A 115,343-nucleotide genomic window follows, 5' to 3' on the forward strand; every position below is an offset into this window, starting at 1 on the left:
CAATCCCTAAAATAATAGCAATTCCGCCAATTCCACTACTTAAAATTTTGTGGGGGATAAGGAAAAGATTAAAGGCAATCGCAATAATAATAGAACCAATAATAACACCAAGAAATCTGACCATCTCTTTCCCGTCCTTCACTAAAAAATTCATATTATTTCAAGATTATATATGATATTGAAAGTTTTGGGTAAAAACAGTTTATTTCGGTAAGTTTGATTAATCAAAAGAATTTGAGTATTTTATCATTTGAAAGGGGATACAGTTATGAAGATAAAAACATATCAACAGAAAAGCCCGTTGAAGCAAGAATGTGAGGATTCTTATTTTTGTAATGAAGAAAAAAAGATTTATGGTGTATGTGACGGTGCAACACCACTTGTCCCGTTTCGTGATGAAAAGGGACATAATGGAGCATACATCGCTTCACATTTATTTGCAAGTTATTTTAATTCATTCCGCGAAAATCATAGTTTACAAGTTGCTGTTGCAAAAGCAAATGAAGCATTGCAAAGAAAAATGTTAGCATATGGAGTAGATACGAGAAAGAAAGAGCATTTGTGGTGCACATGTATCGCGGCAGTCCAAATAGTTGGTGAGAAAATTGAATATGCACAATTAGGGGACTGTATGATTGTTGCAATACTTCAAAATGGAACGATGCAAGTATTAACGAAAGACACGGTCGAAGGAATTAGTAAACGAGCAAAAAAGAAAAGAGAAGAAGATCGTAAAAAAGGGGTATCTGTACCAGAAGAACATGTTTTTCAAGATGTGCGGGAACAGTTAAAATATAATCGTTATCTTGCAAATATGCAGGGGGGGTATTCCGTTGCAAATGGAATGAAAGAAGCGATTCATTATTTACAGCATGGGGAATTACATATAGATGAAGTAAGCGGGGTTTTTATTTGTTCAGACGGATTATTCCACCCAGATTGGTCGCTCGAACAAACTGTTGCATATATAAGAAAGAATAGTATAAGTGAATATGTAGCAATTATTGAAGAGTTAGAAGGGGAAAAGAGAATAAGGCCAGATGATAAAACAATTATGATTATTGAATTGTAAGGGAGGATGTTCAAATGGAAATTAAATGTGTTAATTTAACATTTCAAGATGAATTAGTTCCTTTAGAAAAAGTAAATAAACTGATTATTCACCATACATCCGAAGATGGATGGGATGTGTATAAAACACATGAATTTCATCAAAAAGTAAGAGGGTGGAGCGGTATTGGTTACAATTATTTTATTGAAGAAGATGGAACTGTAGTCGAAGGACGAGGTTTACATATTGGAGCACATGCGAAAGATCATAATAGAGATACAATTGGAATATGTATGACGGGTAATTTTGATAAATATGATCCAACTACCGTACAAATGAATGCATTATATTCTTTATGTAAAATGTTTATGAATCGGTTTGCTATAAAGAAAGAAAATATACTCGGTCATAGGGAGCTAGAAGGCGTTACAAAAAGTTGTCCTGGAAAGCGTTTTTCTATGGTAGAGTTAAGAAACATACTATCTTACATATAGAGGAGTAATAAATGATGATGAATATAAAAATACCAAATGATAAAAAAGAAGAGCTTGTAGCACAAATTCAGCAATTTTTCGTTGAAGAAGATTTAGATGAAATTGGACGTTTTCAAGCAGAACGTTTAATAGAAGAAATGATTAAATTAGTAGGACCTTTTGCATACAATCAAGCAATTGGAGATGCTAGAAAGCTTGTAACAGAGAAACTATCTAATATTGAAGAAGATTTGTATGTGTTAGAAAAAAGTGAAGGGAAGTAAACTTCCGTCAATTATAAAATAAGTGTTATGTCACGGCCTTTTCCGATGTTTTATTTGGAAAAGGCCGTGACATTTTTTATTGTCATCAGGAAAATAATGAAACTTATTCCTCTATCTCGTACTCCATTCTTTTGCTATTTCATCATGATATGCTTCTGTCCAATGATATGGTTGCAACTCTTTTAAAGGTTTAAAAATAATATCTTGTTTAGCATTTGTAATCGCACACTGTACTTCTGGTCCCCAATAAAATAAACGTTCTTGGCATACACCACAAGGCGAGAGTACCTTTAATTCAGAATGCTCATTTTCTCTCGCAAGACAAATAGAATGTGTAACTTTCTTTTGAAATTTATGAGCTTCTAAAATTGCACCTGTTTCCATACAAAGTTCTGTTGAAGCATTTATTACGCCTGGAGCAACGCTTGTATAAATTGTTCCATCTTCTACACGAATCGCTGCGGCTCCACCCCAATCGTTTGGATATCTTTGTTTAATTAACTGTTTCACCACATCATATAATTGTTGCTCAATATTCAATTTCTTTTCCTCATTTCTGCCCAAATTCAGGTTTTTTATTTCGAAATATTCTTTCTTTTATCATGATAACATAAACAAAAAAATAGAATGAACTTTTAATTTCAAGCCATCTTTTTTGCCAAAAGGAACGTTTTTTATAAAAAAATTGAGATTAAAAATATATTATCTTAATTTTATCTTTTTTTAATAATTTGTTTATGGGCAATTTATAGGTGCTATTTATAATTCCTATATATAGCAGCTATTGATACTATAAATAAGAAATTTGAATGTGTAACACTTTGTATTCCATTAGCTGTAATCAAAATTTATAACATAAATTGCGCACATAGAATCTTCTTTTGAAAGAAAAGTGGTGTAATTCTTTGTTAAATGAAGGAAGGGTTTGGGAAGCTATGAATAAAACAATTTTAAAAACATGTATCATATCAGCAGTTTTAGGTGGAAGTCTATTAAGTGAAACGACTGGAGTGGTGAAAGCAGAAGAGATTACACCAAAAACGAATCATACTGGTGTATTTAAAGATGTTCCAAAGGGGCACTGGGCATATGAGGCGATTCAGCAATTAACAGACGAGAAAATCATTTTCGGCTATGATGATGGAAGATTTGGTTTTGGAGATAACGTGACACGCGAACAAGTTGCAGCTTTACTATATCGTTATTTTAATTTGGCAGAAGACAAAAATTATCAGAACCCATATGGAGACGTAAGTGAAGATTCGACAAGTTATATAAAGGAGATTTTGTCTTTAACAGAAATGGGCGTTTTTAAGGGTGACGAGCATGGGAACTTTAGACCGAAGGCTTCCTTAACGCGTGCAGAAATGGCACAAGTTCTTACAAATGCTTTTCATTTAAAGGCAAAGAGTGATCACACTTTTAATGACGTTTCAACGAACTCATGGGCAAGCAATGCAATTAGTGCTGTTCAAACAAATAATATTGCAAAAGGAGTAGGCGGAGGAAATTTTGCTCCAAATATGGATGTGACGCGTGAACAGTATGCACAATTTTTATACAATGTAATACAAGAAACTAAGCAAACTCAAAAGACGAAGGGGCAACAACTAGCTAGTATACTTGGTGAAACAAACTGGCAAGGGACAAAAGTCTATGACAAAGATCATAATGATGTAACGAAAGAAAATCAAAATTTCATCGGGCTTGCAAAGTATGATGCTAAAACGGCAAGGTATGAATTTTTTAATGCAAGTACAGGAGAGAGTCGTAATGATAGCGGTACCTTTTTTATAACGAATGATGGAAAGAAAAGAGTACTAATTTCTGAGACGCAAAATTATCAAGCAGTTGTTGAATTAACGCAATTAGATAAGGAGAAATTTACATATAAAAGAATGGGGAAAGATACAAAAGGGAACGATGTAGAGGTGTTTGTTGAACATATTCCGTACCATGAAAAAGAACTTTCTTTCACGCGGCCTGATAAAAATTTAGAAAGTTCGACAGGTAAAATAGTTAAAGATGTTGATGGAGATGAAATTTTATCCAGTACACTATGGAACGGAACGGTGGTATTAGACGACCAAGGTAATGATGTAACAAAATATAACTCAAACTTAATCAGTCTAGCAAAATACGATAAAAATACAAATAAATACGAGTTTTTCAATGTGAATACTGGAGAAAGTCGTGGAGACTACGGTTTCTTTGATGTTGTACATGGTAATAAAATAAGAGCTCACGTTTCGTTAGGAAATAATAAATACGGTGCAGTTCTTGAACTTACAGAATTAAATAAAGAGAAATTTACGTATACAAGAATGGGGAAAGATGCGAATGGAAAAGATATAAAAATCTTTGTTGAGCATGAACCGTATACAGGTGATCTAAAACCAAATTTCACAAAGTAAGCCTTTACTGTAGCAAGGGCATTATGTTAGAAAATGTTAGTAAGGAAAAGCTTAAGGGTTGGGTAATTAAAATAGTTATTTATAGACAAATAGATGCCTTGAGGCATCTATTTGTCGTTTTAAAATGATTTTTTATGGGTGCAATTTCTCTTTTCTCAAATCTAGTAACTTACTACTTGCACAACCATACATTTTCGTTTTTTTATTTATTTTCTTTATATTCATTAACTTTCTTTTTTACATTACCGACAGTATCTTTAGCAGTGCCTTTTACCTTATCCCATTTTCCTTCAGCTTGTAATTTCTTATTGTCAGTTACTTTCCCGACAACTTCTTTTACTTCGCCTTTTACTTTATCAATAGCACCTTCTACTTTTTCTTTTAAACCATGATCATGTTTAGTCATACATTTCTCCTCCTTGTAGTTTGATTAGAATTCTCTTTTCATATTGCAAGTTGAATGATGTATCTAGCAATAGCGTAACAGATTTAGTTTGAATATTCAAATGATTAATAGAGTTGAAAAGGAATTGTCATAAAGTGTATAAAGTTGTAATGAGAAGAGAAAGAATGTTAATTATATGTTTTTGGCGGTCCAGATTGATTTTGTATAAGCGATCTTCATATGGGCACGTTCCATATTATTTTGACTGCTGCTACCGAATCTTGCTTGTCCGACTATTAAATGACAATTGGATTCAATAGCTGTCTCAATTCGCTTTTGAATTAAGGCAGTATGACAGCCTTTACGCTGAAATTCTGGCAAAGTAGCAGAAGCAGCTAATGAAGCGACACCTTTATTTATATAAAGAACTCCTATACTCACAGGAGTGTTTTGAATTTCAGCTATGAAAAAATGCCATCCTGGTTTATCGTAGAGAATTTCGTTATTTTGGCGCACACCATCTTTTGTAAAGGATGGCATGTTAAATCCACGTACATATATGTCTGCAAAAACATCAAACTCATTTTCTTTTAATTTGCGTACTGAAATGTTAGAAGGAAGAAGGGACGGATCTTCTCGCGGTGTACTATATAAAGCGGTATGGAAGCTAGATTGATAAAAACCTTTTTCAGATAAGTATTGAAATAGTTCAGCTGTACCTTGCGCTGGCGTAATTTCAAAACGACAAGGGATTTGTAGTGATTGATAATAAGAGATGATTTCATCTATCTGAGTTGTATTTGTAATACCTTTTATCGTATTAAAAGCAGGACCAGCAATTACTTTTGATGAAAAGGCGGTGGCACTTCCGAATTGTTCTATTTGTACTTGCATTGGATTTTCTTTTATCGCTTGTAGTGCCTCTAATCTAGAAGAAAGCATATTTATTTCTGCGTTTTCTATTTCTTGTGCTGTATTGGGCGTCATAATTGTACTCATATAATTCCTCCGTCAGTAAATATATTTCATAGTACATATACGATGTTTGTTCTGATATTCCTGTTGAAATGTAAGAGAATATGAAGTTTTTTGGAAGGGAAATGGAAGTGGCCTGTCGAAGGGAGTGGAAACAGATTAAAGGTGGTGCTCTCATGAAACAGAAAGACGTGCAGACATGCTCTAATTGTGGTTCTCATAACATAGGAGAAGGTGAGTTTGTCGGTTATGCACAAATACGGAAAAAGGAGACGATGTTTACATCTTCACCAGTAGATGCTTATATTTGTACAGATTGCGGAAATGTCCTTTTATTAAAAGTACGACATTACGAAAAGTTTAAGCAGAAGCCGTTATGATTATTGAGAAGTGGTCATATCCAACATTGTATACGAAACGTCTTATATTAAGGAAAATTAATATGAGTGATAGTTTACATATATATGAGTATGCTGCAGATAAAGAGATGACAACTTATACTGTATGGGATGCTCATCGATCGTTATGTGACACATATAACTATATAGAAGAAATTGTGAGTCAATATAATGAAGGACAAGTAGCGCCTCTTGGAATCGTGTTAAAAGAGAAGCAAAAACTTATAGGAACGTGTGGATTTATAAAATATGATTTGACCGCACATACAACAGAAATTGCATACGCCTTATCTCGGAAATATTGGGGAAGAGGATTAGCTACCGAGGCTGTGTTAGCTTTTTTCTACTATGGTTTTCATGAGTTGCATCTTAATAGTATTGAAGCGGGATGTGATTCAGAAAATGAAGCATCTGAAAAAATAATGAAACGTTTGAATATGGAGTACGAGTGCACGATTCAAAAGGATATGTTCATTAAAGGTAAGTATCGTGACACGAAAAGATATTGTATATCTCGAGAAAGATATATGAATAAATGAAATATTTTATATTAAAAACTCCTTTAAATGAATAAGGGAGTTTTTATTTTTTGTAGAAATAATTACCTTTAATTTCTATAATTGCTTATTAAGAAGTAGTGGTTTATTAACATCATAATTTTAGAAGAAAAATAGCTAAATCGTATACAAAACCGCTATATAACATAATCGCAACCGTAAGTTGACAAAGTGCAACCGCAGGAAGATAGAGATAAGGGCTATGTTTACATACAATTTAGTTAAGAAAACGAAGGGGGACACACATATGGGATTTGGTGAAAAGCTGTTTAAATTAAGAAAGGAAAAAGGCCTTTCTCAAGAAGCGTTAGCTGAGAAATTAAACACGACAAGGCAAGCAGTTAGTAAATGGGAAAATGGTCAAGGGTTTCCTGAAACTGAAAAATTAATAATGATTGGAAATGTATTCGAAGTATCTCTTGATTACTTATTAAAAGAAAATGCTGAACAAAGTAACGAAAAGGAAAATGGTTATTACGTAAGCAAGGAAATGGCAGAAGGGTATATAGTGTATGGACAAAAAAATTCTAAATATATTGCGTTAGGATTTAGTTTGCTCATTTTATCTACAATACCATATTTATTATTTAAAGAAGATGTAACAATGTCTACGTTTCTTGTCATTATCATTGCTGTTTTTGGAATTGGAGCAATGATGGTACCTGTAACGATAGAAGAGAGTCGATACAATGTATTAAAAAAAGAAGAATTATTATTTGATCAAAACTTTCTAAAAGAATTCACAAAAAGATATGCGATTATTAAGAAAAAGTATGCTGCAGTAATGATCGTTGGATTTTGTTTTATAGCTGCAGGCGCAATCCCGTTTTTGTTTGAGAAAAAGCATATCACTTCAGGGGAATTAGTGCAGTATTACCCTTACTGTGTTGTACTTATTGCTATCGGAGTTTATCTTTTTGTTCGTGTGTTAGGAGTATTAGAGGCGTATCGAATTTTAGTAGAAAATAAAGAATATAGTAATCGTCTTATTTTTAAACTGAAAAAGAAAGTGAGAGAAAAGGTGGATAATTTTTAATAGGAGAAAACATATTTTTATTAAAAGTTAAGATAGGAGTGTAATGATGTCAAATCTTCTAGAAATTGAAAATCTAAGTAAATCATTTGGAAATAAAGTTGTTTTAAGAGATGTTTCTTTCAATGTGCCGTCTGGATCAATTGTTGGATTCATTGGTAACAATGGAGCTGGAAAATCAACAACCTTTAAAACAGTATTACAATTAATTTCTAAAGATAATGGTACAGTAAAAATATTTGGTAAAGAAAATATAAATAAAGATGCCAAGATTAAGGAAAAGATAGGAGTCGTATTTGATGCTATGAATCTCCCGGCTCATCTTACAATAAAACAACTAAATAAAGTTTTTGAAAAGATGTTTGAATCTTGGGATAGAGAAAATTTTTACCGATTAGTTCATTCTTTCTCTTTACCTACTAATGAGAAAGTAGGTAAATTCTCGCGTGGAATGTCAATGAAACTAACTATAGCTGTTGCGCTGTCACATAATGCAAAATTATTAATCCTAGATGAAGCGACGGGAGGTCTCGATCCTTCATCTAGGGAGGAGGTGTTAGAGGAATTAAAAAGTTTTGTGAGTAAAAGTAATGGTGGTATACTACTTTCTTCTCATATTATGAGTGATGTAGAAAAAATAGCTAGCCATCTTATCATTATAAAAGATGGAGAAATTTTATTGAATGAAGAAAAGAATAAGGTTTTGAACAATTATGCCATTGTAGATGTTGATGAGGAAAAACTAACTTTAATTAACAAAGATATAGTTGTAGTAAAAAGGAATAATGGCTCTTATTTCAATGTACTTGTATCAGATGTGCATAAACTACCAAATGGGATTGCTCATAGAACCATTTCAATAGAAGAAATGAGTGTCTTATTAACGAGGAGTGAAAAATAAATGAGAGGTTTATTATTGACAAACTATTATCTAGTGTATCGAACTTTCTTTACGTTCATGGGAATAGCGATATTAGGATCGGGATTTGTTTTTTATTTTGGTAATGCTTCAATGTACCGTTTAATTGCTACATTCATTATCTTATTTGCTGCAATTCCTGCACTTGAAGTTATTAAATATGAGAGTAAGTCAGGTTATGAAAAATATGTACTTACTTTACCGATTACTAGAAATAACATTGTACAAAGTCATTACCTTTTCTATTTTTTAGTTGTAATTATTGGTACTTTATTGTCGTATGGCATATTTTATATATATAGTTTCGTTTCAGATACACCAATTGATGATGGGATATTTAAGAGTGTTTCTTTAGGGACGTTCATCATCCTTAATGCCGGAGCAATAGCCTACCCACTTCTCTATGTTTTTGGAGCAGAAAAATCTGATGCTATTACAATTGGAGGCGCATGCGGGGGACTTGTTACTTATTTTGGATTACAAAGTGTAATTGGCTATCTAATAGAACAATTTCCAATATTAAATTTAAATTCATCTTTATACGTTTCCATTTTATATACGATATTTGGCGTTATCATATATATCTTTTCTTTTGTTATTTCGGTATTTATATATCGTAAGAAGGAATTTTAGTATATCTTCTCTTAGTATTTTCTGAATTATTTCCAAAGGAATAATTCAGAAAATACAGAAAAATATCGTAATTATTTGTAGAAGTCTGTTATAATAAACGAAAAATGAAAGCGTTTTAAAGGGGGATATAATCAATATGATGATGAATGTACCGCTAACAATTAGTTCTATGATGGAAAGAGCAGAAAAACTGTTTTCGAAAAAAGAAATTGTTTCACGGACACATGACACGGTTACGACATTAACGTATAAGCAGTTAGGTGAAAGAACGAGAAGGCTTTCCAGTGCGTTAAAAAAATTAGGAATTAAAGAAGGCGAGCGTATAGGAACGTTAGCGTGGAATCATCATCGACATGTGGAAGCGTATTTTGCTATTCCTGGTATTGCTTCCGTTTTGCACACAATTAATATTCGTTTATCTCCTCAACATATTTCATACATTATTCAGCATGCAGAAGATCGAATTCTACTTATTGATGAAGATCTTGTACCACTCATTGAAAATATTCAATCACAATTAGCAACTCTACAAGCCTACATTATTATGACTGATAAAGATGAAATTCCAAATACTACGCTAGAACCTGTATATCATTATGAAAAACTATTAGAAGAAGGCGATCCAAATTTCCAATTTGTAAAAGATATTGATGAAAATACACCTGTTGGTATGTGTTATACGTCAGCGACTACAGGAAATCCAAAAGGTGTTGTATATACGCATCGTAGTACTGTACTGCATTGTATGGCACTCGGTTTAGCAGATACAGCTGCTTTATCGGAAAGTGATGCGGCAATGGCTATTGTACCGATGTTCCATGTGAATGCTTGGGGACTACCTTTCGCGGCTACTTGGTTTGGATCAAAACAAGTGCTTCCAGGACCGATGTTTACGCCGAAAATTTTATTAGAAATGATTCAAGCTGAAAAAGTGACGTTAGCTGCTGGTGTGCCGACAATTTGGCTTGGTGTATTACAAGAGTTAGAAAATAATAGTTACGATTTATCTAGTATGACGAGAATACTATGCGGTGGTGCAGCTGCACCGAAAAGTGTTATTAAAGCATTTGAACAGAAACATAATGTTCCGTTCATCCATGCATATGGTATGACCGAAACAAGCCCACTCGTAACACTTGCACGTTTAAAAAGTTATGAAACAGAATTATCGTATGAAGAGCAATTAGAAATTAGATCAAAGCAAGGGTATCTTGTCCCTGGTGTAGAAATGAAAGTAGTCGGTACAAATGGTGAAGTGAAGTGGGATAGTACGGAGATGGGAGAGCTATGTTTACGAGCACCATGGATCGCTGCAAGCTATTATAACGATGAGCGTACGGTCGAAGGTTTTCGTGATGGTTGGTTATATACAGGAGATGTTGTCACAGTCGATGAGGAAGGTTGCGTAAAAATTGTCGACCGCACGAAAGATGTGATTAAAAGCGGAGGCGAGTGGATTTCCTCTGTTGACCTTGAAAATGCGTTAATGGCACATGATGCTATATTTGAAGCGGCTGTCGTTGCCGTTCCTCATCCGCAGTGGCAAGAGCGACCAGTTGCGTGTGTCGTTCAAAAGAAAAATAGTACAGTAACAAAAGAAGAAATATATGAGTTTTTAAAACCACAGTTTGCGAAGTGGTGGTTACCAGACGATATTGTATTTATGGAAGAAATACCGAAAACATCTGTTGGGAAGTTTTTAAAACAGGCGCTTCGGAAAGAACTTGAGCATTTGCATAGAGAGAAATAATAGAATTTATATTTGTAAACCTAAGTGTAAAATCAGTTGACAAATACTAGATAGAAAGATAATATAACTCCTATAATATGTTACCTAAAAAATATTTTAAGTTTACAAATAGGAGAAGCAAACATGAATACAAAAAACTTAGTTTTCGTCGCTTTATTTAGTTCTATTATGGGAGTGTTAGGGTTAATACCTCCAATTGCTCTTTCTATTACACCAGTTCCAATTACATTACAATCACTCGGTGTTATGCTTGCTGGTGGATTGTTAGGATCACGTCTTGGTGCATTAAGCCAGCTTATTTTCTTACTTATTGTAGGAGTTGGAGCGCCATTACTTGCTGGTGGACGTGGTGGCTTTGGCGTATTTGTTGGGCCAAGTGCAGGATATTTACTTGGTTATATCGTTGGAGCATTTGTCATTGGTTACTTAATTGAGCGTTTACGTGAAGTTTCTATTATAAAAGTATTATGCATTAATATAATTGGTGGTATTTTCGTAGTTTATGCATTTGGTATTACTGTACAAGCTTTCTTAATGGGTGTTTCTGTGTGGGAGACGATGAAAGTGAGTGCTGTGTTTTTACCAGGGGATTGCATAAAAGCGATTATTGCAGCGATTCTTGTAACGAAATTACATCGTTCATTGAAACATATTATTACGCCTGCTCTAAAGAATGGGAAATATACAAATGCGGGATAAGAAAGAGAAGAAACACGTTTATTGCGTGTTTCTTTTTAGTATTTTGTAAAGAAAGGACATCTCATATGGGAATAACAAAAGAATATAAAAAACATGCCTCTTTACAACCGAATAAAATAGCAATAAAGGAAAATGATCGAGTTTTAACATATAAAGATTGGTTTGAGTCAGTGTATAAAGTAGCAAATTGGTTGAATGAAAAAGAATCGAAGAATAAAACGATAGCGATTGTATTAGAAAATCGTATAGAGTTTTTACAACTATTCGCGGGTGCTGCTATGGCCGGATGGGTTTGTGTGCCACTAGATATAAAGTGGAAACAAGATGAGCTCAAAGAAAGAAGTGCAATTAGTAATCCGGATATGATTGTGACAGAGAGATATAAGTTAAATGATTTACCGGATGAAGAAGGAAGAGTAATTGAAATTGATGAGTGGAAAAGGATGATTGAGAAATATCTTCCTACATATTTCCCTATAGAGAATGTACAAAATGCTCCTTTTTATATGGGATTCACATCAGGATCGACTGGGAAAGCAAAAGCGTTTTTACGTGCGCAACAATCGTGGCTTCATAGTTTTGATTGTAATGTACATGACTTTCATATGAAAAGAGAGGATTCGATTTTAATAGCTGGGACGCTCGTTCATTCTCTTTTTTTATACGGTGCAATAAGTGCATTATATGTAGGAGAAACGGTACACATTATGAGAAAGTTTATTCCAGATCAAGTACTGGATAAGTTAGAAACGGAACGTATTTCGGTCATGTATACAGTTCCTACAATGCTTGAATCTTTATATAAAGAAAACAGAGTAATAGAAAATGAAATGAAAATTATTTCGTCAGGAGCCAAATGGGAAGCTGAAGCGAAAGAAAAAATAAAGAGTATATTCCCTAATGCGAAAAAATACGAATTTTACGGTGCATCGGAGTTAAGCTTTGTAACAGCGCTAGTTGATGAAGAGAGTAATAGAAGGCCAAATTCAGTAGGGAAATCTTGCCACAATGTGCAAGTGCGAATATGTAATGAAGCAGGAGAAGAAGTACAGAAAGGTGAGATAGGAACTGTTTATGTGAAAAGTGATCAGTTTTTTATGGGATACATATTAGATGGGATTTTAATTCCAGAGTTGACTGCAGATGGCTGGATGACAGTGCGAGATGTAGGTTATGAAGATGAAGAAGGATTTATTTATATTGTCGGTAGAGAGAGGAATATGATTTTATTTGGAGGAATTAATATTTTCCCAGAAGAAATAGAAAGCGTATTACATGAACATCCAGCTGTTGATGAAATAGTTGTAATTGGTGTGGAAGATAGTTACTGGGGTGAAAAACCTGTCGCGATTGTAAAAGGAAGTGCTACGAGGCAACAATTAAAGAGTTTTTGCTTACAACGATTATCCTCGTTTAAAATACCGAAAGAATGGCATTTTGTAGATAAAATACCGTATACAGACAGCGGGAAAATCGCTCGTATTGCAGCAAAAAATATGATTGGAAACCGGGAGAAGATATATGAATAGAGCGGTTATTGTAGAAGCAAAAAGGACACCTATTGGTAAGAAGAATGGGATGTTAAAAAACTATGAAGTTCAGCAACTATCAGCGCCGCTTCTCACATTTTTAAGTAAAGGAATGGAGAGAGAAATAGACGATGTAATATTAGGGAATGTTGTTGGACCAGGAGGGAATGTTGCGAGATTATCTGCGTTAGAGGTAGGACTTGGTTATCATATTCCGGGAGTAACGATTGACCGGCAATGTGGTGCCGGATTGGAAGCGATTCGCACCGCATGTCATTTTATTCAAGGTGGAGCAGGTAATTGTTATATTGCAGGAGGAGTAGAGAGTACAAGTACGTCACCTTTTCAAAATAGAGCACGATTTTCACCAGAAACAATTGGCGATCCTAATATGGGAGTAGCGGCTGAATATGTTGCAGAACGTTATAACATCACGAGAGAAATGCAAGACGAGTATGCTTGCCTCAGCTACAAACGAACACTGCAAGCATTAGAAAAAGGATATATACATGATGAAATATTGTCTTTTAATGGATTGTTAGATGAGTCTATAAAGCCAGAAATGAATTATGAACGAATGATTAAAAGAACTAAACCCGCATTTCTACAAAATGGTACAGTAACGGCAGGGAATTCATGTGGTGTAAACGACGGGGCGTGTGCAGTTCTTGTAATGGAAGAGCGGCAAGCTCGAAAATTAGGATACAAGCCTATTCTTCGTTTTGTTCGCAGTGCTGTAGTTGGAGTGGATCCCAACCTTCCGGGGACTGGTCCAATATTTGCGGTGAACAAATTACTAAACGAAATGAATATGAAAGTAGAGGACATCGATTACTTTGAAATAAATGAAGCATTCGCCTCAAAAGTTGTAGCTTGTGCAAAGGAGTTACAAATTCCGTATGAAAAATTAAATGTAAATGGTGGTGCAATTGCGCTCGGTCATCCGTACGGTGCATCTGGGGCTATGCTTGTAACGCGCTTGTTTTATCAGGCGAAACGAGAGCGTATGAAATACGGAATCGCGACGTTAGGAATAGGGGGCGGGATAGGTCTTGCACTATTATTTGAGAAAGTAGAAGACTAGAAAGGAACTAGTTTTCTACTTTTTGAGGAACATAAGCATTGCTACCACGTTTTGCTTTTATTTCATTCCAAGCAGCGATAGCATCAGCTTTTGATTTTCCTTTATTATTTGGATCTTCGAAAAAGTCACGAGTAAAACGATTGTATTCAAACTGCGCACTGATCGTTGTTTTATATGTAGGGTCTTTTTTACGTTCGTTTTCTTCATACCAAAATGTTATCGCGTCTTCATATGTTTTTCCAACATTCTCTTTAAAAAACTTTTGAAGAGCTACTGTAAAGCGGAAGTTTGCTCCAATTTTTTCTTTGAAAAAGGCCCGAACCTCTTCGCTACAGCGGTGATTTTCAGTAATAACAGTTTGAAGAGAAAGGTCTTTATGAGAGAGAGAAGTTTTACTAGCTTTTGGACCAGAGCTGTTTTTTAATATTTTACCAGTATGTAAATAATGTGAGATACGCTCGGTTATTTCAATCTTAGAGCCACTAGCTGGTAAACCATTCTCACGACAAAATGTTTGAAGTTCTGCTTTTAACCAATAATAGTTTTGGAAATCTTCAAGTGATATAGACTTTGTTAAAGATGGACGCATGAATGTAACAACTTCTTTCTTCCATAATTTTCTTTAATTATAAAACGTACGTTCTTTTTATGGAAGGATTAATTTGTAAATATAATGGGAAGAGGAGATTACATATGGAAAATGTAATGCAAGTTCGTGTTACTGGAATTTTAATTGAAGATGAAAAGGTATTGCTAGTAAAGCAAAAAGTTGCTAATCGGAATTGGTCTTTACCTGGAGGAAGAGCAGAGAATGGCGAAACGTTAGAGGAAGCAATGATTCGAGAAATGAGAGAAGAGACAGGGTTAGAAGTTAACATTCAGAAGCTACTCTATGTTTGTGATAAACCAGATGCACGCCCGTCTTTATTACATATAACGTTTTTGCTTGAAAGGATTGAAGGTGAAATTACGCTACCTTCTAACGAGTTTGATCATAATCCAATTCATGATGTGCAAATGATACCGATTAAAGATTTAAGTCAGTATGATTTTTCGGAAACTTTTATCTCTCTTATAAGTGAAGGTTTTGTAAATGCAGGGAGTTATCAAGGGTTAAAAAGAAATATAGGCCTATAAATATAGTGGAAGGATAGCCGTTAGCTATCCTTCATAAGCAGGTTTTAGACTGCTGACTGTAAAGAAGAAATAAGTTGATTTAAAAACTCATCCCCGCTCATAATCGCTTTCCCACCGCCGCGAGCACTCTTTTTATTTCCGCCACCTTTTCCTTCAATTGCAGGAAGTGCCTCTTTTAAAAGAGCGTTCATATCGAGTGTGACTGTTTTTCCACAAGCGAGGATGCATTGTAATTTGTCCTCGTTTTCAATAACGAAATATGTAATGGCATGCTCTTGTTGTTCTGTAATAATAGCGGATAGCTTTGCGATTTCTTGCATAGAACGATTTGTAAACACTTTAGAAATAAGTATGCTAGCATGTATTTTGGCAGGCTGTTGAAGTAGTTCGTTTGCCTCTGTATATAATAATTTTTCAGTCATTGTTTGCATTGCTTTTTCATTTTCTTTTTGAGAAGTAAGAAGTTGTGCTACTTTTGCTGGAATATCAGCTTCGCTACTGTTTAATTGTTTAGAAACATCTTTCATAATTTGTTGCTGTTGCCCCATTAATTTAAGTGTACGCCAACCAGCGATAAAGGTTAAGCGTATACCACCTTTATTGCGCTCCCATCCTAGTACTTGAATAGGACCAACTTCACCTGTACGTTTCGGATGGGTTCCACCACAGCCGTTGTAGTCGTAATTTTCGATAATAACAACACGTATATTCTCTGTCATAGTTGGTTCTTTACGAAGAGGTAATGTTTTTGCTTCTTCTAAGTCCATCCACTGGATGCGGATTGGATGGTTTTCAAAAACAATTTTGTTTGCAATTTTTACTGCTTTTTCAACTGTTTCTGCATGCAGATTTTCTGTTTCTAAATCAATTGTTACCGTCTCTTTACCAAGATGGAATCCAATCGTAGGTACGTTAAAATGATCCCAAAAAGCAGCAGATAAAATGTGTTGAGCTGCATGTTGCTGCATATGATCAAAACGACGCTCCCAATTAATTGTCCCTTCAACTTCTTCTGTATGTAATTGTTCTACAATGAAGTGGCGAATTTCTCCATCTATCTCTTCTACATTGATTACATCGATGTCATTTAATGTGCCAGTATCATACGGTTGTCCGCCACCTGTCGGATAAAATGCCGTTTCGTTTAAAACAACGTATAAGTGCCCGTATTTATCATAATCTTGCTTTATAATTTTAGTAGTAAAGTCCTTTTTATAAGCGTCAGTGTAATATAATTTTTGTACCAATTTTCTTTCCCCTTTCATGTTCACTAGTTTCATTGTAAAACAATTGAAATTAGTTTCCTAATATTTCAGAAGAAAGAAACTTTTTTGGAATTTTCTTGCTATAATAAGAAAAAGAAAATGCGGGGGTGGAATGAATATGTTGTATGAAAACGGCGTAGATAAACTGCTTAGTTTAAGCAAAAATATTTCTGAATTGTATCGAGAATTAAACGAAATGACCCGGATTTTAACGGATTGTAATCGAGAAAGTGTGAAGTTTGATCGGTTATATGTAAAAGAGGTGCTGTGGAAGAAAGAAGATGTAATGGAAAAATATGACCAGCTACTTGTGCAACTTTGTATAAATGAATGCTTTGATTTAAAAAGTGTCATTACAGGCGAATATAAGTATACATATGAAGAAGTAGAAAACATCGTTTTACAATTTAATGAGAAGTATAATGTTGCAATTTTAATTAAAGATGTTTGTAAAGAATTACAGTTTACATATGGCATAGATATGGATATAACGAGAACAGCTCGAGTATCAACAGCTCAAGTATAAAAAGGGAAAAGAAAGCAGATCCTTTGCTTTCTTTTTTTATGTGATAACAGGGAGAGTAGGTTTTTAAGATGAAGGGGAAGTTACAAAATATTCATCCGTTAGGAATGACAATTATAATAGGGACTTTATTTGCGAGGTTCGCCACGTCAATGAGTATTCCTTTTTTAGCAATTTATTTAACGACTGTTCAAGGCGTATCAGCTGGAATGACGGGTGCTATTATTGGAACGAGTGCACTTGTTGGAGTGTTTGCTAGTTTTATCGGAGGGAATTTATCTGATCGATTCGGTCGAAATATGATTCTAATATGGTCCATGATCGTTTGGGTGTTTGTATTCATAGGTTTTTCACTTGCAGATCATGTTTTCAGTTTCTTTTTATTAAATGCTTTAAATGGATTATGTAGGTCCTTTTTTGAACCGACGTCAAGAGCATTATTATCAGATTTAACGAAACCAGAGTATCGTTTACTCGTATATAATTTGCGTTACGGTGCAATCAATGTTGGAGTAGCGATTGGGCCACTTGTCGGATTACAAATCGGAAGCGCAAAATCTACAATTCCTTTTTTAGTAGCAGCGGGAGTATATATTCTATATACAGCTATATTAGCATTCCAATTTAAGAAGTATCCAATTGAAAAAAAGAAAGTAAATATAGAAAAGCCTGTCACAATGTTAAATGCAATTCGCATTTTGCGAAAGGATGTTGTATTTTTAGTCGCGTTAGTTGGTATTATTTTGAGTAATTGTGGTTTTTCTCACTTAACGACGACAGTATCACAATATTTTGCAAATGCACATATATTCCAGGATGGAGTGAAGCTATTCTCATATATGCTCGCTTTAAATGCAGTTGTTGTAGTGATTATTCAATATCCTGTTATTCAAATGTGTAAAAAGTATACACCATTAGGATCCATTATGGTTGGAACTTTATTTGTGAGCGGGGGATTATTTGGATTTGGAATAGTAGAATCTATGCTAGGTGCTGCTATTTGCACAATTATTTTTACAATTGGAGAAGTCTTAATGTTTTCAATGACGGATGTATTTATAGATGATATAGCTGTTTCACAGTTAAAAGGAACATATTTTGGAGCAATGGGATTTTCAGGAATTGGAGCAGTAATAGGTCCATGGTTTGGGGGAGTACTTCTCGATTATTACGGGTACCAAAATGGATTTGTAGTATTTTCAGCGTTAGCTATATTTTCAACTGTAGCATTTCCTGTACTTTTAATTACGAAAGGTTTATTGAAAAAAAGGCATGGTGCAAATTGTAATTTAGAATTACATGCGAAATAAAATAAGCCCCAGTCATCTGCTGGGGCTTATTTTTGTATTTATCCCGTTATTAACGGGTAGTAAAACTCCTGTTGATTAAAGTTTTACTTTATTTTAATTCTCAATTTGAAAAAGAACTTTTTCTTCATGTTTATGAGCAACTTCGTTTTTGGAAATATGAATGGCTAAATATCCATTCTCTAAGCAGGCTAGCATCTTCTTATAAATAATATTATCGGGTAAAGGAATGATTCTCTGCAAAGAAATATTTTTATGAAGTATGCAAATGTTTAGGCCTGTCTTCATCTTTTTAATGACTACATTTTGTTCTTTTACATTTGGTACATCTGTTTCCAAAATGTATTCTTGTTCCGTTTCACAAAGGTCAATATGAATTTGATTTGGGAAACTAAAGTTGCTACAAGAATCAGAACAAAACTGATCCATCCATTCTTCGAAACCATCAACATGAAAAAGACAATCCTTCTTTTTCTTGCCCATGTAAGACACCCTCCGTAAAATCTCAATTCATACTATGTTATGCATGAATGAAGTAGGGGTGAAGAATAAATGGAAAAATATAAACATTGTATGTGGAAAAGGTAGCTAGTGTGCATTTTTGTTTTACATATCATGATGTGCATGATGTTTTTGACGTGAATGGTTACGGTTTTTTACTTTATGAGATCCGCTTAATGGTTCGGGTTGTCCTTTTTTTTCTTTCGCTTCACGATTGTTTTTGCTCATTTTCTGTGACACCTCCTCTTTCTTTTTAGAATGAGAGAAGTTTGCAAATTTATACGAGAATGTTTTTAGAAAAAAAGGTAAAGATAAGTGGGACTAACTATTATGGAAAGGGGATTGTATAATGCCATATCATAAAGATAAGCAACAAGCTTTTCAAGCAGCGCAGCAAGGTGTTACACAAGCAGAAAATGCATTTAACAACATTGTAAAAAATGATCCAAACTACGGTCATGATTTAAAAGAATTACGCCAAGAGGTTCAGGAAGCCTATGAACAGATTCAAAATGCACTAGAAGTAGCTTCGGAAACACAACGCCCACAACTTGAGCAATACGAAAATAATCTTCAAAATATTATGCAGCATGTAGATCAATTAGAAAAGTAAATGAGGTTGTTGTGTATTCGACAACCTCTTACTTTAACGAATATTATGCGAAAACAGAAAATTTTTCTACTCATTTTTTCTTTATTATGCGCAGTACATATATTTCAAGTTGAAAAAGTGGAAGCGAAAATGTTGCTCAGAAAAGAGCTAGAACCAACTGGCTATGTAACATGGGAAGTACCTAATAATGAAAAGATTATTGCTATTACATTTGATGATGGACCGGATCCAACTTATACACCACAAATTTTAAATTTATTGCGCCAATATAAAGCAGAAGCGACATTTTTTATGATTGGATTTCGAGTTCAGCGTAATCCATATTTAGTGAAACAAGTGTTAAAAGAGGGGCATGAAATTGGAAATCATACGATGAACCATTTGTATGCGAGTAATTCATCGGATGAAAAATTAGAAAATGATATTTTAGATGGAAAGAAATTTTTCGAAAAATGGGTGAAAGAGCCTTTGCTATTCCGTCCTCCTGGCGGTTATATTAACGATGCTGTATTTAAAACAGCGAAAGAAGCTGGTTATCAAACTGTTCTATGGTCGTGGCATCAAGATCCGCGTGATTGGGCAAATCCAGGGGTTGAATCTATCGTAAATCATGTAGTGAAACATGCTAAAAGTGGTGATATTGTATTGTTACATGATGGGGGAAATAATCGTAGTCAAACAGTAGCGGCGCTAGCAAAAATATTACCTGAACTGAAAAAGCAGGGTTATCGATTTGTAACGGTTTCGGAATTGTTACGTTATAAACATTAGAAAAAATCCCAAAAGGTGAATGCTCCTTTTGGGATTTTTCGTTACTGGTTCTTTTTGCGTTTCTTATTATTTTGTCGTTCTGCAGGAGTTAAGTTTTCATTTGCAAACTCTTCGTTATAACCAGCACCTTGTCCTTGTGCAGATGCTGCATTCATTCCTGAAATAGTATGATTTGCTTTTCTTTTACCCATTTTATTTCACCTCTATAACTTTTTTTGTAAGTTGCATGATGAGCAGTTCATAGTATGTATGAACTGTAAAGAAAGCGCTAATAGAGCACTTTACTTTATGGTAATAGTATTCATAAGGAACATGAACACTATTCAAATTTAGAAACATAAAGAAAACTTATGATAATCTATAAGTTTCTTATTATTTACTTATTTAGAAAGTTGTAATAAGATATTATCGTAAGGTATTGAAAAGTTTGTCTACATTTTATATTCAGACAACTTAGTCACGTTTAACAGGGGGGAAACATAATGGTCAAACATAATCCATTTCAATCACGTGCAACTTTTGAAGTAGATGGAAAAACGTATCATTATTATGATTTGAAAGCGCTTGAAAATGCAGGGGTTGGCAACGTATCTCAATTACCATATTCCGTGAAAGTTTTACTTGAATCAGTACTTCGTCAAGTAGACGGACGTGTAATCACAGAAGAGCATGTTACAAATTTAGCGAAATGGGGAACGAAAGATGTGCAAGATATCGATGTTCCATTTAAACCATCTCGTGTAATTTTACAAGATTTCACTGGTGTTCCAGCTGTTGTTGATTTGGCTTCGCTTCGTAAAGCAATGGCAGACATGGGTGGGGATCCTGATAAAATTAATCCGGAAATTACTGTAGACCTTGTAATTGATCACTCTGTACAGGTTGATAGAGCGGGTACAGCAGACGCGCTTGCATTCAACATGGACTTAGAGTTTAAACGTAATGAAGAACGTTATAAATTTTTAAGCTGGGCACAAAAATCATTTGATAACTATCGTGCAGTTCCGCCAGCTACAGGTATTGTACACCAAGTAAACCTTGAATATTTAGCACCAGTTGTTCATGCGGTAAAAAATGCTGAAGGTGACTTAGTTGCATACCCAGATTCATTAGTTGGAACAGACTCACATACAACAATGATTAACGGTATCGGCGTTCTTGGATGGGGCGTTGGTGGTATTGAAGCAGAAGCAGGAATGCTTGGACAGCCTTCATACTTCCCAGTACCTGAAGTAATCGGTGTGAAATTAACTGGTACACTTCCAAGTGGTACTACAGCAACTGACGTTGCATTAAAAGTAACACAAGTATTACGTCAAAAAGGTGTAGTTGGTAAGTTCGTTGAGTTCTTCGGTAATGGCTTAAAGAGCATGCCTTTAGCTGACCGTGCGACAATTTCAAATATGGCACCAGAATACGGTGCAACTTGTGGATTCTTCCCAATCGACGAAATTTCATTAGAATACTTGCGTTTAACAGGTAGAGATGAAGAGCAAATTCGCGTTGTTGAAGAATACTGTAAAGCGAACGGCCTATTCTATACAGCAGACAGCAAAGATCCAATTTACACTGATCTTGTTGAAATTGATTTAAATACAATCGAATCTAACCTTTCTGGACCGAAACGCCCACAAGATTTAATTCCACTTTCAGATATGAAAGATGCGTTCCACAAAGCTGTTGTAGCACCAGTTGGAACACAAGGACTTGGATTTAATGAGCAAGAGTTCGATAAAGAAGTGAAGGTTACATTAGAAGATAAAGAAGTAACGATGAAAACAGGTGCAATTGCAATCGCTGCAATTACAAGCTGTACAAATACATCAAACCCATACGTATTAATTGGGGCAGGTTTAGTTGCGAAGAAAGCAATTGAAAAAGGACTTAAAGTACCTGAGTACGTAAAAACATCATTAGCACCAGGATCTAAAGTTGTTACTGAATACTTAGATAAATCAGGTTTAACAACGTTTTTAGACCAATTAGGTTTCCAAACAGTTGGTTACGGCTGTACGACTTGTATCGGTAACTCTGGTCCATTAGCACCGGAATTAGAAGAAGCAATCGCGGCAAACGATTTATTAGTAACATCTGTTTTATCTGGTAACCGTAACTTCGAAGGTCGTATTCACCCGCTTGTAAAAGCGAACTACTTAGCATCACCACCACTTGTTGTGGCTTATGCACTTGCAGGTACTGTCGATATTGACCTGAAAAATGATGAAATCGGTAAAGATGCAAATGGCAATGCTGTTTACTTCAATGACATTTGGCCATCAGCTAAAGAAATTGAAGATGTAGTCCAAAGTGTTGTTACATCTGAACTGTTCAAGAAAGAATATGCACAAGTATTTAACAGCAATGAGCGTTGGAATGAAATCCAAACTTCAAACGAAGCTTTATATACTTGGGATAATGATTCAACGTACATTCAAAACCCACCATTCTTTGAAGGTTTATCTAAAGAGCCAGGTGAAGTTGAAACGTTATCAGGCTTACGCGTAGTTGGTAAATTTGGTGACTCTGTAACGACAGACCACATTTCACCAGCAGGTTCAATCGGTAAGCACACACCAGCTGGACGCTATTTATTAGAAAACGGCGTACAACCAGTTGACTTTAACTCTTACGGTTCTCGTCGTGGTAACCATGAAGTTATGATGCGTGGTACATTCGCGAACATCCGTATTAAAAACCAAATCGCACCAGGAACAGAAGGCGGATATACAACATACTGGCCAACTGGTGAAGTAACATCTATCTATGATGCTGCTATGAAGTATAAAGAAGATGGCACAGGCCTTCTAGTTATTGCAGGTAAAGATTACGGTATGGGAAGTTCTCGTGACTGGGCTGCAAAAGGTACAAACTTATTAGGTATTAAAGCAGTAATCGCAGAAAGCTTCGAGCGTATTCACCGCAGTAACTTAGTGTTAATGGGCGTATTACCGCTTCAATTTAAAGATGGCGAAAGCGCTGAAACGTTAGGTCTTGTTGGTAACGAGTCATTTGAAATTCAAATCGACAAAACAGTTAGACCGCGTGATCTTGTAAAAGTAGTTGCAACTGATGCAGATGGCAATGAAAAACAATTTGAAGTAGTAGCTCGTTTCGATAGTGAAGTTGAAATTGACTACTACCGTCACGGTGGTATCCTGCAAATGGTTCTTCGTGAGAAAATTGAAGAGTCTAAAGTGTCGAACTAAACAATTGAAATGAATGATAAGGAAGCTAACAACTGTTAGCTTCCTTATTTTATGGAAAGGGATGAAACCAAATGGTTTCATCCCTTTCTTTTTACTATAAAAATGGAGGGAATACTATGAAAGAATATAAAAGAATTTTGTTACCGTTACAGAAAGAAAAAATATTAGTAATAGCAGCTGTATGTAGTGGGATTTTTGCAGCTATTTTAAATCTATCCCGTCCACTATTCATGGGACTAATTGTAGATAACCTAATTCAACGAGAGCTGAAGGGAGCGTATTTTTACATTACTTTGTTTACAGTTACCCGCTTATTGATGTGGGTGAACAATCTTTCATTTGATTATGTAAGCTCAAAAGCGAGCCAGCGAATATTACGAGAGAAGCGTATAGATGTATTGCGCCATTTTTTCCTATTACCGTTTGAAGAGAGTGAGAAAATCAAACAAGGAGAGCTAGAAACGTTAGTCGTATCTGATATTCCGAACTGGGTCAGGTTATATGGTTCTATATTAATAGAATATATACACGCCATTGCGCAATTTATCGGTGCGATCATAGCACTACAACATATAGATATACAGTTTATATTGTGGGTAACTCCATTTTTATTTTTAAGTGCAATGGTTCCGATGCTTTTTGGGAAAAAGGTAAAAAATATTGCCAGTATTGCTCAAAAAAATCAATCAACTGTTGTAGAGATGATGTCACAATTTGTAAAAGGAGCACAAGATTTACGTAGTTTACAAAAAGAAAAATGGGCCATTCGCTTATTTAAAGGAGTAACGGCACAATCTTATAAATCGGAAGTAAAGAAGACGATGATGCAACATTGCATTGGAGTAGTTGGAACAGTGATTGAAACAGGAGCATATATCGTTGTTCTCATTGTAGGCGCACAAAAAATAATGAAAGGGGGAATGGAAGTTGGTTCACTTGTTGCAGTGTTAGCTACAATAGAGATGCTCTTTTTCCCTGTCCGTTATGTGGGAGATTTATTAATAATGACACAAGTTGCAGCTGCTTCGGCAAGTAGAGTGTTTTCCTTTTTAGATAAACGAGTTGCAAATAGTCATGTAGAAAGAGCGATGGGGATGACAATGACAAATGTTTCATTTCAGGAGAATGGTGAAGAGAAATGCAGAATTCATAATATTGATTTGCAAATTAATCCTGGTGAACTCGTTATGATTGTCGGAGAAAGTGGTGCAGGAAAAACAACGCTTTTAAAATTAATGACAGGTTTGTATAAACCATCTAACGGTAGCATTGCTTATTATGGTAATAAGGCTCGTATGACGACAGTGTGGCAAGAACCTCGATTCTTTCGGACGACAGTAAAAGAGAATATGTATTTCGGGGAAGTGGGCTTAGAAAACGAGTTAGAAAAAAGTGCTGAACTTGTAAATGTAACGCCGATTATTAGGGGGTTACCTGAAGGAATTCAAACTGTACTACATAAAAGCGGTGAAGAGTTTTCGGGAGGAGAAAGAAAACGGCTTGCATTATTGCGAGCAATTGGTTCAAATCCGAATTTTATTATTTTAGATGAACCGACTGCGGGATTAGATCCAAGCAATCAAGAATTTGTTTGGAATATGATAGAAGGACTAGGAAGCGATGTAACGAGAATTGTGGCAACGCATGATGTAGAGAGGGCGAGGATAGCGGATTGGGTTGTTGTCATGGATAATGGAATTGTTGTGGAATATGGGAATCCTAGAGAATTATTAACATATAAGTCATTTTTCAAAAAGATGTTAATAAAAAGATAAGAGCAACATAGTGCTCTTATCTTTTTTCACTCGTATTAAGTTAATACGTATAAGACTCAGTATCGTTAGCATCAAACTCTTTCACCAGAGTAAGTTGGTTTGTATTGGGATTATATTTAAAAATTTTGACCGTATGTTCGCTGCTTAGAGATGGGGTATATTCTTGAATGGCGAATGTGTTTTCAGCAATCTGTGTCATATTACCGGTCGCAACATTTTCTGTAGAATCATGATTTGTAGAAATTTCAACGATTTTTTACCATTGAAAAATAAAAGAACAAATTACTAAAACAACTAAACATATTCGTATTTAACGAAGTTTTTTACTTTTAGGATGTTCTCCCAAAATAATCATCCTTTCTATAACTACTGTATAGTAGTGGTAGTAGTCATCATGAAGAAACTAAGAAAACCGAGGCCGGCTAATAGGATAAATGAGATTAAAGCGATATAGAGACAAATACGACCAACTTGTTTTTTCTCAGGGTCTTTACTGAATAGTGAGATGATCCATGTGATAATACCGATTGGGGAAAATATAAAACTAAGAATATATAGAAGTACTTTTTCAAATAAATTCATAGGAGCTCCTTTCATTATGAAACATTACATATATTTCTAATTATATGATAAAAAGGTAAATATTTCATCTTGGTTATAAAAATTCTGATTATTTAGACTGTGAATATTTCCAAGCTTGTCCGTATAAGCTAAAATAAGGTATATAGCATTTTGGTGAATATGTTACAAGACAAACACGTTAGGATGATATAAAATGTGGCGGAAGCTTACGATTATTGTAGTATTACTTTGTTTAGCGGGATATGCAGCTTATGAACAGTTTGGTAAAAGCGATCAGGCGGCCCAAGGAGAGCAAGAAAAAAGTAAAGCTGCTATGAAAGAGATGATTGCAAGTAACGGTATTGAAATAGGAAAGAGTGCGCCAGACTTTGAATTAACGAAGTTAGATGGAACGAATATAAAGTTATCGGATTTGAAAGGAAAAAAGGTGATTTTAAACTTTTGGGCAACGTGGTGTGGACCTTGCCAGCAAGAAATGCCGGATATGGAGGCTTTCTATAAAGAACATAAAGAAAACGTAGAAATTTTAGCTATAAATTATACACCTTCAGAAAAAGGTGGGGGGGTAGAAAAGGTAAGTAATTTTGCGAAGGAAAAAGGAATTACATTTCCTATCTTATTGGACAAGAACATTGATGTAACAACAGCCTATAAAGTCATTACGATCCCAACTTCGTATTTTATAGATACGAAAGGTGTCATTCAAGATAAGTTTATTGGGCCGATGACGCAAAAAGAGATGGAGAAACGGATTGCTAAATTAAAATAACAGTGAAAAGGTAGAGATGGAATATAATCATTTCTGCCTTTTCTTTTTCACGTAGTGAAAGCTTCATGATATGATAAAAGAAATATAAACGTTGAGAGATAAAGGAGTGTATTTGGAGTGGGGAATATATCCTTACCGTTAGATTATGTTGTAATTGACTTTGAAACAACAGGATTTAACCCTTATAATGATAAAATCATTCAAGTGGCAGCAGTGAAATATCGTAATCATGAACTAGTAGATCAATTTGTTTCCTATGTGAATCCGGAGCGTCCAATCCCGGACCGAATAACGAGTTTAACAGGTATTACAAATTATCGTGTTTCAGATGCACCGACGATTGAAGAAGTGTTACCTTTATTTTTAGCATTTTTACATATAAATGTAATTGTCGCTCATAATGCTTCTTTTGATATGCGCTTTTTGAAAAGCAACGTCAATATGCTTGGGTTACCGGAACCTCAAAATAAAGTGATTGATACTGTATTTTTGGCGAAGAAATATATGAAGCACGCTCCTAATCATAAACTTGAAACGTTAAAGCGAATGCTTGGAATTCGTTTAAGTTCTCATAATGCATTTGATGATTGTATTACTTGTGCAGCAGTTTATCAAAAATGTGCCTCTATTGAAGAAGAGGCGAAAAGGAAATCGAATACAGAAGTACTTGATGAGACAGCAGTATATGAAGCGGTAAAAGAGATACTTGTACGAAATAAACGTGATATCGAATGGATTCGTTGCATGAATGTAGGGAGCTATTTAGATATAAAAGCTTTTTATCCAGTTATGAGATTAAAGGTAAAAGGGCGAAAGAAATACGTATTAACAGACATATTAGAAGATGATGTGAAAGAAATATGTACGAGTTTAGCATGTGAACCGGCATTAAAAAGTGAAGTTGGTAATACGAGAATTATGCTGAATAGCTTAGAGGATGTCTTGAAATTAGAAAGTTATATTTTAGAACAGTATGATTTCGTACTGCAAGCGCTGCGTGATTATAAACAAAGTGAAATGAATGCAGATGAAAAGTTAAAAGAGTATTTAAATATTATGGTATAAAAAACTCCGTGTACGTTTTATTGTACACGGAGTTTTTTTAGGAGTATTAAAACATAAAATTTTCTTGCAAATCTGATTAAAGAGTTTTTCCTTTGCTCATACTATGTATAGTAAGAATGAGAAGGAGAGAGGGTGAACAGCATGAGAAGAAGTCGTCGCAAATCATTTGACGAGCTTGTGAAAGAAAATAAACAACAATTATTAAGCGATCGCGATGCAATCGATCGCATTGAAGAGCGTATTGAAAAACGTTATGAAATGAAACTTTTTAAGCAAGCTGAATAATTCTTAACACTAGTACGATACTACTGTTAAGGAGGCGATAGTAATGGGTAATCCGAAAAAGAATTCAAAAGACTTTGCACCGAATCATATTGGAACACAATCAAAAAAAGCTGGTGGCAATAAAGGGAAGCAAATGCAAGACCAAACGGGCAAACAACCGATTGTTGATAACGGTTAAAGAAAAGGAGAATATTGTATTCTCCTTTTTTATGTATAAATTTGAGGGAAGATAGGTAATTTAAGATGGTGTGTATATACAATATTAGGAGGAAAGTACATGCCAAATCCAGATAATCGAAGTGATAACGCTGAAAAGTTACAAGAAATGGTGCAAAATACAATTGATAACTTTAATGAAGCGAAAGAAACAGCGGAACTTTCTAATGAAAAAGATCGTTCTGCTATTGAAGCAAAAAATCAAAGACGTTTAGAAAGTATTGACTCATTAAAAAGTGAAATCAAAGATGAATCTTAACAGAATGTACAAAAAGGGCTGACTTTTGTCAGCCCTTTTTCGTAATCGTAAAGTTTTCAACGAGTAAACGCCAATTTTGTGGAAATGGCAAGCCGATCTTCCAGTAGCTAATACCGCCTATACCTTGTTCTTTCATTAAATTGAATTTACTTTGAACAGAACGTGAATCTTCAAACCAAACTTCGTGTTGTACACCATTTTCATCGAAATAATTAAAATGAGGGGCTTGGGCTGTGAAGTCATAGCGGATAGGGACATTGTATTTACGAGCTAGTGCAACAGCTGCGACAGAGCTAATTGCTTTTGCAGGCGGATTTCCTTGTTTAAACGGTAGTTTCCAATCGAATCCGTACAAATTTTGCCCCATCATAATTTTTTGTGGAGGCATTTGAGATTTTGCGTATTGAAGTACTTCTTTTACAGGACCGATAGGAGAAATAGCCATCGGTGGTCCGCCTTGCCAACCCCAGTCATATGTCATAATGACGACGAAATCAACGATTTGTCCTTGTGCTTTATAATCGTGAGCTTCAAAAAATTTTCCCTTTTGATTTGAACTTGTTTTCGGTACAAGTGTTGTACTTAATGTGTACCCGTTAGGCAAGCGTGTTTTTACATTTCGTAAAAAGCGATTATACGCTTCGCGATCTTCAGGTGCCACGCTCTCAAAGTCAAAATGAATGTCTCGCATACCGTACTTCTCAGCAGTTTGCAAAATGTTTGTAATAAATTTATTTTGAATCGTTGCATCACGTAAAATAACGGATGTTAGATCGGCACTAAAGTTTCCATTTTCAATATTTGTAATAACGAGCATAGGAATGGTGTTTCCTTGCGTTGCAATATTAGCAATTTTAGCTGTTTCAGTTGGTTCTTTTAACGTACCATCTCTTTTTGCCTCGAAACTGAAGTAGGCTAAGTATGTTAAAAATGGATTAATAGCACGTGTAGAATTAACTAAACTTTCTTTAATGGGGATAGTTGAAGGTTGTAAATAAGCGATGGATTCTACTGCTCGTTTCGTCCCTTTTGGAATATATAATTGCTGGCCAACATGGAGAATGGATTTTAAAGATAAATTATTCACTTTAGCTAAACTAGCGAGAGGAACGTTATATGTTTGAGAGATTCGATATAAGCTATCGCCAGGCTGTACATAATAATTATTTCCTTTCGTATTCACAATTAGTGCCTGACCAACAACGAGTGTTTCAGCTGGATTTAATCCATTGTCTTTTACTATCTCGTCAGGTGTTGATCCATATTTTGATGCCAAGCTATATACGCTATCACCGCTACGAACCGTTACAATTTGAATCATATGCTTGCTCCTTTCGGTAAAAGATTCACTATTTTTATTTTATTTTTGATTCCGCTGTATTATGATTAAATGTATGCAAGGTAGCAGAAGTGAAAGAAGGCGAATATACATATGTTTGTAGCAGAACATGAAGTTGAAATCCGTTATGCGGAAACAGATCAAATGGGTGTTGTTTACCATTCAAACTATTTAGTGTGGCTTGAACTAGGTCGCACGAAACTTATACAAGATTTAGGGTTTTCATATGTTGAAATGGAGAAGGAAGGAATTATTTCTCCTGTTTTAGATTTGCAAATTTCTTATCGTAAAGCGATGCGCTACGGGGAAAAAGCAATTGTAAAAACGTGGGTTGATACAGTGAGCCCGCTTCGCGTTGTATATGGATATGAAATTTATAATGGTGATGGCGAACTTTGTATTACTGCAAGTACAACGAATATTTGTGCAAAAAAAGAAGGGTTCCGCCCTGTATCATTTAAAAAGTTCTATCCAGAGTGGTATGCGAAATATGAGGAAATTAAGAAAAAATAAAAAAGCGTGGCGGAAGCCACGTTTTTTTATTTTTCATAATTAAATTGCGGGAAATCATCACCGTCGTTAAATGTAACAACTAAATTATGTCCATCGAAGAACCACTCATCATCGCTTTCAATAAAGAAGTTAATATCTTCTTCTTGAATTTGCACAGCAGGATGTGCAGGGTCATCTTTTCGAATACCTAAAGAAAGTCCTTTTTGCACAGTACTGCAACCACCGTATTGTACGAAAAAGCGTAGTGTTTCACCTGATTGTAAGTTTAATTCGTTTTTATACCATTGTGCTGCTTCTTTTGTTACGGAAAGATTCATGTATAGTTCCTCCAAATTATGTTGCTTTTTCTTTAGTATAAAAAATAACGCAAAAAGACGCTATTAATATGCTTCACGTTTTCTTTTTGCGTTATGTGGGTTACGATCTTATTTTTGCTTTTTTGAAAAGTTTGCTTTCGGTTCAGTTTTATTTATAATTCGTCCAATATTTGCACGGTGTTTATAAATAACCATACCTGCTAATAAACACATCGCAATAATGAAGATTTTATCCCCGCTAACAATGGATGCGATAACGGCAACGACAGCTGTTACCATAGAAGAAAGTGATACGTATCTTGTTGTAAATAAAAGGCTGAAAAAGACAACAGCTAAAATTGCAAAAACAACTGGTGAGTAGCATAATAGCACGCCAGCAGAAGTTGCAACTGCTTTACCACCACGGAATTTCGCGAAAATTGGATACACATGTCCAAGAACAGCTGCTAATCCGAACCATAGTGGATGAACATCTAACGCGAAAATAATCGGTAGACTCGTTGCTAATGTACCTTTTAAAATGTCAGCAATTGTAACGATAAAACCTGCTTTTTTCCCTAATGTGCGGAATGTATTTGTTCCGCCTAAATTACCGCTTCCATGCTCACGAATGTCAATTCCATAACCAATCTTTCCAACGACTAGTGCAAATGGAATCGAGCCAAGTAAGTAGGCAACGATAAATAAAAGATATGTAGTAACCATAAGTTCAGTCTCCTTTATTCAAATGTGTTGATAAAGGGTAAAAAGAGTTTTTCCCGTATATTGTACCATACATTTGTAAAGAGCACATTTCTTTTTTGTAAATGAAAAATTCATTATTTCGTGCAAAAAATTTCACAGGAATGTTACATTTCTCACAGAAACAATAAGACTATATGTAGTAACATTTTAATCAAAAGACAACAACATATTGGTGGAGGGTTATAAATGTTACAAAAAAATACACGTGGAGAAGAATTAATGAGAGTGTTTGAGACGATTGTCCACGGCAATGAACAAGATTTAATGCAAGAAAATGCAAATGTAGACGGCCGCTCTCCAATGGGAGTAATGGGAACGTTCGCATCTGAGAGTGCGAAATATTATGCTGTTGAAAATTTATTGTCAGATCAAGTGAAAAAAGCGATAAATGAAAATATATTATATCCGCATGACTTAGATTTTTATGCGACTGGAACGACGACGTGTTCGCAAATTCCGTTAGCGCAAATGCTTGCGAACGGTTTTCATACCGGACATGGACATATGAGACAACCGCAAGACATTAAAAGTGCATTGGCTCTTTCGTCTATTATTTTTCAAGCGAATCAAAATATGCAGCACGGTGGTCAATCGTTTGCACTCTTTGATGTTGATTTAGCTCTATATGTGAGAAAAACAGTAGAGAGACATAAGAAACGATTACAGTCATATCTGCTTACGAAAGAACAAATAGAAGAATTTGCGTGGAAAGAAACAGAAAATGATACGTATCAGGCTTGTGAAGCTTTCATTCATAATTCAAATAGTATGCATAGTAGGGGCGGCGGGCAAGTACCGTTTATTTCTATTAATTATGGAACAGACACATCAAAAGAAGGAAGACTTTTAATTAAACAACTTTTAAAAGCGACACAAGCTGGTCTTGGTAAAGGAGAAACACCAATTTTTCCTATTCAAATTTTTAAAATGAAAAAAGGTGTGAACTTTGAAGAAAGTGATCCGAACTATGATTTATTTGAATTAGCGTTAGAGACAACGGCTGAACGATTATTCCCTAACTTTTCATTTTTAGATGCGCCATTTAATGCTGTGCATTATGATGGACGACCGGAAAGTGAAGTATGTTACATGGGATGTCGTACTCGTGTTATGTCGAACATACATGGAGAAGAAACGGCGATTGGAAGAGGGAATTTATCATTTACATCTATTAACTTAGTGAAATTAGCATTAATTAGTGGTTCAAAAGAAGCGTTTTTTGAAGCGTTAAATTATTATTTAGATTTAGGAATTAAGCAATTATTAGAGCGATTTGAGTATCAATGTACGAAGCGAGCAAGAGATTTCCGATTTTTATATTCACAAGGTGTATGGCGCGGTGGAGAAAAGTTACAGCCTGAAGATTCTGTAGCATCCATTTTAAAGCAAGGGACGTTAAGTCTTGGTTTTATCGGTCTTGCGGAGTGTTTAGTAGCTTTAACAGGAAAGCATCATGGAGAAGATGAAGAATCATGGAAACTCGGGTATGAAATCATTTCCTTTATAAGAGATAGAGTGGATAAAGCGACAGAAGAACATGAACTGAATTTCTCAGTCATTGCAACTCCTGCAGAAGGATTATCAGGGAAGTTTGTGAAAAAAGATAGAGAAGAATTTGGCGTGATTAGCGGTATAACAAATCATAATTACTATACGAATTCATTCCATATTCCAGTTTATTATAACATGCAAGCGATAAATAAAATTCGTTTAGAAGGCCCGTTCCACGCTCTATGTAACGGGGGACATATTACGTATATTGAACTAGATGGAGCAGCAATGCATAACAAAAAGGCATTAAAACAAATTGTACAAGCGATGGCAGAACATGGCGTTGGATACGGTTCAATTAATCATCCTGTTGACCGTTGTAAGTGCTGTAGTTATCACGGAGTTATTGGAAATGAATGTCCGAGCTGCGGAAATGAAGATGAGGCTAAAATAGAAAGAATTCGCCGTATAACAGGTTATCTTGTAGGAGATATGTCGAAGTGGAATAGTGCGAAACGTAGTGAAGAGATGGATCGGGTGAAACATAAATGAAAGTGATGAACATTATTCATGATAGTGTAGTAGATGGAGAAGGGTTGCGGACAGTCGTGTTTTTTGCGGGCTGTCCGCATCGTTGTTTCGGTTGCCATAATCCGAAATCGTGGAATATTTGTAATGGAACTGAAATGACAGTAGAAGAAATTGTGAAAGAGATTGCAAGTAATCCATTAACTGATGTAACATTTTCAGGTGGAGATCCATTTTTCCAAGCTGCTGAAGTGAAAAAAGTAGCAAAAATCGTGAAAGATTTGAAAAAAAATCTATGGATGTATACAGGTTATACGTTAGAAGAGATACAGAGTTCTCAAAATAATGATATGATAGAGTTGTTACATTATGGGGATGTTTTAGTCGATGGAAGATTTGAAATCGAGAAAAAAGATTTAACACTTCCATTTCGCGGAAGCTCCAATCAACGTATTATTCGATTGAAAGAGTAAAAAGGCGGGATAGATTATTATGAATAAAACAGTATTACTTGTTGAAGATGAAAGAAGATTACGTGAAATTGTTAGCGATTATTTTCGCAATGAAGGCTTTGAAGTAATCGAAGCAGAAGACGGAAAAAAAGCGTTAGAATTATTTGCAGAGCATGAAATTGATTTAATTATGTTAGATATTATGTTACCAGAAATAGATGGATGGTCTGTTTGTAGACGAATTAGAAAAGAATCAGCAGTACCAATTATTATGCTAACAGCACGTTCGGATGAGGATGATACATTACTAGGGTTCGAATTAGGTGCAGATGAATATGTAACGAAACCTTTCAGCCCGAAAGTGTTAGTAGCTCGCGCGAAGACGTTACTGAAACGTGCGGATGGCGTGGTAGGGGTAGCAGAAGAAAATGCTATGTCTTTAGCTGGAATAGAAGTGAATCGTCTATCTAGAACTGTTTTAGTCGATGGAGAAGAAATTATATTAACACATAAAGAATTTGAACTTCTCGTTTATTTAATGGAGAACAAAGGAATTGTGTTGTCACGTCAACATTTATTAGATCAGTTATGGGGATATGACTATTACGGTGATGACCGAACTGTTGATACTCATATTAAAAAACTACGAAATAAGCTAGGAGATAAAGCGAAGCATATCGGTACTGTTATTCGTGTTGGTTATAAATTTGAAGAATAACTTGGAACGTATTGTGTGCTTCAGTCTAGGAAAATAACAATTTTATATCCTCTTTTGCAGGTGGAATGTACAAAAAATGCTTTTTTTGTCTACAATGTTAAATAAGTGTATTTTTTTAATTGGATTTCACGGTGAGTTCACAAGAAGGACACAAAACGTGACTATACTAAAAATACGAATTCACCAGAGAGGGGAAGTAAACATGGGATATTACGACGGACCAAATTTAAATGAAGAGCATAGTGAAACGAGAGAAGTGAGAAAATCGGGCAGTAAAAAAGGCTATTTTTTCACAGGTTTAGTCGGAGCTGTAGTTGGGGCTGTTTCAATTAGTTTTGCGGCACCATATATGCCATGGGCTCAAAATAATGGAGCGACTGTATCATCTTTTAGTTCAGATTCAAAAGTTGAAGGTACTGTAGTTCCTGTTGTCAATAAAGCAAAAAATGAAACGGACTTACCTGGTATGATTGAAGGCGCGAAAGATGTTGTTGTAGGTGTTATTAATATGCAACAAAGTATTGATCCATTTGCAATGCAACCGACGGGTCAAGAACAACAAGCTGGTTCAGGATCAGGTGTTATTTATAAAAAGGCAGGAAATAAAGCATATATTGTAACGAACAATCATGTAGTAGATGGTGCAAATAAACTTGCTGTAAAACTGAGTGATGGCAAGAAGGTAGATGCGAAGCTTGTAGGGAAAGACCCTTGGTTAGATTTAGCTGTTGTTGAAATTGATGGTGCTAATGTAAATAAAGTTGCCACTTTAGGTGATTCTAGTAAAATCCGTGCGGGTGAAAAAGCAATTGCAATCGGTAACCCACTAGGATTTGATGGAAGTGTAACGGAAGGTATTATTAGTAGTAAAGAACGTGAAATTCCAGTAGATATCGATGGTGATAAGCGTGCAGATTGGAATGCTCAAGTTATTCAAACAGATGCAGCAATTAACCCTGGTAATAGTGGTGGTGCGTTATTTAACCAAAACGGAGAAATAATTGGGATTAATTCAAGTAAAATTGCACAACAAGAAGTTGAAGGAATTGGATTTGCTATTCCAATTAATATCGCAAAACCAGTTATTGAATCTCTTGAAAAAGATGGAGTAGTAAAACGTCCAGCGCTTGGAGTAGGTGTCGTTTCATTAGAAGATGTGCAAGCTGCTTATGCAGTCAATCAATTGAAAGTACCGAAAGAAGTAACGAATGGTGTTGTATTAGGTAAAATTTACCCAATATCACCGGCTGAAAAAGCAGGTTTAGAGCAATATGATATTGTAGTAGCATTAGATAATCAAAAAGTAGAAAATTCACTTCAATTCCGTAAATATTTATATGAAAAGAAAAAAGTAGGAGAGAAAGTAGAAGTTACATTCTATCGTAACGGTCAAAAAATGACGAAAACAGCTACTTTAGCAGATAACTCAGCTACAAAGAATCAATAATCGGAATAAAAGAAAGTCTCTTTCATATTGAAAGAGACTTTCTTTATCGGCTATACTAAAGGAATAGGAGGGATAATTTATGACAATTGAAAACCCAACTCGTACGGAAATTGGTGAAGTATTAAAGAAAAGCAAAACGATTGCAGTTGTTGGTTTATCGGATAAGCCAGAACGTACATCGTATATGGTTTCAAAAGCAATGCAAGATGCTGGATACCGCATTATTCCAGTTAACCCAACAGTAGATGAGGTGCTTGGAGAAAAGGCAGTTGCTTCACTAAAGGATATTAAGGAACACGTTGACATTGTAAATGTATTTCGTCGCTCAGAGTTTTTAATGGATGTTGCAAAAGAATTTGTAGAGATTGATGCAGATGTTTTTTGGGCACAATTAGGAGTACAAGATGAAGATACATACAAACTTTTAAAAGAAAAAGACTATACTGTAATAATGGATCGTTGTATAAAAGTAGAACATGCGATGACAAAATAGTATAGATTGTAAAGGTAGGAAGATTGCTTCAGCCCTCATGATAATAAGTAGGGCCGATGAACGAGGTGTTCATCATGAGATTTTTTAAAGGCTGTTTTTGGGGATTGTTACTTGTAATCCCGTTTTGGATCTTGATCATTTGGATCATAATAAAGGTTTGGAATGTGTAATCTTGGAATACATATCCATTTCTCGTTGACAAACGATTATTTTTCTGAAATAGTAGCCTAGAGGAATCCTTGTGAAAAAACAAGGATTTTTCTATTGAAAATGGTATATAAAAGAGATAAGATAACTTGCCAAAACTATAGTCGAGGCGTTATTCTATAATAGAAACATATGTTCTGATTTTGGATTAGGAAAGGGGCAAGGAGTTTGGCGAAGCATCAGTTCCAATATAATGAAGATGCGATTCAAGTGTTAGAAGGACTTGAAGCCGTTCGAAAACGCCCGGGTATGTATATCGGGAGCACGGACAGCCGTGGATTGCATCATTTAGTATACGAAATAGTAGATAACTCCGTTGATGAAGCGTTAGCGGGATTTGGCGACGAAATTTCTGTCGTAATACATAAAGATAATAGTATTAGCGTTATAGATAAAGGGCGAGGAATGCCTACGGGAATGCATAAGCTTGGAAAACCTACACCAGAAGTTATTTTAACTGTACTTCATGCCGGTGGTAAGTTTGGTCAAGGTGGTTACAAAACGAGTGGTGGTTTACACGGTGTTGGGGCATCAGTTGTAAACGCCTTATCTGAATGGTTAGTCGTAACGATTAAGCGTGACGGAAATATTTATGAACAACGCTTTGAAAATGGCGGTGTTCCTGTAACGACGCTTGAGAAAATCGGAAAGACGAAAGAATCTGGTACGACAATGCATTTCAAACCAGATACAACGATTTTCAGCACAACAAATTACAATTATGAAACATTATGTGAGAGATTACGTGAATCTGCATTCTTATTAAAAGGGATGAAAATCTCAATAAAAGATGAAAGAAATGATTTAGAAGATGTCTTTCATTATGAAACAGGAATTGAAGCTTTCGTTTCCTATTTAAACGAAGAAAAAGATTCAATTCACCCAGTTGTATACTTCACTGGTGAACAAAATGGGATTGAAGCAGAACTAGCATTTCAATTTAACGATGGCTACTCAGAAAATATTCTTTCGTTTGTAAATAATGTACGTACAAAAGATGGTGGAACACATGAAGCTGGATTTAAGACAGCGATGACGCGTGTGTTCAATGAGTATGCTCGCAAAGTTTCACTATTAAAAGAAAAAGATAAAAACTTAGAAGGTACAGATATTCGTGAAGGTGTAGCGGCTATCGTTTCTGTACGTGTACCAGAAGAAGTACTTCAGTTTGAAGGACAAACAAAAGGGAAACTAGGTACAAGTGAAGCTCGTTCTTCAATTGATGCCATTGTATCAGAGCATTTAGCTTACTTTTTAGAAGAAAACCCGGACGTAGCCACACTTCTTGTGAGAAAAGCAATTAAAGCAGCGCAAGCACGTGAAGCTGCTCGTAAAGCGAGAGAGGAAGCGCGTACTGGTAAAAAGAAAAAGAAATCAGAAGGTACATTAAGTGGTAAGTTAACACCTGCACAATCACGTAACCCGCAGAAAAATGAACTATACCTAGTAGAGGGTGACTCTGCCGGTGGTTCTGCAAAACAAGGGCGAGATCGACGCTTCCAAGCGGTATTACCGTTGCGTGGTAAAGTAATTAATACAGAAAAAGCAAAGCTTGCTGATATCTTTAAAAATGAAGAGATTAATACAATTATTTATGCGATTGGCGGCGGTGTAGGCAATGAATTCGATGTGGAAGACATTAACTACGATAAAGTTGTCATTATGACCGATGCCGATACAGACGGGGCGCATATTCAAGTATTGTTATTAACATTCTTCTACAGATATATGAAACCACTTATCGAAGCTGGTAAAGTGTTTATCGCACTTCCTCCTTTATACAAAGTAAGTAAAGGAAAAGGAAAAAGTGAAGTAATTGAATACGCATGGTCAGATGATGAATTAGATGAAGTAACGAAAAAAGTTGGAAAAGGTTACATGTTACAGCGTTACAAAGGACTTGGCGAAATGAATGCGGATCAATTATGGGAAACAACGATGAATCCTGAAACACGTACATTAATTCGCGTGAAAATTGATGATGCAGCAAGAGCAGAGCGCCGCGTAACAACATTAATGGGCGATAAAGTAGAACCGCGCCGTAAATGGATTGAGCGTAATGTACAGTTTGGTATGCAAGAAGAAGGAAATATTTTAGAAAATGAAATGATTATGGAGACGGAGGTGGAATAACATGCAAGCAGAGAAGTTTCATGACCTCCCGCTTGAAGACGTGTTAGGTGATCGCTTTGCACGTTATAGTAAATATATTATTCAAGATCGCGCGCTTCCAGATGCGCGTGACGGCTTAAAACCAGTACAAAGACGTATTTTATATTCTATGTATGTAGAAGGAAACGTACACGATAAAGCGTTCCGTAAGTCAGCTAAAACAGTCGGTAACGTTATTGGTAATTATCATCCGCATGGTGATTCCTCTGTATATGAGGCGATGGTACGTTTAAGCCAAACTTGGAAAGTACGTAATGTTTTAGTTGAGATGCATGGTAATAACGGTAGTGTTGACGGGGATCCAGCAGCAGCAATGCGTTATACGGAAGCCCGATTATCACCAATTGCATCTGAGTTATTACGTGATCTTGATAAAGAAACAGTAGAATTCGTATCCAACTTTGATGATACGAGTGAAGAACCGGTTGTTTTACCAGCAGCATTCCCGAACTTATTAGTGAACGGATCTACAGGAATTTCCGCAGGTTATGCAACAGAAATTCCTCCGCATCATCTTGGAGAAGTTATTGACGCTACAATGATGCGTATTGATAAACCGAATAGTACTGTTGATGATTTATTAACAGTTATGAAAGGACCAGATTTCCCAACAGGTGGTATTATTCAAGGGATTGATGGTATTAAAAAGGCGTATGAAACAGGTAAAGGTAAAATTATTATTCGCGGGAAAGCAGAGGTTGAAACGGTTCGTGGCGGGAAACAGCAAATCGTAATTACTGAAATTCCATACGAAGTAAATAAAGCAAACCTTGTTAAGAAAATGGATGAGTTACGTCTAGATAAAAAATTAGATGGCATTGCTGAAGTACGTGATGAGACAGATCGTACAGGTCTTCGCATTGTCGTAGAATTAAAAAAAGAAGCAAATTCTGAAGGTATTTTAAATTATTTATATAAAAATACAGATTTACAAATTCCATATAACTTTAATATGGTAGCGATTAATAATCGTCGTCCAACGCTTATGACATTACCGAAAATTTTAGATGCATATATTGGCCATCAAAAAGAAGTTGTTACGAGACGTTCACAATATGAATTACGAAAGGCAGAAAATCGTCAACATATTGTAGAAGGTTTAAAGAAAGCATTATCGATTTTAGACCAAGTTATTGAAACGATTCGTGCTTCAAAAGATAAGCGTAATGCAAAAGATAATTTAAGTGCGAAATTTGGTTTTACAGAAGCGCAAGCGGAAGCAATTGTATCCTTGCAATTATATCGTTTAACGAATACAGATATTACAGCGCTACAACAAGAGGCAGATGAGCTTAATAAGAAAATTATTGAGCTACAGGCAATTTTACAAAGTGAAAAAAGATTACTTCAAGTTATTAAAACAGATTTAAAGAGAGTTAAGAAAACATATAGTGATGATCGACGCGCGATTATTGAAGATCAAATCGAGGAAATTAAAATCGATGTAGAAGTGATGATCCCACAAGAAGATGTCATCGTTACTGTAACGAAAGAAGGATATGTGAAACGTACTGGATGGCGCTCACATAATGCCTCAAATGGCAAAGACTTCGGTATGAAAGAGGGTGACATCTTACTTGAACGATTCGATACGAATACGACAGAGACAGTCCTCTTATTTACGAATAAAGGAAACTATATATATCTGCCAGTATACGAAATGCCAGATATTCGTTGGAAAGATTTGGGACAGCACGTTGCTAATATCGTTTCACTCGACCGGGATGAAACGATTATTTGGGCAACTGTCGTACCGAACTTTGAGGAAGAAAAGCGATTTATCGTATTTGTAACGAAGAACGGTATGATTAAGAAAACAGAATTAAACCAATATAAAGTACAGCGTTACTCAAGAGCATTCGTTGCTGTAAACTTGAAAAAAGATGATGAAGTTGTTGATATATTTGCGACAGATGGAACGAGTGATATCGTTCTTGCTACACACGGTGCATATGCACTTATTTTCCATGAAGATGAAGTAAGTCCAGTCGGTGTAAGAGCCGCTGGTGTGAAAGCAATTAATTTAAAAGAAGATGACTATGTCGCTTCTGGTAAACCATTAAATGCTGATAAAGATCAACTTATTCTCGTAACGCAGCGCGGTGCTATAAAACGCCTAAAAGCATCAGAAATTGAGAAATCAACGAGGGCGAAGCGAGGTCTTGTTATTTTCAAAGAGTTAAAACGTAATCCATACCGCATTGTCGGTATTGAAATCGTTAGAGACGATGAATTAGTTTACATGAAGACAGAGAAACATATTGTAGAAGAAATTGATCCGAAAGCGTATCGAAATAAAGACCGGTATAGTAACGGTAGTTTAGTGCTAGATGTTAATGATACTGGTGAAGTTATTGAAACGTGGACGAAAAAAAGACCGGAATAAAAAAAGCATCTTGCCATGAATAATGGCAAGATGCTTTTTTCTAGGCAATTTAGTATGAATCTTGTTATAATAACTGAATGAAATCGTTCTCATATAGTGAAAGTTTAATCAGTGGGGGTCTTGTTGCCCACAAATAGCGGGACAAATGGAGGTAATAACAGTAAATAAGAATCTATAAAAAACTATAAAAATTTACAATTACAGGTTTTATATTTTACAGAATTCAACCTATAATATTTTCAGGTGATGAAAAGGGGGAAAAGGATGAAAACAACACGTACTTGTAAAATCAATTCTATTACAAAAGAACAAACGGAAGATTTAATTACTTTGATTCGTACGTTCGAAAGTGCAAAACGATATAGTTTTAATCGTTTGATTGAGGGCGAAAACGAGAAAGAATTGATAAAAAAATTACAACCTAAATATTTGTTAAATAAACGTTTTTGTGAAGATGCGATTTTACAAGCGCAAACGATCCTCTTCTCTCAAAAAGAACTTCTTCCTGTTTACCTAGAAAACAATCAAAAAAAGTTAGAAAAGACGTTACAAAAAATAGGTGATTATGAAAGCGGTAGGAAAAAACCAAAAAAAGTTTCATTAGAAATTTGTCTAATTGGATTAAGAAAAAGACAACAAAAATTAGAGCAAAGAATTGAAACGTATGCAACACATATTAAAAATAAAACATTACCTCCTATTATTTTGGGTGGGCGGAAAAATTTCTATGAAAGAATGAAAAACAAGATATCCAATCAAGAATGGAAAGATTTGCGGACACGACAATTATATTCTCGTGGAGATAAAAGTAAAAAAGGGAATTTGAACATGCGCATTACAGTTGATGACTGTGGGCAAGGATGGTTAGAAATTGCAAATCCATTAGGACGAACAAATGGAAAAACAAAAAGCCCACGAATCAAAGTTCCGATTATCATTCCATATCATTTTTATCATCAAATCACAAATGTCGTTATGGGAAAGCAAATCGGTGTAAATCCAAAAGGAAAACCGATTATAGAGCATCAAAAATATAGTGTAGAAATCATTCGTAAACAAAATGAATTTTATGTAAATATTACGTTTAATGAAACAGAAATAGGTCGTGTACTAGATTTCAAGGAAACACCACAATCAGATGTAATTGCAGGAATTGATGTAAATCCGGACCGCATTGCAGTTAGTTTATGTACAAAACAAGGTAATTTTAAAGGTTCAAAAACTTTTTATCTACACAATCTGAATACATTTTCAACAAACAAACGCGCAACGATAATTGGACAAATCGTACAACAAATTAAAACATGGTTATTGGAAAACAATGTAGGTGGAATTGTTTTAGAAGATTTAAAGTTTCAACAATCTCATGATACTGATAAATACAGTAATCGTAATTTCCATCAATTTACGTATAAAAAGATGTTGAACAGTTTAATTCGTATGGCTCTTCGTAACGGATTTTCTATTAAAACAGTAAACCCCGCTTATACAAGTGTGATCGGAAAATTAAAATACAGTAAAAATTTCGGTATTAGCGTTCATGAAGCAGCCGCATTCACGATCGCAAGACGTGGATTAGAATTGCAAGAACAATTACCAAAAGAGATTATATTATTATTAAAAAACCAAATTACAACAAAACTGCGTATTCTTGTTGCTTCCATGGAAGAAAGTAAAAAGAATACGAAAAAAGTATATAAAAAATGGTTACAAACAATTCAAACGTGGAAAGAATATCACAATTGGAAATTGTGGAGCATTCTTCACAAAACTGTTTATATGAGCAATCAACAATTCGTATTTAAAATTTAAATGAGAAGGGGGGTACTGGTTTATTTCTTATAACCTCTTGCATGCTACTGACTTGGATGAATGGTAGTATGCAAGGACAGATCGTTCCTAACAGGAACCTGCCGTCATTCTTTCACAATAGGTGGATGAAAAGGTCACACCCCTTACGGACAGGAAAAAGGTGAGATTCCTTTTCGGTAGTTGGCATTTGACTTGGTTCGCCAACGATTTATAGATTTTTATAAGAATTTTAAACCAGGGGCAAGATGAAAAAAATAGGTGTAGGGATTGTAGGGTTTGGATTTTCTAGTACAACATTTCACATCCCATTATTACAAACGATAGAAGAATACGATATTCGTGCCGTATTATCTTCAAAAGAAGAGGTAGTAAAAGAAACATTACCGAATGCTAACGTCGTGAGTACAATTGATGAATTGGTGAAGCGAGCTGATATTGACTTAGTTGTTATTACTTCACCAAATACAACTCATTTTCCATATGTAAAAGAAGCAATATTAAACGGTAAGCATGTTGTTGTAGAGAAACCATTTGTTGTTTCAATTGAAGAAGGAGAAGAGCTTATTTCATTAGCAGAGCAGCATAATGTCGTATTAAGTGTATATCATAACCGCCGTTTTGATAATGATTTCTTAACGATAAAGAAATTATTAGAAGAGGATAGAATAGGGAATGTATACGCATATGAGGCGCATTTCGATCGCTTCCGTCCACATGTACGTGATCGATGGAGAGAAAAGAACTTACCAGGATCAGGTATATTATATGACTTAGGCTCGCATTTAATTGACCAAGCATTATCATTATTTGGGAAACCAAATGCAATCAGTGCAGATGTAATCAAACAACGACCAGGTGCAGAAATTGATGATTATTTCCACATAGTACTTCATTACGGAGTTAAACGTGTCATTTTACGTAGTAGCAGTTATGTGAAAAAAGCCGGTCCACACTTTACACTGCATGGAGATAAAGGTTCTATCGTGAAATACGGTATGGATTCACAGGAAGAACAATTAAAAAATGGAATGAAGCCAGGCGATAACGGTTATGGGGTAGACATTGAACAGAATTTTGCTACTCTAGAAACAGAAGAAGAGTCAGTACGTATTCCAACAGAAGTCGGCTGTTATGACATGTACTATAAAGATGTAAGAGATAGTATTATAAGTGGTGAGAAATTACCTGTAACAGCACAAGAAGGTTTAGAAGTTATTAAGCTGATTCAATTAGCGGTTGAAAGTAGTGAAACAGGTAGAGTTATCACTGTAAAATAAAAAAGACACGAATTTCTTAAAGACATATGAATAATAAGAGTAAAGATAGTAAGGATTGATTATCCCTACTATCTTTTTTTATCTAAACGGATAAATTTAAAATACATAGTAATAATAGATACTTTATGTTATTATCTGAATATTATATATATTATTTTTATGGAGGAAGACGTAGCCTCTGTGCGAGGACCTTGAATTTAAGTAAAGGAGTTAGTAGCTAAATGACAATATCTCGTAAGGAAAAAACAATAAAGGATAAATGGCATGAGATTGTATCTGTTAGAGAAGCACAAACAGGTAATGGGACAATGTACTATCTTATGGATGAAAACTTAGATTTTATACTATTAGTAAAAGAATATCTCGATATGATACAAGCAAGAGCAATACGAGAAGTATCTCCTAATACGATAAAAACATATTGCTACAACTTATGGTATTTCATTGTGTATTTGAAAATAAAGGGTTTGGGTATTTTGGACCTAGATGGAAAACCTGATATTCTTACTAACTTCAAATTATGGCTCAAGAACCCGTATAGATTTTATGAAAATGTAGAGATGCTAGATTATGAATACGTTGAAGACGACCTTAAAGTTTCTACTGTCAATGCCATCGTAGATAGGGTAAGTTCTTTATTCCTTTGGCTTAAAGCTAGTGGGAGGATTAAAGACAATCCTGTTGTGTATCGTAATGTCATGGTTACAAATGAGATGAGAGATAAAGATATGTTATCCCACACTCGGAAAAGCAGGACTGTTCAGAAGAACACTTTAAAATCAAAAGTTCCTCATATTATTCCTAAGACCATTGATCAAAAGGATTTTCAGACGTACCTGAAGGCAGTCAATCTCTTACGAGATAAAATCATTCTCTTAACTCTTAAAGAAGGAGGGGTAAGGTCTGGTGAGCTTCTTGGAGTAAAGCTTGAGGACATTGATTATGGCGAGCAAGGCATACATATTCGTTTCAGACCAGACAACGAAAATGGATCAAGGGCTAAGGCTGGGTATGGCAGGGACAGGTTTGTTCATCTCCCACCTGACCTTATGATTTTGATAGATAGATATATTAGTAGCTATTGGGTGAACAGTGACCCTGTTACTGATTTCCTGTTTGTTGTGGTTAATAGTAATAATCCTATGGATAATGGAAAGCCGATGAAGAAATCGACACTTACCGCCACCCTTAATCATTACAACAGGAAAACAGGGATTAAACTGAACACCCATAAACTAAGACACACGCACGTTACTGAATTAGCAAGAGAGTACATCAGTAAAGGTGAGCCTATCAACTGGAAGTATATCCAAGAAAGGGTTGGTCACAAAGATGTTGCAACCACGATGCAAATATATGCCCATTTAAATGCAGAAGACCATAAAAAAGAATACCAACGAATGAGTGAGTATAGAGAAGAGAAACGGAAGGAGCGAGAAAATGGCAAAAAATGAAGCAGCAAATTCATCAAAAGCAAATAACTCGAAGAGTTTGGGAACAAAGGCAACCGTTTCTCCTTTTCCTATTACAGCTATCGATACCTCTTGGATGACGAAGACACAGAAGAAGTTCTTCGAAGTCTTACAGCAATCTGAAAACCAAGATAAAAAGTATGACGTATTATCTAAATTAGCAGGATTTAAAAGCTCTGGTCCTTGGTATACAGCCATCAAAGATGAAAAGTTCGCTGAACTTTTAGAAAACATGGGTGTTCAGGTAAGACACTACGAAGATGACTACCCTCCCCATCACGAAGTTGAGTACATTAAAAACCCAAAAGAGCGAGAAGAATATCTCAAAGAAGATGTGTGGGATGTAAGAAGGTTATTTAAGAATTATCCAAAACATCTTTCTCCTGTTCAATTTATCGTTAAATTGACTAAATTGGAAAATATTCATTTACGCCCAACGGTAAAAAGGTATTTTGTAAATATGCTTGGAACTTGGGAAGCTAAAACGTTTAAAGAAAACATCCTATGCTTGAGTGATTTTTTTAGTATACTGCATGATAAATTTCCGAATATCAAATCTTTTAAGGAGCTAAATAGGCAGGAACATATCGAAAAAATTCTTCCTGACATATATTCACTTTCTAACTGCAAATCTATCAGAGCGATAATAACTACCCGTTCTATGTTCCGATACATGTACGAAAATAAATGGTCCGATGGACCAAAAACAGACGCTTTATTGATTAGTTATGATACGCCTAAAACGGTAGAAACCCTACCAAGACCCATTCCACCACATATTAAAATAAAATTGGATGATTACTTGGAAAATATAGTAATCCCCCTATTGGAAGATAGTGAGGAAACTCCCATTGTATCCCCGACTTATTGGGATTTAATTATCATTTTAAGATATACAGGAAGACGTTTTGAGGACATAGCTCACTTAATTGCAGATGGAAGTGATATTGATTGTTTGAAATATGATTTGGATGGAGATCCACAACTTTTCCTTGACCATCGTATTGCAAAAATCAAAAAAGATTTGGTCGTTCCATTAGCACATTTAAAAGACTCCAAAGGAAGAAATATAGTGGAACGGGCAATTTTACGCCAAAAGGAACGGGTAAAAGATTTACCTCCTACTTCTGATAAGCAAAAGTATTTATTTAGGGAAGTTATTACTTTCGTTCAAGAAAAAACTCTGATAACGGAGTCTGTTAGTTATGCCACTATTTATCATCATGTACTGTCTAAAATATGTAATCAAATCCCATTATCAGATATTGGTGCAGAGTCTGGAGATATTTATAAAATAGCTTCACACCAGTTTAGGCATACAGTAGCCACCGAAATGATTGATGCAGGAGTCGATATATACGCTGTTAAAAACTTTTTAGGGCATTCATCAGTTAACATGACAGAAAAGTATATTAAGGTCTACCAACAACGTTTAAAAAAGGAGTTTAAAGATAAGCTTCTTAAATCTGATGCCACAGCAATTAAAGACAATCTCCCAGAGCAAGAAGAAACTTTCGGTGATAACAAATGGGTCAAAAACAAAATTATCGCTATTTTTGACCAAGGTGACGGATGTTGTGAGCATCCTTATAAGATGCCCTCCTGTCCTCATCAGGTGGCTTGTAAAACGTGCATTAAGAAAAAGATATTGCCGAGACATAAAAACGCAGTTATAGATACAATAGATGCCTTTACAACGCATTTAAACCAAGCGAAACAAATTGGACTAAATGAAAAAATTGAGGAATTTGACAAGGTAGTTCAGTTCTATCAAACCGCATTGGAAATCATTGAAAAGGGTGAAACATTCGATGCCTCAAAACATTTCTATACAGGAGGTGTCCATTAATGGCTAATATGAGTCCAAATACCTCTAAAATGGTTGAATCAAAGAAAATGGAAAGCAGGTTAAAGAAGCAAACTGTTTTAGCTGTTCTAAAGGAGCTAACGCTCCTTGATGATCCAATAAGTAACCCTATATCAAAAGCTGAAATTTGCCGTAAAGCAGGAGTAAGTAAAACGTTTTTGTACTCGTATCCAGAAGAACTTATAAAGCCAATTGATGAAGCAATAATAAAACAAAATCAGAAATTAAAGGTTATCACAAAAAAACAGACATTTAGTGAAAGTTCCAAGGACAAACTTATTGATTCCCTAAAAAGAAGAATAGGTAATTTAGAAGAAGAAAACAAAAAACTAAAAAGAGACAATTCTATTCTACTTGGAAAAATAGCGAATAAGTAAAAAAAGCCTGTATCGAAAATTACCAGGTAATCGTCGATACAAGCTTTATATTTTAATGTTTAATAATGGTTATATATATTTAATATAAAAGTGTCTTTTTATTTTTGTGGAACAGAAAGACCATAGAAAAACATAGTGACAATATCTTGAATATGTTTTTCGCGATCTCCTTCAAGAAGCTGTGCCCCAAAATCATCACCTAATTTTGTAAACATTTGAATGTAAAGTAACATCATTTCTTTAGTAAGGTGAGGGTTAATTTCATTTTTTTGCTGTGCTTGTTCTAATATTTCTAAATACCAAGGCAAGATTTTTTCGTTTTGATAACTATAAATAAACTTTCGGAGCTCTTCATCTCTTTGCATCATTTGTAGTAACATATCCGGCTGAAATAACCCACCAGTATTCATTTTTCTTACAATCATTTTTTGCATCATATCATGAAAAGGTAATTTTTCCGCTGCAAGATCTTTATAATATTGAAATTCAGATATAATAAATTCTTGTATAAGCTCTCGAAATAACGCATCTTTACTTCCGAAATGATTATAAATGGTAACTTGAGAAACGTTTGCTTCTTTTGCAATATGTTCTATTTTCACTTCATTAAATCCGCGTTCTGAAAATAATAAGAAGGCTGCCTCTTTAATAGCACGTTTTTTCTTTTCTTTCACTTTTTCAAAGCCGTTCAATGCAATCACCTCAATTAAAATATACAAGAAAAAATAATGAAAAACAACAATTTTGAAATATAGACATATAAATATTTCAAAAAGTTGTTGCGAATATGAAAGATGAGGAGTACAATAATTTTGAAATATCATATATTAAATATTTCAAAAAATGAGGTGGATTTATGATTTCAGTTCAAAATGTTACAAAACAATTTTCGAACGGAAAAGGCTTGTTTCATATTACATTTGATGTAAAAGAAGGAGAAGTGTTCGGTTACTTAGGACCGAATGGTGCAGGTAAATCAACGACGATTCGTAATTTAATGGGATTTATAAAATCGACATCTGGAAAATCTTCCATTTTCGGATTGGATTGTTGGAATGAGTGCGACACGTTAGATAGTGAAAAGCTATCTTATCCCTACGTGTTATGAAATTAAACAAATAAGGGATAAAGTCTTATTTCGAGGAGTGGAATGATGAAGTAACGTTCTGAAACGCTCCCTTTAATACTCCGACATGCGATTTCCTATGTGTATATGGAAATGGTGTGAAGCTCGGTGAAGTCGAGTGAAATATACCGTAGTGTTCAGTAAACAACCGAAAAGGCAATAGCGGTATTGTCCGTATATGATAGCTCGGAAGTCGTTAAAAACTTAGTATGGTGAGAATGTGGTAAAACACTGACGAACTGGCGAATGTACGCTCCTACGGACTGGCTTAGAGAAATCTGAGTTTATCATTCTGTGGTTGAGTAAGAATTCATTCTATGAAAAACCATGCAACGTTACAGGCGTTGGATAGAATGGTGGGGTATAGTCAGCACCTAACCTAATGTAATTTTGATAGAAATAAGGCAACGTGGAAAGCTGGGAACGTAGAGAGGACACACTCAATGAAGCGTTATAAGGAAATGCGTAAATAGCGAATAACCTTATTTTATCCTAGTGAGAGTAGTGGCGTGACCGTTGAAGTTCTTGTAATGAGAACAGAGGAATAGCCACAAGTCAATTTTAGAAACAAATCGGAAACCCTAATCATTTTCATAGGTTCGTGTAAGACAACTAGCAACACGTCCGATAGGAAGTGATTAACTATGAATGATGTAGTTCAAAAGGAACTAAAAGATAGCAAGTTGCGACATGCTGAATACTACGGTATGACACCAACGTTTGATTTGCTGTTCAAAGAAAGTTCCGAGAATGCGATATTCAAAAACCTAATGCAATATATCGTATCTGATGATAACTTGCTACTAGCGTACAGAAATATCAAACGTAATAAAGGAAGTTACACAGCAGGTATTGATAAATTGACAATCAAGGATATTGAAAAACTTAGTGCAAATGAATACCTATCCATAATGAAGAAAAGATTTTCTTGGTATCAACCGAGGCGTGTCAAAAGGGTAGATATTCCTAAACCAAATGGAAAGACAAGACCATTAGGAATTGCATCTATTTGGGATAGGCTGACACAGCAAAGCATTCTTCAAGTGATAGAACCTATCTGCGAAGCAAAATTCAATACTCACAGCTACGGATTTAGACCTAATAGGTCAGTGGAACAAGCAATCGTTGATTGCGGTCATAGAATTAACTTTAATCAATGTCGTTATGTGGTTGATGTGGATATCAAAGGCTTCTTCGATGAAGTATGCCACAGCAAACTCATGAAACAACTTTGGACTATTGGCATCAGAGACAAACAACTATTAGCAATCATTGGGAAAATGCTGAAATCACCTATTGTCATGCCTAACGGCATAGTGATAATTCCAACAAAAGGAACACCGCAAGGTGCAGTTCTTTCTCCTCTGCTAGCAAATATTAATCTAAACGAGTTTGACTGGTGGATATCAAAGCAATGGCAAGGACGTCGCTGTAAAGAAATTATAAACCAGTATGCCAAAGGTAAAGGTGAAGTTAAATCAAATCATTATCGCAAATTAAGGTCAAGTACAACACTTAAGGAGTTCTACTATGTCCGGTATGCTGATGACTTTAAAATATTTTGCAAGGACAAGAAGACTGCTGAACGCATCTACCATGCAAGTAAACAGTGGCTTGAAGATAGGTTACGTCTACCAATTTCAGAAGAAAAATCCCAAATAACTGATTTGTGGAATGAAAGAAGTACATTTTTGGGATTTGAGTTGAAAGCCGAAAGGAAAGCTGATAGATATGTTATGCACACTCATGTATCGCAAAAAGCAATAAAAAGCATAAGGTATCAGCTTAAAACTCAAATACGAGCCATTCAGAAAAGCTCAAACTCAAAAGAAACAGTGGCTGAAATTAGTAGATATAACGCTTTGGTATTAGGTATTCATAATTACTATAATATAGCTTCGCATGTAGCGTCTGATGTTAATGGCATCCATTACTCTGTGATGATAAGCCTTAAAAATCGGCTACGTGGATTGAGTAAAACAAGCAATTATAAGACAAAAGACAAAGGTATTATGAAATACATGAAGTCGAAAAATATGAGGTATTTGCTTGATATGCCGATTATCCCTATTGGCTATGTTAAACAACGAAAACCATTAGGCAAGAAAAGTTCGACTAATAAGTACACCCCGCAGGGGCGTGTAGAAATTCATAAAAACCAGAGTCTAGTGTCTGAATATATGCTTCAATGGTTAAGAGAGAATCCTATTATAAATGAACGTGCTACAGTTGAGTACAATGACAATCGTATATCAAAGTTTGTCGCTCAACATGGAAAATGTGCTATCACAGGCAGGGAACTGGCTTTCAATGAAATCCACTGTCATCACATTATTCCTCATCATGAATCAAAAGATGATAGATATGTAAATTTAGTGGTCATACATCATGATATACACCTACTTATTCATACAAATGACCCTAAAAATATAAACAAGCTCTTAACCTTATTTGATCTCAACGAGATCCAACTTGAAAAACTTAACAAACTAAGAAAGAAAGTTGGAAACAAAGCTATATAACAATATTGAATAATATAATCGTATTAAAAAGAACTAATATTATCAGATTAGGGAAAACAAAGATATGTTTAAATTGATGGAACGCCGTATGCGGTGAAAATCGCACGTACGGTGTGGAGCGGGGGAAAAGTTGGAGATAGCATCAAAAACTTACCTATCGCTATAGCAGCGAAAATTCAAAGGGAAGTTGGTTATTTGCCGGGTGAAATTTCTTTTATTGAAGGAATGAACGGATTAGAATTTCTGAAGTTAATGCAAGGTATGCGTGGGCTAAAGGATACGAAAAGACGAGATGAATTAATAGAACGTCTACAATTCGATGTGAAAACACCGATTCGAAAAATGTCTAAAGGAATGAAACAAAAAGTAGGAATTGTCGCTGCTTTTATGCATGAGCCAGAAGTGTTAATTTTAGATGAACCGACTTCAGGGCTCGATCCACTTATGCAGCAAGTGTTTATAGATTTAATAGTAGAGGAAAAGCAAAGGGGAAAAACAATTCTTATGTCGTCGCATATTTTCACTGAAATTGAGCGTACATGTGACCGAGTAGCGATTATTAAAGATGGTCGCCTTGTAACGGTTGAAAATATTCATGATTTACAAAGTATGAGACGACAAGTGATAGATGTAACCGTATCATCAGAGGAAGAGATTAAATCTCTTACGCAATGTAATTTGCAATTTGAAGCGGTAAAAGGTAGAGAGGCATCGATTATCGTACAAGGAAACTATCAAACTGTTTTACAAATACTTTCAAACTATAATGTAACGGCACTTCAAACGAGAGCAATGGATTTAGAACATTTATTTATGCATTATTACGATAAGAAAGAAGGGGTAAAGCATGAATAAGCAATTGTTTTTAGCTAGTTTGAAAGAGACGCAAAAAAGTATTTTGAGTTACGCAACTGGTGCAGCCCTATATTTATGGTTGTTAATTTGGATATTCCCTTCAATGGTATCAGCGAAAGGTTTAAATGAATTAATAAGCGCTATGCCTGATAGTGTGAAAAAAATTGTTGGCATGGAAAGTCCGATTCAAAACGTAATGGATTTTTTAGCTGGTGAGTACTATAGTCTATTGTTTATTATCATATTAACAATTTTTTGCGTTACAGTTGCAACACATTTAATTGCCCGGCATGTAGATAAAGGGGCGATGGCATATTTATTAGCGACACCTGTATCTAGAGTGAAAATTGCAATCACGCAAGCCTCTGTTCTCATATTAGGACTACTAATTATTGTAGTTGTTACGTATGTAGCGGGCATAGTAGGTGCGGAATGGTTTTTACAAGATAATAATTTAAATAAAGAATTATTCCTGAAGATAAATATAGTCGGAGGGCTCATATTTTTAGTCGTTAGTGCTTATTCATTTTTCTTTTCTTGTATATGTAATGATGAAAGAAAAGCACTTAGCTACTCAGCAAGTTTAACTATTTTATTTTTTGTACTAAATATGGTAGGTAAATTAAGTGATAAGTTAGAGTGGATGAAAAGTCTATCGTTATTTACACTGTTTCGTCCAAAAGAAATTGCGGAAGGAACGTATAATATATGGCCGGTAAGTATAGGTTTAGCTGCGGGAGCGCTTTGTATTTTTATAGTAGCGATTGTATTGTTTAAGAAGAGGGATTTACCGTTGTAGAGTAGAAAGTCCACTATATGAGTGGACTTTTTTTGATGAGGAGGAAACGAATGAGTTGCAGCTATATGTAAATGATGTAGAAAAGTCATTATTGTTTTATAAAAAAATAATTGCTTTAAAGTTGTCGATCCAAATGGATATCTCCTCAGAGTTACGTATAAAAAAGGGTAAACATGAAAAATGTTTACCTTTTTTTATGGAAATATTCAAAAAAATGAACCTTTTTCTAGGCTCATACGTCTAATACATGTAAAGTTAAATTTGAAGCGAGGATGAAACAGGAGGAGCAATTGTGAAAGTAATCCCTTTATATAAAATGATTGTAAAAGAAGAAACTGATGTTTCTTTAGCGAAAAAAGGTGATCATAAAGCGTTTATAGCGCTTATACATACGGAAAAAGTGAAGATGTATCGCATTGCAAAGGCTATGTTACGTGATGAGACAAATATAGAGGATGCGATACAAACAACAATTTTAAAAGCCTATGAAAATATAAAAAAATTAAAGAAGGAAGAGTTTTTTCAAACTTGGTTAATTCGAATTTTAATGAATGAATGTAATAACATTATTAGAACGTATAAAAAGATAATTGTGACAGAAGAGAATGATTACAATATGAGTGCGTGCGATCAGTATGAAGATATAGATTTGTGTAATGCGATTCAATCGTTACATGAAGAGTTAAGAGCTGTTACGGTACTTTATTATTATGAAGATATGAATCAAGAGAGTATAGCGAAGCTTTTAGAAGTACCAAAAGGAACAGTGAAATCGAGATTGGCACGTGCGAGGGAACAACTACAGAAACGATTAAAGATGGAATAGGGGGTGCAAAGGATGGATAATGAAAAAATATTTGATGAGAAATTAAAAAAGAGAATAAACGAAGAGAATGTTATAGTACCGCCAGAGTTAAATGAAAAGATTAATCGTACACTACATAGTCTTCCGGTAAAAAAGAAAGGTTACAGGGTTTATATGATGGTTATAAGTGCTGCTGTTCTAGCACTTTCCATTGTGTCTATGTCGGAGTTTTCTGATCAAATTTTTGCTCAAAACGGCGGAGTGTTTGAATATGTAAAGAAAAAGGCATTTTCTGATTACGAAAATGAAGAGGAAATAAAAGCGAATGCAAATTATCCAGATAAAGAAAAGATTCATGAAAAGATGCTAGATTCCATTGATCATTTTAATAATATTTCAGGACAATTTGAGGAATATTCTAGTTCGTCAAGAATTGCTACAACATACAAATATGCGATTGATACGGAGCAACAAAGAGGAATCTCTTCAAAAGAAGACAAGCTAACGAAAAAACGAACCTTTATATATAACGAGGGCAAGAAAAAAGAATTTGATGATGAGAAGTATACGTACAAAGAAACAAAATGGAGCCCGAAAGAAAGAAACTATGAACTATTAAAATTAAATCCTACGGGAAGGTTATTGAGAAAATCAGGTGAGAAAAAAAGATATGATGATGAATATGTGGGATTCGCGAAGTATAGTATTCAATCCGAATTTGCTGATCTATTAATTCGATATAAAGATTGGAATTATAAAGAAACGAAGTATCTTGGACTGGATTGCTACAAAATAGAAGGGACAATAAATATAGAAATGCCTGTAAGTACATCTGAAGATTTAAGAGGGAAGTTTGAAATGGTTGTAGAGAAAAATACAGGGATTATGCTAAAATTCCTTAGTTTCCACGAAGGTATGATTCAATATTCGATTACAACAGAATGGATACAAATAAACAAAGGATTGAAAGAGAATACATTTCAAAAGGATAGCGCTAAGTATGAAAAATTGAAAAATATATTAGAGGAATAGAAAACGGAGGGAACGATATGGAGAATACCTCTTCTTCAAGAGAGAAGAAAAATAAACGAAAATATAAGAAGACAATGATAATCAGTGTACTGTTAGTAGTATTACTATTTGGCGGAGTTGGATATGGTACTTATATATATATGAAAACTTCTAATCTCGTACAAAAATCTAGTTTGAATTTAGCACGTGGTGAAAAATCGAATTTACGTGAGGAAACTGTAAAACCGATTACGAATAATGTTTCACTTTTAATTATGGGAATTGATGAAAATCAAGAACGACAAAAGGAGTATAATGGTGCATTTCATACAGATGCACTACTGTTAGCTACTTTTAATAAAGATGATAAGACTGTGAAATTAACGAGTATACCACGTGATACATACACATATGTTCCGGTTGAAAAGAAAAAAGATAAAATAACGCATGCATATGGAAGTGGTTTCGTTAAAAATGGTAAAGATGGAGGGCCGCAAGCTTCAGTGGAAGCGGTAGAAAAGTTATTACAAGTGCCTGTTGATTATTTTGTAAAGTTTAATTTTAATTCATTTACTAAAATTGTTGATGGATTAGATGGGATTGAAGTAGATGTCCCAGTTGAATTTACGGAGCAAAATAGTAAAGATGAACCTGACGCGATCCATTTGAAAAAAGGACTACAAAAATTAACAGGAGAAGAAGCACTTGCATTAGCAAGAACGCGTCATATTGATAGTGATGCAATGAGAGGGCAGCGGCAACAACTTGTTATGGAAGCGATTTTAAGTAAATTAAAAAGTGTAGGATCGATTACGAAGCTAGAAAAAATAGTTGAGGCGGTTGACGGTGATTTTAAAACAAATTTAGTAATGGATGATATTTTATCTTTTTATAAATACGGTTTAAATTGTTCGATTGAAAAAATTCAATTAGCTGGTGATGATTTATATTTACCTAATGGTCCAAATGGGCAACGTGTATATTATTATAATCCTAATAAAAAAGATCTACAGAGTTTGAGCAATACTCTTAGAACACATCTAGGATTAAGTGAAAAGCAGATTGAGGAAAATTAAAGCAGATGTAATGTCTGCTTTTTTATTATGTTAAATAGCATGTCGTTTATGTACAAATGTTATATACTATTTTCAGATTTAAGATAATAGTGTAACATAAAGTTGTAGTTTAAGTGAAATAACAGGGGGGCTATTACATAGAATATATCATTAGCAATTATTGAAATAGTATGGGAGAAATGAAAGAAACAGGGGAGTATCAAAAATGAGAATCGTAAAGAATTTAACATTTCAAGTTATTGTGGCCATTATTTGTGGTATTGCAGTAGGAGCAATTTGGCCGAGTGTTGGACAAGAGATGAAGCCAATTGGTGAAACGTTCATCAATATGATTAAAATGGTTATTGCACCGATTATCTTTTTAACAATTGTGCTTGGTATTGCAAGTATGGGAAGCATGAAAAAGGTAGGTCGTGTTGGTGGGAAGGCACTATTATATTTTGAAATTGTTACAACAGCGGCTTTAATTATTGGTATCATCGTAGCGAATGTTGTACGTCCAGGAGATGGATTAGATCCCTCGAAACTAAAAGGCGGAGATGTTTCACAATATGTACAAAGCGGGCAAGAAATGAAATGGATGGATTTCTTTTTACATATTGTGCCGTCTAACATGTTTGAAGCATTTGCAAAAGGTGATATTTTACAAGTTTTGTTCTTCTCCATTTTATTCGGTGCAGGGTTAACGATGTTAGGGAAGAATGGACAACCGGTAATCGACTTTTTTGAAAGATTATCGAAAGTATTTTTTAACATTTTATCCATCGTAATGAAATTAGCACCGGTTGGAGCATTCGGCGGGATGGCGTTTACAATTGGCAAATATGGTTTAAGTACACTTATTCCACTTGGTAAATTAATGATTTGTGTATATGCAACAATGGCATTATTTGTTTTTATTGTTTTAAATTTCATTTGTAAATTTTACAAATTTAGTTTGTGGAAATATTTAGCGCATATTAAAGAAGAATTACTTATTGTTCTTGGGACATCATCATCAGAATCAGTATTGCCGCGAATGATGATAAAGATGGAAGACTTCGGATGTTCGAAGCCGGTAGTAGGTTTAGTCATTCCAACGGGGTACTCTTTTAATTTAGATGGAACAACAATTTATTTATCGATGGCTACTATATTTTTAGCACAAGTCTTTCACGTCGATCTTTCACTAGGTCAACAATTAACTATAATAGCTATTTTATTAGTTACATCTAAAGGAGCAGCGGCAGTAACAGGCGGGGGATTTATTGTATTAGCCTCTACTTTGTCAGCAATGAATGTTATCCCACTAGAAGGGTTAGCGCTATTACTTGGTGTAGATCGTTTCATGTCAGAAGCACGTGCTATCGTTAATTTAATTGGTAACGGTATTGCGACTGTAGTTGTTGCAAAAAGTGAAAATGAATTTGATGAAGAGAAGTATACGAGAGTAATAGAGGAAATGAAAAAAGAGAACATGGCCGGATAAAAAGTCAGCTTTGCTGACTTTTTTATTTTTGTAGAAAAGAGGTTTGTTACGATATACATTATTTATTAACAATAATTTACAGGTTTTTTATAGTGGAAGGATATAAAGACTATTAAATCAATACATAAGATTCAATAAAATATAGTGTTTCGAAAGATTATGGAATTTTTATGAATATTACTGTAATAAAATGATTTTTTAAAAATTTTCAATAATAACACTTTACAAAACTCAAAAAATTAGTAGAATAATAGTTAATAAGAATCTTCTGATAAATATATAAAGAAAAACAGAATTATCAGAAAATTCTTAAATGAGAGCGTTAAGAATTAGGGAGGGTACAGAAAGTGAAAAAGAAAAAAATGAAAAAACTAACAGCAGTTGTAGCACCAGTTTTAGCAATGAGTATGGCATTAACAGCATGTTCTACATCAGGTGGAGATAAGAAGACAAGCACAAATTCTAGCTCTGGCGGAGATAGCAAATCAGAAGAAAAATTAGCAGCGAAACAAGTACTAAATCGTACTGAAACAAATGAGATTCCAACAATGGATACTTCTAAAAATACAGATACATTAGGTTCTCAAATTTTAGGGAACACAATGGAAGGTTTATATCGATTAGATAAAGATAACAAACCAATCCCAGCTGCGGCAGAATCAAGCACGAAGAGTGAGGATGGTAAAAAATATACATTCAAATTACGTAAAGATGCAAAATGGTCAAATGGTGATCCTGTAACAGCGAAAGATTTCGTATATGCTTGGCAACGTCTATTAGATCCAAAAACAGCTGCTGAGTATGCATTTATCGCATTCCCAATTAAAAATGCAGAAGCTGTTAATAAAGGTGAAAAACCTGTAACGGAACTAGGAGTAAAGGCAGTAGACGACCTTACTTTAGAAGTTGAATTAGAACAAGCAGTACCATACTTCTTAAACTTAGTAGCATTCCCATCATACTATCCGTTAAATGAGAAATTTGTAAAAGAAAAAGGGGATAAATTCGGTTTAGAGTCTGATACGACAGTATATAACGGACCGTTCGTTCTTACTGATTGGAAGCATGAGCAAGGCTGGAAACTAAAGAAAAACGATCAATATTGGGATAAAAAGACTGTAAAACTAGACGAAATTAACTATAGTGTAGTAAAAGAAGTAGCGACAAGAGTAAACTTATATGATACAAATGCAATTGATTTTGCACTTCTATCGGGTGAATTCGTTGATAAGTATAGAAACAATAAAGAAGAGTTTGGCACATACTCACAAGTAAGTACTTACTTCTTACGTATGAACCAAAAACGTGGCGGGCAAGATACACCGTTAAAGAGCCAGAAATTACGTGAAGCTATCGCACTTTCAATCGATAAGAAAAATCTATCAAACGTTATTCTAAATGATGGATCTAAACCTGCGGACTTCTTAGTACCAAAAGGATTAGCAACTGGACCAGACGGTAAAGACTTCCAAGAAACATTTAAAAATGGTATTAAACCAGATGCGAAAAAAGCAGCAGCTGCATGGGATGAAGCGAAAAAAGAGCTTGGAAAAGATCAAGTTACAATTGAGCTATTAAACTATGACACTGGTAATGCGAAAAAAGTTGGGGAATATGTAAAAGATCAAATTGAGAAAAACTTAAAAGGTGTAACTGTTAATATTAAACTTCAACCATTCAAACAAAAACTGAAATTAGAAACAGAGCAAGATTATGATTTATCATATGCTGGTTGGGGACCTGACTACGCTGACCCAATGACATTCTTAGATATGTTCCAGTCTAATCATTCTCATAACCAAATGAGCTTCGCTGATCCGAAGTATGATGATATGATCAAAAAAGCTGGCGGAGAATTAATGGGTGACGCGAAGAAACGTTGGGAAGAGCTAGGAAAAGCTGAGAAATTACTTCTTGAGCAAGATGTAGCGCTTGTACCTTTATACCAACGTGGTGATGCATACGTTCAAAAACCAAACGCAAAAGGCATCGTTCACCATAACATTAGCCCAGAGTATAGCTTCAAGTGGGCATATATGACTGAAAAAGATGGAAAATAATTTTAAACGATAATACTGTCTTTAAGTGGATCTATATAGGTTTCTTAGCTTATTTTTTAGCGAGAATCTCGTTGTCCACAATAGAAAGATAAAATGATAGGGCATTCCAAAAGTAGACTATTTACTTTTGGAATGCTCTTTTATTATGAGATTAAATGTAAATGCATCGATAGATATAAATAATTTGTATAGTAACAACTGTGAAAAATATCTTTTACTATCACAAAAAAATAATTTTTATAATTTTCCAAAAATAACTTTACAAAAATAGAAAAGTTAGTAGAATATTAATTAATAAGAATTTTCTGATAACTAATTATTAGGAAATTACTCAAATCTAGTTTCGTACATATAATTGGGGAGGGTACAAAAATGAAGAAAAAGATGAAAAAGTTCACGGCGGTTGTAGCGCCAGTTTTAGCGATGAGTATGGCGTTGACAGCGTGTTCTGGATCAGGTGGAGAGAAGAAAACAACTACGACGTCTAGCGGTGGTGGGGAAGAGAACAAATCCGAAATTAAATACGCAGCAAAACAAGTATTAAATCGTACAGAGAATCAAGAAATTCCGACGATGGATACGTCTAAATCTACTGATACGTTAGGGTCACAAATTTTAGGGAACACGATGGAAGGATTATATCGTCTTGATAAAGATAATAAGCCGATTCCAGCTGCTGCAGAATCTAGTACGAAAAGCGAGGATAGCAAAAAATATACATTTAAATTACGTAAAGATGCAAAATGGTCGAATGGTGATCCTGTAACAGCGAAAGATTTCGTATTTGCATGGCAGCGTTTACTTGATAAAAATACAGCGTCAGAATACGCATTTATTGCTTACTATATTAAAAACGCAGAAGCAATTAATAAAGGTGAAAAACCTCTAACAGATTTGGGGGCAAAAGCAGTAGATGATTATACACTAGAGGTAGAATTGGAAAAGCCAGTACCATATTTCTTGAATTTACTAGCATTCCCGTCATACTATCCGTTAAATGAAAAATTCGTAAAAGAAAAAGGCGATAAGTACGGTTTAGAAGCAGATACAACGGTGTATAACGGGCCGTTCGTGATGTCTTCATGGAAACATGAACAAGGATGGCAGCTAAAGAAAAATGATAAGTATTGGGATAAGAAGACTGTGAAATTAGAAGAAATTAACTATAGTGTAGTGAAAGAAGTTGCGACGAAAGTAAACTTATATGATACAGGGTCAATTGATTTCACACTACTATCAGGAGAGTTTGTAGATAAATATAAATCGAACAAAGAAGAATATGGCGAGTATGCAGAATCAAGTACATTCTTCTTACGTTTAAATCAAAAGCGTAACGGACAAGATACGCCGTTAAAGAGCAAAAAGCTTCGTGAAGCAATTGCATTATCGGTTGATAAAAAAGGACTGGCAAACGTTATTTTAAATAATGGTTCAAAAGCAACAGATCAATTAGTACCAAAAGGACTTGCGACAGGACCAGACGGTAAAGACTACCAAGATACATTTAAAAATGGTCTGAAATATGATCCGAAAAAAGGTGCAGCAGCGTGGGAAGCAGCGAAAAAAGAACTTGGTAAAGATCAAGTGACAATTGAATTACTAAGTTATGATGATGGAACTGCGAAAAAGATTGCTGATTATGTTAAAGATCAAATTGAGAAAAATTTAAAAGGTGTAACAATTAATACAAAAATTCAGCCGTTCAAACAAAAATTAAAATTAGAGACTGCACAAGATTATGAAATTTCTTATGCAGGTTGGAGTCCAGACTATGCGGATCCAATGACATTTATTGATATGTTTGAATCGAAGAGTCCATATAACCAAATGAGTTATTCAAATGCAAAATACGACGAAATGGTACAAAAAGCAGGTAATGAATTAATGGGTGATGCGAAGAAACGTTGGGAAACGTTAGGAAAAGCTGAAAAACTATTCCTTGAAGAAGATGCTGGGCTAGTTCCTTTATATCAAACAGGAAGAGCGTATGTAATGAAACCGACTGTTAAAGGAATTGTGAAACACAATATTAGTCCAGAATATAGCTTTAAGTGGGCGTATGTAACGGAAGGGAAATAAGAAAAAAGAGCGTTTGAAAAATATATTATTTATTTTTTTAAAACGCTCTTTTGCTATCCAATTAAATTTAAATAGATAGAGAAGAATAAGAAAAGTGGTACTTACATATAGTAGATGGGGGAGAATTCGTATAGTAGTAATAGATTGTTATTGGAGTAAATAAATTAATTATTATGAATATTTTTGAAAATACTTTACATTCCAAGAAAAATTAGTAGAATAATAATTAGTAATAATTTTCTGATAATTTAAATTGGAAATCTCTCAAAGTTAGTTTCGTACATATAAATTGGGGAGGGTACAAGAATGAAGAAAAAGATGAAAAAGTTTACGGCGGTTGTAGCACCAGTTTTAGCGATGAGTATGGCGTTAACAGCGTGTTCTGGATCTTCAGGTGGGGAGAAGAAAACGACAACGACAACGACATCTAATAATGGTGGAGAAGAGAAGAAATCTGATATTAAATATGCGGCAAAGCAAGTGCTAAATCGTACAGAAACGAATGAAATTCCGACGATGGATACTTCAAAAAATACAGATACACTTGGCTCACAAATTTTAGGGAATACAATGGAAGGTTTATATCGATTAGATAAAGATAATAAGCCAATCCCAGCTGTAGCGGAATCTAGCACAAAAAGCGAGGATGGCAAAAAATATACATTTAAATTACGGAAAGATGCAAAATGGTCAAATGGTGATCCTGTAACAGCGAAAGATTTCGTATTTGCATGGCAACGTCTAGTAGATCCAAAAACAGCTGCTGAGTATGCATTTATTGCTTACTATCTTAAAAATGCAGAAGCGATTAATCAAGGAAAAGGAGAAGTTTCGACATTAGGTGTAAAAGCGGTAGATGATTATACGCTTGAAGTAGAACTAGAAAGACCTGTACCATATTTCTTGAACTTAATGGCATTTGCGTCATACTATCCATTAAATGAAAAGTTCGTAAAAGAAAAAGGAAATAAATTCGGTTTAGAGTCTGATACAACACTGTATAATGGTCCATTTGTGCTTACAGACTGGAAACATGAGCAAGGCTGGAAATTAAAGAAAAATGATCAATATTGGGATAAAAAGACTGTAAAACTAGATGAAATCAACTATAGTGTAGTAAAAGAAGTAGCTACAAGAGTAAACTTATTTGATACAGGTGCAATTGATTTCGCACTATTATCAGGTGAATTCGTGGATAAGTATAGAAACAATAAAGAAGAGTTTGGGGCCTATTCGGAAACAAGTACGTTTTACTTACGTCTAAATCAAAAACGTGGTGGGCAAGATACACCTCTAAAGAGTAAAAAATTACGTGAAGCAATCGCATTATCAATTGATAAGAAAGCTTTAACGAATGTCATTTTAAATGATGGTTCAAAACCAGTCGATTACTTAGTACCAAAAGGTTTAGCAAGTGGACCAGACGGTAAAGATTTCGCAGAAACGTTCAAGAATGGTTTAAAACAAGATTCTAAAAAGGCAGCAGCAGCATGGGAAGAAGCGAAAAAAGAACTTGGAAAAGATCAAGTAACAATTGAACTGTTAAATTATGATACTGGTAATGCGAAAAAAGTTGGGGAGTATGTAAAAGATCAAGTTGAAAAGAATTTGAAAGGCGTGACAGTAAATATTAAGTTGCAACCATTTAAACAAAAACTAAAATTAGAATCAGACCAAGATTATGATTTTTCATATGGTGGCTGGAATCCAGATTATGCGGATCCAATGACATATCTTGATATGTTTGAAACAAAAAATTCGCAAAACCAGATGAGCTACTCAAATTCAAAATATGATGACATTATTACTAAAAGTAAGACAGAATGGATGGCTGATGCAAAAAAACGTTGGACAGAGTTAGGTAAGGCAGAGAAATTATTACTTGAGGAAGATGTAGCACTTGTACCTTTATATCAAAGTGCTAAATCATATGTTATGAAACCGAATGTAAAGGGAATTGTGAAACATAATATTAGTCCGGAATATAGCTTTAAATGGGCGTATATTGAAGAGAAATAAAAAAGAGAAGAGCATTTTCAAGTTGCGGTATCGCACTTGGGAATGCTTTTTTATGTGCACTAATTATGGATGGGTGAATATATGTATTATAGAAAATTTAAAGGAGAATTTTATGAAACGAAACACATACATCGATTTCCTAGCTTATTATGGAATAGGGAGTGCTCATCCTGGTGGTTTTACGTTAACAAAACAACTGTTAGCACAATTGCCTTTTAGATATGGAGCAAATGTCCTTGAACTCGGCTGCGGTACGGGGAAAACAGCAGCGTATATGACAAAAGAGTGTGGTTATAAAGTAACAGCGGTTGAAAAGAATGAAATTATGATTCAAAAGGCGAAAGATAGATGGTCGTTTGAGGGAATAGATATTCAATTAATTGAAGGGAGTGTAGAGCAATTACCATGTTTGCATGAATCATTTGAGTTCGTACTCGGAGAATCGATACTCGCTTTTACAGAAAAAGAAAAGGTTATTTCAGAGTGCTATCGTGTATTACAGAAAGACGGTAAGCTTGTTGTCATTGAAATGATTATTGATAGGCACATTGATAAGGGAGAGGAAGAAAAAATCGCTCAATTATACGGGATGAAAGAACTATTAACTGAGAGCGAGTGGGTACAATTATTTCAGAAAGCAAATTTTCGGCGGGTTACTATTGCTGGCGGTGGTACAATTGCAGAAACAATCTCTAGCTATATAGAAGAGCCAGAATGGAATGTATCACAATTTATTCCGAATGAGTTATATGAGGCATGGGTGCAACATGAAAATGTACGACTTATGTATCAACATATTTTAGGTCATCGTATTTTTATATGTGAAAAATAAAGAAAAAGAGTTGGCTAAAGATAGTCAACTCTTTACTTATGTTAAATGAAAAATAATGCAGCTAATGTAATTCCGAAGATGAAACCAAATCCGAGTTCAACACCCCAGCCACAACCGCCGCCACCCCAGCCGCCGCAACCACAATTACTGCAACCACGACCGCCACATCCACAGCCGCTGAATCCACCACCACAACCAAATCCGCAACTATCACATCTGCTAAGGCCGCCGCAAAGGTCGCAACCACCATTTGCATAAGCGTCATAGTATCCGAATCCTGAATCAAAAGATGAGCGCTGTTGCACCGGTTCAATCCATACAGAGCTTTGTGTCACATCGATTATTTTACCTAAATGTATACGGCCATCACGGTCTTCAATCCGAACAACTTTTCCGAAGTAACGTCGGCACGTATCATAACATTTTTGTCTATGCATATTCATTCCTCCTTCCCCATTACAGTAATACGATATGTAAGGGGGACAAGTGCGGCTTGTACGAATGCCCTAACTATCATAATTGTTATAGGAAAGGGGAAATATAGGAAGAGGATATATAAGGAGGAAAAGGCATGAAATCTACAGATCAGTTTCAGACATACGAAGTACCGTGGGAAGAGTTTATTGAAGCATTGCGAGAGGAAATGAAAAAGCAAGTAGGGGCAGACATTATTGATACAGTAGTTTGCAATTTAGAAGATGGCTTTGAAGTGTATACATATGTGCAGGGGGATTTGGATTTTGAATACAAGGAAGCGCTGGAAAGAAAATACGGGAGCGATGCAAAAACTCCTAATGTGTTAACAATTATGTTATTAGCTAGCATTTATCGTACAAGTGAAGAGAATATACGCTTGCATGCGGATCATAAAGATAATCCGATTGTTGAAGTGTATGTGAAGAAATGAAACACGCTGTGAAGGCGTGTTTTTTATTTGTCCCGCATTAACGGACAGTAAAATCCCCATCTCAAAATTCAGCGGAAGCAAAGAAGGGAGGCAGGGGATCAATTGTCCGTAAAAGTCCGATTGGTTCAACTAATAATAAGCGGGGGTGAACACCCCCCCACTTATTAAAGTTTCACTTTATATGGTAAAATGTTAGAAAATTAAGAAAGATGGTGATGATTTGAAAATTAAACATCTTAATTTAACAGTTGCAGATGTAGTAGCTGCGAGAGAGTTTTTAGAAAAATATTTTGGCTTAACTTGTAGCGGAACAAGGGGAAATGGCTTTGCAGTTATGCGTGATAATGATGGATTTATACTAACTTTAATGAAAGGAAACGAAGTTCAGTATCCAAAAACATTTCATGTAGGATTTCCGCAAGAAAGTGAAGAACAAGTAAATAAGATAAATCAAAGATTGAAGGAAGATGGATTTTTGGTTGAGGCTCCTAAACGTGCACATGCGTATACGTTTTACGTTGAAGCACCTGGTGGATTTACAATAGAAGTGATGTGTTAAGTCAAAAATCAAACTTTTTGTTATGTGTTTTTAAAATAAAAAGTAGGAAAAGTCTGTTTTAAGTGTAAAGCTTAAACAGGCTTTTTTACTTACATTACCGGATAGAAAACGCTAGAAGGAATCATATTCAGTTTTTATAACTGTTTACATAATAAAGTTATGCTATGTTCGTTGTCCTAAAATACAAGTCATATATCTTGTATCCTCTCATAAATTTAAACATAGGAATTTGTCTACAAAGGTGGCGAAGCCTCATCATGAAAATTCGAATTTGTGCCACATTCATGTTGTTTCTATTAATATGGTTACATCCTTTTTGGACTTTTGCAAAAGGAGAGGAGGCAAAGGAAAGGGTCGTTTCACTTGTATATGATGATTCGGGCAGCATGAGAAATAACGATCGTTGGAAATATGCCAATTACGCTTTGCAAAGTTTAGTTGCGCTATTAGATGAAAAAGATACATTTTCTTACGTTCCAATGAGCAAGCCAAATGATCCATTAAACATTTCGTTAACGAAGGATAAGAGACAAACGGAAATTGAGGGAATTGGAGCATGGAAAACGTATTTAAATACTCCGTTTAGCGCAGTAGAAACGGCGATGCAATCTATAAAAAAGGAAGCCGATATAGATGGGAAACGTGAATTTTGGCTTATTGTGTTAACTGACGGGGCATTTAATGATTTAGAGAAAGATAAGGTTGGCGGAAAAGAACAAATTTTGCAGAAGCTAGCGCAGTTTAAGAAAGAAATGGATGTAAAAAAGATATCATTACATCCGGTTTTAATTACGATGGAAGAGGATTTAGGACAGCAAGAAAAGGTACAACTAAATACGTTTAAAGAAATATGGAAGAAAGAGATAAATGGAGTTACGATGCCATCTAGTGGAGAGGATGGTATTGTAAAAAGCGTCAATCAAGTGGCAGCATTAGTTGCAAATCGGGATCCGTTTTCCTCTGTTGAATCGATTGTAAAAACGAAAGTAGTAGGGAAGAAAGTAGAGATTACAACACCATTTCCATTAAAGCGTATGACGCTTGTACGACAATCGCCTTCTCTGCCCGATTATCAGGTCACACAAATTTCTAAACCGTTACAATTACAATCTTCTTTTTCCATACATGCACCAGGAGAAGCGAAATTGTTCGGAAATATAGTTCATATCAGTACGGAAAATGAGGAAGTTATTAAACCAGGAACTTATACGATAGAGGTGGACCAGGATATTGAGAAAGAAGGACTACAAGTACTAGTTGAACCGGCGCTTAACTATACTGTTTCTACTTATGACAAAGATGATCGTAGTCAAAAGAATGTGGAAAAAATGTATGAAGGTGTTACTGCTGTTATCGAAGCGAAGCCTACGGAATTACCAATTCAATCTTCATATTTTCAGGCAGAAGTAGAAATAGACGGAAAACAGTACCCGATGAAGTGGGACGATAAAAAACATGTATTTTACTACGAAATGAAGGTTGATAAAGGGCTAGTACGCGGGAAAGTTCATATGAACATAAAAGGATTTTACAGACAGACGAAAGAATTTAAAATCGAAACAACGAAAAAGCCTGAATTATCTCTTCGAACTGTCACGAAAGATTATGAAGAAAAAGTAACGAATTTAGAGAGTAGTAAACCATTTATTATACAACCACAGTTAGATGATAAGCCGATGACAGAAGAGGCTGTAAAAAAACTATTAAAATCTACTGGTGTCACATCTAAACAATCCATCAACTATGAAATAAAACAACATGGTAATCAAATTTATATTTATCCTCGACCTCATTACTCCGACACGTTCAATTTTACAGATACCGGCACCGTAGAAGCTACCATCGTAGTGCAGGATTCAAAGTTACAAGAAGTAAAGAAAAACATAAAACTCCACATTCAAGATGCGCCGTTTTATGAAAAGTATGCGCTTATTTTTAAGTTTGTTATTCCTATCACTTTATTACTGTTAATAATAGGAATAATCGTTTTAGGATGGATTGTCCGTCCGAGATTTCACCGGAAAGCATTATTGTATTACGAATGGGATCAAGAGGTAGCGAAAGATTGGTTATATCAATCTGAGCCAGAGTTACTTAAAAATAAATGGTGGAAGCATTATTTTGGTATTCCGTTTAGGGCAGAAAGAAAGACTGTGCAATCCGTTACGTTTATAGCGAAGAAAGGATCAAAATCGATATTTGTAGCGAAAGAGTCACAAGTAGTAGGAATGATTATTGATGGGATGTTTATAACAGAGGATGAGGTTGGAATGGAACATAAGACCCTATATCCAAATGAACTTTTAGTAATTGATAGAGGATATGGTAAGGAGATTTACAAATACGAGTGTGAATAGTAGGTGGGGAGAAGAGGAGAATGTTATCTTTCCCTCTCTTTTCAAACAAGCAAGAATAGGAAGGTGGTTCACATGACGTTACAAGTTCCAACGATATTAATTGGTTTAGGTGGAATCGGTAGTACTGTGACACATCAAATATATGAAAGACTACCTGAGGAGCGTCGAAAAAAGGTAGCAATGCACGTATTTGATACAGATGTGAATACATTGAGTAAATTCGATCATATTCGAAAGTTTAAGACGCAAACGAGCTCTAGTAAAACACCTAGGGAGTATATTGCGGGAGATCCGACGATTCCAGAGTGGTTTCCGATGGATCCAACTATACTTGATAAACCATTAACAGAAGGAGCAGGACAGTTACGCGTCATTTCCCGTTTAGCGTTACGTGCTGCGATGAAAGAAGATAAATTAACGTCTTTTTGGCAAGAAATCGAGAAGATTTTTCCAGTTACGAGCGATCAAACAGAATATGGAGTGCGTGTCATTATCGTAACATCACTAGCGGGCGGAACAGGTTCAGGAATGTTTCTACAAATTGCATTATATTTACGTGAAATGCTTCGAAAAAAACTGCAACATCACAACATTTTAATACGTGGTGCGTTTCTAATGCCGGATGTGTTAGTGAAGACGAGAACAGTTAGTGCGAAAGAGTTTGAAACGGTGCAAGCAAACGGCTATGCCTCGTTAAAAGAATTACATGCCATTACGCTCGGTTCTACTGGAGAGTTATCAAAACGCGGCGGGGTTACGATTGAATTAGAGTATCGACCGGATCAAGTAGATGAGGATGGGAGAACAAATCACACGATTAAACAACACCATTTACCGTACAATTATTGTTTTTTATACGATTACGAAAATTTACATGGACACCATCTGCATAATTTATCAGATTATATGGAGCAAATGGCAAATACGATTTATTTACAATTATTTAGTCCGATGTCTGCAAATCATTTTGCACAGGAAGATAATCAAATTCAGCAATTAGCAGAATCAAGCGGGAAAGGGCGATATTGCGGGGCCGGAACGGCAAAGATTATTTATCCATATGAGCATGTGTTAAAATATTGTGCTTTAAAATGGGCCGTGCAAGGTTTAGATGAATCGTGGCTTCATTTAGATCAATTGTTTCAAGAGAAGAAGCATAGATATGACCAAGATGTAAAACGTGGTATGCAGCGTGAAAAGCCAGAGCGCGGGAAAAGTTATTTAGAAGATTTAGAACATCTTGCTACTCGTCCAGAGCAGGCTCATATTTTCTATAGACAAATGTACAATGAAACGCGTGAAGGAGCAGAAGGCGGCAAGGTTGGTGTTGCGAAATCTAAACTGTTTTTAGAAGCTGTAGAGAGTTATGTACAGCGTACGGTACAAAAAGACGAGGAATTAAATCGTCTGCAGCATGAGTGTAAAATTTCGGCTGCGAAGCTAAAAATGACGGAACAAATGAAAGGTGAAGTAGCAAGGGTCGATCATGCGGTTCGTTTATATGCGTATGCGATTCCGAGCCGTGTACATGAACATGTAACGACACTTTTATATGACATGATTGAATCAGACCGTTTTTCACCGAGTGGTTCTGAAGGCCAGTCATATCAATTAAATACATGGTTTTTAAAGAAAACAGATCCAGTTCATCCAGTAGCAGCTCGTTTTATGTTGTATGAAATTCGAAAGCAGTTAGTGGAAAAAATGAATCGACTACATGAAAATAATGAACAAAAGCGTAATTTAATTCAAAATTACGATAAGAAATTTAATGTGAGTAACATTGATGGAACGGTAACAGCTGTACGTCGAGTAGAAATTGCGCAACAACAAGGTTGGTTCGGAAAAATGATTAATAACCAGCAGCGTTTATTTAAAAAGGAATTTGAAGATATTGTAACGCAGTACGTACACAAATTAAACGAATACCGTAAAGAAATGCTATTAGAACTCGTGTATCAATCGCTATATCAAGCGGTTAATAAAATGATTCAATATTGGGAAAGGTTTTTTGATAATTTACATGAAACACGTGAAAATTTATTGTTCGAAATTCAAAAACGAAGCAAAGAATTTGAAGGAAAAACAAACCCAACGAATGTATACGTATTAGCGGAAGAGAAGTTACAAGAAAAGATATGGCAAGATATGCAACAACATTTAAATTTAGGTGTATTACCGAAAGATATATCAGCAGAAATTTATATGAGCTTATACGGGGAATATTGCCGGGATGCGAAAACAGAAGAAATTCAATCGAAAAAGGTAGAAGACTTTTATCGTGAGCACATACTAAACTATTGTTACGATGAATTACAAATACGCTATCGCGATAAATTAGAGCTGAACATCGTTGAAGCATTACGAAAAGAAGCGGATTATAAAAATCGTGATCGTGATGAATATGTTCGTGAAAAAATTGAAGACTTGTTCCATTTAGCAAGTCCATTCGTGCCGAAAGTTTCTCATCATAGGGAATTACAATATTGGGGCATACATCCATCTTTAAAGAAAGAACTGCAAGAGGAATTAATGCAAGAAATGTTTAAAGAAAAAGATACAGTAAATGAAGCTTTCTCGCCATTTGAAGTCATTTGTTATCGTGCACATTATGGTTTATCACTACAAGACTTTCCTAAGCTTTCGTCTGGACATATTGCAAATGGATTTATGAATGATAAAGGTGATTATTTTCAGTCGTACTATCGCCGTGTAAACAAGTTGAATAGTAAAAAATCTAGTTTAACACCGCATTTAGATAAGTATTGGCATTTACCAGCATTCATGCCAGACTTAAATGCAACGCAAACGAAGTTAGATTATGATAAATGTAATCGAGCTCTTCTATACGCGTATATATATCGCTGGATTAGTTTAGTTGCTGTTGATGGTCAATTCGTGTATCAATATAACGGCGTTGGACGTAGTTTCTTAATTCAGTCGATGGGGAAAAATATTTCAAGCGAAAGTTATAAATTGCACAGAGCATTACTTCATAATCCGTTCATTTATGAAAACATCTTATCCAGATTTGAAGAAGAACAAGAAAAGGCGATGATACAAGGTGGACATTTATATACGCATCCATTTGTATTAGGTGCTCAAGATATTAGATGGCTACGTAAAGAGCATGTCCATAATATTTTAGATATGATTTTAATGTATGACCGTGAAGCGAAATATGATCCAACGTTAGAAGAAACTTCTGATGAATTATTAAGGTTATTCCTTGATGAAATTGAGTTATATTTCCAAAACTATTACGGTACAGGTGCCGATATGGTTGCCAAGAAAGAGAAAGAAATGTTTATTAAACAATTGTGGGATCGTTCGTACGCGAAAGGATACGTAGATCCAAATAGTGCGCCTTATAAAAAATGGCAAAATTTATTAAGCGTTCATGATGAAGAAGAAACGCCAAAAACGAATGTATAATGAATGAAAAGGGAATCCTTAAAAGTGGCAATACAACTTTAGAAAAGAGGGATTCCGATGCCGTTTTTAGGAAGTGTATATCAAATATTTGGATTGTATCCAGAAATTTATTATGGAATGATTTCAGCTGAGCTTGCGGAGCAGCAAAGATTGGAAGAAGTGGAAAACGAAGAACCGGAAACAGAAGCGTAACTATACAGGAATTTTCAAAATAAAAATGATAACACGCTACTTGTTCTTTAAACGTATAAGAACAAGTAGCGTGTTTTGCTATTTAATAATCCCATTTTCTAAAATTTTAATCGTAGGTGCTACTTTTACGTTAGCTTTTGAAAAGGCACTCGGCCAATCGTCGGCAACTTTTTTCCATTCTTCATATTGAAATGCTCTCGCATAATCACCAAATCCGAATGGATCAAGCTGCTGTTTTTGAATGTTGTGGATTAAATCGTTCAAATCTTTGTTTAGTTGTTTTGTAATAAGAGAAGTTAATTTCTTTCTATCTTTGTCTATATCCATGTTGAATGTAAGTTCAGATACAGCAATTTTTAAATCCATTTTAACATTAAATTTGAAGTGGTTATCGCTATAGTCTGTATGGATATCACGATTCATGCTAAGAACATTTATTGTTACGAAATCGCCGCCATCGGTATCTTTTAAATCACTATTACTTTCAACTGAAGTAGAAGGGATTTTCAATGTAAGCGAAACCGGTGTATTCGCTTTCTTTTGTAACAAAAGAAGAAGGGCGCTTTCATAACGATTTAATGACATTTTATAAATTCCGCGAGAAGTTAATAGCGCGGAACCTGTAACGATAACATCTTTTTTACCTTTTTTTATTTCTGAAATAGCAGGTGTGATACCTTTATTAAAAGTTTGCCTGTGAAATTCATGGAATGTCGTAAAAACGGTCCGATTGTACAGTTTGTTCGTATTAATTAAATCTGTTAAATACTCGGGAAGGGCAGGCTTATCTTTAAAGTTATTATATATAACGGAAGAAATGGGACCGTCTACTGCAACCATACGCATGTTTCCAGTGTTTTTAGGATCACGATACCAAACATCAAGGTAAGGCATAGCCCCTTCTTGTTTTAAAAATTTCGTGCTAAATAAAATGAGCTGTAACTTTTCTGTAGACACTAAACCGCTACTTGAACTATTAAACGTTGCTTTTGCTTCTCGAGGTGTACGTACTTTCGCTTCATGTGTTTCGTACTTTTTTTCTACGTCTTCATTAAAAATAGGATTTACGTGGTACACAATTAATTTTCCTTTTGCTTTTGCGTCAAAGCCGTAAATTAATGAAATTGATTGTTTTTCTAAGTCGAGTCGATCTCCACATCCTGTTAAAAAGGTTATGAGAAAGTAAAGTATAGTGAAATGAATAAAGCGCCTCATTTAAACTCTTCTCCTTTTCCAATGCTGATAAAGTGTCATGTATAAGAGAAATACGACTGGGAATAGAAAAACGATAAAATAACTGGCAGTTCCCCAAAAGTCTCGCAAAGCACTTATTTGGTAAGAGGAAGGGATATAAAAGAATAAGACAACAATACACCCGAATAATAAAAACCAAATAGGTAAGGAACTCCCTTTTTTGTTAAGTAATTGATTGATTCCATCTGAAGCAGTAAATATGTAAGGAATGCAAGAATCAAAAATAATGAAGAGATAAAAAGATAAAAAGATAATTTCAAACCGTTCAAGAAATGAAAAGTGAAATGGTGTAACAAGAGAAAGGGTGGGCCATAAAAACTTTGTTATACCATCTGGACTAAAATAAACGAAAGAAACGAACGTGACTTGAAGATAGAGAAATAGTGTAATTAAATTTGCGATAACAATCCCTTTTTTGGCAGAGGATTTGTTATTCAAATAAGGATAAAGGATAAATGCAAACTCAAATCCAAGAAATGCAATAATAGTTGATTTTACGGTGTTTAAAACTGGTATCCAGCCCTCTTTAAGAAGAGGGAGAAGGTATATCCAATGCCCATCTTTAAGAGGGATAAACAATAGCAAAGGCATCCACAGTGTGAAAAACACAGTGAAAACAGCGTAGCGACTTATAATAAGAACGCCTTTACATGCGAGCATAAGCATGGGAATAGATAGTAAAATCATAATTAAAAACATTGGAGTTCTAGGTAAAATCCAAATGTGAATAACGTATAAGAGGGAAAAAATTAAAGAAATAGCTGCAAGGACAGCATATAAAATCCAAAAAATCATTCCTGCTCTTCCTAGCCACTTCCCAAGATAACGAGTTAGCACGTCGAGTAAAGTATACCCAGGGTGCTTTTCCATGATTTTCACAATACATAGACTGACTAAAGTAGTGATAGCGCATCCAATAATAATAGAAATCCATCCATCTGTATTCGCCCCTTGTGCAACTTCACGAGGAAGTGTAAGGACACCGAATCCTACTTGAACACCACTAATCGTTAAAATGTATTGAAATAAACTAATCTCCCTCTTTGCACGCTTTGTCACTTCTCTTCCTCCGTTCCTTCTATATCGCGTTGTCGATTCTCTTGTTTTAAGTTAAGGGATAGTGGGCGCTTCTTCATTATTTTCCATGGTAAACGTATAAGAATATCTTTTAAATCCGAAGCAAATAACGGAGAAAAAGGACTACCATAAGGAACACCGAGAGATTCCATAGAAAGTATATGAATAATAATGATTGCCATCCCAACCATAATACCAATGACACCAAATAAAGAGGCAATTATCATCATTGGGAAGCGAAGAAGTCGAATTCCTGCAGACATTTCTAGATTAGGGATGATGAAAGAAGCGACTGCAGTAATAGATACGACGATAACCATGACATTACTTACTATTCCTGCTTGAACTGCAGCTTGTCCGATGACAATCCCTCCTACGACGCCAATGGTTTGTCCAACGGGACCAGGAAGCCGAACTGCAGCTTCGCGGAGCATTTCAAGTACTAATTCCATCAAAAGTGCTTCTAATATAGGAGGAAAAGGAATTTTAGCTCGAGATTCTCCAATCGTTAACAATAATTTAAGTGGAATCACTTCATAATGAAAGGAAATCATAGCAATATAAAGAGCAGGAGCAAAAATTGCAATAAATAATCCAGTGAAACGAAGTAATCGTATAAAAGATGGAATCATTGGCCTGAAGCTGTAATCATCTATCGTCTGAAAAAAAGCTGAAAAAGTCATTGGTCCTATTAATACGCCTGGTGAACGATCTACAACAACAGCAATTCGCCCATCTAGAATATGATGTGCTGTTGTGTCAGGGCGTTCAGTTATTGATAATTGCGGAAAGAGAGTAAAGGAATTATCTTCAACAAACCCCTCTAATTCACCAGTAGTAAGAATCGCATCCACTTTTACTGATTCGATACGGGATGCCATTTCTTTTACGACATCTTCGTCCGCAACATCTGCTAGATAAAGCAAAAAAACCTTTGAAGTAGCTCGTTCACCAACAGTGAATTCTTTCACTTTCAATTCGCGATTTGGAATATATCGACGAATAAGTGCAAGGCTGTCGCTCGCTACTTCATTAAATCCTTCGTGTGAGCTTTTTATGGAGCTCTCTGTTGTAGGCTCTTCAATGCTCCTTTTTGGTGCCGCTTGCGTATCAAGCTCTAAAGCAGATAATTGCCCGTTTATAAATAAAATACTTTTGCCGTGTAAAAGAGATTGTTCAATGTCTGTCCACTGCTCAATCTTTTTAATAGTTCCGATAGAAACAGAGGCTTCCCAAAAATCGTCTTCATTCCACTCTTTAAATAAGAGAGGACGAAGGATGTTTACGTTAATAACAGTTTTGTCTACAAGTCCTTCCATATATATAAGTGCAGCTTCCTGTCCGTTTTTTAATGGAAAATTGCGTGTTATTAATTCTGGAATACCGCTAAACAGTTTGGACAAGTGCTTTAAATTAAGGGAAAGGGAAGAAGAAATAGATTTATTTAATGTGTGATCAGCTTGCTCTTGGGTAGAAAAAGATTTTTCACCACGAATCCATTTATTAAAAGACCCCATTTGTTTGCTTACTCCTTGTTATGTTTTATCCCGATTGGTGAGGGCTGATTAAAGTTTCACTTTATATGGGTTATTATGGATAGTTCCATACGGACATATGCGTAGTTTAAATTTTATATTGTATATTTTTAACTTTAACGCTATAATTATAGTGTTAAAGATGGAATCGTGATATGACCTGTTATGACTCTATCGTTTTATTTATGAATAAATGGATTGGTATTTTAGCAAGATGTGCTAATAAACTACTCCACCATGATAATAACGTGCCGAAATGTGGTGCGTATATTTTCGTGGTGGAGTTTTTTTATTCTCAAAAAGGGGGAAAGACCATGAATAACAACATGGTTCATATTACAATTGACGGAAAAAAGTATACAGCGGAGCCCGGTTCAACGATATTGGGTGTTATAAATGAGAACGGGATTGAACATCCGCAAATTTGTTACGTGCCAGAAGTAGATCCTATTCAAACATGTGACACTTGTATTGTAGAAGTTGACGGAAAGTTAATGCGCTCTTGTTCGACAGTAGCGACAGAAGGTATGAACATTGAACGTAACTCTACTCGTGCGAAAGAAGCACAAACAGAGGCGATGGATCGGTTATTAGAAAATCATTTATTATACTGTACAGTATGTGACAACAACAATGGGAACTGTAAACTGCATAATACAGCAGAATTAATGGAAATTGAACATCAAAAATATCCTTATGAACCGAAAGTAGATGTAAGTGAAGTTGATATGACGCATCCGTTTTATCGTTATGACCCGAATCAATGTATTGCATGTGGTCAATGTGTAGAGGTGTGTCAAAACTTACAAGTAAATGAAACATTATCGATAGACTGGGAAGCGGAACGCCCACGAGTGATTTGGGATGAAGGAGTAAATATTAATGATTCTTCATGCGTTAGTTGTGGTCAATGTGTAACCATTTGTCCTTGTAACGCTTTAATGGAGAAAACGATGCTCGGTGAAGCTGGATTTATGACGGGACTAAAGCCAGATATTCTTGAACCGATGGTAGATTTAATTAAAGAAGTAGAGCCTGGATATAGCGGTATTTTTGCGGTATCAGAAGTGGAAGCGGCCATGCGTGATACTCGTACGAAGAAAACGAAAACAGTATGTACATTTTGTGGTGTAGGTTGTTCATTTGAAGTGTGGACGAAAGGGCGTAAAATTCTTAAAGTACAACCTTCTTCTGATGCGCCAGTTAACGCAATTTCTACTTGTGTAAAAGGAAAATTTGGTTGGGATTTCGTAAATTCTAAAGAACGAATTACGAAACCTTTAATTCGTAAAAATGGAACGTTTGTTGAATCAACATGGGAAGAAGCGTTGAATGTAGTTGCAAGTAAATTAGGATCGATTAAAGAAGAGTACGGTAAAGATGCTATCGGTTTTATTTCTTCATCTAAAATTACGAATGAAGATAATTATGTGATTCAAAAATTAGCTCGACAAGTATTTGAAACGAATAATATTGATAACTGCTCACGTTATTGTCAATCACCAGCGACAGACGGATTATTCCGTACAATTGGTATGGGCGGAGATGCTGGAACGATTAAAGATATTGCACAATCTGGTCTTGTTATTATTGTAGGTTGTAATCCGACAGAAGGTCATCCTGTTTTAGCTACACGTATTAAACGTGCACATAAATTACACGGACAAAAATTAATTGTGGCTGATCTTCGTAAAACAGAAATGGCAGAGCGTTCAGATGTCTTTATTAGTCCAAAACAAGGAACAGATCAAGTATGGTTAATGGCTGTTACGAAATATATGATTGATCAAGGCTGGCACGATCAACGATTTATTGATGAGAATGTAAATTTCTTTGAAGATTTCAAAGAGAGCCTTACAGCATATACACTTGAATATGCAGAAGAAATGACTGGTATTTCAAAAGAAACACTGATTCAAATGGCTGAAATGATTCGTGATGCAGATGGTACATGTATCCTTTGGGGAATGGGGGTAACGCAAAATACAGGTGGATCTGATACTTCCGCTGCGATTTCAAACTTACTACTTGCAACAGGTAATTATCGTCGTCCAGGCGCTGGTGCATATCCGCTTCGAGGTCATAATAACGTACAAGGTGCTTGTGATATGGGTACTTTACCAGGATGGCTTCCTGGATATCAACACGTTACGAACGATATAGAACGTGCGAAATTTGAAATGGCTTATGGAGTGAAAATTAATAGCGAACCAGGTCTGAATAATATTGAAATGCTTCACGCGATTGACGAAGGGAAAATGAAAGCTATGTATCTTGTCGGAGAAGACATGGCTCTTGTAGACTCTAATGCGAATCATGTACATGAAGTATTATCAAGCCTTGATTTCTTCGTTGTGCAAGATGTTTTCTTATCTAAAACGGCTCAATATGCAGATGTTGTATTACCAGCAGCGCCATCTCTTGAAAAAGAAGGTACTTTCACAAATACAGAGCGTCGTGTTCAAAGACTATATCAAGTTCTTCCTACGCTTGGAGATGCGAAGCCAGACTGGTGGATTGTGCAGGAAGTTGCGAATAAATTAGGTGCAAACTGGAGTTATAGTCATCCAAGTGAAATTTTTGCTGAAATGGCAAGTTTATCACCACTATTTTCACAAGCAAACTATGAAGTATTGGAAGGATGGAATAGTTTCCATTGGGGAAGTTTTGATGGAACGAATACACCGCTTCTTTTCCAAGATGGATTTAACTTCCCGGATAAAAAAGCTCGTTTTGCGATTGCTGACTGGGTGCGCCCAGCTGAATTCCCAGCTGAGTTCGACCTTCATATTAACAATGGTCGTATGCTTGAGCACTTCCATGAAGGGAATATGACAAATAAATCAACAGGTATTCAAACGAAAGTGCCTGGCGTTTTCGTTGAAGTTTCTCCAGCACTTGCAAAAGAACGTGGAGTAAAAACTGGTTCATTAGTCCGTCTTGTCTCTCCGTTTGGAGCGTTAAAATTACGTGCACTTGTAACAGATCGTGTAAAAGCGAATGAGTTATATTTACCGATGAACTCTACAGATAATGAAACAGCAATTAATTTCTTAACAGGTCCTGCCGTTGATACGCGTACGAACACACCTGCTTATAAACAGACGAAAGTGCGTATGGAAGTGCTGGAAGTTGATGGCGAAAATCCGATGCCAAAAGCGAACCCGCGTAATAAAAAACGTCATCCTCAATCTGGCATTGAGGTACATCGTAAGTGGGCACGTCCAGGGTATGTGCATTTAACGGATAAGTAGGAGGAGAAAAATATGGCTGCACCTATAAAAATGATTCAAAAACAAGAATTAACTGAGGAAGAAGTAAAACAGCAAAAATTAGATGATTTAAAAGAGCTTCTAGCTAATAATGAAGACGCTCTAAATCAAATGTTTAATATAGTAGGGGAATTGAATGATATTGGCATGCTAGAAGCAGCAAATTCTATGCTAAAGGCGAAAGAACCAATCGCAAAGATTGTTCTTGGTCAAGTGACTCGTGCGCCCGTTACAAATTTAATTAATAATATGATGGGGGCTGCGGGTGCTTTAACAGAACTTGATCCGGAGCTTACGAAAAAGCTTATAGGTAGCTTATTAGTAGGGCTAGAAAAAGGTAATGAACATCTAGAGAGTAATAAAAAAGTAGGGGTATTCGATCTTATGAAAGTATTGAAAGACCCAGATATTAACCGTGCTATTGGGTTTGGGCTTCATTTCTTAAAAGGTATGGGAAAAGGATTAAAAGAAAAATAAACTTCATGAAGTGAACCTTTTCGCCCAAATGTTTGTACGAAATAGTTTGGGCGGAAGGCTCATTTTGGTAAAATATATAATAAAGTAAAATGAGGTTTTTTGGGAGGTATAATTGTATGTCAAAAAAAGTACATGAATTTAATGATATGATTCGAAAACTTCGAAAGGAACTTTTCGGAAAAGGGCCAGAACGAATTCATACTGTTTTCGCTGAAAATATGGCGATTGCGACTCTTTACGGAAACTTAACACCTACTGAAAAATTCATTTCAAGTACGATGGACGGTGCGGAAATGGTTCATATGGCTAGAACGAAAATGATTCAAGAAGTGTATGCTGCAAATTCCCGTGAACATTTGGAGGAACTTGTTGGAGCGAAATTAGTGAATTTGTTTTCAGATATGAAAGTAGAAGAAGATATTGCAGTTTCGGTATTTGTTTTTGATAAAAATATAACGTGAGAGAAGGATACTGATCGTGAAACCGATACAGGTAGAAAGAGAAATCTTTCGTTATGAACAAGGGGCGTTTAAACATATAGAGGACAGCATTGTAACAGAGTTTCCAGTCACGATTAAAATGAACGGACAGGAGTTTGTTACAATGGTTAGTACTCCAGAATATATAGAAGATATGGTAATAGGCTTCTTAGCATCTGAAGGAATCATTCGGAAGTATGAAGATATTGATGACATATGGGTACAAGAGAAAGAAGGATTTGTACATGTCACGACGGCAAAAGTAAATCCGTATTACGAACAAATGCAAAATAAACGTTATATTACTTCATGCTGTGGTATGAGTAGACAAGGATTTGTTTTTGCAAATGATGCACTAAGCGCAAAGAAAATGAATGGCGTCCATGTACAGGTTACTGCAGAAGACTGTTTTCGATTAATGAAAGAAATGCAGCAATCTGCGGAGACATTTCGTCATACAGGCGGCGTTCATAATGCGTCTTTGTGCAATGTGAATGGTATTATTTTAAGTCGAATGGATATCGGAAGGCATAATGCGTTAGATAAAATTTACGGTTATTGTTTAAAAAATAATATTTCTATAAGAGATAAAATCATTGTTTTTAGCGGTCGTATTTCTTCGGAAATATTATTGAAAGTTGCAAAAATTGGTTGTGAAATTATACTGTCAAAATCAGCTCCAACTGAGTTGGCTTTACAGCTAGCTGAAGAATTAGGTATTACTACGATAGGATTTATTCGGAATGAATCCTTAAATGTATATACGCATCCGGAGCGTGTTTTAAATATAAAATAAGTAAAAGCGAGGCAATAAATATGAAATCTGTCACATTAGACAAACTACAACGTCCGTTAAAGGATTTACGTATTTCAGTTACTGATCGCTGTAATTTTCGCTGTCGATATTGTATGCCAGAAGAAATATTTGGTCCTGATTACTCGTTTTTGTCTAATGATAAAATTTTATCTTTTGATGAAATTGAAAGGATAACGCGTATTTTCGTTTCTTTAGGTGTTAGAAAATTACGGATTACAGGCGGAGAACCGTTACTTCGAAGAGGTCTTCCGCAGCTTATCGAGCGCCTGAATAAAATAGATGGTGTGGAGGATATCGGTTTAACAACTAATGGATCGTTACTTAAAAAGTTTGCTCCTGATTTATATAAGGCGGGTTTATCACGTGTGACAGTTAGTTTAGATTCCTTAGAAGAAGAGCGGTTTTTCTATTTGAATGGTAATAGAAGCAAAGTACAAAGGGTTCTGGAAGGAATACAAGCTGCAGCTGAAGTCGGTATGAAAATTAAAATAAACATGGTCGTTCAAAAGGGGAAAAACGAACAGGATATCTTGCAGATGGCGCAATACTTTAAGGAAAATAAACATATTCTTCGTTTTATTGAGTATATGGACGTTGGAAATTATAACGGTTGGGATTTAAAAGAGGTTGTCTCTAAACAAGAAATAGTAGATACGATTCATCAAGTTATGCCATTAGAACGAATAGAAGCGAATTATGCAGGAGAGGTTGCGACTCGCTATCGTTATATTGGAAGTGATGAAGAAATAGGTATTATTTCATCAGTAACAGACTCCTTCTGCTCCTCATGTACGAGAGCTCGTATTTCTGCAGAAGGAAAATTATATACTTGTTTGTTCGCTTCTAAAGGAAATGATTTGAGAGAACTGCTTCGATCAGAATACACTGACGAGGAAATAACAGATGTCGTACGCGATATATGGAACAAACGAGAAGATCGTTATTCAGATGAACGCTTAAGTCATACAAGTAAAAAAAGAGCACCTAAAATTGAAATGTCACATATTGGTGGTTGATATATATAAGTGACAATATGATGAAGTATATACAAAATGGAAGATGTGCAACGGTTGTAGATTTTCTATTTTATAGTAAAAGTGATGGTTGATCTCTCTGTAAAAGATGTGCAGAGAAATTAAGCAGCATTCAAAAACCTTTATTTTGAGGAGGTTTTTTGAAGCTGCTTTTTTATTTGGAGAAAATGGAGGAATTAGTAATGGCATTTCATAAACCGGAACAAATTGCTGAGCTTGTCATTGAGGCCGGTGTTCAAAAAGTAAGTCAGACCTTGCCAGCAATGCTTATTCTCGGTTTTTTAGGAGGAGCGTTTATTTCGCTAGGTTTTTTACTTAACATTCGCGTTTTAGGTAATTTGCCTGAGCGCTGGGGGAGTTTAGTAAATGTTTTAGGAGGAGCGGTTTTTCCTGTTGGACTCATGCTCGTTGTATTAGCGGGAGGAGAATTAATTACCGGAAATATGATGTCACTGTCTATGGCGCTATATGCAAAGAAAATTACATTGGTTAGTGTACTAAATAACTGGATTTGGATTACTTTCATGAATTTTGTAGGAGCTATTTTCGTAGCGTATTGTTTCGGTCATCTTGGCGGATTAACAGAGGGGGATTATTTAAATAAAACGGTAGCGATAGCAGAAGGCAAGTTACATGAAACTTTTGGAAGAACTTTAATTTTAGCAATTGGGTGTAATTGGCTCGTTTGTTTGGCGCTTTGGCTCGCTTATGGGACGAGTGATTTTGTCGGAAAAATAATCGGAATTTGGATTCCCATTATGGCATTTGTAGTGATTGGGTTTCAGCAAGTGGTAGCAAATATGTTTGTCATCTCAGCAGTTATTTTTGCAGGTCATCTCACATGGATGGATCTTGCTAAAAATTTTGTTCCTGTCTTTATCGGAAATGTAATTGGCGGAGCTGGTTTTGTTGGATTTGCGTACTTTGCTTGTTATCAAAAACAACATTCTAATATGAAATAGAGTTCGTGAGAGGAAGGGTATGTAATGGCTGAGCGGTATTCACGACAACATTTGTTTAAACCAATTGGGAGTAGAGGGCAAGAAAAAATTCGAAATAAACATGTGTTAATTGTAGGAGTAGGCGCATTAGGAAGTGCAAGTGCCGAAAGTTTCGTACGTGCAGGTATTGGCAAGTTGACGATCATAGATCGTGATTACGTTGAATGGAGTAATTTACAAAGGCAACAATTGTACTCTGAACAAGATGCAAGAGAGAAATTGCCAAAAGCAATCGCTGCTAAAAATCGGCTAGAAAAACTTAATTCGGAAGTACAAATACATGCTTTCGTAATGGATGCGTGTGTAGAAAACTTGGAAGGGCTATTAGAAAATGTCGATGTAATCATTGATGCAACAGATAATTTCGATATCCGATTTATAATAAATGACTTATCACAAAAACATAATATCCCATGGGTATATGGTTCTTGCGTTGGCTCGTACGGTATGAGTTGTACAATTATTCCGCAAGAGACACCGTGTTTACATTGTGTGCTGAAGAACGTTCCAGTTACAGGTGTGACGTGTGATACAGCTGGAATTATTAGCCCGACTGTACAAATCGTCGCAGCATATCAAGTGGCGGAAGCACTCAAAATTTTAGTAGAAGATTTTGCAGCAATTAGAAAAACATTTTTCATATTTGATATATGGAGTAATCAAAACCATTTTATAAAACTAGGGAAAATCAAGACAGACAATTGCTCTTCATGCGGTTTGAATCGCATTTATCCTTATTTATTATACGAAAATCAAACGAAGGTAGCTGCTTTATGCGGAAGAAATACAGTTCAAATTAGACCAGTAGACAATAGAAAATACAATTTTGATGATATAGAAAAAGTATTAAAAAAAGTGGGGGAAGTAGATCGGAATCCGTATTTACTATCTTGCCAATTAGATGAGTACCGCATCGTTGTTTTTCGGGATGGTCGTGTTTTTATTCATGGCACAAATGATATTTCGAAAGCGAAACAACTATATTATCGCGTATTCGGCTAATAGAAAGGGTTGTCAACAATGGAAAGAAGAGTACCAATCACAGTTGAAGAGGCTGTTCGTAAAGTGATGGGATTTGCTCATAACGGCTTAAAGGAGCTACTACCTATTGAATTAGCTTACGGACGTATATTAGTAGAGGATTTAGTAGCTGACCATGATGTGCCGTCATTTAATCGTTCACCGTATGACGGGTTTGCTATTAGAGCAGAAGATACGAATTTAGCAAGTTATGAAACGCCAATTGTATTTGAAGTAGTGGGTGGAATTGGTGCAGGATCGCTATTCGATGAGAAAGTAGGTCCGTTTCAAGCAGTTCGAATTATGACGGGAGCACAGATTCCGAGTGGATGTGATGCGGTTGTTATGCTAGAGCTGACTCGTCAATATGAGGAGGCTGGCAGTAAGTATATGGAATTGAAACGGTCATTCAAAACGGGCGATAATATTTCTTTTCAAGGTGAAGATGCTCGTAAAGGAATGGTTCTTGCAAAGAAAGGAACATACATTAATCCAGGTATTTCAGCTCTTCTTGCTACGTTCGGGTATAGCGAGGTGCCAGTTGCGAGAAAGCCTGTAGTTGGACTATTAGCGACTGGCAGTGAATTACTGGATGTAAACGATTCATTACAGCCAGGGAAAATCCGAAATAGTAATACGTATATGATATTGTCTCAAATCCGAAGAGCAGGCGGAAGAGTAAAATATTTTGGGAAGTTTAGCGATGATTTTTATACGTGTTGTACGGCTGTAAAAGAAGCATTAAGCCAAGTAGATATGCTCATTACAACAGGTGGTGTATCAGTAGGGGATTACGATTATTTGCCAGCTATATATGAAAAATTAGGCGCATCAGTTCTTTTCAATAAAGTTGCAATGAGGCCAGGAAGTGTTACGACTGTAGCGCAATTAAATGGCAAGTTATTATTCGGTTTATCAGGAAATCCATCTGCTTGTTACGTAGGATTTGAATTGTTTGTAAGACCTTGTATTCGAACGTATATGTTTAGTGAAAAAGCACATGTAAAAAGAGAAAAAGCGTTATTAGGAGAAGACTTTTTAAAGCCAAATCCATTTACAAGATTTGTACGAGGAAAACTAACATATAACGAAGGGCAGTTAATCGCTTATCCGTCAGGGTTTGATAAATCTAGCTCAGTTTCTTCCCTAGCAGAGACAAATATATTTATTGTACTTCCAGGTGGTACGAGAGGGTATAAAAAAGATATGTTCGTAGATGTTCTCTTGTTGGAAGATAACGAAGGTAGTGAATGGCCTTGGACATTTTATAAAGTGAGAGGTGATTCTAATGGGACAAGTGCTATTTGAAATTGTAGATATACCGATTGTAGTTGAAGAAGTAACAAATAAGGTTGCAAGAAGAGACGCAGGTGCGATTACAACTTTTATTGGTACAGTGAGAGAATTAACAAAAGGAAAACGAACGCTACATTTAGAGTATGAAGCATATAAACTGATGGCAGTAAAGCAACTTATGAGAATTGGTGAAGAAATTAGTGAAAGATGGCCGGATGCAAAAGTAGCAATTACTCACCGAGTAGGCCGGCTAGAAATAATGGATATTGCGGTAGTCATTGCAGTTTCATCACCGCATCGTAAAGTAGCTTATGAAGCGAATGAATACGCAATTGAACGTATAAAGCGAATCGTCCCAATATGGAAAAAAGAATTTTGGGAAGATGGGACGATGTGGATTGGCGATCAACTTGAAAATACACCATATCCAGCAGGAAAACCGAAGAAGGAAGAATGAGAAAATGATTACAATTTTACTGTTTGCAAATTTGCGTGAGGAAGTCGGATTAGATCGATTCGTAATTTCAGAAAAACAAGAAATGACAGTGCAGCAATTAAAAGAATGGCTCAAAGCAAACTATAGTTTACAATCGCTTGATAGAGTGATGGTGGCTGTTAATGAAGAGTTTGTAACGAATGAAGAGATGATACGAGCTGGAGATATTGTCGCATTCATCCCGCCTGTTAGTGGTGGATAATAAGCGTTTCTTGAAACGATAAGAAGATGCTATATATAAATTCGAATACGAGAAGGGATGAGTTCTATGCTTACTCAAGAACAAATAATGAATGCATTAAAACATGTAGAGGATCCAGAATTACACAAAAGTATTGTGGAGTTAAACATGGTTAGAAATATACAAATGAATGGAACAGAGGTTAAACTTGAAGTAGTGCTAACGATTCAAGGGTGTCCGTTAAAATCAAAAATTCAACAAGATATTGAAGAATCGCTTCACGCAATTGGTGCCTCTAAAGTGGCTGTAACATTTAGTTCTATGACAAAAGAAGAACGTGCAGTCTTAACAGAGAAGTTAAAGAAAAATACTAGAACAGAAACTGGTATGCCAAGCATGCTTCGTCCTGATTCAGGAGTACAATTTCTTACTGTAACGAGCGGAAAAGGTGGAGTCGGAAAATCAACTGTAACAATTAATCTTGCAACAGCTTTAGCTCGTATGGGCAAAAAAGTGGGGATATTAGATGCAGATATATATGGTTTTAGCATTCCAGCTATGATGGAAACGAATCAAAAACCAACGATGATTGATCAAACAGCAATTCCAGTTATTAGTCACGGTGTTAAAATTATGTCTATGGGATTTTTTACAGAAGGAAATAATCCGGTTATGTGGCGCGGACCGATGTTAAATAAATGGATTCAAAATTTCCTTGCGAATACGCACTGGGGAGAATTAGATTATTTACTTCTTGATTTACCACCTGGTACAGGAGATGTTGCTATTGATGTTGCAGCAATGATTCCGCAGGCGAAAGAAATTATTGTTACAACACCACATAATGTAGCTTCATTCGTAGCATCTAGAGTAGGCGTAATGGCAAAACATACGAAACACGAGATTTTAGGTATTGTGGAAAACATGGCTTATTATGAAGAACAAGATGGATCGAAAAATTATCTGTTCGGAAAAGGCGGCGGGGAAATGTTAGCAGAACAATTGCAAACAGAAGTAATCGCACAAGTACCTTTTGCAAAACGTGAAGAAAATAGCGGTTCATCTGTATATGATGAAGATTCTCTTGTTGGAGAAGTGTTTACATCGTTAGCAGAAGATATTATTTATAAAGGATAGAGGAGGAATTTTTTATGGCGTGTAATATCGATCATTCTATTGAAGATGTAATGAATAAGCTTGAGAGCCAAAAGAGTTTTTTATCGGAAGTGATTTTTAAAGAGGTAAAGGGATTTTTGCAAGGTAATCATTCACAGGAAATATTAAATGATGTCTTTCATCTTCTAAAAAAGTATGACTTAGTTAGTGAAGAAGAAAGAGAGACGAGAAATACTCAATTATTGCTGATTATAAAATAAATACGCTTTGGCTTTTGTTTTGTAACAGGAGGGGTAAATGTAATGAATATGAAGAAGATGATTGAAACGATAGAAGCAACAAAAATGACTGATGAAGAATTATCGATTACTCATTTACATCAAAAGCTCGTGAAGTTATATAGTCAAAAAAATGTTGCTCATTATACGGAGTTATTAAAATATATTTTATCCTTATCCGTGCAGCTTGATTTACATTTCGTATTGAAATATTTTGGTGTGCGACCGGTTGTTGCTATAGACGAGCGTATGCAATTTCAAGAGATATTTAAATGTTTAGCTAATAAGGATGATAATGGGGAATGGTTTTTAAATTTCGTTTCTTTATATGTAGGGCTAATTGTAGTTCTTCACTTTGATGAAAAAGTGATTGAGAGAAGTTTTTTCGATGCTATGGTAGTGGGTGAAGGGAATGAAATATAAGGATCTTGCCCATAACATCTTTCTATTTAATAGCTATAATTAGTCTTTTGATTGGCTATGTAAATATGAAGGTAACGAATTAATAAAAAGTGTTCTTCAGTTGTTTCCATCGTTTTTTCATGTTACCATTAAGCGAATTTTTCATAGGGGGAGAAAGCGATGAAATGGATTTATTTTATTATGATTAACGTTATAGCTTTTAGCCTTATGGGGCTTGATAAACGAAAAGCGAAGAAGAAACAGTGGAGAACGCCAGAAAGTACGTTGTTTTTATCAGCAGCAGCTGGGGGAGCAGTTGGAGCTTGGATTGGTATGTATATGTTTCATCATAAAACTCATAAAAAGAAATTTGTTTTCGGCATACCGTTACTTGTTGTAATAACGGTATGTTTATTATTCGTTGTATGAGAAATGTCGAAAGAAATGCAGATTGATTATTGGTAAAGTGAGCACGTGGGAACGTATAATGGAGAAAAAATGAGAAGAGGAGAAAAAGGAAGATGGGGAGTCAATCAGCAGAGCAAAAAAAAGGTATTATATATGCGGCTGGTGCGTATACGATGTGGGGAATACTACCAATCTATTGGAAATGGGTTGAGGAAGTCCCAGCAGATGAAATATTAGCACACCGCATCGTTTGGGCATTCGTGTTTATGTTAATCGTATTAGGTGTTACGAAGAGATTTCGTCAGTTTATTGGAGAGTTCGTGAATCTTTTTAAACGACCTAAATTATTAATGTCGTTAACAATAGCTTCAGTCTTGATTAGCGGAAACTGGTTTGTCTACATATGGGCCGTTAATCATAATCATGTCATTGAAGCAAGTCTTGGCTATTATATTAATCCGCTTATTAGTATTTTACTTGGTACAGTCGTTTTAAAGGAAAAGTTAAACTTTTGGCAATACGTTGCAGTTGGTTTAGCTGGAGTAGGGGTTATCATTTTAACAGTACGTTTCGGGGCTATTCCATGGGTTTCTTTATCACTTGCCCTTTCATTTGGATTATATGGATTAACGAAAAAATTGTTAAACTATGATGCGACAATTGGACTTACGATGGAAACGATGTTAGTGACGCCGTTTGCGATTATTTATTTAGTAATGACAGGAGTACATGGTTTCGGCTCATTTGGCTCGATTTCAATGTTATCGACATTACTATTAATAGGGGCGGGCATTGTTACAGCATTGCCACTTTTTTATTTTGCAAAAGGAGCCCAACTTATTCCGCTTTATATGGTAGGGTTTTTACAATATATTGCACCAACAATTAGTTTGATTTTAGGTGTATTCGTATTTGGTGAACATTTCACATCTACTCATATGATTGCATTTTTCTGTATATGGGTTGCATTAGTTGTATTCTCGGTAGCGAAAACAAAGTTCTTAGTGCAGAAACAACCGAAATTTATAAAAAATAAATCAGCAAAAGTATCGTAATGCGTAGTATTTTCTACGCATTTTTCTTTATACTGATACTATAGGATTTCCATTATAGCTAGTAGGGAGCTGAGAACGTGGAAACGATTTTACATAACGATCCGCTTATGGCCGCTGTAATTTCATGGTTTTTAGCACAATTAACGAAAGTAGTCTTTAAATTATTTAAAACGGGTGAATTTGATTTTGCAAAGTTTTTCGCTTCAGGTGGGATGCCAAGTTCTCATGCTTCAACTGTTACAGCACTGGCGACAGGTGTTGGCGTTGTGGAAGGTGTGGAAAGTACTTTATTTGCAATTGCTGCTATTTTTGCCATTATAGTTATGTATGACGCTTCAGGAGTAAGGCTGGCAGTAAGTAAACAGGCGAAAATATTGAATGAGTTTTTTCACGGTAGACAAACAGAATATAAGAAGTTAAATGAACTTGTCGGGCATACGCCGTATGAAGTAGTAGTTGGTGCTTTATTAGGGATTATTGTCGGAGTAGGATATTGTTTATAAGCAGAGCATCTTATATGTTCTGCTTTTCTTTGTATTCATACATATTCAGCTACTTTCTTGAATATCGTTATACGGATTTCGAAAGGGTGGGTGAGTAACTTGTTATTATATGAAAAAGTGCATGAAGAAATAGCGAGAAGAGCAACTGCACTTCAAACGATGCAACGGCAAGATGGTACGTGGCGATTTTGTTTTGAAGGAGCTCCATTAACAGATTGCCATATGATTTTTTTATTAAAATTATTAGGTAGAGATAAAGAGATAGAACCGTTTGTAAAAAGATTAGCATCACTTCAAACAAATGAAGGAACATGGAAATTGTATGAAGATGAAGTGGGGGGTAATTTATCAGCTACCATTCAATCTTATGCCGCCTTACTCGCATCGAAAAAATATACAAAAGAAGATGCGAATATGAAGCGAGCGGAAAATTTTATTAAGGAACGCGGAGGCGTGGCGCGTGCTCATTTTATGACGAAGTTTTTATTAGCAATTCATGGAGAATATGAATATCCTTCACTCTTTCATGTACCAACACCAATCATGTTTCTACAGAATGATTCCCCCCTCAGTATATTTGAATTGAGTAGTTCAGCACGTATCCATTTAATTCCGATGATGCTGTGTTTAAATAAAAGGTTTCGAGTAGGGAAAAAGTTATTGCCAAATTTAAATCACATTGCGGGCGGGGGCGGGGAATGGTTTCGGGAGGATCGGTCTCCGTTGTTTCAAACGTTATTAAGTGATGTAAAACAAATTATCTCGTATCCACTCTCGTTACATCATAAAGGGTATGAGGAAGTCGAACGATTTATGAAAGCGCGTATTGATGAAAATGGAACGTTATATAGTTACGCAACTGCCTCGTTTTATATGATTTATGCTTTACTTGCGTTAGGGCATTCTCTTCAATCATCACTGATTCAAAAGGCTATAGCTGGGATAACATCTTATATATGGAAGATGGAGAGAGGGAGTCACTTGCAAAACTCTCCTTCAACTGTATGGGATACGGCTTTACTCAGCTATGCGTTACAAGAGGCACACGTTCCGAAAGATCACAAGATGATTCAACAGACAATAACATATTTATTAAAAAAACAGCATACAAAAAAAGCTGATTGGAGCGTACATGCTCCCGCACTTACTCCTGGCGGTTGGGGTTTTTCGGATGTAAATACGACAGTTCCAGATGTTGATGATACAACCGCTGTACTAAGAGTGTTGGCAAGGAGTAGAGGAAACGAAAAGGTAGATCATGCTTGGCAGAAAGGGATTAATTGGGTTAAAGGATTACAAAATAATGATGGGGGCTGGGGAGCGTTTGAAAAAGGTGTGACGAGCAAATTATTAGCAAATTTACCAATCGAAAATGCAAGTGATATGATTACAGATCCTTCCACACCAGATATTACAGGAAGAGTGTTAGAGCTTTTCGGGACATATACGCAAAATGAATTACCTGAGAAACAAAAACAAAGTGCGATAAATTGGTTAATGAATGCACAAGAGGAAAATGGATCATGGTATGGGAAATGGGGGATTTGTTATATATATGGTACGTGGGCTGTTATGACAGGTTTACGGTCACTCGGAATTCCGTCTAGCAATCCTTCATTGAAACGAGCATCTTTATGGCTTGAACATATACAGCATGAAGATGGTGGTTGGGGAGAATCATGCCACAGTAGTGTGGAGAAAAGGTTCGTTACTTTACCATTTAGTACACCATCCCAAACTGCATGGGCGTTAGATGCTCTCATTTCTTACTATGATACAGAAACGCCAGCTATTCGAAAAGGTGTTTCATATTTGCTTTCGAATCCTTATGTGAATGAAAGATATCCTACTGGAACAGGTTTACCAGGTGCGTTTTATATTAGATATCATAGCTATGCCCATATATATCCACTACTTACTTTGGCACATTATATAAAAAAATATAGAAAATAAACCGAGAGATATCTCTCGGTTTATTTTGTTGGGTAGTAGGTCCCTGTTGAAAAGAATAAGGTTGTGCTTCCTTATTTTTCTGTTGACTGGCGTTTTTGACGTGCATCAGCGGCATTTGCACGTGCGTTTGCTTCTAAGTCATTGTGGTCAGCAAGTTCACGAGAGAACTCTACATCAATGCCATCAGTAGCTTTGTTTTGTTTGAAATTTTTTTTGTTCATTCGACACAATCTCCTTGCACTTTATGCGACGTTGCAAAGTTAGTTTGACACAAATAGACTTTTTTATGCAAAGAGGAATTGGAAAGGAAAAAGCCGAAATATACAGTATAAGTAATAGAAATGGGGGATAGGGATGGAGTTTTTAAACGGGAAAACAGCTGTTGTAACAGGAGCTGCACAGGGAATTGGAAAAGAGATTGCAAGGGTGTATGCAAAACTAGGGGCGAAAGTATTAATTAGCGATGTAAATGAAGAGAAGTTACAAAAAACGACACGTGAGTTCTTGGATGAAGGATATGAAGTGAGCTTATATCGATGTGATGTGAGTAATCAAAATGAAGCGAAGTCGTTAATTGAATATGCGGTTCAAAAATTCGGTACATTACATATTTTGGTGAATAACGCTGGAATTACAAGAGATGCCATGTTACATAAAATGGAGAAGTCTTCTTGGGAACAAGTACTGCAAGTAAACTTAACCGGTGTTTTTTATTGCATGCAACCAGCACTTCTTTATATGAGACAACAAGGATATGGAAGAATTATTAATATTTCTTCTATAAGTAGAGAGGGGAATATTGGGCAGGCAAATTATGCTGCAACGAAAGCTGGAGTTGTCGGTTTAACGAAAACGGCAGCGAAAGAAGTTGGAAGTTTCGGTATTACGTGTAATGCGATTTGCCCAGGATTTATGGATACAGATATGACAAAAACGATACCAGATAAAGTGAAAGAAAAGATGGTCGGCGCGATTCCGGTTGGTAGAATTGGAACGCCAGAAGATATTGCGAACGCAGCTGCCTTCTTAGCATCAGAATACGCATCCTATATTACAGGAGAAGTATTAAATGTGAGCGGGGGACTGCAAGTTTAAAGACATACATAATGAAAAGAACCTGACCGGATAGGTCAGGTTCTTTCTCTTTAATTTAAGTTAAGCCAAACGCTCTTCACTTCTGTATAGTTATTTAATGCATAAGATCCCATTTCACGACCAAGACCGGATTGTTTAAATCCTCCAAATGGAGATGCTGCATCAAAGACGTTATAACAGTTTACCCATACTGTACCAGCACGTACTTTACTTGCAACGTAGTGTGCTGTTTTAACATTTTCTGTCCACACACCAGCTGCTAAGCCGAATTGTGATTTATTTGCACGTTCAATTACTTCATCAATATCGTTAAACGGTATAGCAGAAATAACTGGACCGAAAATTTCTTCTTTTGCAATCGTCATTTCATCATTTACGTCAGCGAATACTGTAGGAGAAACGAAGTAGCCTTGATCAAATGGATTACTTCCTCCGCAAAGTACTTCAGCACCTTCTTCAATCCCTTTTTCGATGTAGCCCATTACACGTTTTTGTTGTTCTTCGGAAACGAGAGGACCGATTGTAGTTTCTGGACTTAAGCCAGCACCTTGATTTAATTTTTTAGAGTAAAGGACAAGGTCAGCCATGACATTATCATACATTTTCTTCGGAACAAATAAACGTGATCCAGCAGAGCATACTTGTCCTTGGTTAAACATAACACCAGAAAGTGCACCAGGAATCGCGCGAGATAAATCAGCATCTGGCAAGATGATATTTGGTGATTTACCGCCTAACTCAAGTGTAACGCGCTTTAATGTTTCAGATGCTTGGCGCATAATTTGCTTACCGACTGGAGTAGAACCAGTAAATGCAATTTTATCAACGAGTGGATGATTAACAAGAGCTTGTCCAGCTGATTCACCGAATCCAGGAACGATATTAATAACACCTTTCGGGAATCCAGCTTCTTCAATTAATTCAGCTAAGTATAAGGCAGATAGTGGAGTTTGTTCTGCAGGTTTTAAAACGATTGTACATCCTGTAGCAAGCGCTGCTCCCATTTTCCACATTGCCATAAGAAGTGGGAAGTTCCAAGGGATAATTTGACCAACGACACCAACAGCTTCATGACGTGTATAGTTAAAGTAATCACCGGAAACAGGGATTGTTTGACCAACGATTTTCGTCGCCCAGCCAGCATAATAGCGCATATGCTCAATTGCAAGTGGTATGTCTGCTGCCATTGTTTCACGGATTGGCTTTCCGTTATCTAACGTTTCAAGCTGTGCAAGCTCTTCTTTATGTTCTTCCATTAAATCAGCTAACTTGTACATAAGCCGGCTTCGCTCAGCAGTGCTCATGCGAGACCAAGGACCTTCGTCAAAAGCCATGCGAGCTGCAACGACAGCTTTATGAATATCTTCGCGACCAGCTTCAGAAACGACGGCAAGTGTTTCGCCAGTTGCTGGGTTAGGTGTGTTAAACGTTTTACTGGAAGCGCTTTCAATGAAGGATCCATTCACATATAACTTTTTTGTACCTTGAAGAAACTTTTCTACCTTTTCATGAAGATTTACAGCTAGTTGACTCATTGTATAACCCCCTTGAAAATATAATGTAAACGCAGTACGAGACGGCGTTTATTCCGAAATCAAGGATGTGGAAACTAGATGGAAAGCCTCTAATTAAAATCATAATTAACAAATACTGAAAATTCAAATTTCATTTGTGTTACAATTGTAAAAAATATGTAATGTAAGAAAGTCTTCTATATGATTATAAAAAATCCTGCTTGTTTTTGCTTTCTAGTAGGAAAAACTAGAAGAACAATGGTACAATAATACATCGTGAGAGGAGGGAGAAAAATGAAGAATTATCATGATGATCCACGCTTTCGAATCGCCCATAGAGAAGCGTTAATTGGTCTTGGACTTGCTATTATCAATTTTATAATATGGTACGGATTTGCTTATGGGCTTGGTAGTAAAAATCCAAGTGAATATACATATGTATTTGGTTTTCCAGCATGGTTTTTTTATAGCTGTATCGTTGGATTTATCGTTATGGTTATTTTACTTAGTTTAGTTGTTCGTTTTGTATTTCAAGATATTTCACTCGATGAGGAAGAAAAAAGTGAGGAATAATAGATGAATTGGTATGTAATCATTCCAATGATAATTTCGTTTATCGTTGTATTTTTAATTGGGGTATATGCTTCAAGACGTGTACAAGCGACTGCCCATAATAAATTTTTGCAAGAATATTTTTTAGGTGGGCGTGAGCTCGGTGGTTTATTATTAGCAATGACAATGATTGCTACGTACGGTAGTGCTAGTAGCTTCATTGGTGGCCCTGGTATAGCATACAATATGGGGCTTGGATGGGTATTGTTATCTGCGATTCAAGTTGTAACAGGGTATATCGTTTTAACAGTTATCGGTAAAAAGTTTGCAATTATCGCTAGGAAGATGGAAGCCATTACTCTTATCGATTATTTAAAGGGAAGATATAATAATAAAGCAGTTGTCATACTTTCTGCGTTATGTATTATTATCTTTTTATTTTCAGCAACAGTAGCTCAGTGGGTCGGCGGTGGCCGATTAATCGAGTCGCTAACGGGTCTTTCTTATACAACAGCACTATTTTTATTTACTTTTTCTGTACTTGTGTACGTATTAATTGGTGGATTTCGTGCAGTTGCTTTATCAGATACGTTATTAGGTATCATTATGTTAGTTGGAACGACAATCATTTTAATTGCTACTGTCGTTGCCGGTGGTGGAATTGAAAAGATTATGCAGGAACTTGTTCAAATCAATCCAAATTTAATTACACCATTCGGAGCAGATGGTAGTTTAACAAAATCATATGTGACATCATTTTGGATTTTAATTGGAATTGGCGTTGTTGGTTTACCGCAAATTAGTGTGCGTGCCATGTCTTATAAAAATTCAAAAGCGATGCATCAAGCGTTAATAATTGGGACGATTGTTGTGGGTACCATTATGATTGGTATGCATTTAACGGGTGTGTTCGCACGAGTCGTACTTCCAGGTATAACGGTACCAGATAAAGTAATGCCGCTACTCGCGATGGAAGTGTTGCCACCGTGGCTAGCTGGGGTTTTCTTAGCTGCACCGATGGCAGCGATTATGTCTACAGTAAACTCGTTATTGCTACTTGTAAGTTCATCAATCATTAAAGATATATACGTAAATTACATAAATAAAGATGCGGCAGATAGTACGATTAGAAAAGGGAGTTTATGGATTACTGCTATCGTAGGACTGCTCGTTTATGCAGCAGCAATTAAACCACCTGATTTTTTAATATGGTTGAATTTATTTTCTTTCGGTGGATTAGAAGCAGCATTCATTTGGCCGATCGTATTAGGGTTATATTGGAGGAAAGGAAATGCAACAGGAGCGCTTGCATCTATTTTAGTTGGGGTAAGCTCATATATGTGTATCCATCTTTTCTTTCCAAATCCGTTCGGTATACATACGGTTGTCTTCCCAATTTGTTTTGCGTTTATCGCTTATATCGTTGGAAGTATGAGTGTTGTAAAGAAAACAGTATAGGTTAGTGGGAGAGCGTAGTCCTTAGAGGACTGCGTTTTTTCGTATAAATTTGTTCTTTTTATTCTGTAATCCTGTGAATATTCATAAATTAATAACAATTGAGGGGATGGAGTTGAGGGTGATGAAAAAAGTATTGTTTTTAGGAGACCCGGGAATTGATGACTCTTTGGCAATTATGTATGGATTGTTACATCCTGATATTGATATTGTTGGTGTAGTAACTGGATATGGAAATGTAACGCAAGAAAAGGCGACAAGTAATGCGGCATATTTATTGCAACTGGCAGGGCGGGAAGACATACCTGTTATTAATGGTGCGAAAATCCCTTTATCTGGAGATATTACAACGTATTATCCAGAAATTCATGGGGCGGAAGGTTTAGGACCAATTCGACCGCCAAAAAATCTTTCTCCAAATATAAAGCCTTTTTGTGAGTTTTTTGACATACTTGAAAAATATAAAGGAGAATTAATTATAGTTGATGCTGGTAGGTCAACGACACTTGCGACAGCATTTATTTTAGAAAAAACATTGATGAAGTATGTGAAGGAATATTATATAATGGGCGGTGCTTTTTTAATGCCTGGCAATGTGACACCAGTCGCAGAAGCGAATTTTCATGGTGATCCTATTGCATCACAATTAGTAATGCAAAATGCCAAGAATGTGACATTGGTGCCGCTTAATGTTACATCTGAAGCTATAATTACGCCAGAGATGGTAAAGTACATTACGAAACATTCTAAAACGAGTTTTAATAAATTAATTGAACCGATTTTTACGTATTATTATAAAGCTTATAGAAAATTAAATCCAAAAATAACAGGGAGTCCAGTACATGACGTCGTTACAATGATGGTTGCGGCAAATCCCTCTATTTTGGACTATGTATACCGCCGTGTCGATGTAGATACAGTAGGGATTGCAAAAGGAGAGAGTATTGCTGATTTTCGTCCTCAACCTGATGCAAAAGCTTTAAAGAATTGGGTTTGAATTGGTTGGTCGTTACACTATAAAAAATTCCTCGAAGATTTCGTTAAAATTATGACGTAGACATAATGGGAGAATACAAGTTAAAATAATGGAGATGATTACTAAAATAATCATCTCCATTATTTTGTTTGTAAGAGATAGATAGAGAAGAGCTACACAATAGGAGAGGAATTTTACTTGAAAAAAACTATAGTATGCGCAGTGATTGTGGGTATTTTCGTTTTGCTAATATCGGGTAATTTTTTAGTGAAAAAAGTTTGGAGTTCGAATAATGATGATGCGCAGTATATCGCATCCTTTATTGAAGAACATAAAGATGAAAAAAATAGCGCGCTTCTAGTAAAAAGAAATGATAAAGTCGTTTATTCTGTAAATCCGAATGTTGTATTGCCAGTTGCTAGTACAATGAAATTAATTGTGGCGCTTGAATTTACGAAACAAGTTACGGAAGGCAAAATTGATTCGTCTAGTTTTGTTTCCATAAATGATGTGAATCGGTATTATGTACCGAATACAGATGGTGGTGCGCAAGATAGATGGCAAAGGTATTTGGAGAAGACAGGTAAGATAACTGAAGGAGCGATTTCTTTAGAAGAAGTGGCAAAAGGAATGGTTAAGTTTAGTTCGAATGCGAATGCTGAATATTTAATGGAAGTGTTAGGATTAGATAATATTAATCGGAATTTACAAAGTTTATCGCTTCCAGCACATCAGCCGCTATTTCCAATCGTTTCATCTTTATACATTCCAGGATATTTGCATAAAGAACTACACGTTCCGAAATATAAAATAGAGAAAAAGTTAAAAGAAATGTCTCAAGAGCAATATCGTCAATATGCGATGATTATTCATGAGCGCTTAAAAAAGAAGGGACCATTATTACAGAAGGAAATTCCTCTTTATTTAGAGGAACGTTACGATAAAATTTGGTCAGATCGATTGCCAGCTGCTTCTGCAAACGATTATATGGTACTGCTTCAAAAGGCAAATCATAAGGGTGGACTGACAGAAGCAGAAGAAAAAGTATGGGCTAACATCGTTGAAACAGATATGAGCGCTAAGAAATACCGTAAAACATTTAGACATGCAGGGCAAAAAAACGGCTATACGCCATGGACAGTTACAAAAGCAGTTTATGCGATGGATAAACGGGGGAACTGTACAGAAATAGTGTTTTTAGCAAATAATTTAAATGAGGACGACAGTGCAGAAATACGGAAACATTTAGCAAACTTGCATTTCCAAGTGTTGCAAAGTGATAAGTATAATGCGACTTTTATTAAATAAACTCGGTGCAGAGAGCACCGAGTTTATTTTTGTGTACAAGCACTTTTTTGCTATCTCTGGGTATGATGGGTAGTAATACTTAGGTGAAAGGGGAAAAGGTGATGAAACAAAGTAAAGAAGAGTTTATAAAGAGTGAAGGCGCTGATTTCCCTGGGAAAACATATGTGGATTGTGTATTACAACATGTATTTAATTTTCAACGAAATTACTTATTGAAAGATATGTTTCAAGTGCATAAAGCGCATATTACGATGCTGATGGAAGAAAATTTAATGAAAAAGGAAGAAGCTAAAGTTATATTACACGCGTTAAAAAAGGTAGAGGCAATGCCAGAAGAGCAATTGCTCTATACAGAGCAGCATGAAGATCTCTTTTTTTTAGTGGAACATTTAATTTCTCAAGAAGCAAAAAGCAATTTTGTAAGTAATATGCATATTGGTAGAAGTAGAAATGATATGGGTGTAACGATGTATCGCATGAGTTTAAGACGGTATGTATTACGATTAATGGAACATCATTTGTTATTGCAAGAGAGTATATTGCAACTTGCTGCTGATTATAAGGAAACGATTATGCCAGCTTATACCCATACACAACCAGCGCAGCCAACGACATTTGGTCATTATACGTTAGCGATTTATGATACGATGCAGAGAGATTTAGAACGCATGAAAAAAACGTACAAACTTTTAAATCAGTCCCCAATGGGAGCCGCTGCGCTAGCTACAACAAGTTTCCCAATTAAACGAGAGCGAGTTGCCGAGTTACTTGGGTTTACAAATGTAATTGAAAACTCATATGATGCTGTTGCTGGAGCGGATTATTTATTAGAAGTTAGCTCTTTACTTATGGTAATGATGACGAATACGAGCAGATGGATCCATGACTTCTTACTATTAGCGACGAAAGAATATGATGGTATTACTGTGGCGAAGCCATATGTGCAAATTAGTAGTATTATGCCGCAAAAGCGAAATCCAGTTTCCATTGAACACGCCCGTGCAATTACGAGTAGCGCTTTAGGAGAAGCATTTACAGTATTTCAAATGATTCATAATACACCATTTGGTGATATTGTTGATACAGAGGATGACTTGCAGCCTTACTTATATAAAGGGATTGAAAAGACTATTCGTGTTTTTTCTATTATGAATGCAGTTATTCGAACGATGAAGGTAGAGGAAGAAACGTTGAAAAATCGTTCCTATAAACATGCAATTACGATAACTGATTTCGCAGATGCTTTAACAAAAAACTATGACATTCCATTTCGGCATGCGCATCATGCAGCGAGTGCTATTGCAAATATGTTATTGGAGCAGAAAAAGGAGCTTCATGAATTACATTTGAAAGATGTGAATATGTACTTACAAGAAAAATTTAATATAACTTTATTAGAAAAAGAGTGGAAAGAAATTATATCGCCAGAAGCTTTTATACAAAAAAGAAATGTATACGGTGGGCCGAGTAAAAAAGAAATGGAGCGCATGATTAACAATCGAAAAGAGTCATTTCGACAAGAAGAAGAGGTATTTGAAAAGGAAAAACAGAGAATTTTACAAGCTGAAAATAATTTGAATACGTTAGCTTCGAATATTATTGAATCGTAAAAGAGGAATTTAGTGAATTAATCGCCAATACCTTAATAAAACTATAAATAGAGAGAAGAGATTGTCGATGATTCAATTGCATGTATATGAAGAGATTGTTAATTTTAAAGAAGAGGTTACACCATTTCTAGAAAAGAATGAGCTAGAAAATAATCTCATATTAGGCGTATTACAAATGGTCCACCAACCGATATTTATGGGGATAGCGAAACAAGGAGAAGAAATTGCGGTTGTATTTCTTCAAACAGAAGAGAAGAAACAAATTATTGTTGCTACGTCTGAAATGGCGGAAGAGGACATCGTGGAACTTGCAAAAAAATTAGCGGAAGTATATCCAAATGTTCCTGGATTAATCGGTAATAAGAAAATTGTACAGAGATTAGCCGAAGAGATTGCAGTGTTAGAAAATAAGAAAACTACTGTTGCGATGGAGCAAGGTATATATGAATTAAAACAAGTGAAGAAAAAGTGGAACGGAGATGGAGTCTTTCGAGAAGTAAATAGTGATGAGCTAACATTAATAAAACAGTGGATATACCAATTTTGCGAAGATGTGAATCTTCCTACTACGAAAGAGGAAGCAAAACAAACGGCACATACATTAATTACTAATCATCGTTTATTTGGTCTAGAAGTAGATGGAAAACTTGTTTCTGTAGCAGCAAAAACACGTCCAACTAAAAATAATATAACAGTTAATTTCGTATATACGCCGAAAGAAGAAAGGAAAAAGGGATACGCATCTAATTGTGTAGCGGCACTTAGTCAACGTATGTTAGATGAAGGTTACAAAACAACGACATTATATACGGACCTGGCAAATCCAACATCGAATAAAATTTATCAAGAAATTGGTTATGAACAAATTGCGGAGTCTGTGCTTATATTTTTAGAGAAGTAGAACAAAAAGGCGTGCTAAAATAGCACGCCTTTTTGTTATTCATCAATTCTAATAACCTCGCCTTGAGGGAAGTCTTCGGTTTCTAGTAAGTTACGAATAGCTTTTGCAACGTATTCAGGTGATAATAGCTTTCCTTCTTCTTTTAATGCGATGAATCGATCTAAATTTGTGAAGTCTTCTTTATTTGTTTCACGAATTTGTGCTTGCATATTAGTGTCAACAACACCAGGTGCAAAAGCGACAATTTTTACTGGATATTCCTTTTCCACTTCTTCAGTAGCAACGCATTGTGTAAACATATTTACGCCAGCTTTCGTCGTACAATAAGCGCCCCATCCGAAATAAGGATTTTTTCCTGCGCCAGATGAAATATTTATAACGCGTTTATCTACTTTCCAGTCTTTTGTATATTTCATGAAAGTAGATGTAAGAATCATTGGAGCAAGTAAATTAATGTGAACGTTTGTAATGAATTGTTCGCTTTCAGCTTTTTCAATCGGCTTCATAGGAGCAACTGTACCCGCATTATTAATTAAATGAATAGAAGATACACTGTCTTCTTGAATAGACGAAATGATTTCGTTAAAGTTCGTTTCTAAATTATGTACATCTTGAAGATCTAGAGAGTGGAAAACACAATTGTTATTATATTGTTCTGCGAGTTTCGTAAGCTCTTTATTTTCTCTTCTAGAAATAGAGATGACAGTTGTATTTTTTTCTAACAATTGTGTGGCAATAGCCTCACCTAAACCTTGTGAAGTTCCTGTTATAATAACGTAGCGCATAGTTTTATAAACCCCTCTCATATGTGCGGAATTTTGTTGGACAACGTACATTGCATAGTTTGTCTACATTTTATAGTATAGAGCACTTTTTACTATAATTGAAATGAGATGATTGCGTGCCTTTTATAAATCGTTTTACGACAACAGTACCTGGTGCCGTCACGTTTACTGGGAATACGCTGGGACTTAGCCCTACATCACCTGCACCAGGCAATATTTTTGGTACACTTGCTGTTTTTACAACGGTAAATACAGCGCTGCAAGTACCAGGGTTCCCAGCAGGTACAACGGATGACTGGCGATTGAATTCTTCAAGTGCAATTTTAAATCTTCCGGCAGGGAGTAGTATTTTGTATGCAGAGTTAGTTTGGGCAGGAACTTTCCGGACTGATACGGAAGATGTTTTACCATTTTTAAATGATAACATTACATTTACAACGCCAGCAGGGACGTTTTCTGTTACGCCAGATCCTGCTACCGCGCAGCAAGGTTCAGTAGGGAATCAGTTTTATTATGCACGCTCTGCTAATGTAACGAATCTTGTTAGTGCAGGTGGGGCGGGCACATATACAACAGGTGCCGTGCCAGCTACAAGAACTTCAGCTGATCCAACAATTAGTCGTTCAGCTGGCTGGACGCTTGAGGTTGTGTATCAAAATGCAAGTTTACCACTTCGGAATTTGTCAGTATATGCAGGGCAAGAAATTATCGATGCTTCATCACCACCGGTTGATGCCACTATTTCAGGATTTGCAACTCCCGCAACAGGAGCTGTAACAGGAAGGGTACTTGTAACTGCACAAGAAGGTGATTCTAACATTTCTGGAGATCAACTTCGTTTTGGACCGAATGCGAATACTACAGTTGCTTTATTTGGACCGAGAAATCCCGCGAATAATTTCTTTCAGTCACAAATTTGTAATGACAGTGGAAATTTAGATACGAGCGGTACATTTGGAGATTTGAATCAGCCGTTAGGAGTAGCTTTGGCCGTCCGAAGGCAAGGGTGGGATATTACGAATGTAGATGCCTCCTCATCTTTAGTAAACAACCAAACGTCAGCAACTGTTCGCTTCGTGACAAATGGGGATGGATATGCTGCAGCTGGTTTTGGTGTTCAAATTGATGCAACAGGTCCGATTATTAATCCTGTTAAATCGGTTAATAGAACAGTCGCAGGGGTAGGGGATACTCTTACCTATACGATTACGGTTCCAAATACAGGAACAGGAAGTGCAGAAAACGTTGTATTACGTGATAGTATTCCGAATGGAACGACGTTTGTTGCTGGTAGTGTAACGGTAGGAGGGGTAACACAGCCGAATGCGAACCCTGCTACTGGAATTAATTTAGGTACAATCCCAAATAATACGCAAAGAATTGTTACATTTCAAGTACGAATAACATCGTTTCCGAACCCAAATCCTATTCCAAATCGTGCAATGGTATCATATCAATTCCGTCCTTTCGTCGGTAGTCCACTTATTACTAGTATGTCTTCTTCGAATACAGTACAAACGACAGTGAATCAAGCAACTATAAGTATGCAAAAATCTGTAGATTTACAGACGGCAACGCTTAATGATGTATTAACGTACACTGTTAATGTGACGAATAATGGAAACGTTACTGCAAACAATGTAATTTTTGTTGATAGTATTCCTGCAGGAACAACATTTGTCGCAAACAGCGTTACGGTAAATGGAGTAGCACGTCCAGGAGCAAATCCAGCAAGTAGTATTAATCTAGGAAGTATTAATGCCTCGCAAACGACTGTAGTGCGATTTCAAGTTCGAGTAACATCTAATCCTCTTGTCAACCCAATTCCGAACCGTGCGAGTACAACATTTACCTTTACCCCAGTGCCTGGTCAACAACCAGTTTCAGGGCAAGCGACAAGTAATACTGTAGTTACGACAATTAATATAGCTGATATAACAACGAGAAAAACAGTGGATAAAGCTTTTGCAACGGTTAACGACGTTCTTACGTATACGGTAACAATTCAAAATATAGGAAATGTACTTGCAACGAATGTAGTTTTTCAAGATCCGATCCCAATTGGAACGACTTTTATCACAAATAGTGTAACTGTGGATGGTGTTTCGCAACCTGGGGCCAATCCAGCTACTGGGTTTACAGTAGCAAATATATCTCCTGGCGGAAGTAGGACTGTTACATTTCAAGTACGAGTTACATCTACACCATCGGGAGGTACGATTGCGAATCGCGGAAATGTATCTGCTAATTTCGTCGTTATTCCGAATCAGCCACCGATAACAATTAATAGACAAACGAATACAGTTGTGACACAAGTTAATACAGGCGGTTTAAATGTAATAAAAGAAGTAAATACAACGCAAGCGGCAGTAGGGGACACTTTAACGTACACAATTGCCGTTCAAAATACAGGAAACGTTTCGTTAACAAATGTATTTTTCCAAGACGCTATTTCTTCCGCTGTTTCATTTGTTGCAAATTCTGTAACAATTAATGGAGTACCACAAAGTGGATTGAATCCGAATACAGGATTTTCTCTTCCTAATATCCCTGCGGCTCAAACAGTCGTAGTTACATTTGATGTAGTAATTGTACAGGATCCAGAAAATGAAGATATTTTAAATCAAGCAAATGTAACAGCAAGTTTTCAAGTGAATCCGAGTGAACCACCCGTAACAATCAATGTTCCGAGTAACATTGTGAATACAACTGTACAATCAGGTAACTTTGAAGTTGTGAAATCAGTAAATACGGATGTTGCAACTGTAGGGGATGTTTTAGTATATACAATTGAAATCATAAATGCAGGTAGTGTACCAGCTACGAATGTATTTTTCCAAGATTCAATTCCACAAGGGACATTATTTATTGAAAACAGTGTATTGGTTAATGGTATTTTACAAGAAGGCGCAGATCCAGAACTTGGATTCCCGTTAAATGATTTGCCTACTGGCGCGAATGTAATTGTTTCATTTGAAGTGTTAATTGATGAAATTCCTCAAGGAAACAATGTTGTAAATAATGCGAATGTAACTGGAGACTTCCTTGTAAATCCAACAGAGCCACCGATTACTGTAACAGAACCAAGTAATACTGTTATGACAGTCGTGAATTCTTCAGGGTTAAATGTAATGAAAAGTGTAAGTGCTACTGAAGCCGGTGTAGGAGATACGTTAACGTATACAGTTCGTATACAAAATAGTGGAACAGTAGTAGCGACAAATGTATCATTCCTTGATCCAATTCCAGTTGGAACTACTTTTGTAGCGAATAGTGTAACAATAAATGGGACACCTCAACCAGGTTTGAACCCGACAACTGGGTTTCCACTTGCTAATATTCCAGTAGGAGGGATGGTAACAGTTACTTTTCAAGTAACGATTACGAGTGTACCGCCAAATAGAGTTCTTCCGAATAATGCGAATGTAACTGCTGATTTCCAAGTAAGTCCTCTCCAGCCACCAATTACAATTGTAACGATTAGTAATATTGTTGTGACGCGAGTGAATATAGGGTCACTTAATGTAATGAAGAGTGTAAATACACTACAAGCCGGTGTAGGAGATACGTTAACGTATACGATTCTTATTCAAAATACAGGAACTGTTCCTGCAACGAATATTATTTTTCAAGATCCAATTCCATCCGGTACTGCGTTTGTAGCAAATAGTGTGACGATAAATGGAGTCGTTCAGCAAGGTGCGAATCCTATGGCAGGTTTCCCAGTACCAAATATTCCGGTCGGGCAAACGGCTACGATTACGTTTCAAGTTACAGTGACGAGTGTTCCGAGCGGTGGAAATGTTAGAAACCAATCGAACGTTACTGCCAGTTTTCTTATAAATCCAGCAAACCCTCCAATAACGACTGTTACAAATAGTAATTTTGTAGTGACGCAAGTAAACACAGCACAGTTAAATATACAAAAATCTTCTTCTGTACAACAAGCAGCACTTGGAGAAATTTACACGTATTCTGTTGTCATTCGAAATAACGGTACAGTAACAGCAACGAATGTCTCTTTCCTTGATCCAATTGCTCCAGAAACAACATTTGTAGTAAATAGTGTAACGATAAATGGAACGCCACAACCAGGATTTGACCCAAATGTTGGTTTTCCGCTTCCTAATATTGCAGCTGGAACATCAGTGACAGTAACGTTCCAAGTTACGGTAGTTGCACCGTCTACACGTGGAGCAGTATTAAATACAGCATCTGCTACAGCCACTTTCTTATTAAATCCTTTACAGCCACCTGTAACAACAACGAACTCAAGTAATACAACGGTAGTTACAATACCATTACCTCCTCCTGGTGAAGTAACAGCAACAAAAACAGTTGACGTTGCAGCTGGAGCGGTTGGAGATGTATTAACGTATACCGTGCTCATTTCAAACGTAGGAATTATACCAGTTACAGATGTGTTCTTCCAAGATGTCATACCAGAAGGAACAACGTTTGTAGAAGGTAGTGTAACGATAGGTGGAGTGCAGCAAATTGGTTTAAATCCAGAAATAGGATTTACAGTTACGCCATTATTAATCGCTGGTGGAAGTATTGAGGTCACATTCCAAGTGACCATTACGGAAATTCCAGATAATGAAGTCATCTTAAATGATGCAGATGTTACATTTACTTCACAACCAAATCCGCAGGAACCACCGATTACAGAAACGATATTAACGAATTTAGTCGTTACGACAATTAATATAGCGTCTATTTTTCCGTTAAAACTAGTAGATAAAGAAGTAGCCACTGTAGGAGAAATTTTAACGTATGATGTATTGATATTTAATTTCGGAACAGTGCCAGCGACCAATGTTCAATTTATCGATACGACTTCTGCTGGTGTAGCATTTGTACCAGGAAGTGTGAGCATCAACGGGGTGTCTGCACCAGGATTAGATCCTTTCATCGGTTTTACAGTTCCAGATATACCTGTAGATAATTTTGTACGTGTCACCTATCAAGAGATGGTAACGAGCATACCAGAAGGTGGTACAATTGTTAACTTTGTAGACGTTACAGCTACATTCGCTGTAAGTGAAACAGAACCACCGATTACGGAGACGACGACAAGTAATACGACATTAACAGAAATCAATGAGCCTGGTTTGAATGTTTTAAAATCAGTAAGTCAGCCGGTTGTTGCAGTAGGCGATACAATCACATATACAACAGTAGTTCAAAATACAGGGACAGTGCCAGCAACGAATATTCAATATAGTGATGTACTACCTTCCTCTATAGCATTCGTGCCGAACAGTGTAACGATAGACGGTGTGTTACAACCTGGATTCAATCCGAATAATGGATTCCCGCTTCCAGATATAAATCCAGGTGAAAGTGTAGAAGTCACATTCCAAATAACTGTTGTTAGTGTTCCGTCAAACGGAACAATTGCTAATACGGCAAATGTAACTGGAAGTTTTGTATTAGTACCAGGAGAACCACCAGTTATAGTAAATCAGCCAAGTAATACAACACTCACAACTGTAAATAGAGGACGCTTTAATGTTATTAAACAAGTAAATAGAGCCGCTACTCTAGTTGGAGATGTATTGACGTATACAGTGCAAATAACGAATACAGGAACAGTAACAGCTAATGATGTTCAGTTTATTGATACCATTTCAGCAGGAACGTCATTTGTACCAAATAGTGTAACGATAAATGGAGCCCCGCAACCAAACTTAAATCCGATTACTGGATTTGGAGTTGGAGATATACCAGTTGGTGAAACGGTTATAGTGACGTTTCAAGCGACAGTTACAAACATCCCGTCATCAGGAACAATTACGAACGTTGCAAATATAACAGGAAGCTTTACTTTAGTGCCAGGAGAACCACCAGTTGTAGTAACAGAGCCGAGTAATACGACGATAACTAGAGTGAATAGAGGACGATTTAGTGTTATAAAATCTGTAAATAAAGAAGCGACACGTTTAGGAGATACGTTAACGTATAGTGTGCAAGTTACAAATACGGGAACGGTAACAGCAACGAATGTTCAGTTTATCGATGTTCCGTCACCTAGTTTAGAATTCGTTCCTGGAAGTGTACAAATAAATGGGATTCCGCAAGTAGGATTAGATCCATTTGTAGGCTTTTCATTACCGGATCTTGCTGTAGGGGATAGCGTATTAATTACATTTGAAGTAAATGTAATCTCGGTTCCGTCTTCTAGTAGCATTATGAATACAGCGAGAGTAACGGGTGATTTCGAATTGATTCCAGGAGAACCTCCGTCTACAATTACAAATTCAAGTAATACGACGGTTACGCCGGTAAATAGAGGTAGCTTAGATATGCTAAAAGAAGTAGACCATTCAATTGTTGGCGTAGGAGAAACGGTAACGTATACGGTTCGTATATTAAATACGGGTACTGCTGATGCAATGAATGTTCAATTTATCGATGTGCTATCTCAGGAAGCTGATTTCGTTCCAAATAGTGTAACGATAAATGGGGTTCTGCAGCCGGGGGTAAATCCGCAAATTGGATTTACGATACCAGATATTCCAGTTGGTGAGACGGCACTTGTAACATATAAAGCTACGATTACAAGTTTTCCGGATGGTGGAACAGTAGTAAACGTTGCTGGAGCGTTAGCAGAATATATTTTAGTACCAGGAGAGCCTCCAGTTACAGTGATGGACACGAGCAATACAGTTATTGTAACGGTAAATACTGCAATCTTATTTGTTGCAAAAGGAGCAAACTTTGAAGTAGCAATGGTAGGAGATGTTGTCACTTACGGAATTGCCGTTATAAATGACAGTACAGTTCCTGTGACGAATATTGTTTTAACAGATATCATTGATCCGAATACGTTATTTATAAATGGCACGGTAACGGTAAATGATGTATCTCTTCCATTTGCCAATCCGAATACTGGTATCCCGTTAGGTGATTTTCAGCCAAATGATGCAGCCATTATTAATTTCCAAGTTGTAATAACAGGAGGACAAATAAATAATTTAGTTACAAATACTGCTATAGCAAATGGGCTTGCAATTGTAAACCCGAATGAGCCGCCAGTATTAGTTGAAGGTGATAGCAATACAGTTGTTATCCCGTTTATTTCTCAAAATGTCTCAACGACAGTCGTAAAAACAGCAGATTTACAGGCAGCAACGATTGGAGATGTCATTACGTTTACGACAGTTATTACAAATACGGGTGATACTGTCATACAAAATATTCGTTTCCAAGATATGTTAGATAGTAGTGTTCGATTTGTCCTTGGAAGTGTAACGGTTGATAATACACCAGTACCAAATGTAAGCCCGGTATCAGGATTTCTTATAGGGAATTTAAATCCAGGTGAAGCACGAACAGTTTCGTTCCAAGTAGTAGTTCAGAGTGCCCCAAGTGGTTCGGGGAATTATATAAATCAAGCGAGTATTCGCTTCGAACATCAAGTAGGCACAGTGTTACCACCTGTTATACAAATAGTAGAAAGTAATATAGTTGTTATTCCATTTGTTCCAACGATAGAACAAATTTGCGAAACGAATCTTAATTGTTTAGGGAAAATTCCTTTTCAATGTTCTCCGTGTGATCACTTGCAAATAAAGAGAAAATAAATGCAGAAAGAGCATCCTGTAAGAGAAGGATGCTCTTTCTGTATGAATCATGTAGATTCTTTTTCGGGCGAGGTGAAAAATTCGTCGATTTTGTTGGAGAGTAGTAATGGAATGGCTCCTTTTATAACAGAAATGTCCCAGTCCCACCATGCGAGACTCTCTAGTTTGTCAATCGTTTCTTGTGGGAAACGATATCGAACAAATTTTGCAGGATTACCAGCTACAATTGCATATGGCGGTACATCCTTTGTAACAACACTCTTTGCGCCAATAATGGCACCGTTACCAATCGTAACACCAGATAAAATGCAGGATTGATAACCAATCCATACATCATTGCCGACTACAATATCACCTTTTGAAGAGGGGTGACCAGTAATATGGGCTCCTTCGCTGAAAAGAGCGTTAAATGGATAAGTCGTTATCCAGTCCGCGCGATGTTCTCCGCCAAGTATGAAAACAACTTCTTCTCCTAATGAACAAAACTTACCTATTTTTAATTTCGTTTCATCATTCCAAGAAAAAATAGTTGGACCTACTTTACTATAAGTATAATCACCGATATCATACTTACTATATTCAGGTTTTTGATTTAAATATAACATGATTCTTCAACCTTCTTTCTTAATCAAGAAATAAGCGTGGAATATTATATGCAAGGTGTAGTAAGGTGACCAGTGTTAATAGGTAAAATAAATAAATGGGAGTGGAATGTATGAGATATGAAATGGGATTATATAATAAACCTTTTCAGTCAATTCAATCAGGAAAAAAAGTGTATGAAGTGCGCTTATACGATAAAAAGCGTCAACTCATAAAACAAGGCGATCATATTGTATTTACGAACCTTACGACAGCAGCAACGATGGCTGTAAAAGTAACGGAGATAAAACGATATAAAAACTTTCAAGCAATGTACGAACAAATTGATAAAAAATTATTGGATTGTGAAAATGATAGTTTAGAGGAAATGTTAGAAAGTACATACAAAATATATACGAAAGAACAAGAACAAAAGTGGGGAACAGTTGCGATCGGTATTGAGGTAATAAAATGACAAGAAATCGCGGCGCGGCTATCATTGTGCAGGAAGGGAAAATTGCTCTTATAAAACGTATTCGAGAAGGTGAAACGTACTATGTTTTTCCAGGTGAAGGAATTGACGAAGGAGAAACACCTGAAGAAGCAACAAAGCGAGAAATTTTTGAAGAATTAGGGGTACATATAAAAGTGGAGCATCTAATTGCAAAGGTGGAGTATAAGGGTACGGAGTATTATTTTAATGCCGATATTGTAGGTGGAGTTTTTGGAAGTGGTAAAGCTGAAGAATTCGAAATGAAAGATAGAGGGATTTATATTCCGTTATGGTTGCCGATATATGAGTTGGAAAAAGTGAATATAAAACCGTATGAAGTGGTTGAAAGTATATTAGAACATTATAAAATATAAGGTCTGACAACATACAAAAAAAAACATTGACATAGTCTTCTGATTTAAGTATTGTATTCGAGTATGTTTATAATCAGGAGGTTTATATGAGCAATCAAACAACTACACATCATGTGAAAATGACAACAGCAGATCCATCTGGAATTGGTCTATTTGGATTAGCGATGGTAACACTTGTAGCATCATCTCAAAAGTTAGGCTTAACAGATGGCGTTTCACTAGTATTACCATGGGCAATCTTTTTAGGAGGATTTGCACAAATCTTTGCTTGCATTCACGATGCAAAGCATAACAATACATTCGGTACAACAGCATTCGGTGCATACGGTCTATTTTGGCTAGGTGTTGGAATGACTTGGTTAATTCAACTTGGAGTATTTGGCGAAAAATTAGCACAAGCTGCAGATTCAAAACAGCTTGGTGTAGCCTTTATCGGATATTTAATTTTCACAATCTTTATGACAATTGGTGCAATGGAAACACATAAAGTATTATTTATGATTTTCGTCCTTATTGATTTCTTATTTATCGGTCTTTCATTAAGTACTTTAGGTGTTATGCCGCATGCAATGCATAATTTAGCAGCATATTCTGAACTTCTTATTTCATTATTATCTTTCTATGGTTCAGCAGCAGCAGTGTTAAACACACACTTCGGAAAAGTTGTTTTACCAGTTGGAAAGCCGTTTGGTATTTTTAAAAAGTAATAAAAAAGCACAGATGATTGTATAGTCATCTGTGCTTTTTTTTATGAAGTAAACAGAAAGAATAAAAATATAATTGAAATTGATTATCATTATTAATATAATGAGAATGAGAATCATTTATTGTTAGAGGGGGATGCCAAAGTGGCGAAAATTTTAATAGCTTATGCAAGTATGTCAGGAAATACAGAGAGTATTGCTGATTTAATTAAAGTTAGTTTAGATGCTTTTGATCATGAAGTGGTATTGCAAGAAATGGAAGGCATGGATGCTGAAGAATTATTAGCTTATGATGGAATCATTTTAGGCTCTTATACGTGGGGCGATGGTGAATTGCCATTTGAAGCGGAAGATTTCCATGAGGACTTAGAAAATATAGATTTATCAGGGAAGAAAGTAGCGGTATTTGGATCAGGTGATACGGCGTATGAACTGTTTTGTGAAGCGGTAACGATATTTGAAGAAAGGCTTGTAGAACGCGGTGCAGAGCTTGTACAAGAAGGATTGAAAATCGAACTAGCTCCAGAAGATGAAGAGGATGTTGAAAAATGCAGTAATTTTGCAATTGCATTTGCTGAGAAGTTCTAAGAATGGGAGTGTCAACGTGGAGACAATGTTAAGTGCGACCGCTATTACAAAGTTAAGAGATGGGAAGCTTATGTTAGCTACTACATATAATGGTTTATTTATTGAACAAGACGGAGAATGGAAACAAATTTTAAATGGTTTTCAAAAACGAATTAGGGATTTACATAGCGAAGATAATGTAGTGTATGGTGTAGGTGACGAAGGAATTTTTATTCGTAGTATGAATGGTGGAGAGAATTGGACGGTTCAACGTTTTCCAACAAAGGCAACGAGTTGGAATGTATGTAGTAATATAGAAGGAACTGTCATTGCTCATGGAGATAAAACGTTGTATCATTCGAATGATTTTGGTTCGACATGGGAAACCATTCATCCATTTCTTGAATATGGTGGCGGAGCACCATCTATTCGATCGTTGTTTTTATATAAACATTACTTATTTATCGGTACGAAAATACATGCTAAATATGGTGGTGTTTGGCTCTTTAATTTGGAGACACGTAAATTAAAGAGGATTAAAATAGTAATGAATCAGATGATTTCAGCGTTGACGTTACACAACTCTTATTTAGTAGCAGCCAGTGGATCATGCAAAGGCATTAGCGGGAATATTTCTTTTTGTAAAATAGAAGAAAGTATTGAGAGTGAAAAAACATATTGGCACACATGTCAAAGTGAGCAGAAAGCAAGTAGCTATTTAGACTTAAGTGTAGATCAACATGTGCTATATACAACGTCAACGCAAAATAAGGCGGGGATTAGTACGGTTTGTCGTGTACTTCTAGAAGAAGGAATTGTTACAGTATGTGACTCAGTTAAAGGGCATGGCTGGCGCATTGTGAACGAAAAAGAAGGTTATGTTGTAGCTGGATCAGGTGAATCAAAAGCGATGCAGTGGAAGAAAAAAGTCATATAGCGAAAAAAACTTTGCTTTTATTATATTGATATGATATATTATATTTAAACCATTTTACTTTTAATAATATAGAGATTTAAATGAGCTGTAACTTCCGAGGAGGATAGCAATGTTAAATCTCCTCAGAGTTGCAGTTTTTTTAATGTCTGACTTATTTTTGTAAAGTGGTTGAAAATGAATATGTACATATAGGTACATTGTAGGAGGATTTTTTACATGCAAAACGGTAAAGTAAAATGGTTTAACTCAGAAAAAGGTTTCGGATTCATCGAAGTTGAAGGCGGAGAAGACGTATTCGTTCATTTCTCAGCTATCCAAGGCGAAGGCTTCAAAACTTTAGAAGAAGGTCAAGAAGTTACTTTCGAAGTAGAACAAGGTAACCGTGGACCTCAAGCTACAAACGTTAACAAGAAGTAATTGTGGAAGAAAGAAGGGCTTGCCCTTCTTTTTTTTTGCATTTTAATTGAAGAACCTCCTATGTACATAGCATAATGAGATTGAATTTTCGTTTTTTAGATGAAGTATTACATGCATAAAGTGTATGAATAAATAAATACTGAAAATAAAGTATGTGTGTGAAAAGGAATGTAGAAAGAGGTAAATAAATTGGAAAACGCTACACATTTTATTGTGTTTGATATAGAGAGAAATTTTAGGCCATATAAATCAGAAGATCCGTCAGAGATAGTTGATATCGGAGCTGTAAAAATAGAAGCAAGTACAATGAAGGTAATTGGAGAATTTTCGGAGTTAGTAAAACCGGGGGCACGACTTACTCGTCATACGACAAAATTAACGGGAATTACAAAGAAAGATTTAATTGGTGTCGAGAAATTCCCGCAAATTATAGAAAAATTTATTCAGTTTATCGGAGAAGATTCTATATTTGTTACATGGGGAAAAGAAGATTATCGATTTCTATCTCATGATTGTACGTTACATAGTGTAGAATGCCCTTGTATGCAAAAAGAAAGAAGAATTGATTTACAAAAATTTGTTTTTCAAGCGTATGAAGAATTGTTTGAGCATACACCAAGTTTACAATCTGCAGTAGAACAGCTCGGTTTAATATGGGAAGGGAAGCAGCACCGAGCTTTAGCAGATGCTGAGAATACAGCGAACATACTTCTTAAAGCATATAGCGAGAGAGATATTACTAAAAGGTATAAAAGACATGGCGAACTTGAACTTGTAGAGAACGGAAAACTAACAGAAAAAGCGAAAAAAAAGATGCGAAAATGGGTATTTAAAGAAATGAGAAAAAATAAAGAGCGTCCTTTCGTTTGGAGTACATTTGAAAGTAGTGACACGTGGGAAAGTATAACGGAAAGATATTATATAAGTGAACCTACAATAGAACTTCTGAAAAAACATTTTCGTACGGCGGTTCGAAAAGCGGAAAGGCAGATTAGGTATTTGGCTGAGATGGAGGAGAATGCAGAGGTTAAATGACATTTTTCTCTATTTCTAGCTACATAAATTTACTGTCATTGTATTGATGGATGAATAAAGTATTCATATAAATAGGAATTGATTTGTTGTGCTACTTTGAAATTTAAGGTGTGGTAAGAAAATTTTTAATATATTCATAAAATTAGAGCCCATAGAAATGAAAGAGGGTAAAGTTGAATGGAAGCAATCTTTAACATTGTAACAGTTTTAGTTTTTGGGATAATATTTACCACGCTATTAGCGGTAATTACACTTCCTTTGATAGCAAAGAAGAAGAAGTGGAAAAAGCTTAATATCTCTTTAAGTCGTGGTGTGTTAAAGATAAAAATAGAAGAGTAAGATAAGAGTTTTAGACAAGGTGGGTGTGATAGTGATAGACTTAGATATTAAAGACGTCAACGTACAGATGGAATTAAACGGAGTCTTTTGGAATGAGGATGGGATTGCTGAAATGACGGTGACTACAAAAGAAGAGCATTCTTTTCTTCTTCGTTTAGTAGTTGATTTAGAAAGTAAAACGATTAGGGCGACGAGTATTGAAATAGTGAATGGATTCTGTCCGCTATGCAAACAGAAAAGGAACGAATGTAGTGAATTGAATGACTTGCAAAACAAAATGGATA

At 35.8% G+C, this 115,343-nt stretch carries 110 protein-coding genes and 2 pseudogenes (2 of these 112 running past the window's edge); 89 read left to right on the forward strand and 23 right to left on the reverse strand.

What is annotated here, in order from left to right; genetic code table 11:
- Positions 1-124, reverse strand: partial view of a YitT family protein gene (locus QCI73_RS09660; protein ID WP_000251338.1) — the 5' end (the start) only. The gene continues 686 nt to the left of window position 1, outside the view; the window shows 124 of its 810 coding nt (coding positions 1-124); the start codon lies at positions 122-124; its stop codon lies off the left edge, out of view.
- A gap of 144 nt (positions 125-268) precedes the next feature.
- Here QCI73_RS09660 and QCI73_RS09665 point away from each other — a divergent pair, with 144 nt between their 5' ends.
- The 3 genes from QCI73_RS09665 to QCI73_RS09675 are packed head-to-tail and all read left to right on the forward strand — an operon-like array spanning position 269 to position 1,808.
- Entirely contained in the window at positions 269-1,072 is an 804-nt protein-coding gene (locus QCI73_RS09665; protein WP_098946445.1) for a protein phosphatase 2C domain-containing protein, read from the forward strand.
- 14 nt (positions 1,073-1,086) lie between these two features.
- A complete protein-coding gene (locus tag QCI73_RS09670; protein ID WP_353822816.1) occupies positions 1,087-1,545 on the forward strand; it encodes a peptidoglycan recognition protein family protein in 459 nt (152 codons plus the stop codon).
- A gap of 11 nt (positions 1,546-1,556) precedes the next feature.
- Positions 1,557-1,808 carry a DUF2164 domain-containing protein gene (locus QCI73_RS09675; protein WP_001983516.1) on the forward strand — a complete coding sequence of 84 codons (252 nt, stop codon included), beginning with the start codon at positions 1,557-1,559 and terminating at the stop codon, positions 1,806-1,808.
- 111 nt (positions 1,809-1,919) lie between these two features.
- Here QCI73_RS09675 and QCI73_RS09680 read toward each other — a convergent pair whose 3' ends face one another.
- Positions 1,920-2,348 carry a cytidine deaminase gene (locus tag QCI73_RS09680; RefSeq protein ID WP_353822817.1) on the reverse strand — a complete coding sequence of 143 codons (429 nt, stop codon included), beginning with the start codon at positions 2,346-2,348 and terminating at the stop codon, positions 1,920-1,922.
- A gap of 395 nt (positions 2,349-2,743) precedes the next feature.
- Between QCI73_RS09680 and QCI73_RS09685 the strand changes: the two genes are divergently transcribed.
- On the forward strand, positions 2,744-4,222 hold the full coding sequence (locus QCI73_RS09685; protein WP_353822818.1) for a DUF4822 domain-containing protein: 1,479 nt from the start codon (positions 2,744-2,746) through the stop codon (positions 4,220-4,222).
- A 202-nt stretch (positions 4,223-4,424) separates the two neighbouring features.
- Here the strand turns inward: QCI73_RS09685 and QCI73_RS09690 are convergent, their stop codons facing one another.
- Positions 4,425-4,628: a CsbD family protein gene (locus tag QCI73_RS09690; RefSeq protein WP_000160412.1), complete on the reverse strand. Its 204-nt coding sequence runs from the start codon at positions 4,626-4,628 to the stop codon at positions 4,425-4,427.
- A gap of 171 nt (positions 4,629-4,799) precedes the next feature.
- Positions 4,800-5,606 carry a GNAT family N-acetyltransferase gene (locus tag QCI73_RS09695; RefSeq protein WP_327922766.1) on the reverse strand — a complete coding sequence of 269 codons (807 nt, stop codon included), beginning with the start codon at positions 5,604-5,606 and terminating at the stop codon, positions 4,800-4,802.
- 152 nt (positions 5,607-5,758) lie between these two features.
- On the opposite strand from QCI73_RS09695, the gene QCI73_RS09700 reads away from it, so the two are divergent.
- The 9 genes from QCI73_RS09700 to QCI73_RS09740 all read left to right on the forward strand — a co-directional run bounded on the left by QCI73_RS09700 (position 5,759) and on the right by QCI73_RS09740 (position 14,184).
- Positions 5,759-5,962, forward strand: a complete 204-nt coding sequence (locus QCI73_RS09700; protein WP_000810208.1) for a hypothetical protein — start codon at positions 5,759-5,761, stop codon at positions 5,960-5,962.
- A complete protein-coding gene (locus QCI73_RS09705; RefSeq protein WP_000582836.1) occupies positions 5,959-6,519 on the forward strand; it encodes a GNAT family N-acetyltransferase in 561 nt (186 codons plus the stop codon). Before QCI73_RS09700 ends, QCI73_RS09705 begins: the two co-directional genes overlap by 4 nt.
- A 265-nt stretch (positions 6,520-6,784) precedes the next feature.
- Positions 6,785-7,573: a helix-turn-helix domain-containing protein gene (locus QCI73_RS09710; protein WP_353822819.1), complete on the forward strand. Its 789-nt coding sequence runs from the start codon at positions 6,785-6,787 to the stop codon at positions 7,571-7,573.
- A gap of 46 nt (positions 7,574-7,619) precedes the next feature.
- A complete protein-coding gene (locus QCI73_RS09715; protein WP_262725002.1) occupies positions 7,620-8,471 on the forward strand; it encodes an ABC transporter ATP-binding protein in 852 nt (283 codons plus the stop codon).
- Positions 8,472-9,122 (forward strand): ABC-2 transporter permease, encoded by a 651-nt coding sequence (locus QCI73_RS09720; RefSeq protein WP_327922768.1) that lies wholly within the window; start codon positions 8,472-8,474, stop codon positions 9,120-9,122.
- 136 nt (positions 9,123-9,258) lie between these two features.
- Positions 9,259-10,872, forward strand: coding sequence for a long-chain fatty acid--CoA ligase (locus tag QCI73_RS09725; RefSeq protein WP_353822820.1), 1,614 nt, complete (start codon positions 9,259-9,261; stop codon positions 10,870-10,872).
- A gap of 123 nt (positions 10,873-10,995) precedes the next feature.
- Positions 10,996-11,571, forward strand: coding sequence for a biotin transporter BioY (locus QCI73_RS09730; protein WP_001093326.1), 576 nt, complete (start codon positions 10,996-10,998; stop codon positions 11,569-11,571).
- A gap of 65 nt (positions 11,572-11,636) precedes the next feature.
- Positions 11,637-13,100 carry an acyl-CoA synthetase gene (locus QCI73_RS09735; RefSeq protein ID WP_353822821.1) on the forward strand — a complete coding sequence of 488 codons (1,464 nt, stop codon included), beginning with the start codon at positions 11,637-11,639 and terminating at the stop codon, positions 13,098-13,100.
- Positions 13,093-14,184: an acetyl-CoA C-acyltransferase gene (locus QCI73_RS09740; protein ID WP_327922771.1), complete on the forward strand. Its 1,092-nt coding sequence runs from the start codon at positions 13,093-13,095 to the stop codon at positions 14,182-14,184. The genes QCI73_RS09735 and QCI73_RS09740 overlap by 8 nt, the downstream gene beginning before the upstream one ends.
- 7 nt (positions 14,185-14,191) lie before the next feature.
- Here the strand turns inward: QCI73_RS09740 and QCI73_RS09745 are convergent, their stop codons facing one another.
- Complete coding sequence (locus QCI73_RS09745; protein WP_327922772.1) at positions 14,192-14,773, reverse strand: DUF6434 domain-containing protein; 582 nt, start codon at positions 14,771-14,773, stop codon at positions 14,192-14,194.
- 104 nt (positions 14,774-14,877) lie between these two features.
- Here QCI73_RS09745 and QCI73_RS09750 point away from each other — a divergent pair, with 104 nt between their 5' ends.
- Positions 14,878-15,321 carry an NUDIX hydrolase gene (locus QCI73_RS09750; protein WP_000432565.1) on the forward strand — a complete coding sequence of 148 codons (444 nt, stop codon included), beginning with the start codon at positions 14,878-14,880 and terminating at the stop codon, positions 15,319-15,321.
- Between the two features lie 44 nt (positions 15,322-15,365).
- Here the strand turns inward: QCI73_RS09750 and QCI73_RS09755 are convergent, their stop codons facing one another.
- A complete protein-coding gene (locus QCI73_RS09755) occupies positions 15,366-16,568 on the reverse strand; it encodes an alanyl-tRNA editing protein (protein WP_327922773.1) in 1,203 nt (400 codons plus the stop codon).
- A gap of 136 nt (positions 16,569-16,704) precedes the next feature.
- Here QCI73_RS09755 and QCI73_RS09760 point away from each other — a divergent pair, with 136 nt between their 5' ends.
- The gene (locus tag QCI73_RS09760) at positions 16,705-17,112 is read left to right on the forward strand and encodes a hypothetical protein (protein ID WP_327922774.1); all 408 of its coding nucleotides are present in this window, start codon (positions 16,705-16,707) and stop codon (positions 17,110-17,112) included.
- Between the two features lie 68 nt (positions 17,113-17,180).
- The gene (locus QCI73_RS09765; protein WP_353822822.1) at positions 17,181-18,419 is read left to right on the forward strand and encodes an MDR family MFS transporter; all 1,239 of its coding nucleotides are present in this window, start codon (positions 17,181-17,183) and stop codon (positions 18,417-18,419) included.
- Between the two features lie 93 nt (positions 18,420-18,512).
- Here QCI73_RS09765 and QCI73_RS09770 read toward each other — a convergent pair whose 3' ends face one another.
- Both QCI73_RS09770 and QCI73_RS09775 read right to left on the reverse strand, forming a co-directional pair.
- Complete coding sequence (locus QCI73_RS09770) at positions 18,513-18,899, reverse strand: Hsp20/alpha crystallin family protein (protein WP_000516732.1); 387 nt, start codon at positions 18,897-18,899, stop codon at positions 18,513-18,515.
- A gap of 123 nt (positions 18,900-19,022) precedes the next feature.
- Entirely contained in the window at positions 19,023-19,145 is a 123-nt protein-coding gene (locus QCI73_RS09775; protein WP_000042141.1) for a small acid-soluble spore protein P, read from the reverse strand.
- Positions 19,146-19,266: 121 nt separating this feature from the next.
- Between QCI73_RS09775 and QCI73_RS09780 the strand changes: the two genes are divergently transcribed.
- Together QCI73_RS09780 and pdaB are read left to right on the forward strand one after the other, a co-directional pair.
- Complete coding sequence (locus QCI73_RS09780; RefSeq protein ID WP_001146294.1) at positions 19,267-19,530, forward strand: hypothetical protein; 264 nt, start codon at positions 19,267-19,269, stop codon at positions 19,528-19,530.
- 45 nt (positions 19,531-19,575) lie between these two features.
- On the forward strand, positions 19,576-20,301 hold the full coding sequence (pdaB, locus tag QCI73_RS09785) for a polysaccharide deacetylase family sporulation protein PdaB (RefSeq protein ID WP_130983660.1): 726 nt from the start codon (positions 19,576-19,578) through the stop codon (positions 20,299-20,301).
- A 41-nt stretch (positions 20,302-20,342) separates the two neighbouring features.
- Here the strand turns inward: pdaB and sspO are convergent, their stop codons facing one another.
- Entirely contained in the window at positions 20,343-20,492 is a 150-nt protein-coding gene (sspO, locus tag QCI73_RS09790) for an acid-soluble spore protein SspO (protein ID WP_000518052.1), read from the reverse strand.
- 291 nt (positions 20,493-20,783) lie between these two features.
- Between sspO and acnA the strand changes: the two genes are divergently transcribed.
- Both acnA and QCI73_RS09800 read left to right on the forward strand, forming a co-directional pair.
- A complete protein-coding gene (gene acnA, locus QCI73_RS09795) occupies positions 20,784-23,507 on the forward strand; it encodes an aconitate hydratase AcnA (protein WP_353822823.1) in 2,724 nt (907 codons plus the stop codon).
- A 71-nt stretch (positions 23,508-23,578) separates the two neighbouring features.
- Complete coding sequence (locus tag QCI73_RS09800) at positions 23,579-25,282, forward strand: ABC transporter ATP-binding protein (RefSeq protein WP_353822824.1); 1,704 nt, start codon at positions 23,579-23,581, stop codon at positions 25,280-25,282.
- Positions 25,283-25,322: 40 nt separating this feature from the next.
- Here QCI73_RS09800 and QCI73_RS09805 read toward each other — a convergent pair.
- Positions 25,323-25,592, reverse strand: a pseudogene (locus QCI73_RS09805) (YmzC family protein).
- A gap of 56 nt (positions 25,593-25,648) precedes the next feature.
- Positions 25,649-25,864: a hypothetical protein gene (locus QCI73_RS09810; RefSeq protein WP_327922778.1), complete on the reverse strand. Its 216-nt coding sequence runs from the start codon at positions 25,862-25,864 to the stop codon at positions 25,649-25,651.
- Between the two features lie 193 nt (positions 25,865-26,057).
- On the opposite strand from QCI73_RS09810, the gene QCI73_RS09815 reads away from it, so the two are divergent.
- The 5 genes from QCI73_RS09815 (at position 26,058) to tlp (ending at position 28,458) form a co-directional block, all read left to right on the forward strand.
- Entirely contained in the window at positions 26,058-26,633 is a 576-nt protein-coding gene (locus tag QCI73_RS09815; protein ID WP_144533305.1) for a TlpA family protein disulfide reductase, read from the forward strand.
- 117 nt (positions 26,634-26,750) lie between these two features.
- Positions 26,751-27,698 (forward strand): 3'-5' exonuclease, encoded by a 948-nt coding sequence (locus tag QCI73_RS09820; RefSeq protein ID WP_353822825.1) that lies wholly within the window; start codon positions 26,751-26,753, stop codon positions 27,696-27,698.
- A gap of 141 nt (positions 27,699-27,839) precedes the next feature.
- Positions 27,840-27,983 carry an FbpB family small basic protein gene (locus QCI73_RS09825; protein WP_001254697.1) on the forward strand — a complete coding sequence of 48 codons (144 nt, stop codon included), beginning with the start codon at positions 27,840-27,842 and terminating at the stop codon, positions 27,981-27,983.
- 43 nt (positions 27,984-28,026) lie between these two features.
- The gene (gene sspN, locus QCI73_RS09830; RefSeq protein ID WP_000527987.1) at positions 28,027-28,161 is read left to right on the forward strand and encodes an acid-soluble spore protein SspN; all 135 of its coding nucleotides are present in this window, start codon (positions 28,027-28,029) and stop codon (positions 28,159-28,161) included.
- Positions 28,162-28,260: 99 nt separating this feature from the next.
- On the forward strand, positions 28,261-28,458 hold the full coding sequence (gene tlp / locus QCI73_RS09835) for a small acid-soluble spore protein Tlp (RefSeq protein WP_001133509.1): 198 nt from the start codon (positions 28,261-28,263) through the stop codon (positions 28,456-28,458).
- Positions 28,459-28,486: 28 nt separating this feature from the next.
- Here the strand turns inward: tlp and QCI73_RS09840 are convergent, their stop codons facing one another.
- On the reverse strand, positions 28,487-29,779 hold the full coding sequence (locus QCI73_RS09840) for a glycoside hydrolase family 18 protein (protein WP_044793403.1): 1,293 nt from the start codon (positions 29,777-29,779) through the stop codon (positions 28,487-28,489).
- 111 nt (positions 29,780-29,890) lie between these two features.
- On the opposite strand from QCI73_RS09840, the gene QCI73_RS09845 reads away from it, so the two are divergent.
- On the forward strand, positions 29,891-30,310 hold the full coding sequence (locus QCI73_RS09845) for an acyl-CoA thioesterase (RefSeq protein WP_000495810.1): 420 nt from the start codon (positions 29,891-29,893) through the stop codon (positions 30,308-30,310).
- Positions 30,311-30,336: 26 nt separating this feature from the next.
- Here the strand turns inward: QCI73_RS09845 and QCI73_RS09850 are convergent, their stop codons facing one another.
- Both QCI73_RS09850 and plsY read right to left on the reverse strand, forming a co-directional pair.
- A complete protein-coding gene (locus tag QCI73_RS09850) occupies positions 30,337-30,627 on the reverse strand; it encodes a HesB/YadR/YfhF family protein (protein ID WP_001054442.1) in 291 nt (96 codons plus the stop codon).
- Positions 30,628-30,735: 108 nt separating this feature from the next.
- Positions 30,736-31,332 carry a glycerol-3-phosphate 1-O-acyltransferase PlsY gene (gene plsY / locus QCI73_RS09855; RefSeq protein WP_000258966.1) on the reverse strand — a complete coding sequence of 199 codons (597 nt, stop codon included), beginning with the start codon at positions 31,330-31,332 and terminating at the stop codon, positions 30,736-30,738.
- Between the two features lie 225 nt (positions 31,333-31,557).
- On the opposite strand from plsY, the gene QCI73_RS09860 reads away from it, so the two are divergent.
- The 12 genes from QCI73_RS09860 (at position 31,558) to QCI73_RS09915 (ending at position 48,070) form a co-directional block, all read left to right on the forward strand.
- On the forward strand, positions 31,558-33,414 hold the full coding sequence (locus tag QCI73_RS09860) for an anaerobic ribonucleoside triphosphate reductase (protein ID WP_353822826.1): 1,857 nt from the start codon (positions 31,558-31,560) through the stop codon (positions 33,412-33,414).
- Complete coding sequence (gene nrdG, locus QCI73_RS09865; protein WP_000867063.1) at positions 33,411-33,863, forward strand: anaerobic ribonucleoside-triphosphate reductase activating protein; 453 nt, start codon at positions 33,411-33,413, stop codon at positions 33,861-33,863. The genes QCI73_RS09860 and nrdG overlap by 4 nt, the downstream gene beginning before the upstream one ends.
- A 19-nt stretch (positions 33,864-33,882) precedes the next feature.
- The gene (locus QCI73_RS09870; RefSeq protein WP_001044683.1) at positions 33,883-34,560 is read left to right on the forward strand and encodes a response regulator transcription factor; all 678 of its coding nucleotides are present in this window, start codon (positions 33,883-33,885) and stop codon (positions 34,558-34,560) included.
- A 202-nt stretch (positions 34,561-34,762) separates the two neighbouring features.
- A complete protein-coding gene (locus QCI73_RS09875; RefSeq protein WP_076855417.1) occupies positions 34,763-36,007 on the forward strand; it encodes a S1C family serine protease in 1,245 nt (414 codons plus the stop codon).
- A 79-nt stretch (positions 36,008-36,086) separates the two neighbouring features.
- The gene (locus QCI73_RS09880; RefSeq protein ID WP_000151382.1) at positions 36,087-36,500 is read left to right on the forward strand and encodes a CoA-binding protein; all 414 of its coding nucleotides are present in this window, start codon (positions 36,087-36,089) and stop codon (positions 36,498-36,500) included.
- A 375-nt stretch (positions 36,501-36,875) separates the two neighbouring features.
- Positions 36,876-38,840, forward strand: a complete 1,965-nt coding sequence (parE, locus tag QCI73_RS09885) for a DNA topoisomerase IV subunit B (RefSeq protein WP_001062205.1) — start codon at positions 36,876-36,878, stop codon at positions 38,838-38,840.
- 1 nt (position 38,841) lies between these two features.
- Complete coding sequence (gene parC, locus QCI73_RS09890) at positions 38,842-41,265, forward strand: DNA topoisomerase IV subunit A (RefSeq protein WP_001147474.1); 2,424 nt, start codon at positions 38,842-38,844, stop codon at positions 41,263-41,265.
- Between the two features lie 264 nt (positions 41,266-41,529).
- Positions 41,530-43,077, forward strand: coding sequence for an IS200/IS605 family accessory protein TnpB-related protein (locus QCI73_RS09895; RefSeq protein WP_327922783.1), 1,548 nt, complete (start codon positions 41,530-41,532; stop codon positions 43,075-43,077).
- A 245-nt stretch (positions 43,078-43,322) separates the two neighbouring features.
- Positions 43,323-44,354, forward strand: a complete 1,032-nt coding sequence (locus QCI73_RS09900; RefSeq protein ID WP_262726243.1) for an oxidoreductase — start codon at positions 43,323-43,325, stop codon at positions 44,352-44,354.
- A 221-nt stretch (positions 44,355-44,575) separates the two neighbouring features.
- The gene (locus tag QCI73_RS09905) at positions 44,576-45,808 is read left to right on the forward strand and encodes a tyrosine-type recombinase/integrase (RefSeq protein ID WP_353822827.1); all 1,233 of its coding nucleotides are present in this window, start codon (positions 44,576-44,578) and stop codon (positions 45,806-45,808) included.
- Positions 45,795-47,675 carry a site-specific integrase gene (locus QCI73_RS09910; protein ID WP_179950263.1) on the forward strand — a complete coding sequence of 627 codons (1,881 nt, stop codon included), beginning with the start codon at positions 45,795-45,797 and terminating at the stop codon, positions 47,673-47,675. Before QCI73_RS09905 ends, QCI73_RS09910 begins: the two co-directional genes overlap by 14 nt.
- On the forward strand, positions 47,675-48,070 hold the full coding sequence (locus QCI73_RS09915; RefSeq protein WP_000002619.1) for a DUF6262 family protein: 396 nt from the start codon (positions 47,675-47,677) through the stop codon (positions 48,068-48,070). Before QCI73_RS09910 ends, QCI73_RS09915 begins: the two co-directional genes overlap by 1 nt.
- A 98-nt stretch (positions 48,071-48,168) precedes the next feature.
- Here the strand turns inward: QCI73_RS09915 and QCI73_RS09920 are convergent, their stop codons facing one another.
- The gene (locus QCI73_RS09920; RefSeq protein ID WP_141491289.1) at positions 48,169-48,771 is read right to left on the reverse strand and encodes a TetR/AcrR family transcriptional regulator; all 603 of its coding nucleotides are present in this window, start codon (positions 48,769-48,771) and stop codon (positions 48,169-48,171) included.
- A gap of 155 nt (positions 48,772-48,926) precedes the next feature.
- On the opposite strand from QCI73_RS09920, the pseudogene QCI73_RS09925 reads away from it, so the two are divergent.
- The 12 genes and pseudogenes from QCI73_RS09925 to QCI73_RS09980 all read left to right on the forward strand — a co-directional run.
- Positions 48,927-49,130, forward strand: a pseudogene (locus QCI73_RS09925) (ATP-binding cassette domain-containing protein); the annotation flags it as partial.
- 710 nt (positions 49,131-49,840) lie between these two features.
- Positions 49,841-51,718: a group II intron reverse transcriptase/maturase gene (gene ltrA, locus QCI73_RS09930; protein ID WP_076868583.1), complete on the forward strand. Its 1,878-nt coding sequence runs from the start codon at positions 49,841-49,843 to the stop codon at positions 51,716-51,718.
- Between the two features lie 111 nt (positions 51,719-51,829).
- Positions 51,830-52,573 (forward strand): ABC transporter ATP-binding protein, encoded by a 744-nt coding sequence (locus tag QCI73_RS09935; RefSeq protein ID WP_483299584.1) that lies wholly within the window; start codon positions 51,830-51,832, stop codon positions 52,571-52,573.
- Positions 52,566-53,372 carry an ABC transporter permease subunit gene (locus QCI73_RS09940; protein ID WP_327922784.1) on the forward strand — a complete coding sequence of 269 codons (807 nt, stop codon included), beginning with the start codon at positions 52,566-52,568 and terminating at the stop codon, positions 53,370-53,372. Before QCI73_RS09935 ends, QCI73_RS09940 begins: the two co-directional genes overlap by 8 nt.
- Positions 53,373-53,664: 292 nt before the next feature.
- Positions 53,665-54,198, forward strand: coding sequence for an RNA polymerase sigma factor (locus QCI73_RS09945; protein WP_353822828.1), 534 nt, complete (start codon positions 53,665-53,667; stop codon positions 54,196-54,198).
- A gap of 12 nt (positions 54,199-54,210) precedes the next feature.
- Positions 54,211-55,209, forward strand: coding sequence for an anti-sigma factor (locus QCI73_RS09950; protein WP_353822829.1), 999 nt, complete (start codon positions 54,211-54,213; stop codon positions 55,207-55,209).
- 17 nt (positions 55,210-55,226) lie between these two features.
- The gene (locus tag QCI73_RS09955; RefSeq protein ID WP_262725555.1) at positions 55,227-56,264 is read left to right on the forward strand and encodes an LCP family protein; all 1,038 of its coding nucleotides are present in this window, start codon (positions 55,227-55,229) and stop codon (positions 56,262-56,264) included.
- 205 nt (positions 56,265-56,469) lie between these two features.
- Complete coding sequence (locus QCI73_RS09960) at positions 56,470-57,732, forward strand: dicarboxylate/amino acid:cation symporter (protein WP_262725554.1); 1,263 nt, start codon at positions 56,470-56,472, stop codon at positions 57,730-57,732.
- 347 nt (positions 57,733-58,079) lie between these two features.
- Complete coding sequence (locus QCI73_RS09965) at positions 58,080-59,792, forward strand: peptide ABC transporter substrate-binding protein (RefSeq protein ID WP_029439690.1); 1,713 nt, start codon at positions 58,080-58,082, stop codon at positions 59,790-59,792.
- Between the two features lie 372 nt (positions 59,793-60,164).
- The gene (locus QCI73_RS09970) at positions 60,165-61,871 is read left to right on the forward strand and encodes a peptide ABC transporter substrate-binding protein (RefSeq protein WP_353822830.1); all 1,707 of its coding nucleotides are present in this window, start codon (positions 60,165-60,167) and stop codon (positions 61,869-61,871) included.
- Between the two features lie 306 nt (positions 61,872-62,177).
- Positions 62,178-63,890 (forward strand): peptide ABC transporter substrate-binding protein, encoded by a 1,713-nt coding sequence (locus QCI73_RS09975; RefSeq protein ID WP_353822831.1) that lies wholly within the window; start codon positions 62,178-62,180, stop codon positions 63,888-63,890.
- Positions 63,891-64,002: 112 nt separating this feature from the next.
- Entirely contained in the window at positions 64,003-64,722 is a 720-nt protein-coding gene (locus tag QCI73_RS09980; RefSeq protein WP_327922788.1) for a class I SAM-dependent methyltransferase, read from the forward strand.
- Between the two features lie 41 nt (positions 64,723-64,763).
- Here QCI73_RS09980 and QCI73_RS09985 read toward each other — a convergent pair whose 3' ends face one another.
- The gene (locus QCI73_RS09985) at positions 64,764-65,159 is read right to left on the reverse strand and encodes a hypothetical protein (RefSeq protein ID WP_042875367.1); all 396 of its coding nucleotides are present in this window, start codon (positions 65,157-65,159) and stop codon (positions 64,764-64,766) included.
- A 134-nt stretch (positions 65,160-65,293) separates the two neighbouring features.
- On the opposite strand from QCI73_RS09985, the gene QCI73_RS09990 reads away from it, so the two are divergent.
- From QCI73_RS09990 to QCI73_RS10010, 5 genes are all read left to right on the forward strand, one after another.
- Positions 65,294-65,629 carry a hypothetical protein gene (locus tag QCI73_RS09990; RefSeq protein WP_002194753.1) on the forward strand — a complete coding sequence of 112 codons (336 nt, stop codon included), beginning with the start codon at positions 65,294-65,296 and terminating at the stop codon, positions 65,627-65,629.
- 220 nt (positions 65,630-65,849) lie between these two features.
- A complete protein-coding gene (locus tag QCI73_RS09995; RefSeq protein ID WP_144660857.1) occupies positions 65,850-66,188 on the forward strand; it encodes a VOC family protein in 339 nt (112 codons plus the stop codon).
- A gap of 257 nt (positions 66,189-66,445) precedes the next feature.
- The gene (locus tag QCI73_RS10000; protein ID WP_144660856.1) at positions 66,446-68,545 is read left to right on the forward strand and encodes a vWA domain-containing protein; all 2,100 of its coding nucleotides are present in this window, start codon (positions 66,446-66,448) and stop codon (positions 68,543-68,545) included.
- Positions 68,546-68,617: 72 nt separating this feature from the next.
- Positions 68,618-71,980: a tubulin-like doman-containing protein gene (locus tag QCI73_RS10005; protein ID WP_048550190.1), complete on the forward strand. Its 3,363-nt coding sequence runs from the start codon at positions 68,618-68,620 to the stop codon at positions 71,978-71,980.
- Positions 71,981-72,037: 57 nt separating this feature from the next.
- Entirely contained in the window at positions 72,038-72,172 is a 135-nt protein-coding gene (locus tag QCI73_RS10010; RefSeq protein WP_001116175.1) for a hypothetical protein, read from the forward strand.
- A 78-nt stretch (positions 72,173-72,250) separates the two neighbouring features.
- Here QCI73_RS10010 and gerSC read toward each other — a convergent pair whose 3' ends face one another.
- The 3 genes from gerSC to QCI73_RS10025 are packed head-to-tail and all read right to left on the reverse strand — an operon-like array spanning position 72,251 to position 76,020.
- A complete protein-coding gene (gene gerSC / locus QCI73_RS10015; protein ID WP_353822832.1) occupies positions 72,251-73,387 on the reverse strand; it encodes a spore germination protein GerSC in 1,137 nt (378 codons plus the stop codon).
- A complete protein-coding gene (locus tag QCI73_RS10020; RefSeq protein ID WP_000166502.1) occupies positions 73,388-74,485 on the reverse strand; it encodes an endospore germination permease in 1,098 nt (365 codons plus the stop codon).
- Positions 74,482-76,020 carry a spore germination protein gene (locus tag QCI73_RS10025; RefSeq protein ID WP_327922790.1) on the reverse strand — a complete coding sequence of 513 codons (1,539 nt, stop codon included), beginning with the start codon at positions 76,018-76,020 and terminating at the stop codon, positions 74,482-74,484. Before QCI73_RS10025 ends, QCI73_RS10020 begins: the two co-directional genes overlap by 4 nt.
- Positions 76,021-76,352: 332 nt before the next feature.
- Between QCI73_RS10025 and fdhF the strand changes: the two genes are divergently transcribed.
- The 17 genes from fdhF to QCI73_RS10110 all read left to right on the forward strand — a co-directional run bounded on the left by fdhF (position 76,353) and on the right by QCI73_RS10110 (position 91,826).
- The gene (gene fdhF, locus QCI73_RS10030) at positions 76,353-79,292 is read left to right on the forward strand and encodes a formate dehydrogenase subunit alpha (RefSeq protein ID WP_262725546.1); all 2,940 of its coding nucleotides are present in this window, start codon (positions 76,353-76,355) and stop codon (positions 79,290-79,292) included.
- A gap of 12 nt (positions 79,293-79,304) precedes the next feature.
- Complete coding sequence (locus tag QCI73_RS10035) at positions 79,305-79,787, forward strand: helical membrane plugin domain-containing protein (RefSeq protein ID WP_327922791.1); 483 nt, start codon at positions 79,305-79,307, stop codon at positions 79,785-79,787.
- Positions 79,788-79,903: 116 nt separating this feature from the next.
- A complete protein-coding gene (locus QCI73_RS10040) occupies positions 79,904-80,248 on the forward strand; it encodes a Na-translocating system protein MpsC family protein (protein WP_000039582.1) in 345 nt (114 codons plus the stop codon).
- A 16-nt stretch (positions 80,249-80,264) separates the two neighbouring features.
- On the forward strand, positions 80,265-81,062 hold the full coding sequence (fdhD, locus tag QCI73_RS10045) for a formate dehydrogenase accessory sulfurtransferase FdhD (protein WP_000802674.1): 798 nt from the start codon (positions 80,265-80,267) through the stop codon (positions 81,060-81,062).
- A gap of 20 nt (positions 81,063-81,082) precedes the next feature.
- Positions 81,083-82,099: a GTP 3',8-cyclase MoaA gene (gene moaA / locus QCI73_RS10050; RefSeq protein ID WP_000844136.1), complete on the forward strand. Its 1,017-nt coding sequence runs from the start codon at positions 81,083-81,085 to the stop codon at positions 82,097-82,099.
- Positions 82,100-82,299: 200 nt separating this feature from the next.
- Entirely contained in the window at positions 82,300-83,079 is a 780-nt protein-coding gene (locus tag QCI73_RS10055; RefSeq protein ID WP_327923067.1) for a formate channel, read from the forward strand.
- A gap of 24 nt (positions 83,080-83,103) precedes the next feature.
- Positions 83,104-84,120, forward strand: a complete 1,017-nt coding sequence (locus QCI73_RS10060; protein WP_000840942.1) for a molybdopterin-synthase adenylyltransferase MoeB — start codon at positions 83,104-83,106, stop codon at positions 84,118-84,120.
- An 18-nt stretch (positions 84,121-84,138) separates the two neighbouring features.
- A complete protein-coding gene (gene moeA, locus QCI73_RS10065) occupies positions 84,139-85,446 on the forward strand; it encodes a molybdopterin molybdotransferase MoeA (RefSeq protein WP_353822833.1) in 1,308 nt (435 codons plus the stop codon).
- Positions 85,427-85,891 (forward strand): molybdopterin synthase catalytic subunit MoaE, encoded by a 465-nt coding sequence (moaE, locus tag QCI73_RS10070; RefSeq protein ID WP_327922794.1) that lies wholly within the window; start codon positions 85,427-85,429, stop codon positions 85,889-85,891. Before moeA ends, moaE begins: the two co-directional genes overlap by 20 nt.
- Before the next feature lie 4 nt (positions 85,892-85,895).
- Positions 85,896-86,132: a molybdopterin converting factor subunit 1 gene (gene moaD / locus QCI73_RS10075; protein ID WP_000628477.1), complete on the forward strand. Its 237-nt coding sequence runs from the start codon at positions 85,896-85,898 to the stop codon at positions 86,130-86,132.
- 66 nt (positions 86,133-86,198) lie between these two features.
- Positions 86,199-87,248, forward strand: a complete 1,050-nt coding sequence (locus QCI73_RS10080; RefSeq protein ID WP_000957502.1) for a P-loop NTPase — start codon at positions 86,199-86,201, stop codon at positions 87,246-87,248.
- Between the two features lie 14 nt (positions 87,249-87,262).
- Positions 87,263-87,487 (forward strand): group-specific protein, encoded by a 225-nt coding sequence (locus QCI73_RS10085; protein ID WP_070806650.1) that lies wholly within the window; start codon positions 87,263-87,265, stop codon positions 87,485-87,487.
- A gap of 42 nt (positions 87,488-87,529) precedes the next feature.
- Complete coding sequence (locus tag QCI73_RS10090) at positions 87,530-87,928, forward strand: hypothetical protein (protein WP_044793363.1); 399 nt, start codon at positions 87,530-87,532, stop codon at positions 87,926-87,928.
- 159 nt (positions 87,929-88,087) lie between these two features.
- The gene (locus QCI73_RS10095; RefSeq protein WP_000871342.1) at positions 88,088-88,336 is read left to right on the forward strand and encodes a DUF1294 domain-containing protein; all 249 of its coding nucleotides are present in this window, start codon (positions 88,088-88,090) and stop codon (positions 88,334-88,336) included.
- 92 nt (positions 88,337-88,428) lie between these two features.
- Positions 88,429-89,370, forward strand: coding sequence for an EamA family transporter RarD (gene rarD / locus QCI73_RS10100; RefSeq protein WP_000535532.1), 942 nt, complete (start codon positions 88,429-88,431; stop codon positions 89,368-89,370).
- A gap of 77 nt (positions 89,371-89,447) precedes the next feature.
- On the forward strand, positions 89,448-89,873 hold the full coding sequence (locus QCI73_RS10105) for a divergent PAP2 family protein (protein ID WP_000447815.1): 426 nt from the start codon (positions 89,448-89,450) through the stop codon (positions 89,871-89,873).
- 99 nt (positions 89,874-89,972) lie between these two features.
- The gene (locus tag QCI73_RS10110; protein WP_327922796.1) at positions 89,973-91,826 is read left to right on the forward strand and encodes a terpene cyclase/mutase family protein; all 1,854 of its coding nucleotides are present in this window, start codon (positions 89,973-89,975) and stop codon (positions 91,824-91,826) included.
- A gap of 71 nt (positions 91,827-91,897) precedes the next feature.
- Here the strand turns inward: QCI73_RS10110 and QCI73_RS10115 are convergent, their stop codons facing one another.
- Complete coding sequence (locus QCI73_RS10115) at positions 91,898-92,047, reverse strand: YfhD family protein (protein WP_001035808.1); 150 nt, start codon at positions 92,045-92,047, stop codon at positions 91,898-91,900.
- A gap of 133 nt (positions 92,048-92,180) precedes the next feature.
- Here QCI73_RS10115 and fabG point away from each other — a divergent pair, with 133 nt between their 5' ends.
- The gene (gene fabG / locus QCI73_RS10120; RefSeq protein WP_000395025.1) at positions 92,181-92,921 is read left to right on the forward strand and encodes a 3-oxoacyl-ACP reductase FabG; all 741 of its coding nucleotides are present in this window, start codon (positions 92,181-92,183) and stop codon (positions 92,919-92,921) included.
- Between the two features lie 50 nt (positions 92,922-92,971).
- Here fabG and dhaS read toward each other — a convergent pair whose 3' ends face one another.
- Positions 92,972-94,456, reverse strand: a complete 1,485-nt coding sequence (gene dhaS / locus QCI73_RS10125) for an aldehyde dehydrogenase DhaS (protein WP_353822834.1) — start codon at positions 94,454-94,456, stop codon at positions 92,972-92,974.
- A gap of 273 nt (positions 94,457-94,729) precedes the next feature.
- Between dhaS and QCI73_RS10130 the strand changes: the two genes are divergently transcribed.
- The 6 genes from QCI73_RS10130 (at position 94,730) to QCI73_RS10155 (ending at position 101,237) form a co-directional block, all read left to right on the forward strand.
- Positions 94,730-95,008 (forward strand): YhdT family protein, encoded by a 279-nt coding sequence (locus tag QCI73_RS10130; RefSeq protein WP_000800722.1) that lies wholly within the window; start codon positions 94,730-94,732, stop codon positions 95,006-95,008.
- A gap of 3 nt (positions 95,009-95,011) precedes the next feature.
- Positions 95,012-96,445 (forward strand): sodium/pantothenate symporter, encoded by a 1,434-nt coding sequence (gene panF, locus QCI73_RS10135; RefSeq protein WP_262725535.1) that lies wholly within the window; start codon positions 95,012-95,014, stop codon positions 96,443-96,445.
- A gap of 121 nt (positions 96,446-96,566) precedes the next feature.
- Positions 96,567-97,439 (forward strand): nucleoside hydrolase, encoded by an 873-nt coding sequence (locus QCI73_RS10140; RefSeq protein WP_353822835.1) that lies wholly within the window; start codon positions 96,567-96,569, stop codon positions 97,437-97,439.
- A 177-nt stretch (positions 97,440-97,616) separates the two neighbouring features.
- On the forward strand, positions 97,617-98,726 hold the full coding sequence (locus tag QCI73_RS10145; protein WP_327922798.1) for a serine hydrolase: 1,110 nt from the start codon (positions 97,617-97,619) through the stop codon (positions 98,724-98,726).
- A gap of 101 nt (positions 98,727-98,827) precedes the next feature.
- Positions 98,828-100,336 carry an argininosuccinate lyase gene (gene argH / locus QCI73_RS10150; protein WP_327922799.1) on the forward strand — a complete coding sequence of 503 codons (1,509 nt, stop codon included), beginning with the start codon at positions 98,828-98,830 and terminating at the stop codon, positions 100,334-100,336.
- A gap of 67 nt (positions 100,337-100,403) precedes the next feature.
- The gene (locus tag QCI73_RS10155) at positions 100,404-101,237 is read left to right on the forward strand and encodes a GNAT family N-acetyltransferase (protein ID WP_327922800.1); all 834 of its coding nucleotides are present in this window, start codon (positions 100,404-100,406) and stop codon (positions 101,235-101,237) included.
- A 35-nt stretch (positions 101,238-101,272) separates the two neighbouring features.
- On the opposite strand, the gene QCI73_RS10160 is transcribed toward QCI73_RS10155, so the two are convergent.
- On the reverse strand, positions 101,273-102,022 hold the full coding sequence (locus QCI73_RS10160; RefSeq protein ID WP_001271053.1) for a (S)-benzoin forming benzil reductase: 750 nt from the start codon (positions 102,020-102,022) through the stop codon (positions 101,273-101,275).
- A 116-nt stretch (positions 102,023-102,138) separates the two neighbouring features.
- Here QCI73_RS10160 and QCI73_RS10165 point away from each other — a divergent pair, with 116 nt between their 5' ends.
- A complete protein-coding gene (locus tag QCI73_RS10165) occupies positions 102,139-109,611 on the forward strand; it encodes a DUF7507 domain-containing protein (RefSeq protein ID WP_353822836.1) in 7,473 nt (2,490 codons plus the stop codon).
- A 47-nt stretch (positions 109,612-109,658) separates the two neighbouring features.
- Here the strand turns inward: QCI73_RS10165 and QCI73_RS10170 are convergent, their stop codons facing one another.
- On the reverse strand, positions 109,659-110,216 hold the full coding sequence (locus QCI73_RS10170) for a CatB-related O-acetyltransferase (protein ID WP_262725530.1): 558 nt from the start codon (positions 110,214-110,216) through the stop codon (positions 109,659-109,661).
- Positions 110,217-110,326: 110 nt separating this feature from the next.
- Here QCI73_RS10170 and QCI73_RS10175 point away from each other — a divergent pair, with 110 nt between their 5' ends.
- From QCI73_RS10175 to QCI73_RS10215, 9 genes are all read left to right on the forward strand, one after another.
- Positions 110,327-110,668 (forward strand): ASCH domain-containing protein, encoded by a 342-nt coding sequence (locus QCI73_RS10175; protein WP_001268356.1) that lies wholly within the window; start codon positions 110,327-110,329, stop codon positions 110,666-110,668.
- A complete protein-coding gene (locus tag QCI73_RS10180) occupies positions 110,665-111,060 on the forward strand; it encodes an NUDIX hydrolase (protein ID WP_327922802.1) in 396 nt (131 codons plus the stop codon). The genes QCI73_RS10175 and QCI73_RS10180 overlap by 4 nt, the downstream gene beginning before the upstream one ends.
- An 86-nt stretch (positions 111,061-111,146) precedes the next feature.
- Positions 111,147-111,767 (forward strand): acetate uptake transporter, encoded by a 621-nt coding sequence (locus QCI73_RS10185; protein ID WP_000070938.1) that lies wholly within the window; start codon positions 111,147-111,149, stop codon positions 111,765-111,767.
- Positions 111,768-111,908: 141 nt separating this feature from the next.
- Positions 111,909-112,352, forward strand: coding sequence for a flavodoxin (locus QCI73_RS10190; RefSeq protein WP_001062763.1), 444 nt, complete (start codon positions 111,909-111,911; stop codon positions 112,350-112,352).
- A gap of 16 nt (positions 112,353-112,368) precedes the next feature.
- Positions 112,369-113,268, forward strand: a complete 900-nt coding sequence (locus QCI73_RS10195) for a WD40/YVTN/BNR-like repeat-containing protein (RefSeq protein ID WP_262725527.1) — start codon at positions 112,369-112,371, stop codon at positions 113,266-113,268.
- A gap of 216 nt (positions 113,269-113,484) precedes the next feature.
- A complete protein-coding gene (gene cspB / locus QCI73_RS10200; RefSeq protein ID WP_001179150.1) occupies positions 113,485-113,685 on the forward strand; it encodes a cold shock-like protein CspB in 201 nt (66 codons plus the stop codon).
- 189 nt (positions 113,686-113,874) lie between these two features.
- Positions 113,875-114,720: an exonuclease gene (locus QCI73_RS10205; RefSeq protein ID WP_262725526.1), complete on the forward strand. Its 846-nt coding sequence runs from the start codon at positions 113,875-113,877 to the stop codon at positions 114,718-114,720.
- A 177-nt stretch (positions 114,721-114,897) separates the two neighbouring features.
- Positions 114,898-115,059: a hypothetical protein gene (locus QCI73_RS10210; RefSeq protein ID WP_262725525.1), complete on the forward strand. Its 162-nt coding sequence runs from the start codon at positions 114,898-114,900 to the stop codon at positions 115,057-115,059.
- A gap of 31 nt (positions 115,060-115,090) precedes the next feature.
- On the forward strand, positions 115,091-115,343 hold the 5' portion of the coding sequence (locus tag QCI73_RS10215; protein ID WP_262725524.1) for a hypothetical protein. The gene runs 95 nt beyond the window's last position; 253 of the gene's 348 nt are visible here — the first part of the coding sequence; its start codon is at positions 115,091-115,093; its stop codon lies beyond the right edge, outside the window.

The sequence above is a fragment of the Bacillus cereus group sp. MG16 genome (genome assembly GCF_040459875.1).
Taxonomy (GTDB): domain Bacteria; phylum Bacillota; class Bacilli; order Bacillales; family Bacillaceae_G; genus Bacillus_A; species Bacillus_A paranthracis.

What these genes read in the sequence shown, in the direction of transcription:
- QCI73_RS09780 (WP_001146294.1), top strand. Translation starts at nt 19,267, where the DNA reads ATGCCATATCATAAAGATAAGCAACAAGCTTTTCAAGCAGCGCAGCAA.
- QCI73_RS10160 (WP_001271053.1), bottom strand. Translation starts at nt 102,022, where the DNA reads ATGCGCTACGTTATTATAACAGGAACTTCACAAGGTTTAGGTGAGGCT.
- QCI73_RS09875 (WP_076855417.1), top strand. Translation starts at nt 34,763, where the DNA reads ATGGGATATTACGACGGACCAAATTTAAATGAAGAGCATAGTGAAACG.
- QCI73_RS09980 (WP_327922788.1), top strand. Translation starts at nt 64,003, where the DNA reads ATGAAACGAAACACATACATCGATTTCCTAGCTTATTATGGAATAGGG.
- QCI73_RS10035 (WP_327922791.1), top strand. Translation starts at nt 79,305, where the DNA reads ATGGCTGCACCTATAAAAATGATTCAAAAACAAGAATTAACTGAGGAA.
- fabG (WP_000395025.1), top strand. Translation starts at nt 92,181, where the DNA reads ATGGAGTTTTTAAACGGGAAAACAGCTGTTGTAACAGGAGCTGCACAG.
- QCI73_RS10085 (WP_070806650.1), top strand. Translation starts at nt 87,263, where the DNA reads ATGGCGTGTAATATCGATCATTCTATTGAAGATGTAATGAATAAGCTT.
- moaE (WP_327922794.1), top strand. Translation starts at nt 85,427, where the DNA reads ATGGGACAAGTGCTATTTGAAATTGTAGATATACCGATTGTAGTTGAA.
- QCI73_RS09815 (WP_144533305.1), top strand. Translation starts at nt 26,058, where the DNA reads ATGTGGCGGAAGCTTACGATTATTGTAGTATTACTTTGTTTAGCGGGA.
- fdhF (WP_262725546.1), top strand. Translation starts at nt 76,353, where the DNA reads ATGAATAACAACATGGTTCATATTACAATTGACGGAAAAAAGTATACA.
- QCI73_RS09740 (WP_327922771.1), top strand. Translation starts at nt 13,093, where the DNA reads ATGAATAGAGCGGTTATTGTAGAAGCAAAAAGGACACCTATTGGTAAG.
- QCI73_RS10180 (WP_327922802.1), top strand. Translation starts at nt 110,665, where the DNA reads ATGACAAGAAATCGCGGCGCGGCTATCATTGTGCAGGAAGGGAAAATT.
- QCI73_RS09720 (WP_327922768.1), top strand. Translation starts at nt 8,472, where the DNA reads ATGAGAGGTTTATTATTGACAAACTATTATCTAGTGTATCGAACTTTC.
- QCI73_RS10005 (WP_048550190.1), top strand. Translation starts at nt 68,618, where the DNA reads ATGACGTTACAAGTTCCAACGATATTAATTGGTTTAGGTGGAATCGGT.
- sspO (WP_000518052.1), bottom strand. Translation starts at nt 20,492, where the DNA reads ATGGGTAAAAGAAAAGCAAATCATACTATTTCAGGAATGAATGCAGCA.
- tlp (WP_001133509.1), top strand. Translation starts at nt 28,261, where the DNA reads ATGCCAAATCCAGATAATCGAAGTGATAACGCTGAAAAGTTACAAGAA.
- QCI73_RS09860 (WP_353822826.1), top strand. Translation starts at nt 31,558, where the DNA reads ATGTTACAAAAAAATACACGTGGAGAAGAATTAATGAGAGTGTTTGAG.
- QCI73_RS10060 (WP_000840942.1), top strand. Translation starts at nt 83,104, where the DNA reads ATGGCTGAGCGGTATTCACGACAACATTTGTTTAAACCAATTGGGAGT.
- QCI73_RS10025 (WP_327922790.1), bottom strand. Translation starts at nt 76,020, where the DNA reads ATGGGGTCTTTTAATAAATGGATTCGTGGTGAAAAATCTTTTTCTACC.
- QCI73_RS09730 (WP_001093326.1), top strand. Translation starts at nt 10,996, where the DNA reads ATGAATACAAAAAACTTAGTTTTCGTCGCTTTATTTAGTTCTATTATG.
- QCI73_RS09765 (WP_353822822.1), top strand. Translation starts at nt 17,181, where the DNA reads ATGAAGGGGAAGTTACAAAATATTCATCCGTTAGGAATGACAATTATA.
- QCI73_RS09850 (WP_001054442.1), bottom strand. Translation starts at nt 30,627, where the DNA reads ATGAATCTTTCCGTAACAAAAGAAGCAGCACAATGGTATAAAAACGAA.
- QCI73_RS09675 (WP_001983516.1), top strand. Translation starts at nt 1,557, where the DNA reads ATGATGATGAATATAAAAATACCAAATGATAAAAAAGAAGAGCTTGTA.
- gerSC (WP_353822832.1), bottom strand. Translation starts at nt 73,387, where the DNA reads ATGAGGCGCTTTATTCATTTCACTATACTTTACTTTCTCATAACCTTT.
- QCI73_RS09670 (WP_353822816.1), top strand. Translation starts at nt 1,087, where the DNA reads ATGGAAATTAAATGTGTTAATTTAACATTTCAAGATGAATTAGTTCCT.
- moeA (WP_353822833.1), top strand. Translation starts at nt 84,139, where the DNA reads ATGGAAAGAAGAGTACCAATCACAGTTGAAGAGGCTGTTCGTAAAGTG.
- ltrA (WP_076868583.1), top strand. Translation starts at nt 49,841, where the DNA reads ATGAATGATGTAGTTCAAAAGGAACTAAAAGATAGCAAGTTGCGACAT.
- QCI73_RS09880 (WP_000151382.1), top strand. Translation starts at nt 36,087, where the DNA reads ATGACAATTGAAAACCCAACTCGTACGGAAATTGGTGAAGTATTAAAG.
- dhaS (WP_353822834.1), bottom strand. Translation starts at nt 94,456, where the DNA reads ATGAGTCAACTAGCTGTAAATCTTCATGAAAAGGTAGAAAAGTTTCTT.
- QCI73_RS09910 (WP_179950263.1), top strand. Translation starts at nt 45,795, where the DNA reads ATGGCAAAAAATGAAGCAGCAAATTCATCAAAAGCAAATAACTCGAAG.
- QCI73_RS09870 (WP_001044683.1), top strand. Translation starts at nt 33,883, where the DNA reads ATGAATAAAACAGTATTACTTGTTGAAGATGAAAGAAGATTACGTGAA.
- QCI73_RS10155 (WP_327922800.1), top strand. Translation starts at nt 100,404, where the DNA reads ATGATTCAATTGCATGTATATGAAGAGATTGTTAATTTTAAAGAAGAG.
- QCI73_RS09705 (WP_000582836.1), top strand. Translation starts at nt 5,959, where the DNA reads ATGATTATTGAGAAGTGGTCATATCCAACATTGTATACGAAACGTCTT.
- QCI73_RS10130 (WP_000800722.1), top strand. Translation starts at nt 94,730, where the DNA reads ATGAAGAATTATCATGATGATCCACGCTTTCGAATCGCCCATAGAGAA.
- QCI73_RS10055 (WP_327923067.1), top strand. Translation starts at nt 82,300, where the DNA reads ATGGCATTTCATAAACCGGAACAAATTGCTGAGCTTGTCATTGAGGCC.
- QCI73_RS09955 (WP_262725555.1), top strand. Translation starts at nt 55,227, where the DNA reads ATGGAGAATACCTCTTCTTCAAGAGAGAAGAAAAATAAACGAAAATAT.
- QCI73_RS09915 (WP_000002619.1), top strand. Translation starts at nt 47,675, where the DNA reads ATGGCTAATATGAGTCCAAATACCTCTAAAATGGTTGAATCAAAGAAA.
- QCI73_RS10095 (WP_000871342.1), top strand. Translation starts at nt 88,088, where the DNA reads ATGAAATGGATTTATTTTATTATGATTAACGTTATAGCTTTTAGCCTT.
- QCI73_RS09685 (WP_353822818.1), top strand. Translation starts at nt 2,744, where the DNA reads ATGAATAAAACAATTTTAAAAACATGTATCATATCAGCAGTTTTAGGT.
- QCI73_RS09715 (WP_262725002.1), top strand. Translation starts at nt 7,620, where the DNA reads ATGTCAAATCTTCTAGAAATTGAAAATCTAAGTAAATCATTTGGAAAT.
- QCI73_RS09775 (WP_000042141.1), bottom strand. Translation starts at nt 19,145, where the DNA reads ATGAGCAAAAACAATCGTGAAGCGAAAGAAAAAAAAGGACAACCCGAA.
- QCI73_RS09975 (WP_353822831.1), top strand. Translation starts at nt 62,178, where the DNA reads ATGAAGAAAAAGATGAAAAAGTTTACGGCGGTTGTAGCACCAGTTTTA.
- QCI73_RS09960 (WP_262725554.1), top strand. Translation starts at nt 56,470, where the DNA reads ATGAGAATCGTAAAGAATTTAACATTTCAAGTTATTGTGGCCATTATT.
- moaA (WP_000844136.1), top strand. Translation starts at nt 81,083, where the DNA reads ATGAAATCTGTCACATTAGACAAACTACAACGTCCGTTAAAGGATTTA.
- moaD (WP_000628477.1), top strand. Translation starts at nt 85,896, where the DNA reads ATGATTACAATTTTACTGTTTGCAAATTTGCGTGAGGAAGTCGGATTA.
- QCI73_RS09710 (WP_353822819.1), top strand. Translation starts at nt 6,785, where the DNA reads ATGGGATTTGGTGAAAAGCTGTTTAAATTAAGAAAGGAAAAAGGCCTT.
- argH (WP_327922799.1), top strand. Translation starts at nt 98,828, where the DNA reads ATGAAACAAAGTAAAGAAGAGTTTATAAAGAGTGAAGGCGCTGATTTC.
- QCI73_RS09905 (WP_353822827.1), top strand. Translation starts at nt 44,576, where the DNA reads ATGACAATATCTCGTAAGGAAAAAACAATAAAGGATAAATGGCATGAG.
- acnA (WP_353822823.1), top strand. Translation starts at nt 20,784, where the DNA reads ATGGTCAAACATAATCCATTTCAATCACGTGCAACTTTTGAAGTAGAT.
- QCI73_RS10170 (WP_262725530.1), bottom strand. Translation starts at nt 110,216, where the DNA reads ATGTTATATTTAAATCAAAAACCTGAATATAGTAAGTATGATATCGGT.
- QCI73_RS09900 (WP_262726243.1), top strand. Translation starts at nt 43,323, where the DNA reads ATGAAAAAAATAGGTGTAGGGATTGTAGGGTTTGGATTTTCTAGTACA.
- QCI73_RS09940 (WP_327922784.1), top strand. Translation starts at nt 52,566, where the DNA reads ATGAATAAGCAATTGTTTTTAGCTAGTTTGAAAGAGACGCAAAAAAGT.
- QCI73_RS10185 (WP_000070938.1), top strand. Translation starts at nt 111,147, where the DNA reads ATGAGCAATCAAACAACTACACATCATGTGAAAATGACAACAGCAGAT.
- QCI73_RS09895 (WP_327922783.1), top strand. Translation starts at nt 41,530, where the DNA reads ATGAAAACAACACGTACTTGTAAAATCAATTCTATTACAAAAGAACAA.
- QCI73_RS09970 (WP_353822830.1), top strand. Translation starts at nt 60,165, where the DNA reads ATGAAGAAAAAGATGAAAAAGTTCACGGCGGTTGTAGCGCCAGTTTTA.
- QCI73_RS10090 (WP_044793363.1), top strand. Translation starts at nt 87,530, where the DNA reads ATGAATATGAAGAAGATGATTGAAACGATAGAAGCAACAAAAATGACT.
- parC (WP_001147474.1), top strand. Translation starts at nt 38,842, where the DNA reads ATGCAAGCAGAGAAGTTTCATGACCTCCCGCTTGAAGACGTGTTAGGT.
- QCI73_RS09825 (WP_001254697.1), top strand. Translation starts at nt 27,840, where the DNA reads ATGAGAAGAAGTCGTCGCAAATCATTTGACGAGCTTGTGAAAGAAAAT.
- QCI73_RS09845 (WP_000495810.1), top strand. Translation starts at nt 29,891, where the DNA reads ATGTTTGTAGCAGAACATGAAGTTGAAATCCGTTATGCGGAAACAGAT.
- QCI73_RS09735 (WP_353822821.1), top strand. Translation starts at nt 11,637, where the DNA reads ATGGGAATAACAAAAGAATATAAAAAACATGCCTCTTTACAACCGAAT.
- panF (WP_262725535.1), top strand. Translation starts at nt 95,012, where the DNA reads ATGAATTGGTATGTAATCATTCCAATGATAATTTCGTTTATCGTTGTA.
- plsY (WP_000258966.1), bottom strand. Translation starts at nt 31,332, where the DNA reads ATGGTTACTACATATCTTTTATTTATCGTTGCCTACTTACTTGGCTCG.
- QCI73_RS09700 (WP_000810208.1), top strand. Translation starts at nt 5,759, where the DNA reads ATGAAACAGAAAGACGTGCAGACATGCTCTAATTGTGGTTCTCATAAC.
- QCI73_RS10000 (WP_144660856.1), top strand. Translation starts at nt 66,446, where the DNA reads ATGAAAATTCGAATTTGTGCCACATTCATGTTGTTTCTATTAATATGG.
- QCI73_RS10210 (WP_262725525.1), top strand. Translation starts at nt 114,898, where the DNA reads ATGGAAGCAATCTTTAACATTGTAACAGTTTTAGTTTTTGGGATAATA.
- QCI73_RS09690 (WP_000160412.1), bottom strand. Translation starts at nt 4,628, where the DNA reads ATGACTAAACATGATCATGGTTTAAAAGAAAAAGTAGAAGGTGCTATT.
- QCI73_RS09760 (WP_327922774.1), top strand. Translation starts at nt 16,705, where the DNA reads ATGTTGTATGAAAACGGCGTAGATAAACTGCTTAGTTTAAGCAAAAAT.
- QCI73_RS09800 (WP_353822824.1), top strand. Translation starts at nt 23,579, where the DNA reads ATGGTTTCATCCCTTTCTTTTTACTATAAAAATGGAGGGAATACTATG.
- QCI73_RS09750 (WP_000432565.1), top strand. Translation starts at nt 14,878, where the DNA reads ATGGAAAATGTAATGCAAGTTCGTGTTACTGGAATTTTAATTGAAGAT.
- QCI73_RS09665 (WP_098946445.1), top strand. Translation starts at nt 269, where the DNA reads ATGAAGATAAAAACATATCAACAGAAAAGCCCGTTGAAGCAAGAATGT.
- QCI73_RS09745 (WP_327922772.1), bottom strand. Translation starts at nt 14,773, where the DNA reads ATGCGTCCATCTTTAACAAAGTCTATATCACTTGAAGATTTCCAAAAC.
- QCI73_RS09840 (WP_044793403.1), bottom strand. Translation starts at nt 29,779, where the DNA reads ATGATTCAAATTGTAACGGTTCGTAGCGGTGATAGCGTATATAGCTTG.
- QCI73_RS10080 (WP_000957502.1), top strand. Translation starts at nt 86,199, where the DNA reads ATGCTTACTCAAGAACAAATAATGAATGCATTAAAACATGTAGAGGAT.
- QCI73_RS09770 (WP_000516732.1), bottom strand. Translation starts at nt 18,899, where the DNA reads ATGGGCAAGAAAAAGAAGGATTGTCTTTTTCATGTTGATGGTTTCGAA.
- QCI73_RS09950 (WP_353822829.1), top strand. Translation starts at nt 54,211, where the DNA reads ATGGATAATGAAAAAATATTTGATGAGAAATTAAAAAAGAGAATAAAC.
- QCI73_RS10040 (WP_000039582.1), top strand. Translation starts at nt 79,904, where the DNA reads ATGTCAAAAAAAGTACATGAATTTAATGATATGATTCGAAAACTTCGA.
- nrdG (WP_000867063.1), top strand. Translation starts at nt 33,411, where the DNA reads ATGAAAGTGATGAACATTATTCATGATAGTGTAGTAGATGGAGAAGGG.
- QCI73_RS09695 (WP_327922766.1), bottom strand. Translation starts at nt 5,606, where the DNA reads ATGAGTACAATTATGACGCCCAATACAGCACAAGAAATAGAAAACGCA.
- QCI73_RS09985 (WP_042875367.1), bottom strand. Translation starts at nt 65,159, where the DNA reads ATGCATAGACAAAAATGTTATGATACGTGCCGACGTTACTTCGGAAAA.
- QCI73_RS10115 (WP_001035808.1), bottom strand. Translation starts at nt 92,047, where the DNA reads ATGAACAAAAAAAATTTCAAACAAAACAAAGCTACTGATGGCATTGAT.
- QCI73_RS09990 (WP_002194753.1), top strand. Translation starts at nt 65,294, where the DNA reads ATGAAATCTACAGATCAGTTTCAGACATACGAAGTACCGTGGGAAGAG.
- QCI73_RS09725 (WP_353822820.1), top strand. Translation starts at nt 9,259, where the DNA reads ATGATGATGAATGTACCGCTAACAATTAGTTCTATGATGGAAAGAGCA.
- QCI73_RS10140 (WP_353822835.1), top strand. Translation starts at nt 96,567, where the DNA reads ATGAAAAAAGTATTGTTTTTAGGAGACCCGGGAATTGATGACTCTTTG.
- QCI73_RS09810 (WP_327922778.1), bottom strand. Translation starts at nt 25,864, where the DNA reads ATGAATTTATTTGAAAAAGTACTTCTATATATTCTTAGTTTTATATTT.
- QCI73_RS10010 (WP_001116175.1), top strand. Translation starts at nt 72,038, where the DNA reads ATGCCGTTTTTAGGAAGTGTATATCAAATATTTGGATTGTATCCAGAA.
- pdaB (WP_130983660.1), top strand. Translation starts at nt 19,576, where the DNA reads ATGCGAAAACAGAAAATTTTTCTACTCATTTTTTCTTTATTATGCGCA.
- QCI73_RS10175 (WP_001268356.1), top strand. Translation starts at nt 110,327, where the DNA reads ATGAGATATGAAATGGGATTATATAATAAACCTTTTCAGTCAATTCAA.
- rarD (WP_000535532.1), top strand. Translation starts at nt 88,429, where the DNA reads ATGGGGAGTCAATCAGCAGAGCAAAAAAAAGGTATTATATATGCGGCT.
- cspB (WP_001179150.1), top strand. Translation starts at nt 113,485, where the DNA reads ATGCAAAACGGTAAAGTAAAATGGTTTAACTCAGAAAAAGGTTTCGGA.
- sspN (WP_000527987.1), top strand. Translation starts at nt 28,027, where the DNA reads ATGGGTAATCCGAAAAAGAATTCAAAAGACTTTGCACCGAATCATATT.